113 protein-coding genes and 2 pseudogenes (1 of these 115 running past the window's edge) are annotated in these 112,589 nt (G+C 65.0%); 75 read left to right on the forward strand and 40 right to left on the reverse strand.

The window, feature by feature from the left end; translation table 11 throughout:
* Positions 1-49 precede the first annotated feature (49 nt).
* On the reverse strand, positions 50-880 hold the full coding sequence (locus G3O06_RS06215; RefSeq protein WP_241019548.1) for a Crp/Fnr family transcriptional regulator: 831 nt from the start codon (positions 878-880) through the stop codon (positions 50-52).
* 250 nt (positions 881-1,130) lie between these two features.
* Here G3O06_RS06215 and G3O06_RS06220 point away from each other — a divergent pair, with 250 nt between their 5' ends.
* The 4 genes from G3O06_RS06220 to G3O06_RS06235 all read left to right on the forward strand — a co-directional run bounded on the left by G3O06_RS06220 (position 1,131) and on the right by G3O06_RS06235 (position 3,498).
* Complete coding sequence (locus tag G3O06_RS06220) at positions 1,131-1,688, forward strand: sigma-70 family RNA polymerase sigma factor (protein WP_174973453.1); 558 nt, start codon at positions 1,131-1,133, stop codon at positions 1,686-1,688.
* A gap of 114 nt (positions 1,689-1,802) precedes the next feature.
* A complete protein-coding gene (locus G3O06_RS06225; RefSeq protein WP_205815430.1) occupies positions 1,803-2,108 on the forward strand; it encodes a RebB family R body protein in 306 nt (101 codons plus the stop codon).
* 35 nt (positions 2,109-2,143) lie between these two features.
* Positions 2,144-2,749 carry a hypothetical protein gene (locus tag G3O06_RS06230; RefSeq protein ID WP_241019550.1) on the forward strand — a complete coding sequence of 202 codons (606 nt, stop codon included), beginning with the start codon at positions 2,144-2,146 and terminating at the stop codon, positions 2,747-2,749.
* A 302-nt stretch (positions 2,750-3,051) separates the two neighbouring features.
* Positions 3,052-3,498 carry a hypothetical protein gene (locus G3O06_RS06235; RefSeq protein ID WP_205815431.1) on the forward strand — a complete coding sequence of 149 codons (447 nt, stop codon included), beginning with the start codon at positions 3,052-3,054 and terminating at the stop codon, positions 3,496-3,498.
* A 115-nt stretch (positions 3,499-3,613) separates the two neighbouring features.
* Here the strand turns inward: G3O06_RS06235 and G3O06_RS06240 are convergent, their stop codons facing one another.
* From G3O06_RS06240 to G3O06_RS06255, 4 genes are all read right to left on the reverse strand, one after another.
* Positions 3,614-5,356, reverse strand: a complete 1,743-nt coding sequence (locus G3O06_RS06240; RefSeq protein WP_205815432.1) for a thiamine pyrophosphate-binding protein — start codon at positions 5,354-5,356, stop codon at positions 3,614-3,616.
* A 79-nt stretch (positions 5,357-5,435) separates the two neighbouring features.
* A complete protein-coding gene (locus G3O06_RS06245) occupies positions 5,436-6,314 on the reverse strand; it encodes an AraC family transcriptional regulator (protein ID WP_205815433.1) in 879 nt (292 codons plus the stop codon).
* Between the two features lie 221 nt (positions 6,315-6,535).
* Positions 6,536-6,676 carry a hypothetical protein gene (locus tag G3O06_RS06250; protein ID WP_205815513.1) on the reverse strand — a complete coding sequence of 47 codons (141 nt, stop codon included), beginning with the start codon at positions 6,674-6,676 and terminating at the stop codon, positions 6,536-6,538.
* A 384-nt stretch (positions 6,677-7,060) separates the two neighbouring features.
* Positions 7,061-7,363 carry a hypothetical protein gene (locus tag G3O06_RS06255; protein ID WP_205815434.1) on the reverse strand — a complete coding sequence of 101 codons (303 nt, stop codon included), beginning with the start codon at positions 7,361-7,363 and terminating at the stop codon, positions 7,061-7,063.
* A gap of 60 nt (positions 7,364-7,423) precedes the next feature.
* Here G3O06_RS06255 and G3O06_RS06260 point away from each other — a divergent pair, with 60 nt between their 5' ends.
* The 5 genes from G3O06_RS06260 to argE all read left to right on the forward strand — a co-directional run bounded on the left by G3O06_RS06260 (position 7,424) and on the right by argE (position 12,674).
* Positions 7,424-8,452, forward strand: a complete 1,029-nt coding sequence (locus tag G3O06_RS06260) for a tetratricopeptide repeat protein (RefSeq protein WP_241019551.1) — start codon at positions 7,424-7,426, stop codon at positions 8,450-8,452.
* 526 nt (positions 8,453-8,978) lie between these two features.
* On the forward strand, positions 8,979-10,319 hold the full coding sequence (locus G3O06_RS06265; protein ID WP_205815435.1) for an NAD(P)/FAD-dependent oxidoreductase: 1,341 nt from the start codon (positions 8,979-8,981) through the stop codon (positions 10,317-10,319).
* 75 nt (positions 10,320-10,394) lie between these two features.
* A complete protein-coding gene (locus G3O06_RS06270; protein WP_174973476.1) occupies positions 10,395-10,832 on the forward strand; it encodes a RidA family protein in 438 nt (145 codons plus the stop codon).
* Between the two features lie 8 nt (positions 10,833-10,840).
* Positions 10,841-11,518, forward strand: coding sequence for a DUF1028 domain-containing protein (locus tag G3O06_RS06275; RefSeq protein ID WP_122950566.1), 678 nt, complete (start codon positions 10,841-10,843; stop codon positions 11,516-11,518).
* Positions 11,511-12,674 carry an acetylornithine deacetylase gene (gene argE / locus G3O06_RS06280; RefSeq protein WP_205815436.1) on the forward strand — a complete coding sequence of 388 codons (1,164 nt, stop codon included), beginning with the start codon at positions 11,511-11,513 and terminating at the stop codon, positions 12,672-12,674. Before G3O06_RS06275 ends, argE begins: the two co-directional genes overlap by 8 nt.
* 69 nt (positions 12,675-12,743) lie before the next feature.
* On the opposite strand, the gene G3O06_RS06285 is transcribed toward argE, so the two are convergent.
* Entirely contained in the window at positions 12,744-13,667 is a 924-nt protein-coding gene (locus tag G3O06_RS06285; protein ID WP_089444130.1) for a LysR substrate-binding domain-containing protein, read from the reverse strand.
* A 395-nt stretch (positions 13,668-14,062) separates the two neighbouring features.
* On the opposite strand from G3O06_RS06285, the gene G3O06_RS06290 reads away from it, so the two are divergent.
* Both G3O06_RS06290 and G3O06_RS06295 read left to right on the forward strand, forming a co-directional pair.
* Positions 14,063-15,484, forward strand: a complete 1,422-nt coding sequence (locus tag G3O06_RS06290) for a cytosine permease (RefSeq protein ID WP_205815437.1) — start codon at positions 14,063-14,065, stop codon at positions 15,482-15,484.
* 334 nt (positions 15,485-15,818) lie between these two features.
* Positions 15,819-16,205: a RidA family protein gene (locus G3O06_RS06295; RefSeq protein WP_205815438.1), complete on the forward strand. Its 387-nt coding sequence runs from the start codon at positions 15,819-15,821 to the stop codon at positions 16,203-16,205.
* Positions 16,206-16,292: 87 nt separating this feature from the next.
* On the opposite strand, the gene G3O06_RS06300 is transcribed toward G3O06_RS06295, so the two are convergent.
* The 4 genes from G3O06_RS06300 to G3O06_RS06315 all read right to left on the reverse strand — a co-directional run bounded on the left by G3O06_RS06300 (position 16,293) and on the right by G3O06_RS06315 (position 23,358).
* Positions 16,293-18,572, reverse strand: coding sequence for an FdhF/YdeP family oxidoreductase (locus G3O06_RS06300; RefSeq protein ID WP_205815439.1), 2,280 nt, complete (start codon positions 18,570-18,572; stop codon positions 16,293-16,295).
* Positions 18,573-18,697: 125 nt separating this feature from the next.
* Positions 18,698-21,547, reverse strand: coding sequence for an AAA family ATPase (locus G3O06_RS06305; RefSeq protein ID WP_205815440.1), 2,850 nt, complete (start codon positions 21,545-21,547; stop codon positions 18,698-18,700).
* A gap of 621 nt (positions 21,548-22,168) precedes the next feature.
* The gene (locus tag G3O06_RS06310) at positions 22,169-22,438 is read right to left on the reverse strand and encodes a hypothetical protein (RefSeq protein ID WP_205815441.1); all 270 of its coding nucleotides are present in this window, start codon (positions 22,436-22,438) and stop codon (positions 22,169-22,171) included.
* 104 nt (positions 22,439-22,542) lie between these two features.
* The gene (locus G3O06_RS06315) at positions 22,543-23,358 is read right to left on the reverse strand and encodes a family 1 encapsulin nanocompartment shell protein (protein ID WP_205815442.1); all 816 of its coding nucleotides are present in this window, start codon (positions 23,356-23,358) and stop codon (positions 22,543-22,545) included.
* 448 nt (positions 23,359-23,806) lie between these two features.
* On the opposite strand from G3O06_RS06315, the gene G3O06_RS06320 reads away from it, so the two are divergent.
* Positions 23,807-24,196 carry a GIY-YIG nuclease family protein gene (locus tag G3O06_RS06320; protein WP_175000679.1) on the forward strand — a complete coding sequence of 130 codons (390 nt, stop codon included), beginning with the start codon at positions 23,807-23,809 and terminating at the stop codon, positions 24,194-24,196.
* 179 nt (positions 24,197-24,375) lie between these two features.
* Here the strand turns inward: G3O06_RS06320 and G3O06_RS06325 are convergent, their stop codons facing one another.
* Entirely contained in the window at positions 24,376-25,437 is a 1,062-nt protein-coding gene (locus tag G3O06_RS06325) for a Dyp-type peroxidase (RefSeq protein ID WP_205815443.1), read from the reverse strand.
* Positions 25,438-25,805: 368 nt separating this feature from the next.
* Between G3O06_RS06325 and G3O06_RS06330 the strand changes: the two genes are divergently transcribed.
* The 6 genes from G3O06_RS06330 (at position 25,806) to G3O06_RS06355 (ending at position 29,509) form a co-directional block, all read left to right on the forward strand.
* Positions 25,806-26,183 (forward strand): LysR family transcriptional regulator, encoded by a 378-nt coding sequence (locus G3O06_RS06330; RefSeq protein ID WP_174973551.1) that lies wholly within the window; start codon positions 25,806-25,808, stop codon positions 26,181-26,183.
* Positions 26,180-26,629: a phosphate-starvation-inducible PsiE family protein gene (locus tag G3O06_RS06335; RefSeq protein ID WP_174973495.1), complete on the forward strand. Its 450-nt coding sequence runs from the start codon at positions 26,180-26,182 to the stop codon at positions 26,627-26,629. The genes G3O06_RS06330 and G3O06_RS06335 overlap by 4 nt, the downstream gene beginning before the upstream one ends.
* A 54-nt stretch (positions 26,630-26,683) precedes the next feature.
* Entirely contained in the window at positions 26,684-26,881 is a 198-nt protein-coding gene (locus tag G3O06_RS06340) for a hypothetical protein (RefSeq protein WP_205815444.1), read from the forward strand.
* A 68-nt stretch (positions 26,882-26,949) separates the two neighbouring features.
* Complete coding sequence (locus tag G3O06_RS06345) at positions 26,950-27,405, forward strand: DUF1269 domain-containing protein (RefSeq protein ID WP_174973499.1); 456 nt, start codon at positions 26,950-26,952, stop codon at positions 27,403-27,405.
* Positions 27,406-27,439: 34 nt separating this feature from the next.
* The gene (locus G3O06_RS06350; RefSeq protein WP_175000684.1) at positions 27,440-27,694 is read left to right on the forward strand and encodes a hypothetical protein; all 255 of its coding nucleotides are present in this window, start codon (positions 27,440-27,442) and stop codon (positions 27,692-27,694) included.
* 390 nt (positions 27,695-28,084) lie between these two features.
* The gene (locus G3O06_RS06355) at positions 28,085-29,509 is read left to right on the forward strand and encodes a PLP-dependent aminotransferase family protein (protein WP_205815445.1); all 1,425 of its coding nucleotides are present in this window, start codon (positions 28,085-28,087) and stop codon (positions 29,507-29,509) included.
* A 34-nt stretch (positions 29,510-29,543) separates the two neighbouring features.
* Here G3O06_RS06355 and G3O06_RS06360 read toward each other — a convergent pair whose 3' ends face one another.
* Positions 29,544-30,704: an NAD-dependent formate dehydrogenase gene (locus tag G3O06_RS06360; protein WP_205815446.1), complete on the reverse strand. Its 1,161-nt coding sequence runs from the start codon at positions 30,702-30,704 to the stop codon at positions 29,544-29,546.
* Positions 30,705-30,943: 239 nt separating this feature from the next.
* Here G3O06_RS06360 and G3O06_RS06365 point away from each other — a divergent pair, with 239 nt between their 5' ends.
* Positions 30,944-32,473: an FAD-dependent oxidoreductase gene (locus G3O06_RS06365; protein WP_205815447.1), complete on the forward strand. Its 1,530-nt coding sequence runs from the start codon at positions 30,944-30,946 to the stop codon at positions 32,471-32,473.
* A 37-nt stretch (positions 32,474-32,510) separates the two neighbouring features.
* Positions 32,511-32,888, forward strand: coding sequence for a DUF5594 family protein (locus G3O06_RS06370; protein WP_205815448.1), 378 nt, complete (start codon positions 32,511-32,513; stop codon positions 32,886-32,888).
* 38 nt (positions 32,889-32,926) lie between these two features.
* Here G3O06_RS06370 and G3O06_RS06375 read toward each other — a convergent pair whose 3' ends face one another.
* Complete coding sequence (locus G3O06_RS06375) at positions 32,927-33,145, reverse strand: DUF6566 family protein (RefSeq protein WP_027792503.1); 219 nt, start codon at positions 33,143-33,145, stop codon at positions 32,927-32,929.
* A gap of 134 nt (positions 33,146-33,279) precedes the next feature.
* Between G3O06_RS06375 and G3O06_RS06380 the strand changes: the two genes are divergently transcribed.
* The 9 genes from G3O06_RS06380 to G3O06_RS06420 all read left to right on the forward strand — a co-directional run bounded on the left by G3O06_RS06380 (position 33,280) and on the right by G3O06_RS06420 (position 39,131).
* Positions 33,280-33,918: an NAAT family transporter gene (locus tag G3O06_RS06380; protein WP_205815449.1), complete on the forward strand. Its 639-nt coding sequence runs from the start codon at positions 33,280-33,282 to the stop codon at positions 33,916-33,918.
* 45 nt (positions 33,919-33,963) lie between these two features.
* A complete protein-coding gene (locus G3O06_RS06385; RefSeq protein ID WP_205815450.1) occupies positions 33,964-34,428 on the forward strand; it encodes a DUF1269 domain-containing protein in 465 nt (154 codons plus the stop codon).
* A 93-nt stretch (positions 34,429-34,521) separates the two neighbouring features.
* A complete protein-coding gene (locus tag G3O06_RS06390) occupies positions 34,522-34,695 on the forward strand; it encodes a hypothetical protein (protein WP_205815451.1) in 174 nt (57 codons plus the stop codon).
* 192 nt (positions 34,696-34,887) lie between these two features.
* Positions 34,888-36,255, forward strand: coding sequence for a sigma-54 dependent transcriptional regulator (locus tag G3O06_RS06395; RefSeq protein WP_205815452.1), 1,368 nt, complete (start codon positions 34,888-34,890; stop codon positions 36,253-36,255).
* Positions 36,256-36,498: 243 nt separating this feature from the next.
* Positions 36,499-37,950 carry an RNA polymerase factor sigma-54 gene (gene rpoN, locus G3O06_RS06400; RefSeq protein WP_205815453.1) on the forward strand — a complete coding sequence of 484 codons (1,452 nt, stop codon included), beginning with the start codon at positions 36,499-36,501 and terminating at the stop codon, positions 37,948-37,950.
* A gap of 65 nt (positions 37,951-38,015) precedes the next feature.
* Positions 38,016-38,213 carry a DUF3008 family protein gene (locus G3O06_RS48905; RefSeq protein WP_346779492.1) on the forward strand — a complete coding sequence of 66 codons (198 nt, stop codon included), beginning with the start codon at positions 38,016-38,018 and terminating at the stop codon, positions 38,211-38,213.
* 46 nt (positions 38,214-38,259) lie between these two features.
* Positions 38,260-38,421: a DUF1328 domain-containing protein gene (locus G3O06_RS06410; protein WP_174949968.1), complete on the forward strand. Its 162-nt coding sequence runs from the start codon at positions 38,260-38,262 to the stop codon at positions 38,419-38,421.
* Entirely contained in the window at positions 38,418-38,804 is a 387-nt protein-coding gene (locus G3O06_RS06415; protein ID WP_205815455.1) for a DUF3022 domain-containing protein, read from the forward strand. The genes G3O06_RS06410 and G3O06_RS06415 overlap by 4 nt, the downstream gene beginning before the upstream one ends.
* Positions 38,805-38,888: 84 nt before the next feature.
* Positions 38,889-39,131 carry a DUF6566 family protein gene (locus G3O06_RS06420; protein WP_205815456.1) on the forward strand — a complete coding sequence of 81 codons (243 nt, stop codon included), beginning with the start codon at positions 38,889-38,891 and terminating at the stop codon, positions 39,129-39,131.
* Between the two features lie 109 nt (positions 39,132-39,240).
* Here G3O06_RS06420 and G3O06_RS06425 read toward each other — a convergent pair whose 3' ends face one another.
* Positions 39,241-39,915 (reverse strand): HAD family hydrolase, encoded by a 675-nt coding sequence (locus G3O06_RS06425; RefSeq protein WP_174966775.1) that lies wholly within the window; start codon positions 39,913-39,915, stop codon positions 39,241-39,243.
* Between the two features lie 213 nt (positions 39,916-40,128).
* On the opposite strand from G3O06_RS06425, the gene G3O06_RS06430 reads away from it, so the two are divergent.
* A complete protein-coding gene (locus tag G3O06_RS06430) occupies positions 40,129-41,313 on the forward strand; it encodes a sugar transporter (RefSeq protein ID WP_205815457.1) in 1,185 nt (394 codons plus the stop codon).
* A 60-nt stretch (positions 41,314-41,373) separates the two neighbouring features.
* Here the strand turns inward: G3O06_RS06430 and G3O06_RS06435 are convergent, their stop codons facing one another.
* Positions 41,374-42,150, reverse strand: a complete 777-nt coding sequence (locus tag G3O06_RS06435) for a glucose 1-dehydrogenase (RefSeq protein WP_205815458.1) — start codon at positions 42,148-42,150, stop codon at positions 41,374-41,376.
* A gap of 182 nt (positions 42,151-42,332) precedes the next feature.
* Here G3O06_RS06435 and G3O06_RS06440 point away from each other — a divergent pair, with 182 nt between their 5' ends.
* The 4 genes from G3O06_RS06440 (at position 42,333) to iaaH (ending at position 46,460) form a co-directional block, all read left to right on the forward strand.
* Positions 42,333-43,235, forward strand: a complete 903-nt coding sequence (locus tag G3O06_RS06440; RefSeq protein WP_205815511.1) for a LysR family transcriptional regulator — start codon at positions 42,333-42,335, stop codon at positions 43,233-43,235.
* A gap of 223 nt (positions 43,236-43,458) precedes the next feature.
* Positions 43,459-43,896 (forward strand): hypothetical protein, encoded by a 438-nt coding sequence (locus G3O06_RS06445; protein ID WP_205815459.1) that lies wholly within the window; start codon positions 43,459-43,461, stop codon positions 43,894-43,896.
* A gap of 263 nt (positions 43,897-44,159) precedes the next feature.
* Positions 44,160-44,873 carry a helix-turn-helix transcriptional regulator gene (locus G3O06_RS06450; RefSeq protein ID WP_205815460.1) on the forward strand — a complete coding sequence of 238 codons (714 nt, stop codon included), beginning with the start codon at positions 44,160-44,162 and terminating at the stop codon, positions 44,871-44,873.
* A 102-nt stretch (positions 44,874-44,975) separates the two neighbouring features.
* Positions 44,976-46,460 (forward strand): indoleacetamide hydrolase, encoded by a 1,485-nt coding sequence (iaaH, locus tag G3O06_RS06455; RefSeq protein WP_205815461.1) that lies wholly within the window; start codon positions 44,976-44,978, stop codon positions 46,458-46,460.
* A gap of 88 nt (positions 46,461-46,548) precedes the next feature.
* Here iaaH and G3O06_RS06460 read toward each other — a convergent pair whose 3' ends face one another.
* Positions 46,549-48,489: a hypothetical protein gene (locus G3O06_RS06460; protein ID WP_205815462.1), complete on the reverse strand. Its 1,941-nt coding sequence runs from the start codon at positions 48,487-48,489 to the stop codon at positions 46,549-46,551.
* A 946-nt stretch (positions 48,490-49,435) separates the two neighbouring features.
* On the opposite strand from G3O06_RS06460, the gene G3O06_RS06465 reads away from it, so the two are divergent.
* The 10 genes from G3O06_RS06465 to G3O06_RS06510 all read left to right on the forward strand — a co-directional run bounded on the left by G3O06_RS06465 (position 49,436) and on the right by G3O06_RS06510 (position 58,602).
* Entirely contained in the window at positions 49,436-50,572 is a 1,137-nt protein-coding gene (locus tag G3O06_RS06465) for a muconate/chloromuconate family cycloisomerase (protein WP_205815463.1), read from the forward strand.
* Between the two features lie 51 nt (positions 50,573-50,623).
* Complete coding sequence (catA, locus tag G3O06_RS06470) at positions 50,624-51,568, forward strand: catechol 1,2-dioxygenase (RefSeq protein WP_205815464.1); 945 nt, start codon at positions 50,624-50,626, stop codon at positions 51,566-51,568.
* Between the two features lie 114 nt (positions 51,569-51,682).
* Positions 51,683-53,041, forward strand: coding sequence for a Rieske 2Fe-2S domain-containing protein (locus G3O06_RS06475; RefSeq protein ID WP_205815465.1), 1,359 nt, complete (start codon positions 51,683-51,685; stop codon positions 53,039-53,041).
* On the forward strand, positions 53,038-53,526 hold the full coding sequence (gene benB / locus G3O06_RS06480) for a benzoate 1,2-dioxygenase small subunit (protein ID WP_205815466.1): 489 nt from the start codon (positions 53,038-53,040) through the stop codon (positions 53,524-53,526). Before G3O06_RS06475 ends, benB begins: the two co-directional genes overlap by 4 nt.
* A 39-nt stretch (positions 53,527-53,565) precedes the next feature.
* Entirely contained in the window at positions 53,566-54,588 is a 1,023-nt protein-coding gene (benC, locus tag G3O06_RS06485; protein ID WP_205815467.1) for a benzoate 1,2-dioxygenase electron transfer component BenC, read from the forward strand.
* 2 nt (positions 54,589-54,590) lie between these two features.
* Positions 54,591-55,361 carry a benzoate diol dehydrogenase BenD gene (benD, locus tag G3O06_RS06490; protein ID WP_205815468.1) on the forward strand — a complete coding sequence of 257 codons (771 nt, stop codon included), beginning with the start codon at positions 54,591-54,593 and terminating at the stop codon, positions 55,359-55,361.
* 90 nt (positions 55,362-55,451) lie between these two features.
* Positions 55,452-55,850: a RidA family protein gene (locus tag G3O06_RS06495; RefSeq protein ID WP_174980349.1), complete on the forward strand. Its 399-nt coding sequence runs from the start codon at positions 55,452-55,454 to the stop codon at positions 55,848-55,850.
* Between the two features lie 179 nt (positions 55,851-56,029).
* Positions 56,030-56,842, forward strand: a complete 813-nt coding sequence (locus G3O06_RS06500) for a creatininase family protein (RefSeq protein WP_205815469.1) — start codon at positions 56,030-56,032, stop codon at positions 56,840-56,842.
* A 61-nt stretch (positions 56,843-56,903) separates the two neighbouring features.
* A complete protein-coding gene (locus G3O06_RS06505; protein WP_205815470.1) occupies positions 56,904-58,082 on the forward strand; it encodes a YncE family protein in 1,179 nt (392 codons plus the stop codon).
* A 37-nt stretch (positions 58,083-58,119) separates the two neighbouring features.
* Positions 58,120-58,602 carry a DUF1641 domain-containing protein gene (locus G3O06_RS06510; RefSeq protein WP_175000743.1) on the forward strand — a complete coding sequence of 161 codons (483 nt, stop codon included), beginning with the start codon at positions 58,120-58,122 and terminating at the stop codon, positions 58,600-58,602.
* Between the two features lie 22 nt (positions 58,603-58,624).
* Here G3O06_RS06510 and G3O06_RS06515 read toward each other — a convergent pair whose 3' ends face one another.
* Positions 58,625-59,335, reverse strand: coding sequence for a response regulator (locus G3O06_RS06515; RefSeq protein WP_174967215.1), 711 nt, complete (start codon positions 59,333-59,335; stop codon positions 58,625-58,627).
* 593 nt (positions 59,336-59,928) lie between these two features.
* Here G3O06_RS06515 and G3O06_RS06520 point away from each other — a divergent pair.
* Positions 59,929-60,276 (forward strand): hypothetical protein, encoded by a 348-nt coding sequence (locus G3O06_RS06520; RefSeq protein ID WP_241019554.1) that lies wholly within the window; start codon positions 59,929-59,931, stop codon positions 60,274-60,276.
* A gap of 86 nt (positions 60,277-60,362) precedes the next feature.
* Positions 60,363-60,584 (forward strand): hypothetical protein, encoded by a 222-nt coding sequence (locus G3O06_RS06525; protein ID WP_205815471.1) that lies wholly within the window; start codon positions 60,363-60,365, stop codon positions 60,582-60,584.
* A 68-nt stretch (positions 60,585-60,652) separates the two neighbouring features.
* On the opposite strand, the gene G3O06_RS06530 is transcribed toward G3O06_RS06525, so the two are convergent.
* From G3O06_RS06530 to G3O06_RS06555, 6 genes are read right to left on the reverse strand one after another with little or no spacing between them, the layout of a single operon-like run.
* Complete coding sequence (locus tag G3O06_RS06530; RefSeq protein ID WP_174980344.1) at positions 60,653-61,192, reverse strand: GNAT family N-acetyltransferase; 540 nt, start codon at positions 61,190-61,192, stop codon at positions 60,653-60,655.
* Positions 61,193-61,226: 34 nt separating this feature from the next.
* Positions 61,227-62,039: a DeoR/GlpR family DNA-binding transcription regulator gene (locus G3O06_RS06535; protein ID WP_063805315.1), complete on the reverse strand. Its 813-nt coding sequence runs from the start codon at positions 62,037-62,039 to the stop codon at positions 61,227-61,229.
* Positions 62,040-62,073: 34 nt separating this feature from the next.
* Positions 62,074-63,048: a BadF/BadG/BcrA/BcrD ATPase family protein gene (locus G3O06_RS06540; protein WP_205815472.1), complete on the reverse strand. Its 975-nt coding sequence runs from the start codon at positions 63,046-63,048 to the stop codon at positions 62,074-62,076.
* Positions 63,045-64,226, reverse strand: a complete 1,182-nt coding sequence (locus G3O06_RS06545) for an SIS domain-containing protein (RefSeq protein WP_205815473.1) — start codon at positions 64,224-64,226, stop codon at positions 63,045-63,047. Before G3O06_RS06545 ends, G3O06_RS06540 begins: the two co-directional genes overlap by 4 nt.
* Positions 64,227-64,248: 22 nt before the next feature.
* Positions 64,249-65,544 carry a D-tagatose-bisphosphate aldolase, class II, non-catalytic subunit gene (locus tag G3O06_RS06550; protein ID WP_205815474.1) on the reverse strand — a complete coding sequence of 432 codons (1,296 nt, stop codon included), beginning with the start codon at positions 65,542-65,544 and terminating at the stop codon, positions 64,249-64,251.
* On the reverse strand, positions 65,541-66,443 hold the full coding sequence (locus G3O06_RS06555; protein ID WP_205815475.1) for a DMT family transporter: 903 nt from the start codon (positions 66,441-66,443) through the stop codon (positions 65,541-65,543). Before G3O06_RS06555 ends, G3O06_RS06550 begins: the two co-directional genes overlap by 4 nt.
* A gap of 363 nt (positions 66,444-66,806) precedes the next feature.
* Here G3O06_RS06555 and G3O06_RS06560 point away from each other — a divergent pair, with 363 nt between their 5' ends.
* The 3 genes from G3O06_RS06560 to G3O06_RS06570 all read left to right on the forward strand — a co-directional run bounded on the left by G3O06_RS06560 (position 66,807) and on the right by G3O06_RS06570 (position 71,240).
* Complete coding sequence (locus G3O06_RS06560; protein WP_205815476.1) at positions 66,807-68,942, forward strand: glycoside hydrolase family 36 protein; 2,136 nt, start codon at positions 66,807-66,809, stop codon at positions 68,940-68,942.
* 116 nt (positions 68,943-69,058) lie between these two features.
* Positions 69,059-69,940 carry an endo alpha-1,4 polygalactosaminidase gene (locus G3O06_RS06565; protein ID WP_205815477.1) on the forward strand — a complete coding sequence of 294 codons (882 nt, stop codon included), beginning with the start codon at positions 69,059-69,061 and terminating at the stop codon, positions 69,938-69,940.
* Positions 69,941-70,112: 172 nt separating this feature from the next.
* Positions 70,113-71,240, forward strand: coding sequence for a porin (locus G3O06_RS06570; RefSeq protein ID WP_205815478.1), 1,128 nt, complete (start codon positions 70,113-70,115; stop codon positions 71,238-71,240).
* A 21-nt stretch (positions 71,241-71,261) separates the two neighbouring features.
* On the opposite strand, the gene G3O06_RS06575 is transcribed toward G3O06_RS06570, so the two are convergent.
* On the reverse strand, positions 71,262-71,483 hold the full coding sequence (locus G3O06_RS06575) for a hypothetical protein (RefSeq protein WP_021158205.1): 222 nt from the start codon (positions 71,481-71,483) through the stop codon (positions 71,262-71,264).
* Positions 71,484-71,545: 62 nt separating this feature from the next.
* Positions 71,546-71,809, reverse strand: a complete 264-nt coding sequence (locus G3O06_RS49930; RefSeq protein ID WP_174980336.1) for an HPr family phosphocarrier protein — start codon at positions 71,807-71,809, stop codon at positions 71,546-71,548.
* Between the two features lie 364 nt (positions 71,810-72,173).
* On the opposite strand from G3O06_RS49930, the gene G3O06_RS06585 reads away from it, so the two are divergent.
* Together G3O06_RS06585 and G3O06_RS06590 are read left to right on the forward strand one after the other, a co-directional pair.
* Positions 72,174-72,518, forward strand: coding sequence for a zinc ribbon domain-containing protein YjdM (locus G3O06_RS06585; protein ID WP_021158207.1), 345 nt, complete (start codon positions 72,174-72,176; stop codon positions 72,516-72,518).
* A gap of 43 nt (positions 72,519-72,561) precedes the next feature.
* Positions 72,562-73,398, forward strand: a complete 837-nt coding sequence (locus tag G3O06_RS06590) for a spermidine synthase (RefSeq protein WP_205815479.1) — start codon at positions 72,562-72,564, stop codon at positions 73,396-73,398.
* Between the two features lie 33 nt (positions 73,399-73,431).
* On the opposite strand, the gene G3O06_RS06595 is transcribed toward G3O06_RS06590, so the two are convergent.
* Together G3O06_RS06595 and G3O06_RS06600 are read right to left on the reverse strand one after the other, a co-directional pair.
* Positions 73,432-73,617 (reverse strand): ribbon-helix-helix protein, CopG family, encoded by a 186-nt coding sequence (locus G3O06_RS06595; protein ID WP_021158209.1) that lies wholly within the window; start codon positions 73,615-73,617, stop codon positions 73,432-73,434.
* Positions 73,618-73,704: 87 nt separating this feature from the next.
* The gene (locus G3O06_RS06600) at positions 73,705-74,463 is read right to left on the reverse strand and encodes a YoaK family protein (RefSeq protein ID WP_174966803.1); all 759 of its coding nucleotides are present in this window, start codon (positions 74,461-74,463) and stop codon (positions 73,705-73,707) included.
* Between the two features lie 258 nt (positions 74,464-74,721).
* Here G3O06_RS06600 and G3O06_RS06605 point away from each other — a divergent pair, with 258 nt between their 5' ends.
* From G3O06_RS06605 to G3O06_RS06615, 3 genes are all read left to right on the forward strand, one after another.
* A complete protein-coding gene (locus G3O06_RS06605; RefSeq protein ID WP_174967216.1) occupies positions 74,722-75,072 on the forward strand; it encodes a hypothetical protein in 351 nt (116 codons plus the stop codon).
* Positions 75,069-75,281: a twin transmembrane helix small protein gene (locus G3O06_RS06610; RefSeq protein WP_006489184.1), complete on the forward strand. Its 213-nt coding sequence runs from the start codon at positions 75,069-75,071 to the stop codon at positions 75,279-75,281. The genes G3O06_RS06605 and G3O06_RS06610 overlap by 4 nt, the downstream gene beginning before the upstream one ends.
* A 491-nt stretch (positions 75,282-75,772) precedes the next feature.
* A complete protein-coding gene (locus tag G3O06_RS06615) occupies positions 75,773-77,215 on the forward strand; it encodes a sensor histidine kinase (RefSeq protein ID WP_205815480.1) in 1,443 nt (480 codons plus the stop codon).
* Between the two features lie 13 nt (positions 77,216-77,228).
* Here G3O06_RS06615 and G3O06_RS06620 read toward each other — a convergent pair whose 3' ends face one another.
* The gene (locus G3O06_RS06620; RefSeq protein ID WP_175000756.1) at positions 77,229-77,702 is read right to left on the reverse strand and encodes a thioesterase family protein; all 474 of its coding nucleotides are present in this window, start codon (positions 77,700-77,702) and stop codon (positions 77,229-77,231) included.
* Between the two features lie 244 nt (positions 77,703-77,946).
* Here G3O06_RS06620 and G3O06_RS06625 point away from each other — a divergent pair, with 244 nt between their 5' ends.
* Positions 77,947-78,885: a response regulator gene (locus G3O06_RS06625; RefSeq protein WP_205815481.1), complete on the forward strand. Its 939-nt coding sequence runs from the start codon at positions 77,947-77,949 to the stop codon at positions 78,883-78,885.
* Between the two features lie 563 nt (positions 78,886-79,448).
* Here G3O06_RS06625 and G3O06_RS06630 read toward each other — a convergent pair.
* A complete protein-coding gene (locus tag G3O06_RS06630) occupies positions 79,449-80,369 on the reverse strand; it encodes an AraC family transcriptional regulator (protein ID WP_205815482.1) in 921 nt (306 codons plus the stop codon).
* 139 nt (positions 80,370-80,508) lie between these two features.
* On the opposite strand from G3O06_RS06630, the gene G3O06_RS06635 reads away from it, so the two are divergent.
* The 9 genes from G3O06_RS06635 to G3O06_RS06675 all read left to right on the forward strand — a co-directional run bounded on the left by G3O06_RS06635 (position 80,509) and on the right by G3O06_RS06675 (position 90,139).
* A complete protein-coding gene (locus G3O06_RS06635; protein ID WP_205815483.1) occupies positions 80,509-81,474 on the forward strand; it encodes an SDR family NAD(P)-dependent oxidoreductase in 966 nt (321 codons plus the stop codon).
* A gap of 534 nt (positions 81,475-82,008) precedes the next feature.
* On the forward strand, positions 82,009-82,599 hold the full coding sequence (locus tag G3O06_RS06640) for a hypothetical protein (protein ID WP_205815484.1): 591 nt from the start codon (positions 82,009-82,011) through the stop codon (positions 82,597-82,599).
* Positions 82,600-82,636: 37 nt separating this feature from the next.
* On the forward strand, positions 82,637-83,239 hold the full coding sequence (locus tag G3O06_RS06645) for a DKNYY domain-containing protein (RefSeq protein ID WP_205815485.1): 603 nt from the start codon (positions 82,637-82,639) through the stop codon (positions 83,237-83,239).
* 171 nt (positions 83,240-83,410) lie between these two features.
* Positions 83,411-84,340, forward strand: a complete 930-nt coding sequence (locus G3O06_RS06650; RefSeq protein ID WP_205815486.1) for a TauD/TfdA family dioxygenase — start codon at positions 83,411-83,413, stop codon at positions 84,338-84,340.
* 46 nt (positions 84,341-84,386) lie between these two features.
* Positions 84,387-85,418 (forward strand): ABC transporter substrate-binding protein, encoded by a 1,032-nt coding sequence (locus G3O06_RS06655; RefSeq protein WP_205815487.1) that lies wholly within the window; start codon positions 84,387-84,389, stop codon positions 85,416-85,418.
* A gap of 67 nt (positions 85,419-85,485) precedes the next feature.
* On the forward strand, positions 85,486-86,466 hold the full coding sequence (locus G3O06_RS06660) for an ABC transporter ATP-binding protein (protein WP_205815488.1): 981 nt from the start codon (positions 85,486-85,488) through the stop codon (positions 86,464-86,466).
* A complete protein-coding gene (locus G3O06_RS06665; protein ID WP_205815489.1) occupies positions 86,463-87,350 on the forward strand; it encodes an ABC transporter permease in 888 nt (295 codons plus the stop codon). Before G3O06_RS06660 ends, G3O06_RS06665 begins: the two co-directional genes overlap by 4 nt.
* A 167-nt stretch (positions 87,351-87,517) precedes the next feature.
* Complete coding sequence (locus G3O06_RS06670; RefSeq protein ID WP_205815490.1) at positions 87,518-88,735, forward strand: acyl-CoA dehydrogenase family protein; 1,218 nt, start codon at positions 87,518-87,520, stop codon at positions 88,733-88,735.
* A 42-nt stretch (positions 88,736-88,777) separates the two neighbouring features.
* Complete coding sequence (locus G3O06_RS06675; RefSeq protein ID WP_205815491.1) at positions 88,778-90,139, forward strand: LLM class flavin-dependent oxidoreductase; 1,362 nt, start codon at positions 88,778-88,780, stop codon at positions 90,137-90,139.
* Positions 90,140-90,141: 2 nt separating this feature from the next.
* Here the strand turns inward: G3O06_RS06675 and G3O06_RS06680 are convergent, their stop codons facing one another.
* The 4 genes from G3O06_RS06680 to G3O06_RS06695 form a co-directional block, all read right to left on the reverse strand.
* Positions 90,142-91,329 (reverse strand): LLM class flavin-dependent oxidoreductase, encoded by a 1,188-nt coding sequence (locus G3O06_RS06680; protein ID WP_205815492.1) that lies wholly within the window; start codon positions 91,327-91,329, stop codon positions 90,142-90,144.
* A gap of 109 nt (positions 91,330-91,438) precedes the next feature.
* The gene (locus G3O06_RS06685; protein WP_205815493.1) at positions 91,439-91,963 is read right to left on the reverse strand and encodes a cytochrome c; all 525 of its coding nucleotides are present in this window, start codon (positions 91,961-91,963) and stop codon (positions 91,439-91,441) included.
* Positions 91,956-93,230 (reverse strand): sulfite dehydrogenase, encoded by a 1,275-nt coding sequence (gene soxC / locus G3O06_RS06690; protein WP_205815494.1) that lies wholly within the window; start codon positions 93,228-93,230, stop codon positions 91,956-91,958. The genes G3O06_RS06685 and soxC overlap by 8 nt, the downstream gene beginning before the upstream one ends.
* A 132-nt stretch (positions 93,231-93,362) precedes the next feature.
* Positions 93,363-94,547 carry a porin gene (locus G3O06_RS06695; protein ID WP_205815495.1) on the reverse strand — a complete coding sequence of 395 codons (1,185 nt, stop codon included), beginning with the start codon at positions 94,545-94,547 and terminating at the stop codon, positions 93,363-93,365.
* Between G3O06_RS06695 and G3O06_RS06700 the strand changes: the two genes are divergently transcribed.
* The 3 genes from G3O06_RS06700 to G3O06_RS06710 all read left to right on the forward strand — a co-directional run bounded on the left by G3O06_RS06700 (position 94,546) and on the right by G3O06_RS06710 (position 96,427).
* Positions 94,546-94,911 carry a hypothetical protein gene (locus G3O06_RS06700; protein WP_205815496.1) on the forward strand — a complete coding sequence of 122 codons (366 nt, stop codon included), beginning with the start codon at positions 94,546-94,548 and terminating at the stop codon, positions 94,909-94,911. The genes G3O06_RS06695 and G3O06_RS06700 overlap by 2 nt on opposite strands.
* A gap of 123 nt (positions 94,912-95,034) precedes the next feature.
* Positions 95,035-95,379, forward strand: coding sequence for a DUF3088 domain-containing protein (locus G3O06_RS06705; protein WP_205815497.1), 345 nt, complete (start codon positions 95,035-95,037; stop codon positions 95,377-95,379).
* A 46-nt stretch (positions 95,380-95,425) separates the two neighbouring features.
* The gene (locus G3O06_RS06710) at positions 95,426-96,427 is read left to right on the forward strand and encodes an ABC transporter substrate-binding protein (RefSeq protein WP_205815498.1); all 1,002 of its coding nucleotides are present in this window, start codon (positions 95,426-95,428) and stop codon (positions 96,425-96,427) included.
* A 134-nt stretch (positions 96,428-96,561) separates the two neighbouring features.
* Here the strand turns inward: G3O06_RS06710 and G3O06_RS06715 are convergent, their stop codons facing one another.
* Positions 96,562-96,981, reverse strand: coding sequence for a hypothetical protein (locus G3O06_RS06715; protein ID WP_241019557.1), 420 nt, complete (start codon positions 96,979-96,981; stop codon positions 96,562-96,564).
* A gap of 403 nt (positions 96,982-97,384) precedes the next feature.
* Here G3O06_RS06715 and G3O06_RS06720 point away from each other — a divergent pair, with 403 nt between their 5' ends.
* From G3O06_RS06720 to G3O06_RS06740, 5 genes and pseudogenes are all read left to right on the forward strand, one after another.
* The gene (locus tag G3O06_RS06720) at positions 97,385-98,659 is read left to right on the forward strand and encodes a hypothetical protein (protein WP_205815499.1); all 1,275 of its coding nucleotides are present in this window, start codon (positions 97,385-97,387) and stop codon (positions 98,657-98,659) included.
* A gap of 286 nt (positions 98,660-98,945) precedes the next feature.
* Positions 98,946-99,335, forward strand: a complete 390-nt coding sequence (locus G3O06_RS06725; RefSeq protein ID WP_174966824.1) for a hypothetical protein — start codon at positions 98,946-98,948, stop codon at positions 99,333-99,335.
* Positions 99,336-99,483: 148 nt separating this feature from the next.
* Positions 99,484-99,891 (forward strand): annotated as a pseudogene (locus tag G3O06_RS06730) (transposase); the annotation flags it as partial.
* Positions 99,892-100,177: 286 nt separating this feature from the next.
* A complete protein-coding gene (locus tag G3O06_RS06735; RefSeq protein ID WP_205815500.1) occupies positions 100,178-101,065 on the forward strand; it encodes a hypothetical protein in 888 nt (295 codons plus the stop codon).
* A 53-nt stretch (positions 101,066-101,118) separates the two neighbouring features.
* Positions 101,119-103,593, forward strand: coding sequence for a hypothetical protein (locus G3O06_RS06740; RefSeq protein WP_205815501.1), 2,475 nt, complete (start codon positions 101,119-101,121; stop codon positions 103,591-103,593).
* A gap of 58 nt (positions 103,594-103,651) precedes the next feature.
* Here the strand turns inward: G3O06_RS06740 and G3O06_RS06745 are convergent, their stop codons facing one another.
* From G3O06_RS06745 to G3O06_RS06770, 6 genes and pseudogenes are all read right to left on the reverse strand, one after another.
* Complete coding sequence (locus G3O06_RS06745) at positions 103,652-104,500, reverse strand: HNH endonuclease signature motif containing protein (protein ID WP_205815502.1); 849 nt, start codon at positions 104,498-104,500, stop codon at positions 103,652-103,654.
* Positions 104,501-106,045, reverse strand: coding sequence for an AAA family ATPase (locus G3O06_RS06750; RefSeq protein ID WP_205815503.1), 1,545 nt, complete (start codon positions 106,043-106,045; stop codon positions 104,501-104,503).
* 66 nt (positions 106,046-106,111) lie between these two features.
* Positions 106,112-106,249: a hypothetical protein gene (locus G3O06_RS06755; RefSeq protein WP_205815514.1), complete on the reverse strand. Its 138-nt coding sequence runs from the start codon at positions 106,247-106,249 to the stop codon at positions 106,112-106,114.
* Positions 106,250-106,437: 188 nt separating this feature from the next.
* Positions 106,438-107,921: pseudogene (locus G3O06_RS06760) on the reverse strand (ISNCY family transposase).
* A gap of 561 nt (positions 107,922-108,482) precedes the next feature.
* Positions 108,483-108,797, reverse strand: coding sequence for a YciI family protein (locus tag G3O06_RS06765; RefSeq protein WP_205815504.1), 315 nt, complete (start codon positions 108,795-108,797; stop codon positions 108,483-108,485).
* A gap of 201 nt (positions 108,798-108,998) precedes the next feature.
* Positions 108,999-109,805: an oxidoreductase gene (locus G3O06_RS06770; protein WP_205815505.1), complete on the reverse strand. Its 807-nt coding sequence runs from the start codon at positions 109,803-109,805 to the stop codon at positions 108,999-109,001.
* 405 nt (positions 109,806-110,210) lie between these two features.
* Between G3O06_RS06770 and G3O06_RS06775 the strand changes: the two genes are divergently transcribed.
* The 3 genes from G3O06_RS06775 to G3O06_RS06785 form a co-directional block, all read left to right on the forward strand.
* On the forward strand, positions 110,211-110,834 hold the full coding sequence (locus tag G3O06_RS06775; RefSeq protein WP_205815506.1) for a TetR/AcrR family transcriptional regulator: 624 nt from the start codon (positions 110,211-110,213) through the stop codon (positions 110,832-110,834).
* Positions 110,835-110,933: 99 nt separating this feature from the next.
* Entirely contained in the window at positions 110,934-112,445 is a 1,512-nt protein-coding gene (locus G3O06_RS06780; RefSeq protein ID WP_205815512.1) for a TIGR02677 family protein, read from the forward strand.
* Positions 112,442-112,589, forward strand: the start of a protein-coding gene (locus G3O06_RS06785; protein WP_205815507.1) for a TIGR02678 family protein. It continues 1,136 nt past the right edge of the window; only the first 148 of its 1,284 coding nucleotides appear in the window; the start codon lies at positions 112,442-112,444; its stop codon lies beyond the right edge, outside the window. The genes G3O06_RS06780 and G3O06_RS06785 overlap by 4 nt, the downstream gene beginning before the upstream one ends.

The following is a 112,589-nucleotide window of genomic DNA, read 5'->3' on the forward strand; positions in this document are numbered from 1 at the left end:
AGCCCGCCACGCGCCGCGGCACCGCACGACGCACGTGCGTGCCGGGCCCTCAATTGGTGTCGACGATGGTCCGGAGCTGCTCCGGTTTCTCGATCGTCACACCGTGCTCGTGTAGCCGGATCAGGCCGTCGCGCTGCATCTTCTGCAGGCTGCTGTTCAGTCGCGGCCGGCTGACGTTGAGCATCGCCGCGAGGATGCTCTGGTTCTCCGGTAGCGGCACCTCGAGATTGTTCCCTTGCATGCGGTTCAGCAGATGGCGCGCGAGCCTTGCGTCGAGCCGGTACAGGCATGCCGATTCGACGAAGTCGCTCAGCTGGTGGATATGCCGGCACAGCTGCTCGTGGATACGCCCCATGAATTCCGCATTGGCCAGCAGCGGCGCGAAGTACGGGCGATGCAGCAGCGAAATGCGGCAGTCGGCGCTCAACTGGGCGGTGAAGCTGCGCCGATGTGCGCGAATCAGCGTGTTTTCGCCGATGAGTTCGCCAGGTACCGAGTGGCCAAGAATGACCTCGCGTCCGCCGGGTTCGTGCAGCGTCCTGTAGACCCGGCCGCGGTGCACGAACGCGACGAAATCCCCCGGATCGCCCTTGAAGAACAACAGGCGATTGCCGTGTTCGGGCCAGAGGGTGACATGCCGCTCGATATGGGCGATCAGACTTTCCGGGAGATCGGCGAGTATCGGTATGTTGCGCAACGTTGGAGCGTTAGCAAGGGCAGGCATGTTTTCCGCGAGAGGTTGTTTGACGATGCGGCCACCTAGCGAAAAACGCTGCCTTCGGCATTGCGTGAAGAACGAATAACGAAAATATCGGGATAATCGGCAAGCAGTCCGGATATCGCGGCACTCTGGCGGCAACGGCGCCTGGCCGATTGACATGGATAGCCGTATGCCGGCGCATGAATCCATCGCGGCGGCAGTTGTCCTCTTTCATCGCAATGCCGTTATTCAGGTTCGGCGACGCCCCCTAAACCACGGATCGGAGCATGCCGGGGGATTAATATTTATGTTCATAATAATCAAGAAAATTTACCGGAACCGATTATCGTTATAACGGTGTTACGCGGGTAACAGCGCCATTCTCGGTATCGAATCGATTCTGTGTTTTCCAAAAAAAGGAAGGCACGGGATGACAACCTCGAACCAGCACGCTGCCCCGGCGCCCGGGTCTCCGGCGCAGCAACTCGATCGCACGTGGCGGGAAATGCAGGGGAAATTGCGGCGCCGCGCGCGCCTGTTGTGCAAGGGCGATATTCACCGCGCCGACGAACTGCTCTCCGATACCGCACTCAAGGTCCACATTTACCTGCAGCGCTCGCCCGAGCGCGTTCAGAACCTGGCCGGTTTTCTCTTTCTGGTGCTGAACCACGCATTCCTCGATGGCACCCGGCGCCGGCTGCGCGAAAGCGGCATGCTCGAATTCGACCCGGGCTGGGACGACGATCACACCGTCGAGCTGGCCGGCCACGCGCCGTCGGTGGAGCAGCAACTGCTCCTCCGGCAGCAACTGCTGCGTCTCGAGCAGGCGCTGTCCACGCTGCCCCCGCAGCAGCAGATGCTGTTCACGCTCAAGTTCGAGGAAGACCGGCCCTATCTGCACATCGCGGCGACGCTCGGGATCAACGAGCCGCTTGCCAGGAAGCGCGTCGAGCTGTTGCGCAAGAAGTTGCGCGAGCAACTCGCGTAAGCGCGTTCACGAACGCGGGCACGCAGCGTTCCTAACGGCATGTGCGGCGTCGCTGGCCTGCCGGCCCGTCCGTTCCTTCAATCGCATGCCGGAGCCGGGTTCCGAGGAGGCCTCGTGGCAGACAAAGTCAATGAGCAGATTACCGATGCGGTGACGCAGACCAACGTCAACGTCGTGGCGGGGTCTCCAGCCCAGGCGCTGGGCACGCTTTACCAGATGTTCAGCCAGGCCGTCGGCATCTCGGCGCAGAACATGACACAGCAGCAGGCAGCGCTGAACCAGATTTCGAACGCCGTCGTGTCGAAGGCGGTGGCCATGATCCTGTCCGTCGAAGCATCGCCGAAGGGCGCATCGGGCGGTGCATCGGGCGGCACGCCGCATGCGCCGGCGGCCGGGCCGCAGACGGGCCCCACGCATTAGGACGCGATGACTCTCGGGATACCTGAACCATGAACATGAAAGGTCTTTTGGGCGGACGCGGTGACGGCACGACGCAGACGCCGGACGATGTTGCGGACACCGCAGCCGAAGCCACGACGCCGGCCGATGTCGCGCCGCACACCGCAACACCGAAAGCCGGCGCGCGCACGTGGCCGGTCAACCGGCTGCGCCGCTTCACCGATGCACTGAAAGCACCGAACCAGGTCGCGGATGCGTCCGGGTCCGGCGGCTCGGCGCTGCAGACCGTGCAGGCGATCAACGCGGAGGCGGCGTCCTATGCGACGACGCAGATCGCCGTCGGCCCGAACATGATGATCACGCAGGCGGGCGGCATGGTCGCGCAGGCGGCGGCCAACTACTTCGAGGCGACGACGTCGCTGGCGATCGCGGGCAAGAGCGTGCTGATGAAGGACCTTGCGCAGAAGACCGTCGACGAGAACGTGCCCGGCATGGCGATGGATGCGGTGGGCCTGTTGTTGACCGATCTGTTCGTGGCGACCGCGGCGATCGTCGCGGGTGCCGCGGAAGCGATCGAAGGGGAGGCCGCCAGTGTCGCACTCGACAGGATCGACGAAAGCCTGCAGAAGTATCAGGCGCTGCTGGACAAGAAGGGCGCGTAGGGTGCGCCGACGATGCAGCCGCAGGCTGCGTGCGCAGCGTCGACGACGACCCCGACAGGCGCGAAACGGCAGGCATTGAATCGATGCATGCGTGATCGTCCGCGTGGTGTGGATGATCGCGCCGATGCGGAACGTCGCGGGCAATTACCGTCCCCACGCGTACCGACGAAGCATCAATCGACACGACCCGCCGGGCCGTCAGGCGCGATGCGGGATGTGAGCGGCGGGACCGACGCACGGCCATTCTGTCGAAAACGTCGCGGCTCGCCAACAGCAGTCCTATCTAGTCACGTGAGGAACTCATGTCCTACATCATTCACGACGTACACGGTCCCGCGCCGCTGGGGGTTGGCGGGCTCAACTGGGGAGATGCGACGGAAATCGACTTCGGCGCGATGACGAGCTGCATCGCGCTCGTCGAGCAGACACCGGGCCAGCCGACGATGGTGCGCGGGATTCATCTGTCGATCGTCAGCGCCGGCGGCACGAATGTCTACGATCCGGCGGCAGACGTAGCCGGACAGGTCGAGACGATCATGCAGCAGAGTGGCGATCTGCGTGCGTGCCTCGGGCGCATCGACCTTTGGCAGGCCAGCGAGTTGCAAGAGGTGCAGGATTTCTTCGCCGGGTTGATGCAGAGCCTCGACATGACCAACTGGGTGCCGGTGCCGGACGGCAACCTGCGGGTGCGGATCCACGGTGGCGTGATGCAGTATCAGCAGGGCACCGGCGCATGGACCAACGTGTAGCCGGCACGATCCGCTGAAGCCGGTATCCGCCATGCGTGCGGGCACCGGTTCGAATGGACCTTGACGGGGCGGAGTGATCCCGCGAGGCCATTCGGATCAGGACCATGAGTACCGGTTACGTCACGCTGACCGGAATCTCTATCAGGTTCGGCTGTCCCGATGCGATTCCGCACGCGACGGCGGCCGCGATGTCTCCCGCCCGCGCTACGCGACGGGCGGCCAGCCCCCAGGATCTCGCGAGTGCCAGGAAGTCGATGGGCGGGTCCTTGAGGTCCATGCCGGCGAAGCGATCGGCATGGGCGCTGACGAAATGATGCTGCGATTTCATGTACTTCTTCAGGATGTTGTACTCCTGATTGTTCACGACGACGAACGTGACCGGAAGACATTCATGCGCCGCGGTCCACAACGCTTGCGGCGCGTAGAGGGCGGAGCCGTCGCCGATGATCGCGACGACGGGCTCCCGTCCGAGCCCCAGCGATATGCCGACCGCCGCTCCCATGCCCCATCCGAGGATGGCGCCCCGGGTACCGTAGTACTGCCGGGTACCGGCGGAGTGGAGCGCGCTGCGAATCAGCGGCATCGTCGCCGGCGATTCATCGACGACAGGCGTCGTCGGACCGAGCGCCCGCGCGACTTCGTGCGCGGCGACCAGCGGTGTCGTCATCGTGGCGCTCAACCCGGACGCGACCTGCTCCTCGAGGCTGATGCGCTGTCGTGTGCGGCTGCGCTGCGCGTCGGCGCGCAAGGTATCGATTTCGGCGCGCCGATGCTGCGACGCGTCGCGCAGCATCGGCAGGAGTGCCTGGAGGGACGCGCGAAGGGCGCCGACGCAGCCCAGTGCGGTTGCATGTATCCGGCCCAGGTCGTGCGGGTCGCTTGCCAGCTGATAAAGCTTGCACGTAGACGGAATGGCAGGGCCGACGGAGTAGAGGATCGTGATGCTGAAGTGACCGCCCAGCACGAAGACCGCGTCGAAGGCACCGAGCGTTTCATGCATGTCGGCGGCCGTCATGGGCAGGTTGCCGCACCACAATGCATGCGACGTCGGAAACGGCAGGTGGGCCGGCCAGGATGGACCGAATACCGAGGCTCCCAGCGTTTCGGCGATGGCTACGGCCTCTGCGCTGGCGCCGGCCGCGAACACTTCGTCGCCCACCACCATCGCGAGGCGTCCGGGGCGGATCGAGGCCAATGCCTTCGCCAGATCGGGTAGCGCCGCCGGGATCGCGGTGCGGTCGATCGCCGATTGCCGCGCGACAGGCCGGGACGTGGTGCGCTCCATGACATCCATCGGCAGGGACAGAAAGACCGGCCCGGACGGGGCCGCTGTGCTGTCATTGAATGCGCGCCTCACGAGCACGCCGATTTCATCGGGGTGAGCGACTTCCCGCGCCCATTTGACCGCCGGACGGGCGACACCCAGCGAATCGCCATACAACAGCGGATCGGTGTACGCATGGCGGGTATCCTGCTGGCCAGCCGTGACGACCAGCGGCGTTCTGGCCGCCTTTGCATTCAGAAGGGCGCCCATCGCGTGGCCGAGGCCGCCCACCGTATGCAGGTTCGTAAAGCCGGGCCGGCCCGAAGCCTGGGCATAGCCGTCCGCCATCGCAACGACCGCGGCCTCCTGCAAGCCCAGCACATACGACAGGTCGGGCGCGTCGGTCAGTGCATCGATGAATGACAGCTCGGTCGTGCCGGGATTGCCGAAAACGTAGCGTACGCCTTCGCTTCTCAGCACCTCGACCAGCACCTCGGCGCCGCGTCGGGGCTGGATGTCGTCGAGCGCCACGAAGCCCGTATCGGCTTCTGTTTCCCCGTTCGTCACCGGGCTTCGTCGTTGATTTGCGTCCATGTCTTCCTCCCATTGAGGGCGAGGATAGGACGCGATACGACGCCCGCGCTTGAACGTTCTTGCGCTGTGTGCCCTTTTGTTACCGGGTGTCGCTCCAGCGACTCGGCGGGACACCGTTTGCCTTCTTGAAGTGACGGTTGAAGTGGCTCTGGTCCGCGAAGCCGAAAGTCGCGGCCACGTCCGTTGCGGGCATGCCGGCACGAAGCGCATCGCAGGCGCGGGCCAGTCGGATCTGGTTGCGCCAGGCATGCGGCGCCATGCCGACCTCGCGCGAGAAGATGCGCGCGGCATGGAATTTCGACACGCCAACGACGTTGGCCAGCTCGGCCAGGTCGAGCGACGCGGTCAGCTCGTCGAGCATGCGCGCCTTCATGCGCTCGACACGCATGCGATCGATGCTCATTGGCCGGGAAGGCGGGCGCATCCGTCCATAGCGCTTCAGCAGCGTGGAAACGGCGTCGAGCAGCACGTACTCCACGGCAAGCATGTCGGTGCCGGTCTCGAGTACGCGGTGCGCTCGCAGCGCGCGGCCGACCAGGTCGGCATCCTTGATGATGTCCGAGTCGAACCAGGGCGTGCCGTGATAGGACAGCCCGGCCTCTTCGGCCACGCCCTGCACGAAATCGACCGGCAAATAGAACGTGCGGCATTGCCAGCCTGCGTCGGCCGCGCTCGAACCGGTATGGATTTCGCCGGGATTGATGATGGGAAGGGACCCGGCGTCGGCGACGAACCGCGTGCCGCGATAGTCGTAACGTTCAGCCCCGCGTTCGATGACCGATATCGTGTACGCGTCGTGCCAGTGGGGAGAGTAGACATGGTCGGTGAAGCGGGCCGTGACCATCTCTCCGCCGGGGACCAGCGTGGAGCGCCAGACGCGCGCGTCGTTCCGGCGCGTCGGCTTGCCGTTCGCGTGAGGCGCGTGTTGCTCGATATCGTCGGAGTCGATTGCAGACATAGGTCACTCGGGCGTGGTCATCCATGTTCGAGCCGCAGGATAGCGTCAAAATGAAATGTTCGCCGACGCGGTTGCGCGGGTGATCCGTTGGTCGACGAGCCACGCATTTGAGACTGTCGTCGCGGACGCGTGCCACGCGACGACAATTCATCGCCGCTGTCCCGTTCAATCCAAGTACGTCAACCCTTTCGCGTCCCTTGCCTCCGCGATGGTCCGCCCGCCTAGCCCCGCGCGCGGACCGGTTCGCTGCCCGGTAGTCGCGTGACCGACGACAGCATGGCCTCGCATTCGACCAGCACCGGCTGTTCGACGGTCGTGTTGAAGCGTCGCGCGAATTCGTTGGTCTGTTCGATCATCTGCAACGGGGCATCGCCGGCGAGCGGCCGGTTGCAGCACAAAAAGGGATCGATCAGGCATGCCGAGGACGCGGCCGGGAGGCTAGTGCCGCCCATCGCGAGGCGACGGGAGTACCAACAGTTTGGCCGGGTGGGCATAGGCAAGAATTGTCGGCCGATGGTCGAATCCGGTTGGACGGAAGGCGAGAAATGTTTGCGTTCAAGTGGTAGAAAGAATTTTTATTGGCAATAAAATCAATGCGTTAAATATCTGTTGCGTGATGGAAGAAAAGCAGGCCCCCTGGAATGAATACGCGCAGAAGCATCGAGCCAAAGGCGAATTGCCCGACCCGAATCTCGCGCCGATGCTGCCATGCCGGCGCAGTCAATTGCGGCACGATACCGAGAGATCTACATCCACAGTAAACTGCTGTTGATCGACGGTAGTTTCTTCACGGCGGGAAGCGCCAACCACAATTTTTGCGGAGCATGGCGGTTGACGCGGAGATCAACGAGGGCAGCGATGATCGTGCCAAGAGCACCGATTTGAGGAAGCGAGTCTGGAAGCTGCATACCGGTGGCGCCCATGACGGCGGAAACGGGAGTCCTGTTGCCATCAAGGAAACGTTCATGAAATGGCAAAAACTCATGGATACGAATGCCATTTAACGGAAGCGCGGCCTGGAGCCGACTGGCTTTCTGATGGGGTTTCAAGACGATCGCACGTCCAGTGTTCGGCTGGCCTGACGCGCTTTCAAAAATATGCGAGTTCCAATGAGTTCGACAACGTCCAAACGCCTGCGCCTGGCTGGCGTGTTTTCCCTCACCCTGTTCTTCGCTTGTTCTGCCTGCTCGATGAACGATTCTCTTCCGCGAAACATGTCGCTCGACGCTTTCAACCCGCATCGCGCGACGTTCGTTTGCGTGCACGAAGCCGCTGTCGTTCCGGCAGTCGACCCGGAAGCAGATCGCTGGAATCAGCAGGCGATGAAGATGACGAGTGCGTTGTTGTGGCCGAACCAGCGCGACTACGCTGGTGCCGTTGCGCTGTGGGGGAAGGCTGCCGAGCGCAAGCACTGGAAAGCGATGCTGAACCTGGCGAATGCCTACGCTCAGGGGTTGGGCGTGGATCGCAATACCGAGCGCGCCGTGCAGATCACCGAAGGGGCGATGAAGCTGGGCATCCCCGCAGCCTACGATCTGATGGGCACGTACTACATGAACGGAGCGGGCGTAAAGCAGGATGCCAGCCGTGCATACGCTTTCTGGCAACTTGCGGCGGATAAGGGCAGCCCCAGCGCCATGGCTTATTTGGGCAGCAAGCTCGATGCAGTCTACGACGATCCGAAATCCGGTTTCTGGGGGAACCGAAAGATTGCGCTCAAAATGCTTGAATGCGGATTCGCCCAGGGTAGCGGAGATGCCGCGTATGCGCTTGGAACGACGCTGGTTGGCTCCGACAAGTCGCTGGACGAGGACAATGCGCGAGCACTCAAGATTCTGCATGAAGGCGTCAAATACGGTAGCGCCAAAAGTGCTGGATATTTGTTCGGTGCGTTCGATGATGGCGATCCGGTAGCGGGTGGCGTGAAGGATCGCGCTCGTGCCGAGCGTTATATCGTCCTTGCCGATCGCCTGGAACGCGACCCCGACCTGCGTCTGCCGAACCTGGACAAGGTGGTGCCGCTGCCGCCGGCCAAACTGCCCAAGTGGGACGGCAACAAGGAGACGTTGATCGACGCGGCGAAGGCGGTGACGTCCGCGCCGGTGTCGCCGGCGCAAACCCGCGGCGCAACCTCCTGATCTGTCGAGCCTGCCGAAGAAGTACGACACGCTGAGCGTTGACGCCGCGACCCTGAACTACTCTCCGGGGTACATCCACAAATGGGGGATCGGGTCCGAATCATGGTTGCTGATGGCCGGAAAGGCGGTGAAAACGACCCGGGCATCCTCCCCATGGACAGCGATCCGTACATCGCACATGGGGTTCCGGATCAGGAGTGGTATCGGTTATATCGCGACGGAGAGCGCGCGCAATTAGCCTGAAATGGGCCGGCCCGATGCCTGCGGCGGGCGTGTAGCGGGCAGTGCGACGAAAGGGGCGTGCGCTGGTGTGCGATGCGCTGATGTCTTGCCCGTAGACACTTCACCTTGGACGGCTCTTCCGGCACCACACACCGCCCCTATTCACCCACCCCCAGCTTTTTTCTCGTCAACACCAACAAAAATCATCATTTCGCGCCCGCCTGCGCATCAGCAGAATGTCTCCATTCCAACTCACGCGACAGCACGAGCGTCGCACTGAGCCGCACTTCAGAAGGAGACAGCCGTGGCAGTCGAAACAACCTCAATCGATACGCTCGTCGTCGGCGCCGGTCAGGCCGGCGTGGCCATGAGCGAGCACCTGGGCAAGCTGGGCGTACCGCATCTCGTGCTGGAGCGCAGCCGCATCGCCGAACGCTGGCGCACGGGGCGCTGGGATTCGCTGGTCGCGAACGGCCCCGCGTGGCACGACCGCTTCCCCGGCCTCGAATTCGACGGCCTCGATCCTGACGCGTTCGCGTCGAAAGACCAGGTCGCGGACTACTTCGAAGCATATGCGCGCAAGTTCAACGCGCCGATCCGCACGGGCGTCGAGGTCAAGAAGGTCGTGCGCAATTCGGGCAAGCCGGGTTTCGTCGTCGAGACGTCCGACGGCACGATCGAGGCGAACCGCGTGGTCGTCGCGACGGGGCCGTTCCAGCGCCCGGTGATTCCGCCGATCGCGCCGGACGACGCGCGCCTCGTGCAACTTCATTCCGCCGACTATCGCAACCCGGGCCAGCTTCCGGACGGCGCGGTGCTGGTGGTCGGCGCGGGTTCGTCGGGCGTGCAGATCGCCGATGAACTGCAGCGCGCGGGCCGGCAGGTGTACCTGTCGGTCGGCCCGCACGATCGTCCGCCTCGCGCGTATCGCGGCCGCGATTTCTGCTGGTGGCTCGGCGTGCTCGGCGAATGGGACAAGGAAGTCGCGACCCCCGGCCGCGAACACGTGACGATCGCGGTGAGCGGCGCGCGCGGCGGCCATACGGTGGATTTCCGCAGGCTCGCGAACCAGGGCGTGACGCTCGTCGGGCTGACGAAGTCGTTCGACGGCGGCGTGGCCGTGTTCGAACGCGATCTCGCGATCAATCTCGCGCGCGGCGATGAAAACTACCTGTCGCTGCTCGACGCGGCCGATGCCTATGCGGCGCGCAACGGCCTCGACCTGCCGGAAGAACCCGAAGCCCGCCGCATCCTGCCGAACCCCGAGTGCGTCGCGCATCCGATCCTCGCGCTCGACCTCGCCGGCGCGGGCGTCACGTCGATCATCTGGGCGACGGGCTATGCGGTCGACTACGGCTGGCTGAAGGTCGACGCGTTCGCCGACAACGGCAAGCCGCAGCACCAGCGCGGCGTGTCGAAGGAGCCGGGCATCTATTTCCTCGGGCTGCCGTGGCTGTCGCGGCGGGGCTCCAGCTTCATCTGGGGCGTGTGGCACGACGCGCGGCACATCGCCGATCACATCGCGATCCAGCGTACCTACCTCGACTACCACGACGCATCGCAGCGCCGCTCGACATCGCACGCGGAGCAGGACGGCGCCGCGACTCACGCCCACGCGCAGCCGCTTGCCGACGCGGTGAACTGACCGAACCCATGCCGCCTGCCGCACCGCGTTCGCATCCGGTGCGGCGGCGTGACCCTTGACGACCGAAGGATTCCGATGAGCCAACCCACCCATACCCGTATCCGCATGTTCAACACGAAGGATACCTACCCGAACCAGACGCTCGACAACGACCTGTGCCAGGCCGTGCGGGCCGGCAACACCGTCTACGTGCGCGGCCAGGTCGGCACCGATTTCGACGGCCAGCTGATCGGCCTCGGCGATCCGCGCGCGCAGGCCGAGCAGGCGATGAAGAACGTCAAACAGCTGCTGGAGGAAGCCGGCAGCGACATCACGCACATCGTGAAGACGACGACCTACCTGATCGACCCGCGCTATCGCGAGCCGGTGTACCAGGAAGTCGGCAAGTGGCTGAAGGGCGTGTATCCGATCTCGACGGGGCTCGTCGTGTCCGCGCTCGGCCAGCCGCAGTGGCTGATGGAAATCGACGTGATCGCCGTGATCCCGGACAACTGGCAGCCGAACCGCGCGTAGGAGGCGACATGACTTTCTCCATCGTCGGGCGTTGCCCGGAGACGGGCCAGCTCGGGATCGCGATCAGCTCGTCGAGCATCGCGGTGGGCGCGCGCTGCCCGTGGGTGCGCGCGGGCGTCGGCGCTGTCGCGACGCAGAACATCACGCTGCCGGCGCTCGGCCCCCAGATCCTCGACCTGATCGAACACGAGCAGCTTGCGCCCGCCGCGGCGCTCGACCGCGCGCTCAGCGCGAACGGCTGGAGCCAGTACCGGCAGGTCACGGTGATCGACGGGCAGGGGCAGACCGCGTGCTTCACCGGCAAGGAAGCGCTCGGCACGCATCACGCGGTGCAGGGTGAGCAATGCGTGGCGGCCGGCAACCTGCTGGCCGCGCCGGCCGTGATCGACGCGATGGCGCGCGCGTTCGAACAGGCGCCCGGCCTGCTCGCCGATCGCCTGCTGGCCGCGATGCATGCGGCGATGGCGGCCGGCGGCGAGGCGGGGCCGGTGCATTCGGCCGCGCTGAAGGTGGCCGGTGACGTGACCTGGCCGATCGTCGACCTGCGCGTCGACTGGGCCGATGCCGATCCGATCGGGCAGCTCGATGCGCTGTGGCAGGCTTATCGGCCGCAGATGCAGGATTACCAGACGCGTGCGCTGAATCCCACCGCCGCGCCGAGCTACGGAGTGCCGGGCGATGAGTGACACGTCGAGCCGCGCCTTGCTGGAGCGGCTGATCGGTTTCGCGACGGTCAGCCGCGATTCGAACCTCGAGATGATCGGTTTCATCCGCGACTATCTCGCGGGCTTCGGCGTCGAGAGCGAACTGTTCTTCAACGGCGAACGCACGAAGGCGAGCCTGTACGCGACGATCGGGCCGCGCGATCGCGGCGGCATCGCGCTATCGGGCCATACCGACGTGGTGCCGGTCGACGGGCAGGCGTGGACGGTCGAGCCGTTCCGGCTGACCGAGCGCGACGGCCGCCTGTACGGCCGCGGCACGGCCGACATGAAGGGCTTCATCGCGTCGGTGCTCGCAGCCGTGCCGGCGTTCGTCGCCCGGCCGCTGAGCGTGCCCGTGCATCTCGCGTTCTCGTACGACGAGGAAGTCGGCTGTCTCGGCGTGCGGCCGATGCTCGAAGCGCTGGCCGCGCGCGAGCACCGGCCGCGCCTGTGCCTGATCGGCGAGCCGACCGAGCTGAAGCCGGTGCTCGGTCACAAGGGCAAGCTCGCGATGCGCTGTCACGTAAAGGGCGCCGCGTGCCATTCCGCGTATGCGCCGTCGGGCGTCAATGCGATCGACTATGCGGCGAAGCTGATCGGCCGGCTCGGCGAGATCGGTGATGCGCTCGCGCGGCCCGAACGGCACGACGAGCGTTTCGATCCGCCGTTTTCGACCGTGCAGACCGGGCTGATCAAGGGCGGCCGTGCGCTGAACATCGTGCCGGCCGAATGCGAATTCGATTTCGAGGTACGGGCGCTGCCGGACTTCGATGCGCACGACGTGCCGAGGAAGTTGCAGGACTATGCGGAATCCGAACTGTTGCCGAAGATGCGCGCGGTTGAGCCTGACACCGACATCCGGCTGCAGCCGCTGGGCGCGTATCCGGGGCTCGCGACTTCGCCGGACAGCGAGGCCGCACGCCTGCTCGCGATACTGAGCGGCTCCGATGCATTCGGGACGGTGGCGTTCGGCACCGAGGGCGGGCTGTTCGGGCAGGCCGGCATTCCGACCGTGGTGTGCGGGCCCGGCAGCATGGACCAGGGGCACAAGCCCGACGAGTTCGTCACGCTCGACCAGCTCCACGGCTGCGACGCGATGCTGGGCCGGCTGGCCGCGCATCTCTCTGCGGCCACCTGAACCGGCGAGCGGCCGACACGCACGCACCGCGTCCTGCGGCGCGTGCGTTTTCCTGTTCCTTCCTGTTCGTTATCGTGCCGTTTCCGCGACGATCTGCGCGAGCCGCTCGCGGCAGAAATCGACGAACGACTGCGCCTGCTTCGTGAGCTGACCGCGCTTGAGCCGCGCGCTCACGAGCCCCGACGGGCTCACCGTTTCGCTGAGGCCGATCGTCACGACGCGCTGGCCGTCGTACGTGTATTCGGAATGCGGGCGCGTGACCAGCAGCGAGAAGCCGAACCCCTGGCCGACCATCCCGCGCACCATCTCGATCGAAGGCGATCCGAACACGATGTTCGGCGTGAGCCCGAGTTCGTGAAAGAGGCTGACGAAATACGTGCGGCTCGGCTGCACGTCGAGCAGGATCATCGGCTCGACGCAGAGGTCGCGCAGCGATACGTGCGTCTGGCCCGCGAACCGGTGGTTCTCCGGCAGCAGCACGTACGGCTGCTGCGGCGGCATCAGCGGCTCGGTCTCGATCGTGCCGTCGAGATCGTGGTCATACATGAGCGCGAGATCGAAGGTGCCGGACGTCAGGCCCTGCACGAGTTCCTGCTGGTCGCCGTCGCGTAGCCGGATGTTCACGCCCGGGTAGCGCTCGCGAAAGCCCGCGATCAGTTGCGGCAGATAGAGCGGCGCGACCGTCTCGAAGCAGCCGATGTCGATCTGCCCGGTGATCACGTCGTTGTCGGCGAGCGCGTTCTGTTCGAATTCGTGCGCGATGCGCAGCAGCTCCTGCGCCTTCCGGTAGAAGCGCGTGCCGCTCGGCGTGAGCGACACGCCCTGCGCGTGATGGCGGATGAACAGCTTCACGCCGAAGCTTTCCTCCAGACCCTTGATCGCGCTGGAGATCGACGGCTGCGCGATGAAGAGCTGGCGCGAAGCCTCGGCGACGCTACCGGATTCCACCGTCGTCACGAAGTATTTCAGTTGCCGCAAAGTGTAGTGAGCCACAAGCACCTCTGATGCACGGCCCCGGCATGCCGCCGCGGGCGCAATCTGTCCATGGTTGTGCGTAGCACCTTACCTGAAAGCCCCCCGGTGCCGGCATTTCCGCTGCAGAGCTTTTTCGTATGTCCCGGAAATATTTTTAGTAATTTCCGGCCACGATGCTCGTGGCGCACCATCGTCTCCAACCTGGATCACGACGATCACGAAGCGGTTGCGCACACGGCAGCGGGACATGGCATCCGTCCCCGCATGCGCATCGTCCGCTTCGTTCGACACCGCCGCGCGTGCACGCGGCGCGTCGTCGCTCGCGTATCCGGACCCGATTGCAGGCGCGTACCCCAACGCGCGCCGGCTGACACGGCAAGCGCGCATCGTCGCGCAGGACAGGAGACATCACCATGACGAACGTGGACCGCAACGCGTCCCCGATGATAGAGAAGCACACGATCGGCTACGTGCCGCCCGCGGAGCGCCACGGCAAGGTGCGCGACCTGTTCACGCTCTGGTTCGGCGGCAACATCGCGCCGCTGCCGATCGTGACCGGCGCGCTCGGCGTGCAGCTCTTCCACCTGAACCTGATGTGGGGCATCGTCGCGATCGTCGTCGGCCAGGCGGTCGGCGGCGTGCTGATGGCGCTGCATTCGGCACAGGGGCCACAGATGGGCATCCCGCAGATGATCCAGAGCCGCGCGCAGTTCGGCTCGTGGGGTGCGTTGCTCGTGACCGTGATCGCGGCCGTGATGTACGTCGGCTTCTTCGCATCGAACATCGTGCTCGCCGGCAAGTCGGTGCACGGCATCGCGTCGTCGGTGCCGGTGCCCGTCGGCATCGTGATCGGCGCGGTGGGCTCGGGGCTGATCGGCATCGTCGGCTACCGGTTCATCCACATCCTGAACCGGATCGGCACGTGGGTGCTCGGCATCGGGATCCTGGTCGGCTTCTGGATGATCCTCACGCACGTGACGACCGACGATTTCCTGACGCGCGGCGGTTTCAACTTCGCGGGATGGCTCGCGACGGTGTCGCTGTCGGCGTTGTGGCAGATCGCGTTCGCGCCGTACGTGTCGGATTACTCGCGCTACCTGCCGGAAAACGTCGGCGTGGCGTCGACGTTCTGGGCGACCTATCTCGGCTGCACGATCGGCTCGACGCTCGCATTCATCTTCGGTGCGGTCGCGGTGCTCGCGGTGCCGGCCGGCGCCGACGCGATGGATGCGGTCAAGCAGGCGACGGGCCCGCTCGGCCCGCTGATGCTCGTGCTGTTCCTGCTGAGCGTGATCAGCCACAACGCGCTGAACCTGTACGGTGCGGTGCTGGCGGTGATCACGTCGGTGCAGACGTTCGCATACAAGTGGATTCCGACCGCGAAGGCGCGCGCGGTGGTGTCGGTCGTGATCTTCGTCGCGTGCTGCTACGCGGCGATCGGCGCGTCGACGAACTTCGTCGGCAACCTCGTCGATCTCGTGCTCGCGCTGCTCGTCGTGCTGGTGCCGTGGACGGCGATCAACCTGATCGACTTCTACGTGATCCACAAGGGCAAGTACGACATCAAGTCGATCTTCATGGCCGATGGCGGGATCTATGGCCGCTTCAACCCGCAGGCGCTGCTCGCGTATGCGATCGGCATCCTCGTGCAGATTCCGTTCATGAACACGCCGATGTACGCGGGCCCGATTCCCGCGCATCTCGGCGGTGCGGACCTGTCGTGGCTCGTGGGGCTGGCGCTGACGTCGCCGCTGTACTACTGGCTCGCGTCGCGCGACAGCGCGTACCGGCGCCGGCAGACGGCCGCGACGATGCCGCCGACGGCGGTGCACTGAACGGGGCGTGGTTTGCTGCGCGGGAGGCGGCCAGGGTGCCGTCTCCCGTGCTGCGTTGTGGAGGGGGCACTGAAGGCCGAGCGCAGGCGTTCCTTGCGGTCATGGCACCGCGTCCCGGATCCGGCTCCGGCTCCGGCGGGCAACGCGTCCGGTTGATCGCGACGAGATGGGGAAACCGCCGATGGAGTAGAGTGCATCGTCCGGTCCGGCCGGATGTGCGGGAAACGCAGCGATGCGACCGCGCATGCGGCCACACACGACCGGATCGCATCTCCATCCGCCGATGCCGACATCCGGCCGACGCGAGGCCGACAATCGATCGTGGAGCAGGAACATGCCCCTTCAACTGCATAATCCGGCCGGCATCGCCGAGCCGTTTTCCCGTTACAGTCACGGCGTCTCGGCGCCGGCCCAGGCACGCTGGCTGCACATCTCCGGCCAGGTCGGGGCCGCGCCCGACGGCAGCGTGCCGGACGATCCCGAGCGGCAGATGGAACTGGCCTGGGACAACCTGTTCGCCGTGTTAGCCGATGCGGGCATGGTGGCGTCGGATCTGGTCAAGGTGGACGGGTTCCTGACCCGTCCCGATCTGGTGCCGCTCTATCGCTCCGTGCGTGAGCGGCGGCTGGGTGGCCATGCGAGCGCGTCGACCGTCGTGATCGTCAGCGGCCTGGTCGTGCCGGCGCTGCTGGTCGAGATCCAGGCGGTTGCGGCGAAGTAGCCGGGCGAGCCGTGCGCGGCACGGCTCGCCCGGCCGGCGGCAGGCCCGCGCGGCACGCCGATCCGCGCCCGCGAGCCTGCCGCTGCTTCAGACTACCGCCGAGCGCGCGACGCGCACCGGCACCGACTTGTACGACGGCGTGCCGCTTTCCTTGTCGATGTAGTCGAGCGGCACGAGCACGTTCGCCTCCGGGTAGTACGCGCCGACCGACCCCGGCGCGATGTCGTACTCGATTGCGGTGATCTTCTCGAGACGCAGCGCGCGGCCCGATGCGGTGACCGTCTCGATGTCGACGAGGTCGCCGTGTTCGAGCCCATACTTCGCGAGATCGGCGGGGTTCATGAACAGCACGTCACGCCGGCCGAACACGCCGCGATAGCGGTCGTCGAGCCCGTAGATCGTCGTGTTGTACTGGTCGTGGCTGCGCAGCGTGATCAGCCGCAGCACCTGCTCGGCGCCGAGCACGTCGGCATCTTCCTTCACGCCCTTGTAGACCGAGAACATCGCCTTGCCGGTCGGCGTCGGCCACACGCGCTCGGTGGGCGGCAGCGGCAGGCGGAAGCCGCCCGGCGTGCGGATGCGCTCGTTGAACGCCTCGAAGCCGGACACCGTGCGGTCGATCAGGTCGCGGATGCGGTCGTAGTCGGCGATCAGGTCGAGCCAAGCCACCTTGCTCGCCGGCAGCGTCGCATGCGCGATCCCCGCGACGATCGCAGGCTCCGAGCGCAACTCGTCCGACGCCGGCTTGAGCTTGCCGGCCGACGCGTGAACCATCGACATCGAATCCTCGACGGTGATCGACTGCCGGCCGGTGGCCTGCATGTCGAGCTCGGTGCGGCCGAGCACCGGCAGGATGAAGGTTTCCTTCGCGACCAGCAGGTGCGAGCGGTTCAGCTTCGTGCCGAGATGCACGCTCAGGTCGAGCTTCGCCATCGCCGGGAACGACTGTTCCGGATCGGGCAGCGCGACCGCGAAGTTGCCGCCGAGACACAGCAGCGCCTTCGCGGTGCCGTCGATCATCGCCTGCATCGCCTGCACCGCGTCATGCCCGTGATGCGCGGGCGGGGTGAAGCCGCACACGTCCTCGATCTTCTTCAGGAACTCGGCCGACGGCTTCTCGGTGATGCCGACCGTGCGGTTGCCCTGCACGTTCGAATGGCCGCGCAGCGGGCACACGCCGGCGCCGGGCTTGCCGATGTTGCCGCGCATCAGCAGCAGGTCGGCGATCAGGCGCACGGTTGCCGTGCCCTTGTTGTGCTGCGTGACGCCCATCCCGTACGTGACGATCGTTGCATTCGACTTCGCGTACGCGAGCGCAACCTGTTCGAGCTGCGCCTGGCTGAGCCCGCTCGCGCGCTCGATGTCGTCCCACGACGTGGCTTCGAGGTCGGCCGAGAACGCGTCGAAGCCGTTGGTGTGCTGCGCGATGAACTCGCGGTCGAGCACGTTGCCGCGTTCGGTTTCGAGCTGCAGCAGCGCCTTCATGATGCCCTTCAGCGCGGCCGCGTCGCCGCCGGCGTCGACCTGGTAGTACGTCGATGCGATCCGCGTCGAGCCGAACGACGCCATCTCGATCATGTCCTGCGGATCGGCGAAGCGCTCGAGTGCGCGCTCGCGCAGCGGGTTGAACACGATGATCGGCACGTTGCGCCGCGAGCACTCGTGCAGCGTGCCCATCATCCGCGGGTGGTTCGTGCCGGGGTTGTGGCCGATCGAAATGATCAGCTCGCAGTGGTCGAAATCCTCCAGCGACACGGTGCCCTTGCCGATGCCGATCGACTGCGGCAGGCCGACGCTGGTCGGCTCGTGGCACATGTTCGAGCAGTCGGGAAAGTTGTTGGTGCCGAGCTCGCGCGCGAACAGCTGGTACAGGTACGCGGCTTCGTTCGACGCGCGGCCCGACGTATAGAACTCGACCTGGTCGGGCGGCAGCGCGCGCAGCACTTCGCCGATGCGCGCGAACGCGTCGTCCCATTCGACCGTTCGGAACGTGTCGGTCGCGCGATCGTAGACGAGCGGATGCGTGAGCCGGCCCATGTTCTCCAGCTCGTAGTCCGACATGCGCAGCAGCGACGACACGGTGTTCGCCGCGAAGAATTCGGGCGTCACGCGCTTGGTCGTCGCTTCCCACGTGACGGCTTTCGCACCGTTCTCGCAGAACTGGAACGTCGACTTGTGTTCCTTGTCGGGCCACGCGCAGCCGGGGCAGTCGAAACCGTCGGGCTGGTTGGTCCGCATCAGCACGATCGGCGCCTCGATGGTTTCCATTTGCGTGCGCACCGCATCGGCTGTCGCGCGAAGCGCGCCCCAACCACCGGCGGGCCCGTCGTACTTCCTGATGCCTGGCACTTCGCGTCGATTTGTCATGTGAATCTCCATCAGCCGGTCCCGATACGGGCGGCTCGGTTTGCGCCGTGTCGCGGCGTGGGGCGGCTCCGTCCGGTGGACGGAGCCGGTCATGCATGCCCCGGGCGTGCGGGGCACGCTGGGTTTCAGTGCGCGTCCTTCTTCGCGCCGGACGACTTCTTGCCGGAGGGCTTCGCGGCAGGCGCGGGCGGCGGTGCGTCGGCGGGCGTGTCGCCGGCCTTCGCATCATCGGTGGCCTTGGCCGCCTTGCCGTTCGGTTTCGCCTTGCCGTCGGCGTCCTTCTTCGCGTCCTTGGCCGCCTTCGCATCAGGCGCCGCGAGCATGTTGAACTTCACTTCGTCGCTGGCCTTGTCGTAGTCGACTTCGCATCGGTCGCCGGACTTCAGGCGATCGGCGAGGATCTCCTTCGCGAGCCGGGTCTCGATGGTCTGGCGGATCTGGCGCTTCAGCTCGCGCGCGCCGAATTCCGGCTGGTAGCCGGCTTCGGTCAGGTGCTCGACGAGCGAGTCGCCCATCACGAGCGTGATGTCCTGCGCGGCGGCCGTGCGCACCACGCGGTCGAGCTGGATCTGCACGATCGCGCGGATGTTCTCCTTCGACAGCGCATGGAAGACGATCACCTCGTCGATCCGGTTCAGGAACTCGGGGCGGAAATGGCCCTTCAGCACCTGCATCAGTTCCTCGCGAATCGCCTTGTCGGTCTTGCGCGCGGCTTCCGGTTGCGTGAGGTTGTCCATGATGATCGCGGCGCCGAGGTTGCTCGTCGCGATGATGATCGTGTTGCTGAAGTCGACCACGCGGCCCTTGCCGTCGGTCAGGCGGCCGTCGTCGAACACCTGCAGCAGCACGTTGTAGACGTCCGGATGCGCCTTCTCGATCTCGTCGAGCAGGATCACGCTGTACGGGCGGCGCCGTACGCGCTCGGTGAGCTGGCCGCCTTCGTCGTAGCCGACGTACCCGGGCGGCGCGCCGATCAGCCGCGCGACCGCGTGCCGCTCCATGTACTCGGACATGTCGATGCGGATGATCGCCTGCTCGTCGCCGAACACGGTCTCGGCGAGCGCCTTCGCGAGCTCGGTCTTGCCGACGCCCGTCGGCCCGAGGAACAGGAACGTCGCGATCGGCCGGTGCGTCTGGCCGAGCCCCGCACGCGACAGCCGCACGGCATCGCTGACGGCCACCACCGCGTCGCTCTGGCCGACCACGCGCTCGCGCAGTTGCTCTTCCATCTTCAGCAGCTTCTGGCGCTCTTCCTGCGTGAGTTCGGACACCGGGATGCCGGTGAGGCGCGACACGACTTCGGCCACCGATTCGACGGTCACTTCGAGCGTCTCCGAACCGGTCTTGCGCTGCCACGCCTCCATCATCTCGTCGACGGCCTTCTGCTTTGCGTTGATCTGCTCCTCGAACTGCTTCGCTTCGTCGAAGCGCTTGCGCGACGTCGCGTAGTCCTGCTCGCGCTTCAGTTGCGCGATCTGCGCTTCGCCTTCCTGGATGTCGACCGGGCGCGACGTCGCGCCGATCCGCACGCGCGCGGCGGCCTGGTCGATCAGGTCGATCGCCTTGTCGGGCAGGAAGCGCGACGTGATGTAGCGGTCGGCGAACTCCGCGGCCGCGACGAATGCGTCGTCGGCGAACGTCACCTGATGGTGCGCCTCGAGGCTGTCGCGCAGCCCGCGCAGGATCACGATCGTCTGCTCGACGCTCGGCTCCGGCACGAACACGGGCTGGAAGCGCCGTTCGAGCGCCGCGTCCTTTTCGATGTACTTCTGGTATTCGTTGAGCGTCGTCGCGCCGATCAGGCTCAGCTCGCCGCGCGCGAGCGCGGGCTTCAGCACGTTAGCGATGTCGAGGCCGCCTTCACCGCCGCCCTGGCCCGCGCCGACGATCGTGTGCAGCTCGTCGATGAACAGGATCAGTTCGTCGTGCTTCGCAGTGACTTCGTCGATGAGTTGCTTCGCGCGCTCCTCGAATTCACCGCGATATTTCGCGCCGGCCACCATCGAGTTGATGTTGACTTCGACGAGCCGCTTGCCGCGCAGCACCTCGGGCACGTCGCCGTTGACGATCCGCTGCGCGAGCCCTTCGACGATCGCCGTCTTGCCGACGCCCGGCTCGCCGATCAGCACCGGGTTGTTCTTCTTGCGGCGCGCGAGCACCTCGATCGTGCTCTCGATTTCCTGCGCGCGGCCGAGCACCGGGTCGAGCTTGCCCTGGCGCGCGATCGCAGTCAGGTCGCGCCCGAACTTGTCGAGGTTCGGCGTGCCGGTCGGCGCATCGACGCGGCCGTCCTCGGCACCTTTGCCGACCACCTTCACGACTTTCTGGCGCAGCGCCTCGGGCGTCACGCCGTATTTCTTCAGCAGCGTGCCGGCGACGCTGTCCGGCACCGATGCGAGCCCGATCAGCAGGTGCTCGGGGCCGATGTACGAGTGACCGAGGTCGCGCGACGCCTGGAATGCGTACTGCACGGCCTTCTTCACGCGCGGCGAGATCGACAGCTTGTCGAGCGGCGCGTCGGGATCGGCCGTGCCGGTGTGCGCATGCTCGTCGATGTACGACCGGATGTCCTGCGGCGACAGCTTCAGTTCCTTCAACAGCGCGGCACACACGTCGGTGTCCGCGAGCGCGTACAGCAGGTGTTCGGAATCGAGCTCGCCGCGGCGCAGCTCGTGCGCCTTCTCGGCCGCGCGCTGCAGCAGTTCCAGCGTCTGCTCGCTGAACGCGTCGGTCGGGTCGACCGATTCGCGCGGAATCTCGGCGGCGAGCGGCGATTCGTCGTCGAGCCCGCCGAACAGCGACGACGAGCCGCCGCCGCCCAGCAGCGAATCGAACGGGTTCAGCATGCTCTGATGCCGCATCAGCTGACGGAAGTGGTAATCGCAGATCGAGATCGTCTTGCGCTCGCCGTCCTGCATCACGGTTGCGCGCGCGACGGCCGGCCGGGCGTGGCAGATATCGCAAAGTGCGGGCATGGTGGTCTGGCTCCTGTCGGTGAAAGTGGGTCGAAGGGTGAAGTCCCGATGCGGTGCGGCGCGTGGCGCATCCCGACCGCGAACGCACGACGCGCGGCACGGCGGCGCGCGGGCGGCACCGGTGCTGTCGCGCAGCGCGCGCCGGCGTCGTGTACGGTCGCGGTCAGGGCGGCAAGCGTGCGTGCCGGGAGGAGCCCACGGCATCGCTTCGACTGCGTTCAAAATAGCGAATCGGCGGAGGCCATCCAAGACACAGTTCCGCAGCGGCCTGGCCGCGAATTGCACCCTCGCATGCGCTCGCGCGCGGGTGGCAAGGAGTACAGACGGGCGGGCGCGCGGCGCCACGGGCGTGCGCGGCTTACGCAGCGTGTGATGGCAGGAAGCGGGAGCGGGCGGAACGCGAACGGAGCGCGGTGCGACATCGGCGCGCAGGGCGCCGGTTGCCGGTGGGTGGAGCGCACCGCGGGTGCGCAGGCGCGACGGAAGCGCCGCAGCGGGAACGTGCTTCGACCGGCCAAGTGCGACCACGCACGCACCGCAGCCGATGCGTGTGTGGCGGCCGAAGGAGAGGGCGGGTTGCACGGTCCGGGCCGGACACGGCGCAACCGTGGCGTGCCGCGGTCAGTCCGGGAATGTCATCGCGAGCCGTTGCCGGGCGATCTGCTTCACGTCCATTGACAGTGCCGCATTCGGCAGACCATTGGCCCAGACGGAGAACGAATCCTCGATCAGGTTGCGCGTGTCGGGCGGCAACTCGGCCAGGACCAGCGACATGACGGTGAACAGCACGGCGGTGTCGCCGGCCTGGCTGCTCGCGTTCGCATCGACCGCCTGCTTCAGGTGATCGACCGACGCCTGCAGCGCCTGCAATGCCTCATTCGAATCGCTCATCACACACTCCATGCAAGATGGGTTCGATCGGCGACGAACATGCGGCCGGCGGTGCGGCCGGTCGCGCGCGACGCCTGGCGGGCATCGCGCGCGGGCAACCATGGTCAGGCCGCCGTGCTGGCCTGCGGCGCCACGGCCACCGATGCTTCGCTCGTCAGCATCAGGAACGTGAACGTCTCGCGCAGGTACAGGCGGACGACCTTGTCGGTATGACTCGTGTAGCCGATTGATACGTCTTCCCCGAGATGCAGCTCGTAATCGCCGCCGCGCGTGGACAGCACGCAGCCGCCGCTGATCGCCGGCGCCCAGATGATCTCGCCGCTGACGATTCGCTTGATATGGCCGAGGACCGGATAGCCCTGGTCGCGCGCTTCGCTGAGCGCCGTGTACGCATCCGAGCCGAGCACGACCGAGTACGGGCCGTCGACGCCCGCGAGCCGCAGTGCCTCGAGCGCGTCGCTGATCGCGTCGGGATACGCGCTGACGTCCGCCGGCAGCGTGAGCTTGCGGTTCGACGTGCCTTCGCGGATGCCGACGATGCCGGCGGCCGGGTAGCCGTCGAAAATCGCGCCGTCTTCGGCGAATGCGAGCCGCTGCGCGGCGTCCTTCGCCGGTTGCCAGTCGGCATCGCGCGCGCCGCGCTCGACGCTGTCGATCGCATCGCGGCTCAGCTCGAACGGCACCGTCAGCTCGACGATCGTGCGGACTTCGCGCAGCCGTGCATTCACGAGCTCGCGCGGCGCGCTGACTTCGACCAGGTGCCCCGTGCCGACGGCCGACAGCTCGGGGCCTTCGGGGCCGTCGACGTCGACGACGCGGCGGCCGGCTACTGATCGTTTGAACGTGCGGGCCACTTCCTCCTCGATTTGTTCCCAGGCGGAGGACGAGATCGGGGCGAGTTCGCGGTGCAGGTTATACATGGGTTCTTGTTGCCTCACGTCAGCGAAAACACTTCATGGTGGGCCGATCGGCTGAGGGACTGCGCCTGATGCCAGGCATGCCGATCGCGGGCGAAAATGCATATTAGCAGGCTCGATCGACACCACTGCAGCACAAATCGAAACGACACCGTGCGGTGGCGCAACTGTTATGCAATTCGCGCGTGGGGTGAGGGTGTGCACATGTGCGGAATGCCGCGACCGGATGGCGAAATCGGTTTCGTGCCGGCGCTCACGCCGCCCGGGTCGCGCTCGATAACGCGGCGAACCATTTCAGGTCGACGGCTCATCGCGAGTCGGGCATTCTTACGAACATTCATCCGGCAGGGTTTCAGGAGGCCGGTGTGGGGCGGCGTTCAGTCGCAGGGGCCGGGCCCGGATGAATCATAGATGCAGCCTATTGAAGCTTCACAACAAGTGGAGGTCATCCATGGCACTGCAACTCGTCTCGCCCGAAGACAAATACATGCTGAAGACGGGCGTCATCAATCACGAGGATGTCATCGGGCATTTGCGGCAGGTGTTGAACACGTTTGCCGCGAAGCCGGAGTACAACAAGTTCTATATCGGCATCACCAGTGACCTGTACACCCGGCTGGCGAAACACCGGGCCACCAAGCCCGACTTCAAATTGATGTGCCCGATCTACCTCGAAGCGCACAACCTGGTCGGGAACGCGTTCGACCGTCTGGAGCGCAAGGCCATCGAGACCTTCCGTACCGGCATCACGCACCCTCAATCCGGAGAACGGCTGCTGGCGTGCAGCAACGGCCCGGGTGGGGCATTGCCGAAGAACTGGCTATATATCCTGGTCGGCTGATTCGTCGAGGCGGCGCGCCGAGAATGTACGCCTTTGCGCGTCACGGCCTGGATGTGACGGGTGGCTCCAGCGCAGCGCCGCACGCTCTCTGCGCACGAGCGCCCCGGCCGACTGAACTGCGGCCGTTCCGGGCACGCCCGGCGCGGGGTTGCACGCCGGACCGCCCCTGGCGCGTTGCCTTACGACGGCACGCCTTTCAGCGAGCCGATTTTCAGCGAGCCGTCGCGATGCGGCGCGGCTGGCGACGCTTCCGGCTGCGCGGCGTCCGCGGCCGGCGCCGCACGATCGGCGAGCGCTTCGAGCAGGTCGGCCGACGGCACGAAGAACAGCGAGCCGGTGACGGCGCGGCTGTAGTCGAGCAGGCGGTCGTAGTTGCCGGGCGGGCGGCCGACGAACATGTTCTCGAGCATCTGCTCGATCGGCGCCGGCGAGCGCGCGTAGCCGATGAAGTAGGTGCCGAATTCGCCTGCGCCCGGGCGCCCGAACGGCATGTTGTCGCGCAGGATCTTTACTTCCTGGCCGTCCTCGTCGAGCGTGGTCAGCGAGCTGTGCGAGCACGACGGCTTCACGTTCGGTGCGAGTTCGATGTCGGACAATTTGGTGCGGCCGATGATGCGCTCCTGCGTCTCGACCGCGAGTGCGTTCCAGCCGGCCATGTCGTGCAGGTACTTCTGCACGATCACGTAGCTGCCGCCCGCGAATTCCGCGTCTTCGTCGCCGATCACCGTGAAGTCGACCGCCTCGCGGCCTTCCGGGTTCTCGGTGCCGTCGACGAAGCCGATCATCGCGCGCTGGTCGAAATTGCGGAAGCCGTGCACCTCGTCGACGACCGTGACGGCATCGCCGAGCGCGCCGAGCAGCTGCGTCGCGAGTTCGAAGCACAGGTCCATCGCTTCCGCGCGAATGTGCAGCAGGATGTCGCCCGGCGTCGCGACCGCGACGCGCTGCCCCGCGCCGAATTCGCGAAACGGATGCAGCGTGGCGGGACGCGGGTTGCCGAACAGCGCATCCCACGCGTCGGCGCCGAAGCCGCACACGCAGGTAAGGTTGCCGCCCGGCACGCGCTTGCCGACCGAGCGCACGAGCGCGGCGATGTCGCCGCACCATGAACGGATCGTGTCGGCGTGATCGGCGCCGGGATTGATCGTCGCCACGAGGAAGATCGCGCTGCGCGTGATCGTGCTGTGAACGTTTTGGGAGAGCGGGGGAGATGTCTGCATCGTGGCCTGCCGGTCAGTCATGTCGGGACGGAAGTGCCGTGGCGCGCGAAGGCGAACGGTTGAACTGTGTCATGCGACTGTTCTCTTTGTGTCATGCGGATGAAGGACGTTGCGCGGACCTCGCGCAACGGGCCGCAGCGGTGGCGGCCGGCCGCACGGCGCGTGACCTGCCCGCACCACGTAACGTCGTCGAGCAAGCAATCTAGCAGCTTCGGCCAGTCTTTGGAACACGTATCGCCAATCTGTCATTCGAATCCGTCAAACAGGGCCGGATTTTGGGCCGCGCCCGCGCAGCTGTACTCCCGGCGCGCGCGGCGCTGTGCTCTTGAGCGTGCGTGCCGCGTGCAGTAGATTAGGTCCCGCTGCGCCCGCCGACGAGGAGCGTCATGATGAACCTGCTGGAAGCGATGCGTGTGTATGTCGCGGTGGTCGAGCATGGCGGCCTGGCCGGCGCGGCGTCCGAACTGCAGCTCGACGAAGCACAGGTGAGCGAACGGATCGACGGCCTCGAACGGTATCTCGGCTGCCGCCTGCTGCTGTGCCGCGAGCACGACGACGTTGCCTGCACCGATGCGGGCGACGCGTTCCACGTGTGCTGCCTTCGGACGCTGTCCGCGGTCGAGCAGGCGGTCGGCGCGGCCGGCCCGCACGCGCCGGATGTGCCGGTTGCGTCGGACGCGCACGATACCGCGCATGCCGCCGCGCACGACGCGGTTTTCCCGCCGCCCGGCGCCGTTCAAGCCTCATCACCGCGACTGTCACCTTGAATACGACCACCGTTTCCTGCTCGCCGGCCGAGCGCATTCGCCGCCGCTTCGGCCATTTCCTTCACGCAGCCGAACTGGCCGGGCTGATCGTGATCGGGCTCGCGACCGCGTTCGCGATGACGCAGGAAGCGTGGAAGGTCGTGCTCGCGGGCGAGGTGTCGCTGACCGACCTGCTGCTGATGTTCCTGTACCTGGAAGTGCTCGCGATGGACGTGCGCTACCTGCGACTCGGCCGGTTGCCCGTGCGGTTTCCGCTGTTCATTGCGATGACGTCGCTCGCGCGCGACCTGATACTGCGCGGTGCAACCGACAGCCCCGAACGAATGCTGATGACGACGTTGGGAATCGTGCTGCTCGCAGTGGGCGTGCTGATCCTGAGTTTCGGCCAGCACCGCTTTCCGGCCGACGTCGCCGATGTCGAGGACGATGCGCATGTGGGCAGGTGACACACGAGCGGCAGGCCGCATGCATGTTCCATGCCCTTGCAAGGAGGATGCCGGATGAGCACGCATTCCGTTGAAACGAAACAGGCAGTAGAACTGCAGCACGCGGCGTCGGACGCCTACCGGCTGGCGCGCGACACGCGCGATGCCGATCCGGCGCTCGCGCGTGCGCCGTCCGTCGCCAGGCTGCAGCGGGAGGCCGCGCACGCGTATGCCGATGCGGCGCGTGCACGCGTGGCGGCCACCGGCATCTGAATCGAACCCCGGCGTGCCGCATGCGGTGCGGCGGCTGCCACTGACCATCCAACCGAGCGAGGTGTCGCATGACCAAGCAACTGATCGTCGCCGTGTTCGGCAGCGTCGACACGGCCCGCCAGGCCGCGAACGATTTCGAGGCGCTGTCGGAGAAGAACGAAGGATTCCACATCGAGAACGGCGTCGTCGTCGAGAAGGACGCGACCGGCAAGCTCGCGGTGCTCCACGCCGAATCGAGGCCGTTCAAGGGCGGCGTGATCGGCGCGATCGCAGGCGGTTTGCTCGGGCTGCTCGCCGGGCCGCTCGGCGTGGTCACCGGCATGGCGGCCGGTGCGGGCGCCGGCATTCTCGCGGAAGCGGCCGGTAATGCGCTGCTCGACGGCACGTTCGTCGAGACGATCGCGGCACGGCTCGTGCCCGGCAGCGTCGCGGTCATCCTGGAAGCGAAGGAGGACACGCCGTTCTCGGTCGACAACGTCGTGACGGGATTCGGCGGCAAGGTGTTCCGCCAGACGCTCGACTGACCTCGCCATCTTCGAACCGCATCGGGAGAACGACATGCGCATCGATCAATCGTACCGGCGCTTTGACATCGCGGCGACGCTGTCGCCGCTGCCCGGCAACGGCAACCGCGCGATCGCGGTCGTCGACGTGACGACCGACGATCCGGCCCGCATCGCCGATCTCGGCACCGGGCAATTCCTGCAGATCCGCAAGTGGGTCGAGTCGAACGACGTCGCGTTGCTGACGGTGGTGTTCGACGAATGCAAGGTCGCGATCGATCACTACGCGGACAACGTCGACGACGCTTGAGCGCACGCGGGGCCCGCGCATGTCCGGGCTTCGCGTGATTGCCGGCCGACGGCCATCGGCAAACCGCGCTGACGCGCGCCGGCATCGTGCCCGGCGAATGGCTGCCGCGCGATCGCGCGGGGCCGCGCCGTCGCGTTCGAATCTGTTCACCACGCCGGCCGGATTTCGCGTTTCCTCGCCAAACTGTCACTTACATTCGTCGAAATGACGCAGTAGGATGCCGAACCTTGTCTTGATGAGATTCGCATTGCTATCCGCCTTCAATTTCGATAACGGACGAGGTTCGCACCGGCACGCCCGCGCCCGGGCACGGCTATCCGGCTTCGTGCACCGGCGCGACCATGCCGCCCGTGCATCGCAGGCCGGTTCACCGCTGGCGGGGCGAGGCGGATGAAGCTCTACGAGAAATTTGCAAACGACATAGAGAGACTCATCCGGCAAGGGGTATATCGACACGGCGATCGTGTGCCGTCGGTGCGGCAGGCGAGCCAGCAGCACCGGATCAGCATCACGACCGTGCTGCATGCATATCTGCTGCTGGAAAGCCGCGGGCTGCTCGAAAGCCGGCCGCAGTCGGGCTATTTCGTGAACCTGCGGCGCGACGACGGCCATGCGCCGGTGCGCGAGTTGCGGCCGTCGAAGCCGATCGCGATCTCGTCATCGGTCGACGTGAGCCGGCTCGTGCTGTCGACGCTGCGCTCGATCGGCACCGACGACGCGGTGCCGCTCGGCTCGCCGTATCCGGACCCGAGCCTGTTCCCGTTCGAGAAGCTGAACCGCTACGCGTATGCGGCCGGCCGCGACAAGTCGCTGTGGGGCGTGACGGACGGGCTGCCGCCCGGGCATCCGCGGCTGATCCGGCAGATCGCGCGCCGCTACCTGGAAAACGGGATGTCGGTGGACCCGAACGAGATCATCGTGACGGTCGGCGCGACGGAGGCGATCAACCTGTGCCTGCAGGCCGTTGCGAAGCCGGGCGACACGATCGCGGTGGAATCGCCGACGTTCTACGCGATGCTGCACGCGATCGAGCGGATGGGGATGAAGGCGATCGAGGTGGCGACGCATCCGGAATACGGGATCGACATCGCAGCGCTGGCCGCGATCGCGAAGTCGCAGCCGATCGCCGCGTGCATGGTGATGCCGAACTTCCAGAACCCGCTCGGCTTCCAGATGCCGGACGAGCGCAAGCGCGAGCTGGTCGAGTTCGCCGCAAAAGCCGACCTGCCGATCATCGAGAATGGCGTGTACAACGAACTGTATTTCGGCAACGTGCATCCGAGCACGCTGAAGTCGTTCGACCGCCACGACAACGTGCTGCACTGCTCGTCGTTTTCGAAGAGCCTGACGGCCGCGTACCGGATCGGCTGGGCGCTGCCGGGCCGTTATCGCGAGCAGGTCGAGAAGCTGAAGTTCCTGAACACGCTCGCGACGCCGTCGCTGCCGCAGCTTGCGATCGCGGAGTTTCTCGAACGCGACGGCTACGAGCATCACCTGCGGCGGATTCGCAAGGCCTACGCGCAGCAGGCGAACCTGATGCGTACGATGGTGTCGCGGTTCTTCCCGGAAGGCACACGCATTTCGAGCCCGGCGGGCGGCTACGTGCTGTGGATCGAGCTGCCCGCGCAGGTCGACGCGATGCGGCTGTACCAGCTCGCGCTGGAGCAGGGGATCACGATCGGGCCCGGCTACATGTTCTCGATCGCGGACAGCTACCGCAATTTCATCCGGCTGAACTACAGCAGCCCGTGGTCGCCGGAGATCGAGCAGGCGGTCGTGACCGTCGGCAAGCTCGCGGCCTACTGCGTCGACTGAATGGTCCGCCGCGAGTTGGGCGCCGCGGACGGCGTCACGTCAGCCGGTACGACTGCGCGCCCGTTCCCGCAAGCGTGCCGCCGTCGACGATCAGGTATTCATTGCGGATCGGTTTGCCGTCGAACCAGCATTGCAGGATCTCCAGCGTGCCGGCCGCATAGCGTGCCTGCGCGGACAGCGACGTGCCGGAGATGTGCGGCGTCATCCCGTTGAACGGCATCGTGCGCCACGGGTGATCGGCCGGCGCCGGCTGAGGAAACCACACGTCGCCGCCGTAACCCGCGAGATGCCCGGACGTGACGGCATTCACGACCGCGTCGCGCTCGACCAGCTTCGCGCGCGCGGTGTTGATCAGGTACGCGCCGCGCTTCATGCGCGCGATCATCGCCGCGTCGAACAGGTGCTCGGTCGACGGGTACAGCGGGATCTGCAGGTTGACGATGTCGACGGCGCTCGCGAGCGACGCGGCATCGGCGTGATACGTGAGCCCGAGTTCCTGTTCGACCGACGCATCGAGCCGGTGGCGCTGCGTGTAGTGCAGATGCAGGCCGAACGGCTTCAGCCGGCGCAGCACGGCGAGCCCGATGCGCCCCGCGCCGACCGTACCGAAGTGCATGCCTTCGACGTCGTAGCTGCGCGACACGCAATCGGCGATGTTCCAGCCGCCTTGCTGCGCGATCGCATGCGACGGCAAGTAGTTGCGCACCAGCGCGAGCGTCGTCATCACCACGTGCTCGGCCACGCTGATGCTGTTCGAGCCGGTGACTTCGGCGACGGTGATGTGCGCGCGGGCGGCGGCGTCGAGATCGACGTGATCGGAGCCGATGCCTGCCGTCAGCGCGAGCTTCAGCTTCGGCGCGCGGGCGATCCGTTCGGCCGTCAGGTACGCGGGCCAGAACGGCTGCGAGATCACCACGTCCGCTTCGGGCAGCCGGCGCTCGAATTCGGAGTCGGGGCCGTCCTTGTCGCTTGTGACGATCAGCGTGTGGCCGTGCGCTTCCATATAGGCGCGCAATCCGAGCGCGCCGGACACCGAACCGACGAGTTCGCCGGGCCGGAAACCGGGCGGGCCGGCCGGCGTCGGCGCGGTTTGTCCGTCCGCGTAGTGCGTGATGACCGGAATCGCATCGCGCACGTAGCGCGGCGGATAGCCGTCCACGGGATCGGGGTAGAGCACGCACAAGACGGTGGCCATCGGGTAGCACTCCTGGTGACGGGGAGAAGGCGCGCGGCATGCGGATTGCGCAGGGTCCGCGACATGCGCTGCAGACGGCTGGCGTGTTGCGCCGCAACGTTGATGACGTTCTACGCCCGTCATGGATCTCGTACAAGCTACAGTCCTTGTTTGCGTGCGCTGCGGGGGCGTCTGTACCTGTTCTTTTCATGAGGGACGCCGATAATGGGATCGTTACCTGACTCTGCGGGAGCGATGTCATGTCCGGAAGCGATTCCTCGTCTTCACGTCCCGATCTCACGCAAGGCATCGCGCTCGACGATCTCGCCGACGGTGCAATGATCGAGGGCCATGTCGGCGACGCAGCGGTGCTGCTCGTGCGCCGCGCCGACGAACTGTTTGCCGTGGGCGCGCAGTGCCCGCACTACGGCGCGCCATTGGCAGACGGCCTGCTGGAGGGCGATACGATCCGCTGCCCGTGGCATCACGCGGCGTTCTGCCTGCGCACCGGCGAACTGCTGCGCGCGCCGGCGCTCGAGGGGCTGCCGTGCTGGCGCGTCGAACGTCGCGACGGCCGCGCCGTCGTGCTCGATGCACGCCTGGCCGCCGCGCCGCCCGCGCTGAATGTGGCCGGGCTGCCCGCGTCGGTGGTGATCGTCGGCGGCGGGGCCGCGGCGATCGCGGCTGCCGTGACGTTGCGGCAGGAAGGCTATCCGCATCCCGTCACGCTGCTCACCGCCGATGCCGATCCGCCGTACGACCGGCCGAACCTGTCGAAAGACTATCTCGCCGGCACGGCCGACGCCGACTGGCTGCCGCTGCGCGCGCCGTCGTTTTATGCGGACCATCACATCGACGTGCGGTGCGGTACGCGTGTCGCGCGGATCGATCCCGCGCAGCAGGCGGTCGAACTGGCCGACGGCAGCCGCGTCGGCTACGGTGCGCTGCTGCTGGCAACGGGCGCCGAGCCGAACCGGCTGACCGTGCCCGGCGCGGATCTGCCGCACGTGTGCGTGCTGCGCTCGCGCGCCGATTGCGACGCGCTGATCGGCAAGCTGAAAACGGCACGTCGCTGCGTCGTGGTCGGCGCGAGCTTCATCGGGCTCGAAGTGGCCGCCGCGTTACGCACGCGCGGGCTCGACGTGCAGGTCGTCGCGCCCGATGCGCATCCGATGGCGCACGTGCTCGGCGAAGCGCTCGGCAGCACGATCCAGGCACTGCACGAATCGCACGGCGTCGTGTTCCATCTCGCGACGCCCGCGCAGATCACGCCGGACAGCGTGACGCTGTCGACCGGCGACGTGCTGCCGGCCGATCTCGTAGTGGTCGGCATCGGCGTTCATCCGAACGTGGCGCTCGCGCAGGACGCAGGGCTGGCCGTCGAGCGCGGCGTGACGGTCGACCGCTTCCTTCAGACGAGTGTGCCCGGCATCTACGCGGCCGGTGACATCGCGCGCTGGCCCGATCCGCTCACGGGCGAGCTCATTCGCGTCGAGCACTGGGTCGTCGCCGAGCGGCAGGGTATCGTCGCCGCGCGCAACATGCTCGGGCAGCAGCGGCCGTTCGACGCGGTGCCGTTCTTCTGGAGCCAGCATTACGACCTGACGATCAACTATGTCGGGCATGCGGAGCGATTCGATCGTGTCGAGATCGACGGCGACCTCGGCGCGCACGATTGTTCGATCGCGTACTGGCGCGGCAACACGCGGCTCGCGGTCGCGACGATCGGCCGCGATCTCGACAGCCTGAAGGCGGAAGCGGCATTCGAGCGGCAGATTGCAGCCGCGTGACAGCGGCGTGACGACATGATTCGAACCCGGAGGCAAGATGAGTCCCGATGTCCGTACACGTTTCGAAACCGAGTTTGCGCCGCGCATCGCGGCGCGCGTGCTCGGCCTGTATCAGCCCGGCGAAGTGAGGGTGGACGTCGTGCCGCACGACGGGCAGGGCAGCCCGACCTGTGTCGACGTGATCGGCCTCACGTCGACGGTCGGATTGCCGAACCGGCTGAACGCGCGGCTCGCGTGGCGCGACGATGCGATCGACGCGCTGCTGGCCGAGCCTGATCGCAGCCGCTTCGATCGCTATCTCGCGGCGCTGCCGGTCACGATCGAACGCTGGCAGATGGAACTGCCGGTCGACTTCAGCACGCGGACCCAGCGCGATCGCGAGATCCTGATCGGCGATCTGGATTTCGATGCGTGAAACGCGTCGCGCGATGCGTGCCGATGAACCGGTGGACGTTACCGGTCGCGTGTCTTGATGATCACGCGGCCCTGGTCGATGCCGCCACGCAGCGCTTCGTCGCACGTGAGCCATTCGGGGGTGACGAGCTCCGGTGCCGGAAGGTCGACCGGCGCGCCGTCGCGGAAGATCCGCACCTGGGCGACCCACGCGCCGTTCGCGTTGCGCGTCGCCTCGACGCGAATCTCGTGATCCATGAAGGTGTCGGTGGCTTGCATTGGTCGAGGCCCTCCGTCGTGCGTGAACGCGGTGCGTCGATCGTAGCAGCATGGCGCGCGCCGTGCATCGGAAACGAAGCGGAACCTGCGTGCGATTCGAAGCACGATTCGACGCGCGAGACGGGAGCGAACCTGTGGCCTTCGATCTGACCTTTTCCATCAAGGTGTTCGCGGCGCTGTTCGCGATCATGAACCCGATCGCGAACGTCCCCGTGTTCCTGTCGCTGACGGAAGGCGCGGCGGACGGCGTGCGCCGCAAGGTCGCGCTCACGGCGGCGATCGGCGTGACGGCCGGCTGCATCGTGTCGGCCGTCGCGGGTGGCGCGATCCTGCATGTGTTCGGCCTGACGATCGACGATTTTCGCCTCGCGGGCGGGCTGCTGGTGCTGCTGATCGCGCTGTCGATGCTGCACGGCGCGCCGAGCCGCCAGCATTCGCCGGGTGACGACGAAGGCGCCGACCCGGCGGCGGCAGAGAGCGTCGCGATCTATCCGCTGACGATCCCGCTGCTCGTCGGCCCCGGCACGATCGCGACGATGATCGTGCTCGGGCACAGTGCGTGGTCGACCGGGCAGGAACTCGCGTTCGCGCTCGGGCTCGCCGCGTTTCTCGCGCTGCTGGCCGTTTCGCTGCTGTCCGCGCCGCTGATCGGCCATTACCTGTCGCCGCGCGTGACGGCGGTGACACAGCGCCTGATGGGGATGATTCTCGCGGCGATCGCGATGCAGATGATCGTCGCGAGCCTGAAGGCCGCGTTCGGGCTGCCGCATTGAGCGCGGCGCATCCCGAACCGGCCGCCTGATTTCACGGAGTCGCTGATGAATACGCTGATTGTGTTGTCCTATCCCGACCTCGCGGCCGCCCATCGCGCGCTTGCCGAACTCGATACGTTGCGCGACCGGCACGTCGTTGCGCTGTCGGGTGTGGCGATCGTCGAGTGTGCAGCCGACGGACAGTTGCGCGCGCATGCGGTCGACCCGGGCCGCACGCCGCCCGGGTCGCTGCTCGACAGCGTGGTCGAGCACATCGAATCGTCGCTCGACGCGTGGCGCGAGAAGCCGGTGGACGACGCGTTGATCGACCGGGTCGCGCGCAAGGCGCGCCCCGGCACTGTATCGGTCGGTCTGGCCGCGACACAACTTGACATCTACGCGCTGAGCGCGGCGCTCGCACCGTTCGGCGGAGAAGTGATCGACACGACGCTGTCGATCGACGACGAACTGAAACTCGTCGAAGCGATTTCGAAAGCGCGCGACGGTGGCAGTCAGGCAGCGACCGACTGACTGACGAAGCGCACAGGGCGCGTGGCGTGCGACGCGTGAATCGGCAGGGTCTGAAGCGAACGTAAGCCGTCGAACCACCAGGTATCGTCGCCGATGGATTTCGACATGCGAAAAGTCAGGCCGGAAAGATTGACCGCATCCGTCGCAGAAGTGCGCAAAAGATGTGGTCACGATGACTTCGCGCCGCATGATCCGCTCGAAAGCGGCGACGTTCTTACCGATCGCGATGCATTGAATCTGGCAATGCAGGTGACCTGCGCGGATTGATTTATTCGATGATCGGCGAATGCGCGACATGCCTCTCCTATACTGACAGGGACTGCTTTTCACGGGAGGACAGCCAGTCGGCACGAGTACATCGATCATGCCGTATCGTCGTGCGATCGGTGGCCGGACCTCGCTGCAACCCGCCGCGGTCACGGCGGATACGCGCGCCGGGCCGCTTCATAAGGAGCCACGATGCCCTACGTCCTGATCGTCGAAGATGACGCCGACACGCGGACGATGCTTGCGGCGCTCGCGCGTACGCAGCAGCTTTCATGCGATACGGCCGCGACGCTCGAAGAAGCGCGCACGCTCGTCACGACGCATACCCCCGATCTCGTGCTGTGCGATCTCGTGCTGCCGGACGGCAACGGGATGGAATTGTTCGATGCGTTGCCGAAGCATTCGCACTGCGAAATGGTGTTGACCACCGGCCACGCGAGCCTCGAAACCGCGATCGACGCATTGCGGCGCGGCGCGACCGACTACCTGGTGAAGCCGCTGAACATGCAGCGGCTGAACAGCATCTTCGCGCGCGTGCCGCGCACCACGGCGCTGCACGAGGAAATCGCCGAACTGCGCTCGGAATTGCAACGCCTTGGCCGCTTCGGCCGCATGCTCGGCAGTTCGCCCGCGATGCAGGCCGTCTACGACGCGATCGGCCGGGTTGCCCGCACCGAGGCGTCGGTGCTGCTGACGGGCGAGTCGGGCACCGGCAAGGAGCTGGCCGCGCAGACGGTGCACGACCTGAGCCTGCGCCGGCGCGGCCCGTTCCTCGCGGTGAACTGCGGCGCGATCGCCGCGAACCTCGTCGAGAGCGAGATGTTCGGCCACGACCGCGGCAGTTTCACGGGCGCGGAGCGCCAGCACAAGGGCTTCTTCGAACGCGCGGACGGCGGCACGCTGTTGCTCGACGAGATCACCGAAATGCCGCTCGAATCGCAGGTCAAGCTGCTACGCGTGCTCGAGACGGGGCGCGTTACACGGCTCGGCTCGACGCGCGAGATCGACGTCGACGTGCGCATCGTCGCGGCGACCAACCGCGATCCGGAAAGCGCGATGGCCGACGGCAAGCTGAGGCCCGACCTGTTCCACCGGATCAACGTGTTCCCGATCCCGCTGCCGTCGCTGCGCGAGCGCGGCGACGACATCCCGATGCTGGCCGATGCGTTCCTGCAGCAGTTCAACGCTGAAAGCGGCCGGAACCTGCGCTTCGCGCCGGCCGCGCGCGAAGCGCTGAAGACCTACGCATGGCCCGGCAACGTGCGCGAGCTGCGCAACTTCGTACAACGCGCGAGCATCTTCAGCGATGCCGACGTGATCGATACGCTGCCGCCGCCGATCATGGACGAACTGTCGAACCTGACCGATTCGCACGAGGATCGCGTGACCGTGCCGTTCGGCACGCCGCTCGAGGAAGTCGACCGGCGGTTGATCCTCGGCACGATCGCGCAATGTGGCGGCGTGAAGGCGCAGGCGGCCGAGGTGCTCGACGTCAGCCTGAAGACGATCTACAACCGGCTCGCGCAGCTCGAAGACGAAGCGGACAAGTCGGAATCCTGATGCCGCCGCGACGGCACGCGCGCGACCTGCCGGATCCGCATGCGATCGCGGCCGACTGGGTCGGTGCGCGAAATGCGTGCCCAAAACTTGCCGTGGGCTTGTAAAAAAGAACAGTCCCGGCATGCGCATGGCGGGGAGCGAACTCGCTCGCACCGCGACGCATGGCGATCGGGCCGGCTGGCATGAAAGCTGCCTGAATGCTGTATCCGAAGCGAAACCCGCGAAACGTCAGGAGGGCCATCGATGTCCGTCACGCTAGCGCTGCAGATGCGTCAGCATCTCGCACTGACGCCGAGGCTTCAGCAGTCGCTGCGGCTGCTGCAGTTGTCGTCGCTCGAATTTCAACAGGAATTGCGGCAGGCGCTCGACCTGAATCCGTTTCTCGAAGACGGGCAGGGCGACGAGGCGACCGCCGCCGAGACATCGGAGCAGGCAGCCGAAATCGCCGCGCCCGAAGCGGTGCCCGAATCCGTCGTCGCGAGCACGCCGGCCGGCGAGGTGCCCGACGCACCCGAGGTATCGCTGACGGCCGCACCCGCACCGCGCGGCACGAGCCGCCAGGGTGACGATGCGGGTGGCCTGTCGCCCGGGGAATGGATGGCTGCGGAGCCCTCGTTGCATCAGCAACTGCACGATGCGCTGCGGCTCTACCCGCTGAACGACCGCGACCGTGAAGCCGCGCGCCTCGTGATCGACGCGCTAGACGACGACGGCTACCTGCGCCAGGCCCTGCCTGAACTGCTGGTCGCGGCCGACCCGGCGCTGCTGCTCTCCGAGCAGGATCTCGCGATCGCGTTGCGGCTCGTGCAGATGCTCGACCGCCCGGGCATCGCCGCGCGCTCGCTGTCCGAATGCCTCGTGCTGCAGCTCGACGCGATCCCGGCCGGCACGCCGGCGCTCGCGGAAGCGAAGGCGATCGCCCATGAGCATCTGGAACGACTCGCGCGGCGCGAGACGGCCGAGATCCAGCGGCGCATCGGCTGCAAGACGCAGGCGCTGCATGCGGCCTTTGCGCTGGTGCGCGGGCTCGACCCGCGTCCCGGCAATCACTACGGCAGCACGCACGGCGACTACGTGGTGCCCGACGTGATCGTGCGTCAGGTGCGCGACGAGTGGATCGTGACGATCAACCCGGCCGTGCTGCCGCGCGCGCGCCTGCACGAACGCTATGCAATGCTGTTCGCGCAGTCGCGCGGCGAGCGCGATTCGCCGCTCGGCCAGCAATTGCAGGAAGCGCGCTGGCTGATCCGCAACGTGCAGAAGCGCTTCGATACCATCCAGCGCGTCGGCGAATGCATCGTCGCGCGGCAGCGCGATTTCTTCCGTTACGGCGAGATCGCGATGAAGCCGCTCGTGCTGCGCGACATCGCGGAAGCGCTCGACCTGCACGAGTCGACCGTGTCGCGTGCGACGGGCAACAAGTACATGGCCACGCCGTACGGCACGTTCGAATTCAAGCATTTCTTCCCGCGCAAGCTCGAGGCAGCCGGCAAGGGCGTGTGCTCGGCAGCGGCCGCGAAGGTGCTGATCCGCGACATGATCGCCGCCGAGCGGCACGCCGATCCGCTATCCGACGTCGCGCTTGCTCACCAGCTCGCGGGCCGCGGCATCCTGCTGGCGCGCCGCACGGTGACGAAATATCGGCAGGCGATGAAGATTCCGCCGGCCGACCTGCGACGTCGCGATGCCGCATGACGGCTGCGCGGCGATGCAAGCGCGCGCGTGCCGGCGTCGCGTCGACGTGTGCGCCAACGACAGGAGTGCAACCATGTCGGCCAAATCGCAGGCGCCGGCAGCTTGCGGCAGGAGCCGCGCTGTCGGCCAGACACGGTCAGTCGAATACCAAGGATCTCAAGCCACCGGCGAAGTCGATGGCCAGATCGATGAGCGAAAAGGAACGCGAAAAAATGGCATCCACCCCGACGCGCGGCAAGCCGGAGCACAAGTACGATGCGTGACCGGCGACGACGTGTCCTGACGACTGCTGCCATCCAGGAGGTATCCATGCTTCGATACGCAGTCATCTTTTTCATCATCGCGATCGTCGCGGCCGTGCTCGGCTTCGGTGGTATTGCCGCCGGTGCGGCGGAAATCGCGAAGATCCTGTTTTACATCTTCATCGTGATCTTCCTGGTCACGCTGTTGCTGGGTATCGTTCGACGATGAGCCGCGCGTCCAGCCGGTCGCGGTGCGTCGCGGAGCTCGAGCGCGCGCTTGCGAACGGTTTCCCGTCGGAGTCGACTGTCGTCGTGCATGCAGACGACGCATCCGGACGGCTGACGATCCAGGTCGCATGGGTGCGCGAGCCGACCGAGGACAACGCGCGCGAATGGCGCTGCGCGGTCGACCTGCGGTTCGACGCGGATGCGATCGGACGTTACGCATCGCTCGACGCGCCCGGCCGGCTGCGCGTGCGCACGCACCTGTGCGACCTCGCGCGGCGCGCGGTGGACGAGCGCAAGCCGCGTGTCGGGGATGCCGCGATCGAATGCAATGTGGCGCTCGATGTGACGTGCGTCGAACTGGACGCGGCGTTGCACGCGCCCTGACGCGGTTGCCGAGTCCGGCGTCGCAGTAGCCGGGGGGCGGCGCGTATTTTGCATCGTCATTGCAGACGAGCACTGGAGGCCATCGTGCAGAATCAACAGGATGCACAGGTTCGCGACCCGTATCGTGGCCATGAGATCCGCGTGTGGGCATGGCGCAACGACAGCGGCGCGTGGCGCGACGAGGTGCAGGTGTATGTCGGCGGCGAGCGCCTCGAGCTGGGCACGCCGGCCGTCGCCGGCCCTGACTGGCTGACCGAGAGCGAAGCGCTGCTCGCGGGTGTCGAGCGTGGCCGCTATCTGATCGACAAGCGCATCGACGACGATTGAGCCGCGCGGCAGCGGCGTACCGGTACGGCAGGGGCGTGGCCGGTGATCGTTCGCGGCCTGGCGAAGCCGACGGCGATCCGGCGAAGGTGCCGTCGGCGAAGCAGGCGTCTCAGGGCCGCGCCGCAATCTCGTCGAGATGCCACAGCAGGTCGGCCGGGTCGTCGTACACGCGCAGCGCGCCCGCGCGTTCGAGTTCGTCGCTGCCGTATCCGCCCGACAGCAGCCCGACGCCGAGCGAGCGGCAGCGGGCAGCGGCCAGCATGTCCCAGATGCTGTCGCCGACCACGACCGTGTGTTCGATCGGCACGTTCAGTTGGGCGGCAGCCGTCAGGAACAGGTCCGGGTCCGGCTTCGCGTACTTGACCTGGTCGCGCGTGACCACGACGCTCTTCGCCGGATCGACGCCGAGCGCCTCGAGATTGATGGCGGCCGTCTCCATCCGCCCGCTGGTCGCGATCGCCCAGCGGATGCCGGCCGACGACAGCGCGGCCAGCAGTTCGCGCGCGCCCGGCAGCGGCCGGACCTGCGCGCGCAGCCGCTGGTACGCGGCCGCATGGAGGCGCGCAAGCCGCTCGACGCGCTCGGCGTCGAGGTCGCCCGACGTCTCGCGCAGCAGCTGATTCAGGAACAGGCCGCCGCTCATGCCGATCTTGCGGTGGATGCGCCACACCGACAGTTCGATGCCCTCGGCATCGAGCGCTTCCTTCCACGCGAGCACGTGCTGATAGACGCTGTCGACGAGCGTGCCGTCGAGATCGAACAGAAAAGACGTTTCAATGCGCATGTGAATCTCCTGGCTCGGTAAGGTTCGAGCGAACGGGTCGTGAGAAGCCGGTCCGCACATTATCGGCGCAAGGCCATGTCATGGCCATGTCCCGCGACCAACCGACGCCCCCCACGCCGCGCCGTGTCATGCGCCGCTGGTACAATCGCGGCGATCGCCGGGCCGGGTTCTCCGTGCCGCGCGCCCCCAACCCTCGTCTCGTCGATTCCAGGCATGGCTACACCGGACGCCGTCAGTTCCAAGCACTCGTGGTGGGGCGTACTGGCCCTGGCACTCACCGCCTTCATCTTCAATACCACCGAATTCGTGCCCGTCGCGCTGCTCAGCGCGATCGGCGACAGCCTGCACATGCAGCCGACCGACGTCGGCCTGATGCTGACGATCTACGCGTGGGCCGTGGCCGTCGTGTCGCTGCCGCTGACGCTGGCCACGCGCCATGTCGAGCGCCGCAAGCTGCTGACGGGGGCGTTGCTGGTGTTCATCGGCAGTCACGTGGTGACCGGCGTCGCGTGGAATTTCGCGGTGCTGATGGTCGGCCGGCTGGGCATCGCATGCGCGCATGCGGTGTTCTGGTCGATTTCCGTGCCGCTGGCCGTGCGGCTCGCGCCGAGCGACCGGAAAAGCCGCGCGCTCAGCCTGCTGGCGATGGGCACGGCGATCGCGATGGTGGCCGGCATTCCGCTCGGGCGCGTGGTCGGCGAGACGTTCGGCTGGCGGGTCACGTTCCTGATCATTGCCGGCGCGGCGGGCGTCGCGTTGCTGCTGCTGCGCGCGACGTTGCCGGTATCGCCGAGCCAGGGCGCCGGGTCGCTCAGCAGCATCGGCGTGTTCCTGCGCAAGCCCGCGCTGGTGGCGCTGTACGCGATCACCGTGCTCGTCGTGTCCGCGCACTTCACGTCGTACACGTACATCGAGCCGTTCGTCCAGAGCGTCAACCATGCGAGCAGCAGCCGGATCACCTACGTGCTGATCCTGTTCGGCGTCGCCGGCATACCGGCCGCGATCTGCTTCAACCGCATCTATCCGCACCGGCCGGACGACTTCCTGCTCGGGTCGATCGTCGCGCTGGCAGGATGCCTGCTGATCCTGTTCCCGTGCGCGCTGAACATCGTCACGCTGTCCGTGCACACGCTGGTCTGGGGCGGCGCGATCGTCTGCTTCGGCCTGGCCATGCAGGCATGGGTGCTGAAGCTGGCGCCGGAGGGAACCGACCTGGCGGTGTCGATCTTCTCCGGGCTGTACAACGTCGGCATCGGCGCGGGTGCGCTGATCGGCAACCATATCGCCGGCGATTTCGGGCTGCCGTGGGTCGGCACGTTCGGCGGCGTGGTCGGCGCGGTTGCGGTCGGGATCGCGTGGCTCGCGTTGCGGCTGCATGCGAGGCAGGCGGTGGCGTAGCCGGCGCCGGGTTGCGGCGCGCGGCGCAGGCGGCCACCGCCCGGCATCGCTTTTCGCGTGTCATGCCACCGAGTACCCGCCGTCGGCCACGAGCGCATGCCCCGACACATAGCTGGAGTCGTCCGACGCGAGGAACGCGACGATCGTCGCCATCTCTTCGGCGGAGCCCCAGCGTCCTGCCGGTGTCGATGCGGCAAATGCCTGTTGCGCCTCCTCCGACGGCCAGATGCCGCGATGATGGAACGGCGTTTCGATCAGCCCCGGGCACAGTGCGTTCACGCGCACGCCACGCTTGAACCATTCGATCGAAGCGGTCTTCGTCATCCCGATCACCGCGTGCTTGCTCGCGATATAGACAGACGCATTCTCGAAGCCGATCAGCCCGCCCATCGACGCGTTGTTGATGATGCTGCCCGAACCCTGCCGCAGCATGATTTCAGCGGCGTACTTCATCGAATTGAATACACCGCGCACGTTCGGTTCGAACACCCTGTCGAACCGCTCGGCATCCTGCTCGAGCAGCGGCGCGAACACGCCTTCCGTACCGGCATTGTTGAACGCGATGTCGAGGCGTCCGTAGGTCTCTACCGTGAAATCGAACAGCTTGCGCAGATCGGCTTCGTTCGCGACGTCCGCGACGAAGGCCTTAGCTTCGCCGCCGGCGGTCACGATTTCGTCGACCAGTCGATCGAGCTCGGCCTTGCGCCGCGCGGAGACGACGACCTTTGCGCCGCGCCGCGCGAGTTCGATCGCGGAGGCGCGGCCAATGCCGGAACTGGCGCCCGTCACCAGTGCGATGCGGCCGTCGAGTTGGGCCGGTTTCGTGCTTGCGTTCATGATGAAATTCTCCAGAGTGATAGATGAAAGCGACGCATGTGGCTGAGTTAAATCGGTTGCGATGCACGCTTGATGTGCATTGTGGTCGCTCGCCCGGCGTAAAAAAATGGAACAATGGCGCATTCAGAATTCCTGTTTTGGGAATTAAACTCGTTACCTCAAGCGCGTCAGAAGGGTTCTCCATGCTCAACCGGCTCGACATCCTGAAGATCTTTGCCGCGGCCGCCGCAGCGCCCACGTTCCGCGAGGCGGCAGCGCGTATCGGCGTATCGCCGCAGGTCGTGACGCGCGCAGTGCGCGAACTGGAAGAGATGCTCGGCGAAACGCTGTTTCACCGGACGACCCGGAGCATCCGGATCACCGCATTCGGGCAGGCATTCGCGCGTGATGCGCAGGTAGCGCTTTCCGCCGTCGACGGGCTGTTCGGGCCCGCGACCGGCCAGGCCGACGAGCCGGTGGGTGTCGTCCGGATCACGGCGCCATCGGGTATGGGGCGTCGTTACGTCCAGCCGATCCTGAGCGATCTCATGCAGCGGTATCCGGGGCTCGTGCCCGACCTGAGGCTGTCGGACGTGCCGTCGCCGGTGGTCGACGAACAGATTGACATCGGCGTGCGCGTCGGGGCGATCGGCGACAACCGCTTCGTCGCGCGCATGGTCGGGCCGTTACCGATGTGGATCGTCGGCGCGCCGTCGCTGATCAGGCGGCTGGGTGAGCCCAAAAACCGCAAGGAACTCGAATCGATGCCGGTCACGTGCCTGATCGATCGCGCGAGCGGCCGTGCGTGGCCGTGGATGTTTCGGGGGGAGCACCAGTTCGTCCCGTCGTCGCCGGCGTACCTGACGGACGATACCGAGGTGGAGATCGAGGCCATATGCGCGGGGGTGGGGCTGGGCCAGTGCTCGGAGTATCTCGTCCGGCCGTACATCGACAAGGGGCGCCTCGTGCGGCTGCTGCCCGGCCTCGAACCCGAGCCGTGGAAGCTGCACGTCTATCGTCCGCGGCGCGGGCCGATGCCCCGGCGCATCCGGGTGGTGTACGACGAGCTGGTGGCGAAGCTCGCGGATGCGACGTGGCGAGGGTAGCCGGCGCGACCGGGGTGCGCGGCCGCTGATCGAATCGGCGCGAAGCGGCGTCAATCACCGCTCGACGGCATCGGCGCACCGGCGACGCAGTAATGTGCGCACGGCACGGCCACGGATGGCCGCGTCATTCGTCGCAAGACACGCGGCAAGCCGACATATTGCGGCATCATCATGGTGCCGACGCACCCGCATTCGGTGCCCGATATTCGACTGGAGACTCTGCATGCCGATACCCCGGATTGAAACCCGCGACGCGATGGGCGACCCCGATGTGGTCTATCTGAACCCGGATCACGTGCTGTGGATGTCGCAGCCGACCGCTGCGCAACGGCGGCCGGGCGGCACGGCCATTCGCGTGGACGACCGCGTGAAGGGCGGTTCGTTGCTGATGGCCGACAATCCGCCGACCGCTCGACTGCTGCAGGATCTCGGGCCGTTCGTGACGGTGGCGCTGGCGAACCCGTCGTCCGACTATCCGGACGGTCTCGTGCATGTGCGTGCGCATGCAATCGTCAAGATCGCGACGGACGACCACGACAAGCCGCTCGCCGAGCGCACGCTCGGCTGGGTCCACGTTCAGGACGGCTCCGCCTTCAAGGTCAGGGATTACGCTGGCGTGGCCGCGCAATGGCAGGCGTCGGTGGCGGCTGCCGGCCGCTGAGCGGGTCTTCACGTTTGCGCAATGACGTGGCGGCCTGCCGTGCCGCGGTCGGCAGGCCGTGGTTCTCCTCGGGAAAACGGGTGCCTTGCCTCGTGAGCCGGGGCAAACGGCTCAGGTGTCGTATCCGATACGCAATGCGTCGACCAGCCGGGTAACATGGCGCATCGTGCGAACCCGCACTCGTTCGGGCCTACGTCGCGAAAGCCCCCGTCGAAGCGCTCGATGCAGATGTTCTCCACCGGCTTGCCGAGGAACCGTCCGTCATGAACCTTTCCGCGTCCGATATCACGCCAGAGGAACTCCGGCTGTTCGGCGACATCGTCGCCCGCCTGGAAGAGCTGGGGCCGGTCGTCGACGTCAGGACGGTCGTGCTGCCCGCGATCACGCAGCTGCTGCGTGCCGATTTCGCCGCGTCGTTCGACTGCGACGAACGAACCGGCCTGTGGCGCAACGGGTTCTCGTACAACGTCGATCCGTTGCAGATCGCCCGGTACGAAGCGTGGTTCCAGCATGTCGATCCGGTCACGTCGCAACTGTGCGCGCGCCGCGTGGCGACCTGTGTCGACGAGGTGGTGAGCCGGCGCGAGCTGGAGCAGACCGAGTTCTACAACGATTTCCTGTGCCGCGACGGCATGCACCACGGCATCAACGTCTACGCGTTCGACGGCGCGACCCACGTCGGCGACCTGCGCATCTGGCGGGCGCAGGGGCGGCCCGATTTCACCGAACGCGACAAGCTGCTGCTGAACGGCATCGAGCCGTTTTTCCGGCGCGCGCTGCTGCGGCGGCGCCATGCGTGCGCGGGGCTGACCGAGCGCGAGAGCGACGTCGCGCGGCTCGTTGCCGCCGGCTATACCGACAAGGACGTCGCGCGCACGCTCGGCATCGGGGTGCCGACGGTCCGCACGCACCTGCGGCGCGTGATGGCGAAGAAGGGCGTCGCCAACCGCGCGAGCCTGGCGGCCGCGCTGGCGTGACCGGCCGCGCGGCCGACGGCCGGGGTCATCCATTGTGATGATGGGCGTCAAAATCGGCGCGTCCTACCTTGTGACGATCCCCTGTGACGAGGAACGACGACGATGCCCACCCTGGGAACCCTGACGCTCACCGAAGCCCGGAACGCGATCCTGCGCCGGGAGTTTTCCTGTGTCGACTACGCGTACGCATTGATCGAGCGGCACGCACGCTGGCGCTACCTGAACGGCTTTACATGCGTCGACGACGCGCGGCTGCTCGCCGAAGCGGCCCGCTGCGACCGCGACCTCGCGACGTCGGCTACCCCGCATGCGCTGCTGGGCCTGCCGATCGCGATCAAGGACAACATCGATACCGCCTGCCTGCCGACCGGCAACGGCACGCTGGCGCTGCGCAACCGCGTGCCGCCGCAGCACGCGCCGGTCGTCGCGCGGCTGCTGGCGCACGGGGCGCTGATCGCGGGCAAGGCGAACCTGCACGAGCTGGCATTCGGCGTATCGGGTAACAACCGCGTGACCGGCGCGGTACGCAACCCGTACGACTTCAACCGGATCCCGGGCGGCAGCAGCAGCGGCTCGGGCGCACTGGTCGGCGCGGGCGTGGTGCCCGCCGCGCTCGGGACGGACACCGGCGGCTCGGTCCGGATTCCGGCGGCGCTGTGCGGCGCCGTCGGCCTTCGTCCGACCGTGGGGCGCTACCCGTCGGCTGGCGTGGCGCCGATTTCGCGCACGCGCGACACGGTCGGCCCGATCGCGCGGTCGGTCGAGGACATCGCGCTGCTCGACGCGATTCTGTCGGGCACCGGCGCTGGCGCTGGCGCGCCGACGTCGATGCCGACGCGCAGCGCGACGCGCCCGGTGCGCCTGGCGGTCCCGCGCACGACGTTCTGGCGCGGCCTCGCGCCGGATGTCGACGCGGTGGCGAATGCCGCGCTGGCAAAGCTGGAGCAGGCGGGATTCGAGTGCGTCGACCTCGACCTGAACGACTATCCGGGGTTCTTCGACGACGAGCCGGCCGTCATCGCGATGTATGAATTCCGTTCGTCGATGCACGCGTATCTGGTCGAGAACGGCTACGAGCTGTCGGTCGATGACATCGTCGCGAACGTGGGAAGCCCGGACGTCGCGAAGATCGCCCGCCATATCACCGGCCCGGACGGTATCGCCGAAGCGGCGTACCGCACCGCGCTCGACCGGCGTACGCGGTCGCGTGCCGCGTATCGGCAGTGCCTTGCCGACAGCGGTGCCGATGCGCTGGTGTTTCCGACCACGATCGCCGCCGCGTGCCCGATTCCGTCGGGCGACGCGATGATCCTCAACGGCGAGACCGCTTCGGTGTTCTCGACCTACATCCGGAATACCGAGCCGGGCAGCAACGCCGGCGTACCGGGCATGACCGTCCCGGCCGGCCTGACGGCGGCCGGGCTGCCGGTCGGTCTCGCACTGGATGGGGCGGCCGGCACCGATCGCGAGCTCATCGCGGTCGCGCTGGAGGTCGAGCGGGTGCTCGGGCGGTTGCCGGCGCCGGATGACGGGTACGGAGTGGAGGGGCGGCTGGCCGGATACCCGGCCAGCGACGTCGCGTCGTGACGCGTAATCTGCCAGGACGCCCGGCGAGCCGATCGCGACGGAATGCGATCGGCTCGGCTGTCGCGTTCCTGGCAGCGCGCCGGTGCGGCTACCGGGACATCGACGGAATGGAGCTGGTGGTTGCCTTCGCATAGAAGCCGACCAGCGTGTCGTGCATCTGTTGACGGCTGGCGTCGTCTGCGTATGCCATATGGCCTCCCGGGTACAGCACCCGCGTGTAGTTGGACTGCATTTGCGATTGCGGGACCTGGCCGCCGTTCGGATCCGATACGTATTGCATGTCCCAGTCGATTGCGGCGGCCGGGACCACGCCGTCGTAGTACCCGGCCGCGGTCAGCACCTGCATTTTCGGATTGATCGCCATTTCGTCGGCAATGAAAATGGTCGCGTCCGGAAACGGGAGCCGAGAACCATCCGGATAGCTCGTGAGCTTGTTCCAGGCAGAACTGATCGCCGAATTCAGCCCTTGATATCCGGAAACCGCTTGATACTTGAGCGTGTTGTACGCATACGACGTGAAGATCGGCGTATAGGCGGACAGGTCGTCAAGGGATGGATCGTAAGTCAGGTAATTGCTGATCGATGCGGGGATCGTGGTTCCCGTTAACGCCTTGCGTAAATCATAAAGCCCGAGCGTCTTTCCATTGACCATCGCATCAACGGACGCGACAAAGCCGAAATTCGTCACATAAAACGACTGCGCACCGACTTGACTCACCATCGCATTGGCCATGCGCAGCGTGATGCTTTGGTCTGCGGAACTGGACGGCGAACCTGTCGCGGCCTGATTGAAGAGGTAGCTATTGTTTGCCGACGCGTACACGCCGTTTCCGAGCAGTGCATTGAGCGGCTGAACCGACGCTTGCGACTGGGTCATCGCGGCAGCCGAGCTTTGCCAGGACGTGTCGATCGATCCGTCGCTACCGATCGGATTGGCGAGTTTCTTCAGGTCGTTGAATACGAAATCTTCAGACTTTTGAAAAAGATCGGTGAGACTCAGGTTGGCCAGTGACGGGTCGCTAATTGCCCCCCAGTATTTCGCGGCCATTGTAATGGTGGGAATCGTGAATGCAGGAAGCGGATAGCGCCGTGCGGGGTGAACCGACCCGTCCGGGTAGCGGTTGGAACTGGCATTTTCGTAGAAATTCAACGCGGGTGCCTGCATCAGGAGACCGCTCAGCTTGATTCCGTACGTATCGTGCAGCGTGTACGACATGATCCCGACACGCGGGCCGCCGTACGACTCGCCGTAGATCATCAACGGCGACTGTCCGCGGTTGTTGATGTTCAGGTAGCGGTAGATCAGCCCCGCATTGACCAGTTCATCCGCATCGACACCCCAGAAATCCTTGTTCTGCTTCGGCGCGATCGCTTCGGAATAACCCGTTCCCGGCGGATCGACGAACACGATATCGGTCTTGTCGAGCAGCGTCTGCGGATTTTCTCCCAGGGTGACGTCATTGGGACCGGAGACGGTCGAGCCTTGTGCGGAAAATACCCGCATCGGCGCGTAAGAACCCATATGGAGAAAGTTCGACGATGAACCGGGCCCGCCGTTGAAGAAGAAGGTGACAGGGCGCTTGGTGACGTCCGCGCCGTCCAGCGTGTATGCCGTATAGAAGAGCGACGCCGTCGGCGCGTTGGTGTTGGGATCCCGCACGGTCAGGTGGCCCGCCGTCGCCGTATAGGTCAGGGGCTTGCCGTTGAGCGTAATGCGATGGTGCGTCACGGCCGCTGCTTCCGTCGCGGACGGTAGCGATCCGGTTGCGGTCGTGTCGTAGGCCGTGTTGTCGACGTAGGGCTGGTCGGCGGCCAATTGCGGCAGCGACGGCGATGCTGGTGTGGTGGCGGACGTGGTTTGAGGCGGTAGCGGCGCCGGTGCCGCAGCGGAAGACGTTGTAGCGGCCGGGCCGTCATCGCCACCGCAGGCGGATACGAGACATGCGGCGAGGATGGCCGCTCCGAGATAGGCGGCCTTGATCGACGGTAGTCGACGGCCGAAATGATTCGCATCAGGTAAACGCGACATTTTTACCCCTTCTGTTCGAATTTGAAAAAGCGAGAAAATTTTTATACGTCTCCTCTATTTGGCAACCTCCTGTTTGCCGTCTTTTAATGAATTTAATAGGCGTGAAAAATCCTGCACGATTACGCGCCGCAGGTATTGTTTGGTGAATTAACCCCGATCAGGGCCGCTGTTCTTTTAATGAAGCGAGGGCTTAAGTGATGTCTCCATTAGTATGGCGTGCTGAATGTATGTCACAAAATTTTACGGCGCAAGAGGTTTGTGGAAGTTAAAAAATGTTTCTCATGTTTTTATAAACATCGATTAACTCAAGGGATTTTCCAATCAATAAGGATGCTTTTTGATTGTTGGATGTCAGCGGATATTCGACTTGCGCGCGAGCGGGAAGTGGGCGGCGTCGACGTCGGCCGGATCGTCCGCCATGCGTCACCGTAAGGGAAGCGGCCGCCTTCCGGATGAGCCTGTTGTGGCGTACGTCCCCTGCGCTCGGGCGGAATCCCGATGCCGGACAGCCGCCGTCCCGTCGAGCGTGCCGGTGTGCCGTTCCGGCGATGCGTCTCGTTCGTTGGTTCGACGCGCCCGGCGTTGCTCGGCCACCGTTGCCGACGATCGGGCGCGTCGCCAATCCCGCCGGTCAACGCCGGCGACCCATCAGGAAAACCCTGATGCGGCCCGGCGAAGCGGTCTTTTTCATGCCCCGGCCGCCGCTGCAGCCGTTTCACCGCCAGCCCGTGGCGGCCCCCATGCCGGGTGGCCGCTCCCCTCGATCCAGCATGGCTTTCAGGTCGTATTGCCTGTCATGTAGGGTATGGAAAGTCGCAGAATTTCGACGATATTTCCGCGTTTCAATACCTGTCAGGTATTGAAACGGCCGCCTAAAAGTATTGGACGCTCGATTCGGCCGAGACGTATAAATCGCCTCAAGAACTTCACCCACACGGCGTGCCCCATGTCCTCCGTCACCATCGAACGCATCGAAACCCGCCTCGTCGACCTGCCGACGATCCGCCCGCACAAGCTGTCGGTGGCCACGATGTATGGCCAGACGCTGATGCTCGTGAAGGTGTTCTGCAGCGATGGCGTGTCGGGCCTCGGCGAAGGCACGACGATCGCCGGGATGGCGTACGGCCCGGAAAGCCCCGAAGCGATGAAGCTGGCGATCGACACGTATCTCGCGCCGGCAATCGTCGGCAAGGACGCGACGCGCATCCAGACGCTGATGGCGTTCCTCGGCAAGCTCGCGAAGGTCAACCACTTCGCGAAGAGCGCGCTCGAAACCGCGCTGCTCGACGCGCACGGCAAGCGGCTCGGCGTGCCGGTGAGCGAACTGCTCGGCGGCCGCCGCCGTGACCGCCTGCCGGTTGCGTGGACGCTCGCATCGGGCGACACGGCCACCGACATCGCCGAAGCCGAGCGGATGCTCGACCAGCGCCGCCACAACGTGTTCAAGCTGAAGATCGGCGCGAAGGCGCCCGAGGCCGATATCCGCCACGTGGCCGAGATCAAGAAGGCCGTCGGCGATCGTGCATCGGTGCGCGTCGACGTGAACATGGCGTGGAGCGAAACGCAGGCCGCTCGCGCGATTCCGGCGCTGGCCGATGCCGGCTGCGAACTGGTCGAGCAGCCGGTGGCCTCGGCCGCGGCGCTGGCGCGCCTGATGCGCCGCTTCCCGATCGCGCTGATGGCCGATGAAATCCTGCAGGGCCCCGACAGCGCATTCGACATCGCGAAGCATCACGGTGCCGACGTGTTCGCGATCAAGATCGAACAGAGCGGCGGCCTGTTCGCCGCGCAGCGCGTCGCCGCGATCGCGGATGCGGCCGGCATCGAGCTGTACGGCGGCACGATGCTCGAAGGCGCGTTCAGCACGGTGGCGTCTGCGCACCTGTTCGCGAGTTTCGCGAACCTGCAGTGGGGCACCGAACTGTTCGGGCCGCTGCTGATCACCGAAGAGATCCTGACGCAGCCGCTCGATTACAGCGACTTCGAACTGACCGTGCCGGACGGCCCTGGCCTCGGCATCGAACTCGACGAGGACAAGGTCAGGCGTTTCACTCGCGACGGGCTGACGAAGGTCGCGCGATAACCCGAGCCAGGCAAAGGCCGTCATTCCCCCAATACACGTGGAGACACCATCATGAGCGTCAAAGTTTTCGATACCCGGGAAGTGCAGGATCTGCTGAAGGCCGCGTCGAACGCGGGCGCGGACAGCACGAAGGGCGGCAATGCGCGCACGCAGCAGGTCGTGCTGCGGCTGCTCGGCGACCTGTTCAAGGCGATCGACGATCTCGACATCACGCCCGACGAAGTGTGGGCCGGCGTCAACTACCTGAACAAGCTCGGCCAGGACGGCGAAGCGGCGCTGCTCGCGGCCGGCCTCGGCCTCGAGAAGTATCTCGACATCCGGATGGATGCCGCGGACAAGGCAGTCGGCCTCGACGGCGGCACGCCGCGCACGATCGAAGGGCCGCTGTATGTCGCGGGCGCACCGGTGCGCGACGGCGTGTCGAAGATCGACCTCGACGCGGACGACGGCGCGGGCCCGCTCGTGATCCACGGCACGGTCACGGGCATCGACGGCAAGCCGATCGCGGGCGCGCTGGTCGAATGCTGGCACGCGAATTCGCACGGCTTCTATTCGCACTTCGACCCGACCGGCAAGCAGAGCGATTTCAACCTGCGCGGTGCCGTGAAGACGGGCGCCGACGGCAAGTACGAATTCCGTACGCTGATGCCGGTCGGCTACGGCTGCCCGCCGCAAGGCGCGACGCAGCAGCTGCTGAACGGCCTCGGCCGCCACGGCAACCGCCCGGCGCACGTGCACTTCTTCGTCGACAGCAACGACCACCGCAAGTTGACGACGCAGTTCAACATCGACGGCGATCCGCTGATCTGGGATGACTTCGCGTATGCGACGCGCGAGGAGCTGATCCCGCCCGTGGTCGACAAGACCGGCGGCACGGCGCTCGGCATGAAGGCCGATGCGTACCAGGACATCGAGTTCAACTTCGTGCTGACGCCGCTGGTGCAGGGCAAGGACAACCAGATCGTCCACCGCCCGCGCGCAGCCGCGACGGCCTAACCGCCCGCCGGCGCGGCGCGGATGCGCCGCCGCCGGCCGGGTTCCCGCGAGATTCAACCGATTACCGATGCGAGCGTGCTTGCAGGACGCGGCACGCGCATGGGAGGAGCCAACATGTCCGCCACGATCGACCAAGCCACCGACCTGGATCACCTGCTCGCCACCGCCGTGCAGGACGACAAGGAGGCAGGCGTATTCCGCTGCCGCCGCGACATCTTCACGAACGCCGAGCTGTACGAGCTCGAGATGAAGCACATCTTCGAGAGCAACTGGGTGTACCTGGCGCACGAAAGCCAGATCCCGGCCAACAACGATTACTACACGACGTGGATCGGCCGCCAGCCGATCGTGATCACGCGCGACAAGACGGGCGAGCTGCACGCGGTGATCAATGCCTGCGCACACAAGGGCGCGATGCTGTGCCGCCGCAAGCACGGCAACAAGGGCAGCTTCACGTGCCCGTTCCACGGCTGGACGTTCTCGAACACCGGCAAGCTGCTGAAGGTGAAGGACGAGAAGACGACCGAGTATCCGGTGCAGTTCAACACGCACGGCTCGCACGACCTGAAGAAGGTCGCGCGCTTCGCGAACTATCGCGGCTTCCTGTTCGGCAGCCTCAGCGCCGACGTGCTGCCGCTCGAAGAGTATCTCGGCGAAGCGCGCGTGATCATCGACCAGATCGTCGACCAGGCGCCGAACGGGCTCGAAGTGCTGCGCGGCAACTCGTCCTACATCTACGAAGGCAACTGGAAGATGCAGATGGAGAACGGCTGCGACGGCTACCACGTCAGCACCGTGCACTGGAACTACGCGGCGACGATGGGCCGCCGCAAGGAAGACGGCACCAAGGCCGTCGACGCGAACAGCTGGAGCAAGTCGGTCGCGGGCGTGTACGGCTTCGACAACGGCCACATCCTGCTGTGGACGCAGACGATGAACCCGGAAGTGCGGCCGGTGTACCAGCACCGTGACGAGATCAAGGCGCGCGTCGGCGACGTGCAGGCCGACTTCATCGTCAACCAGACACGCAACCTGTGCGTGTACCCGAACGTGTTCCTGATGGACCAGTTCAGCACGCAGATCCGCGTGGTGCGGCCGCTCGGCGTCGACAAGACCGAAGTCACGATCTTCTGCTTCGCGCCGAAGGGCGAGAGCGAGACCGACCGCACGGTGCGGATCCGCCAGTACGAAGATTTCTTCAACGTGACGGGCATGGGTACGGCCGACGACCTCGAGGAGTTCCGCGCATGCCAGGCCGGCTATGCGGGCATCACCGCGATGTGGAACGACCTGTCACGCGGCGCGCCGCTGTGGGTCGACGGGCCCGACGAGAACGCGAAGAAGATGGGGCTGAACCCGCGCATTTCCGGCGAGCGCAGCGAAGATGAAGGGCTGTTCGTGTGCCAGCACGAACACTGGGTGCATGTGATGCGCGATGCGCTGAAGAAAGAACGCGGGGAGGTGGCAGCATGAGCTTCGATTACCGGATCATTTGCGCGGCGCTGTATCGCGAAGCGCGCCTGCTCGACGATCGCCAGTGGGACGAGTGGCTGACCTGCTACACGGAGGACGTCACGTACTGGATGCCCGCGTGGGACGACGACGATCGGCCGACCGAGGATCACCAGAGCCAGATCTCGCTGATGTACTACCCGGACCGCGGCGGCCTCGAGGATCGCGTGTTCCGGATCAAGACCGAGCGCAGCGGCGCATCGACGCCCGAGCCGCGCACCAGCCACAACGTGACGAATGTCGAGGTGCTGGCCGAACGCGACGGCGAGGTGGACGTGCGCTACAACTTTCACACGCTGAACCACCGCTACCGCGTGACCGATCACTTCTTCGGCACGATGTTCGTCACGTTGCGCCGTGCGGGCGATGAACTGCTGATCTCGTACAAGAAGATCGTGCTGAAGAACGACTACATCCGGCAGGTGCTCGACGTCTATCACGTCTGACACCGTTGCTTTGTCATGAAAGGAAGTGGAGGTGACGCCATGTCCAGCTACAAGATTGCACTGAATTTCGAGGACGGGGTAACCCGCTTCATCGATTGCAAGGCCGGCGAGAAGGTTCTCGACGCGGCCTTCCGCGCGAAGATCAACCTGCCGATGGATTGCTCCGACGGCGTGTGCGGCACCTGCAAGTGCCGCGCCGAAAGCGGTAGCTACGACCTCGGCGACGATTACATCGACGACGCGCTCACCGAAGACGAAAAGGACGGCGGCCTCGTGCTGACCTGCCAGATGGTGCCGCAAAGCGATTGCGTGATCGCGGTGCCGACGTCGTCGGTCGCATGCAAGACGGGCCAGAGCGGGTTCGCCGCCACGGTCACGAAGGTCGAGCAGCACAACGATGCGGCCGTCGTGCTCGAACTCGACGTCGGCGCGGCCGCGCCGGTCTTCCTGCCGGGCCAGTACGTGAACATCGACGTGCCCGCGAGCGGCCAGCATCGCTCGTACTCGTTCTCGTCGGCGCCGGCCGACGCGAAGGTCAGCTTCCTGATCAAGAAGATTCCCGGCGGCGTGATGAGCACGTGGCTCGAATCGGCGCAACCCGGCGACACGCTGGAACTGCACGGGCCGCTCGGCAGCTTCTACCTGCGCGACGTGCAGCGGCCGCTGCTGTTCCTCGCAGGCGGCACGGGGCTCGCACCGTTCCTGTCGATGCTCGAGGTGCTCGTGCGCACCGGGTCGCAGCACAAGGTGCACCTGATCTACGGGGTGACGCGCGATCTCGATCTCGTGCTGGTCGAAGCGATCGAAGCCTACGCGGCGAAACTGCCGAACTTCAGCTTCGCGACGGTCGTCGCGGACGCGGATTCGAGCCATGCGCGCAAGGGCTGGGTTACGCAGCACATCCCGGCCGATGCGCTGAACGACGGCGACGTCGACGTGTATCTGTGCGGGCCGCCGCCGATGGTCGACGCGGTGCGCAAGTACTTCGACGACGAAGGCGTGAAGCCGAACAGCTTCCACTACGAGAAGTTCACCCCCAACGTCACGGCAAAGGCAGCGTGATCATGCAACGATTCTCTGGCAAGGTCATCGTCGTCACGGGCGCCGCGCAGGGCATCGGCCGCGGCGTCGCGCTGCGCGCGGCGGCCGAAGGCGGCAGGGTGCTGTTCGTCGATCGCGCGGATTTCGTCGCCGAGGTCGCGGCCGAAGCGACCGGTTGCGAGACGGCCGGATTCGTCGCCGATCTCGAAACGTACGAAGGTGCGCATGCGGCGGTCGCACACGCCGTGCAGACGTTCGGCGGCATCGACATCCTGATCAACGGCGTCGGCGGCGCGATTCGCATGCGCCCGTTCGCCGAATTCGAGCCGGCGCAGATCGATGCGGAAATCCGCCGCTCGCTGATGCCGACGCTCTATACGTGCCACGCGGTGTTGCCGCACCTGCTCGCGCGCGGCGGCGGCACGATCGTCAACATCTCGTCGAACGCGACGCGCGGCATCCGCCGCGTGCCGTACTCGGCGGCGAAAGGCGGCGTCAATGCGCTGACGGCGGCGCTCGCGATGGAATACGCGGCGCACAACATCCGGGTCGTGGCCACCGCGCCGGGCGGCACCAGCGCGCCGCCGCGCCGCGTGCCGCGCAACGCGGCCGGCGACAGTGAACAGGAACAGGCGTGGATGGGCGAAGCCGTGCGCCAGGTTACGGAATCGACGTTCTTCAAGCGCTACGGCAGCCTCGACGAACAGATCGCGCCGATCCTGTTCCTCGCGTCCGACGACGCGAGCTACATCACCGGCACGGTGCTGCCGGTCGCGGGCGGCGATACGGGTTGAGCGGCGCATCACAACGCCGCTTGCAGGTGTTCAACGTATTTCATCGACAACCAACCGGCCGGCGCGATGAAGCCGGCCACGGAGACCTCCATGCGTGATCGCAAAGCCATCGTTCCGGCGGGAATGGAAGCGGTGTACGAGAAGATCGGCTACGCGCCCGGCCTGAAGGTCGGCGATACGCTGTACGTATCCGGCCAGATTGGCCGCGATGCGGCGATGCAACTCGTCGAAGGCCGTGAAGCCCAGATCGTGCAGGCATTCGAGAACCTGAAGCACGTGCTGGAAGCCGCCGGCGCAACGTTCAGCGACGTGGTCGACCTGACGACGTTCCATACCGACATGCGCGACCTGCCGCTGTTCATGCAGGTGCGCGACCGCTACCTCGATGCGCACCCGAAGCCGGCGTGGACGGCGGTCGGTGCGCACATGCTGGGCGGCGCGCCCGGCTATATCGTCGAGATCAAGGCAGTGGCCGTGTCGGCGGCGTGATTCGCGGTGACGAGGTGCTGGCTCGAGAGACTTCGCGACGCGCGACGGAATCCTGACGAATGGCTTTCTCGCGACCTTCGGCGTGAATCGTCGCGCCGCGGTCAGCGACAAGTCGCGCGAGTTCGTTTATGGTGCGAGGGAACGCAGCGTCGTCTCTTTCCTTCCGTCGAGAATCCGCGATGAAATGCCTGCCACGCGCCATCTTCGCCGCCCTCGCTTTCACCGTCGCGCAAGCCGCGCTCGCCCAGGTGCCGGGAACGGTGCAGCTCGAAGACATGACCTGGACCGAACTGCGCGACAGCATCCGGGCCGGTAAGACCACCATCCTGATTCCGGTCGGCGCGACCGAGCAAAGCGGGCCGTACGTGGCGCTCGGCAAGCACAACGCGCGGGTCAAAGTGCTGTCCGAGCGGATCGCGGAAGGCCTCGGCAACGCGATCGTTGCGCCCGTCATCGCTTATGTGCCCGAGGGCGGTTACGCGCCGACGACGTCGCACATGCGCTTCCCGGGCACGATCACCGTGCCCGACGACGTCTTCGAAAAGACCCTCGAGTCCGCAGCCAACAGCTTCCGGGTCCATGGCTTCACGAACATCGTGTTCCTCGGCGACCACGGCGGCTACCAGAACGACATCAGACAGTCGGTCGCCCGGCTCAACAAGTCGTGGGCCGGCACGGGCGCGCGCGCGTTCGTGCCGGCCGCGTATTACGGCACCAGTTCCGACGGTTATGACCAGATCCTGCGCGAGCACGGCGTGCCGGCCGCGGATATCGGCACGCACGCGGGGCTGGCCGATACGTCGCTGCTGCTGGCCGTCGAGCCGCGCATGGTCAGGGTCGACAAGCTGCGCAACGCCGCGAAGCCCGGCGCTGTCGACGGCGTCTACGGCGGCGATCCGCGTCATGCGAGTGTCGAACTCGGCCGGCTGGGCACCGACGCGATCGTGTCGCGTACCGTCGACGCGATCAGAAAGGAAATCGCCGGCCGCTGACGCAGCCTTGCCATCGCACCGCCTTTGCCGTCGTTCCATTCAATCGAACAGGGACATCGTCATGCAACCGCGCTTTCGCCGTCACATCCGCTTCTCCCGTCCCGCGATCGTCATCGCGGCAGCGCTGGCCGGCTTTGGCGCTCACGGTGCGCTTGCGGCGCCAGCCGTCGCGGCCGTGCCCGGCATGCCGCCCGTCATCAACCCCGACAACCTGTACAGCGAGGCGCAGGCCGGCCGCATGAGCGCGGCGGTAGCGGGCGCATTGCCGCGCATCTATGTGCCGAACCTGAGATCGAACGACGTCTACGTGATCGACCCGGCCACGTACAAGGTCGTCGACCGGTTCGCGGTCGGCCGCAGTCCGCAGCACGTCGTGCCGGCATGGGATCTGCAGACACTGTGGGTCGCGAACAATGCGGAAGGGCGGACCGACGGCAGCCTGACGCCGATCGACCCGAAGACGGGCAAGCCCGGCCAGGCAGTGAGCGTCGACGATCCGTACAACATGTATTTCACGCCCGACGGCAAGGAGGCGATCGTGGTGGCCGAGGCGCATGCGCGGCTCGACTTCCGCGATCCGAACACGATGGCGCTGAAATCGAGCCTCGATGTGCCGCAATGCAAGGGCATCAACCATGCTGACTTTTCGATCGACGGCCGGTATGTGCTCTTCACGTGCGAGTTCGGCGGCAAGCTCGCGAAGATCGACCTGGTGAACCGCAAGGTGATCGGCTACCTCGAACTCGACCGGAAGGGGATGCCGCAGGACATCCGCGTGTCGCCGGACGGCAAGGTGTTCTATGTCGCCGACATGATGGCAGACGGCGTATACGTCATCGATGGCGACGGCTTCACGAAAGCCGGTTTCATCCGCACCGGCGTCGGCACGCACGGGCTGTATCCGAGCCGCGACGGCACCAAGCTCTATATCGCGAATCGCGGCTCCAATCATGTCCACGGGCCGCGCCACGGCAAGGGCAGCGTATCGGTGCTCGATTTTGCGACGCGCAAGGTGGTCGCGACCTGGCCGATCCCCGGCGGCGGCAGCCCCGACATGGGCAACGTCAGCGCGGACGGCAAGACGCTGTGGCTGTCGGGCCGCTTCGATGACGTCGTCTACGCGATCGACACCGCGAGCGGCGCGGTCCGGTCGATTCCCGTCGGCATGGAGCCGCACGGCCTGACCGTGTGGCCGCAGCCGGGGCGTTATTCGCTCGGCCATACGGGAAACATGCGGTAGGGCGGCGGCCACGTGGCGTCCCAACCGGAGAAAGCCGATGACCGAACCCCAGTCCCCTGACACGACGCCTCCGCACGCGGAGCCTGGCGCACACGATGCACTCGAGCACTTGCTCGGCAGCCTGCACCGGCATGGATTCCTGCATTTGGCGAGCGAGGTCGTCAGCGCGAACGCGCGGCTGGCCGACACGTTCGTCGATGCGCTCGACAAGCCGGGCATGCAGAGCGGCATGCAGAATCTCGCGGTGCTGCTGATGGCGCTGTCGCGCATTCCGCCCGAGCAGTTCGGCAGGGCCGTGTTCGCGGCCGCCGACGCGCTGCACCACGTCGGCGCGTGGCAGCCGGCACAGCACGAGCATGTCGCCCCCGGCGTGCGCGGCGCCTACCGGCTCCTGCACGACGAAGCGCTGTGGGACGCGTTGACGCCGTTGCTCGAAGGCTTGAAGGTGTTCGCGCAAGGGCTTGCGCGCGATCCGGGGACGCCCGTTACCGCGCCCGGCGAGCAGACGAAGGGCACGTGACGGTGTCCGGTTGCATGCCGCGTCATTCCCACGCGTGCTTGCTGAACTGATAGCCCTTGCAGCGGATCGTCTTGATTCGCTTCGGCTCCGTGACGTCGTCACACAGCTTGCGGCGCAGCTTCGAGATGCGGCCGTCGATCGAGCGGTCGAAGCCGTCGAACTCGATCCCGCGTAACAGCACCGTCAGGTCTTCCCGGCTGACCACCTCGCCGGCGCGGCAGGCAAGGGCCCACAGCAGGTCGAATTCGGTTGAAGTCAGGCGAGGCGCGCTACCGTCAGGAAGGCGAACCTTGCGATCGGCCCGGTCGATCGAAAACTTGCCGAACTCGAATCGATGGGGCGATGCCGGTGCGACGTCGGCCGAGCGCATGCGTATCCGTCGCAGGTGGGCCTTGATCCGCGCGAGCAGGATGCGCGGCTCGACCGGTTTGTGGAGAAAGTCGTCCGCGCCGAATTCCAGGCCGAGCAACTCGTCGAACTGTTCGTCACGGGCCGTCATCATGATGACGATGCCGTCGTACTGCATGCGTGCCTCGCGGCAAATCTCGAAGCCGTCCTTGCCCGGCAGATTGATGTCGAGAATCACCAGGTCGGGGCGACGCGCGACGATCGTGGACACGGCGTCGGTGCCGTCAAGCAGCGTGTCCACGTCGTACTGATGCTTGCGCAGATAGTCTGCGATCAGCGCGGACAATTGGACGTCGTCTTCGACGAGCAGGATTCGGATGGGCATCGCTAAACGAGGGGGCAAAACGGGAAAACGGCGAGCGGTTAGGCCCAGTCCGAACGCGTGGTAGCCGAGGCGACGCGGATGATACTGCGAAACATTCCGGTGGAATGTGGTGAAATCTGCATCGTCCGTCGAACCCTTCCGCACGGAAATCTTTGCCGTTCTGCAACAAACGTCGACGAACGACCCGATGAGCGGGTGAGATCCTTCAGCGCGATATCTGGCTCGTAGCCGGCAGCGGACCCTGACCAGGCGTAGTTCGGGCAAAAGCGTTCGCGGAAATCGGCTGATGTGGACGCCGCGACGCCATTCGATTCAGGCCAGGTAAAGATTACTCGACAGATCATTACGAAATATTACACGATCTGCCGTAGATGGCTCCCTACAATTCTCACCACTGGCCGGGAACATGACGTGCCGCGTTTCCGTCCCGTCGTCGAAGTCTCTGCAGAGACGAAGGCAGTGATCGATTCACGCAGTTGCCCGCACTCGGCGCGCGGCTGCCGCCTTCGTATGCGGGCGGATCGGAATTGACGCGGCACCGGCTTTCGATGGGAAAGCTTGTCGGCGGTACGTCAGACAAATAGGAATGCGAAATGGATCAGTTGCAAGTCGTCCACAGTATCGAGGTGCTCACCAACGCAATCGAAGTAGCGGTCGCCCGCGCCGACTGGAGCGAGGCCGTCCGCGCCGCGGAAGCGCGTTCAAGGTTCCTGATGACGCTTGTGCCCGATCAACCGGAAGAGGTCCACGCGGCGATCGGGAGAATGCAGGAAGCCGATTTGCGGATCTCTACCGCCGCACGGGAAACGCTGGAGGCACTCGTCGCCGAGGGCCGGAAGGCGTTGCACGAAACCCGTCTGGCGGCGAACGCGTTGGCCGCGCAGCCGCTGTGGCCCGGGGCGGACGCCGTGGCCTCCCGATCCTCCTCGTGGCTCTCGTGAGTTTCACGCCACGTCGCGACGCACATGCTCAATATGCGGCCAGGTCTTCAGAAGGGCCTGTCAGGTCTCAACGTTTCGGTGGCAGTATGCGATTTCGAAAACGCATCAGTTATGTCGATGCAACACGGTGGTTCGTCGATGGCGACCACGATCGGGTGGAAACCCGTGACGGCGGACGGGCGGTTGCCACGCCGGAAGGCTGGCGTCCGGTGCAGGCGGGCGACTGGATATTGCTGGATGAGCGTGGCAACTGTTGGCCGATGGACAACGGGCTCTTTGCCAGTCTCTATGAGCCGGTCATGGAGTGAGCGGGGATGACGCACCGGCGCCGCATGCCGATGCGGCACGCCCGTGATAGCCGGTGCGGCATCGCAGCCTACCGGCTCGCGCGCGAAAACAGCAATGTGTCGGCGTCGTTGAACCGGATCCGGATCGGTTCGCCATAACCGGCTTTCTCCGCCACGCGGATCGACGCGACGTTGGTCGGTGCGATCACGCACACGCTGCGCTCGAACCGCTGCTGCCCATCGAGCCACGCGAGCGCGGCCGCGAGCGCTTCGGTCGCGTAGCCCTTGCCGTGCGCCCACGTCGCAAGTGCCCAGCCGGCTTCCGGCACGCCGCGAATCGACGGCTCGATGAGCCGGTGGAAATCGGCGAAGCCGAGATCGCCGACATAGCGGCCCGATGCCTTTTCCCGAATCGCCCAGTAGCCATAGCCCAGCAGCGGCCACAGCCCGCGATACGCGAGCATGCGCATCCACGAGTCGCGCGGTGCGGACGGCTCGCCGTTGAAGATGTGCTCGACGACCTTCGGCTCGGTCCACATCGTGGCGAGCGCTTCGAAGTCGCCGAGGGGATGGCCTTCGAGGACGAGGCGCGGTGTATCGAGAACGGGCGGGGAGGAGACGGGCGGCATCGTGGTGGGCGGAAAAGGGGGGAAGGCCGGGCGGCTAGACCGTCAGCACGTCGATGCCGCGCTGACGCAGGTCGTCGACCACGGCAGCGTCGGCGCCCGTATCGGTGATCAGCATGTCGAGCTGCTCGACGCTTGCGATGACGGAGAGGTTGCGCTTCATCAGCTTCGATGAATCCGCAACCGCGATGACCTGGCGTGAAATCTTCAGCATCTGCGCGTTCAGCTGCGCTTCGAGCAGGTGCGGCGTCATCAGGCCGATCTCGGGATCGAGGCTGTCGACGCCGAGAAACAGCCGGTCCGCGTACAGCCCCTGAAGCGCGACGACGGCCTGCGGCCCCGACAGCGAATAGGAGTTCGGCCGAAGCTGCCCGCCGGGCATGATCAGGTTGATATGCGGTGCGGCCGCGAGCAGCACGGCCACGTTCAGCGCATTCGTGATCACGTTCAGCGACTGCAGCTTCATCGTGACGATTTGCTTCGCGATTTCCTCGGTCGTGCTGCCCGAGTCGAGCAGTATCGTTTCGCCGTCGCCGATCAGTGCGGCGGCGGCCGTCGCGATCCGCACCTTTTCCGCGTGCCGGAGCTTCTGCTTGACCGCGATCGGTACCTCGTCGCTTTCGCGCAGCACGAGCGCACCGCCGTGCGTGCGCAGCACCGCACCGGCGGCCGCGAGCGCGTTCAGGTCGCTGCGCACCGTGACGAGCGAGATGCCGAACCGCTCGGCCAGCTCCTCGACGGTGACTTTCTCCCGTTCGCGCACCAACTCGCAGATCAGGCGGCGGCGTTCCTCGACGAGCAACGGTGCGTGATCGACGGCGGGCGGCGGAGGCACTCTGTGAGCGGGCATGTCCATTTCGGCAAGACTGGGAGCCGAAATGATATCAAAACCCCTGCCCGGGCTGGAGCGCGCGCAACGCCGACGGATCGAGGGGCCGGCCCGCCAGCCGGGCCGCGTGGACGGCCGCGCCGACATGCGGGCCGAGCTGCGGCGCGGTGAGTACCGCGTGCGGGATGCAGCGGGCGAGCGCATCGCGCAGCGGATCGAGCACGAGCGCGTCCGCATTGAACACACCGCCCGAATACGACACGGGCAACGGCTGATCGGGCGGCCAGCCGAGCGCGCGCGCAACGCTGGCCGCGAGCCGCGCGAGTTCGTCCGTTGCGCGCAGGATCAGCGTATGCGCTTCGGTGTCGCCCGCGCGCGCCGCGTCGATCACGAGCCGCGACAACTGCGCGAAGCGGCTGCGCACGGCGCCCGAATTCACGGCCGCACACAGGTCGAGATCGTGGTCGAGCGAGAAGTGCGCGCGCACGATGTCGAACAGCGGCCCGCGCACGGTGCGGCCGTCCGCCATCCGCGAGAACGCGGCGAGCCCTTCGCGCGCGAGCCAGTAGGCCGAACCCTCGTCGCCGAAGATCTCGCCCCAGCCGCCGCAGCGCGCGGCGCGGCCTTCGCGTTGCCCGTACGCGATCGACCCGGTGCCGGCGACGATGCTGATGCCGTCGCCGCCGGCCAGCGTGCCGGCCCAGCTGCACACCATGTCGTTGCCGATCCGGTAGCGCTCGCGCGCCAACAGCGGTGCGAGCAGGCCGTCGAGTTCGGGCAGCAGGCGGCTGTCCTCGCCGTATGCGGGCAAGCCGGCGAACGCATACGCGATCTCGTCGCGCGCGACGTTTGCTGCGGCCAGCACCGCGAGCACACCGTCGGCGAGCAGCGTGCGCAGCGCGTCCATGCCGATCTCGAGGTAGTAGCTGGTGGTCGTTTCATGGCGCGCACGCACGCGGCCTTGCTGGTCGATCACCATGAACGCGGTTTTCGTGCCGCCGCCGTCGATGCCGAGAAAGAGTGGAGTCATGTGGGCTGCCCTGCATACGGATGGATGGTGACGCCGGCGACGACCCGGTTGACCGTGCCGGACGCGCTCGGGTTGTCGGGCGTGAGCCCGAGCCGCAGCGACGCAAGCAGCGCGAAGCACTGTGCGAGGATCAGCGCGACGGGCGCGAGCGCGAGATCGGGCAGGCCGGGCGGCAGCGGCACCGCGAGGTCGTCGTCGGACGGCGGCAGCGTCCCGGTGATGCTCGCGCCGTCGGACGGTGCGACGCCGATCGACAGTATGCCGGCCGCGTGGTTTTCGCGCCGCAGTTCGCGTAGCAGGTCGAGATCGTAGCGGCGCGTATGCGGATCGCCGGACAGCAGCACGACGACGAGCGTGCGCTCGTCGAGAAAGGTTTTCGGGCCGTGCCGGAAGCCGAGCGGCGATTCGGCCATCGCGACGATCAGCCCGTCGGTCAGTTCCAGCAGCTTCAGCGCGGCTTCGCGCGCGAGCCCGAGCAATGCGCCGCTGCCGAGATACACGACGCGCTCGGGCAACTGCCGCACGTGCGCGGCGATGCGCGAAGCCTGTTCGCGCAGCAGCGTGCGCGCAGCATCGGCCAGCGGCCCGACCGGCATGCCGGCCACGCCGAACGCCCAGGCCGCGGCGAGCAACATGCCGCTGAAACTGGACGTCATCGCGAACGCCTGGTCGTGCGTGGCCTCGGGCAGCAGCACGACGTGCGCGCGCGGATGCGTGCCGAGGCGGCGGTTCAGCAAGCCGTCGGCCGCGCATGTCAGCACGAGATGGCGGCAGCCGTCAACGAAACGGTCCGCCAGGTCGACGGCCGCGACGCTTTCGGGGCTGTTGCCCGATCGCGCGAACGAGACCAGCAGCGTCGGCACGCCGGGCTGCAGCGTGTCGCCGGGGTTCGAGACGATGTCGGTGGTGGCCACTGCTTCGACGCGGCCGCCGAAGCGATGCCGCAGCGCGGGCACGAGGCACTGTCCGATGAATGCCGAGCTGCCGGCGCCTGTCAGGACGATGCGCAGGCGCGGGTCGGCGAGCAGCGGCGCGAGAAACGCATCGAGTGCCGTGCGTTGCGCGTCGACGACGGCATGCACGTCGGGCCAGACGTCGGGTTGCTGGGCGATTTCGCGGGCCGTGTGAGCGGCGTGGCGGCGGGTGAGGTCGGCGGGATCGAGGTCGAAAAATTCCATGGGCGGATCTGAGGGGAGTCGGTCACGCGGCACACGCGTGAAGATACGGACGGATGGCCGCGGCCGTGCCGTCTTGCAACAGTGCGCTCGCACGCAGGCCGAGCCGCCCTTCGCGGACGGCCTCGTACTGGCGCGGCAGATGCTGGCTGACCAGCGTGAGCGGGGGCGGCGATGCGTCGAGGCGCGCGAGCAGGTCGGCGCACGCGCGCTGCACGGCCGGATGGGCCCAGTAGTAGCGGATGCGGTCGCTCAGGCTGTATGCGAGGTCGAGCTCGAGCTGCGCACCGGCCGCGTAGTAGTCGCGCCAGTGCTCGGGTTCGCTGCGCATCACGCCGAGCACGGTCGCGATGAAGCAGGCGTCGCCGCCGAGCCATTCGCGCTCGATCGCGGCGAGTGCCCACAGCGTTTCGCGCATCGCGAAGGTCACGCCGGGGCCCACCTTCAGGATCGCAAAGTGATCGCGCGCGAGTTGCGCGAGATTGTCGGGTGTCTGGTAGTCCGTCGAATGCGCTTCGAACACGAGCGCGGGTTCGCGTTCGATGAATGCGCTCAGCGCGCGCGCGTTGCCGGCGTCGTAGTCGATGACCTTGTGATGATCGAACTCGACACCGGGCTGCACGACCATGGCGATCACGCGCGACCAGGCATCGTCGAGACCGGCGCGTGCGAACGCGTCCCGATGCAGCGCCAGCGTCGAGCCGGCTGCGTCGGGCGTCGTGACGGCCAGCGCGTCGAGTGTCTCGTGCGCACCGCCGGGCACCGGTACCTCGGTGCCGATCACGTAGACGGGCGCCTCGCCGCGCGGCGAGGTGGCTGCCCACGCCGCCTCGGCGGCGCGGCACAGGCGCACCGCACGCGCGGCGATCTCGGCTTCGGGCAACGGCGACGGATCGTCCGCGCACGACATCGAGCAGTCGAGATGCAGCTTGCGGAAGCCGGCCGCCACGTATTGCGCGACCATCGTCTCGGCCTTGTCCATCGCATGCGCGGCCGGCAGCCGGCGCCAGGCGTTCGGGCCGAGATGGTCGCCGCCGAGCAGGATCGCATCGGGGCTGATGCCTTCGCGTGCGGCGATGTCGAAGACGTAGCGGCGGAAGTCGCGCGGCGTCATGCCCGTATAGCCGCCGTCCTGGTTGACCTGGTTGCAGGTCGCTTCGATCAGCGCAGGGCGCTCGCGCGCTGCGCATTCGCGCAGCGCCGCGGCGATCGCGACCGGATGCGCGGAGCATACGGACGGGATGCCGACCGCGGGTACGCCGTGCGGCGCGTGACGGGGCGCCTGCTTGTGGCGGCGGACGAGATCGAGCAGGGTGTTCATGCCGATTCTCCCGCCGCGTTGGTTGCCGCTGCGCCTTCGGGCTGCAGCGCGAGCAGCAGCGCGGCGAGCAGCGCCAGCGCGATACCCGTCAGCTTGCTGCCGGTCGGCGTCGTGCCGGTGACGGCCATCGAGATCACCGACGTCAGCAGCGGCGCGCCCGCGTTGACGAGCGGCGATACGACGATCGCCTTGCCGAAGCGGAACGCATACACGAGCGTCAGCGCGCCGATCGCGTTCAGCACCTGGATCGCGGCGGCGAGGCCCGGGCCGCCGCTTCCGTAGTTGATCGTGCGGCCGAAATCGGTCATCCACAGCGCGAACGGCACGCAGAGCAGGCCCGTCAGCGCCATGTAGAAGAAGATCGATTCCGCGTCCATCGTCGTGTTCGCGATCTTGATGAGATACGCCTGCAGCCCCCATGCAACGAGCACCAGCAGCGCGAGCGCGAACCACATCCCGAACCGGGCGGGCCCCTGGCCCGACTGGAAATCGAATAGCGGCAGCGAGCACAGCGCGAGCACGATGCCGGCCACGCCGAGCTTGCCTGTGCGCTCGCGCAAAAGCAGGAACGACAGCGCGATCGTCAGTGCCGGCGACAGCGACACGATCGGGAACACGAGATACGGCGGCCCCGATTCGACCGCGCGAAACAGCAGCATCTGCCCGCCCGCGCCGAGCAGCCCGATGGCGAGTCCGAGCGCGAGCGACCGGCCGTCGTGCCGCACGCGCCAGCCGGCACGTCCGAGCGCGACGAGCGCTGGCGGAATCATCGTGAACGCCCAGACCACGTAGATCAGCGTATCGGGGAAGCCCTGCTCGGCGGGCAAGCCGGTGAATGCACCCCACACGCCCCACAGCAGGGTCGTGACGAGCGCGTGAACGAGCCAGTTGTTTTGCATCGGTCGCGTCTTTCGAAATAGGTTCAGATTCGTCGAATGCTTTCGTTTTGTGGCATGAAAGATGAAATCGGCAGGCTTTCGACGGGCAGCCACGACAACGTATCGGGAAAAAATTTCAGGATCACGCGTCGGGAGCCACCAATCTATTGTCTTTCGATTTCTTTCGTTATTAGTGTAAACCACAAACGAAAGAAATCGAAAGATGATCTAGATTGCCGATCTGCGCGAGACAGATGTGTCGCGCACGGCCCTTCTTCACGAGGAATTCCGCATGAACGCTTGCTTTTCCTTTCGATATCCCCCGCCAGTCCGGCTTGCCGGCAGGCCGGCACGGTGCGCGTCGCTTCGCCGCGAGGTGCACCCATGACCACCCGGCGGGCGTTCGTGCAGTGGCTGGCCGCCGGCGCGGCGAGCCCGATCCTGGTCGGTGTCGGGGTGCGCGATGCACGCGGCGCTGAACCGCGGCGCGTCGCGCTGCGTGACGACCGGTTCGTGATCGAGTTCGACCCGGCGATGCGCAGCCGGCTGGCCGTGCGTCGCGGCGGCGGCACGCGCACACTGACCCGGTTCGATGCGAGCGAGACGCTCGAACAACTGATCGGTCCGGCGCCGGCGCCGACGGCGGATGGCCCTGCGCCCGACACGCGGCCGGTGCGCACGATCGACCGCTTTGCGATCGTCGACGCCGCGCACGCTGAAGTCTCGACCCGGTTCGGCGCGGGGCGGCAACTGCGGCTGGTCGGGCGTTCGGCGAACGGCTTCGAGAAGACGGTACGCGTCACGCTGCTCGAAGCGCGGCCGGGCGTTGCGCTGATCGACACGCAGTTCCGCAACGTCGGCACGCAGGCGGCCGACATCCGCGCATGGAACGTCGGTGCGCACCGGCTGCTGCCGGCCGGCGCCGGCGCGGGCGGTTACTGGACCTATTCCGGCGCGAGCCATGCGGACCGGCGCGACTGGGTGCAGCCCGTGAAGGCCGGTTTCGACCAGCGCAATTTCATGGGGATGAACGCGTCGGATTACGGCGGCGGCACGCCGGTCGTCGACGTGTGGCGGCGCGACCAGGGCATCGCGCTCGGCCATCTCGACACCGTGCCGCGCCTGGTGTCGCTGCCGGTGAAGGGCATGCGCGACGAAGTGACGCTCGGCCTGCGCGGCGAGAAGACGGTCACGCTCGTGCCGGGCGCGACGCTCGAGGCACCGACCGCGTTCGTGATGCTGCACGACGGCGATTACTTCGTCGCGCTCGACACATACCGGCAGATGATGGGTGCGCAGGGCTTCCATTCGCCGCGGCCGCCGGCGAGTGCCTACGAGCCGATCTGGTGTGCGTGGGGCTACGAGCGCCAGTTCAGCCTCGACTACGTGCGCGCCACGTTGCCGAAGGTGCAGGAGCTCGGCTTCAAGTGGGCCGTGCTCGACGACGGCTGGCAACGGCGGACCGGCGACTGGGTGCCCGACCGCGCGAAATTTCCGGCCGGCGACGCGGACATGAAGGCACTCGTGGACGACATCCACGCGCGCGGGCAGAAGGCGCGGCTCTGGATCGCGCCGCTCGCGGTCGCGCCGGGCAGCGACGAGCTGCATGACCACACCGACATGCTGCTGCTCGACGCGGACGGCGCACCGCAGGCGATCACATGGTGGAACAGCTTCTACCTGTGCCCGGCCTACGCGAAGACGCAGGCGCACGTCGCGGGGCTCGTGAAGAAGGTGATCGGCGAGTGGGGCTTCGACGGGATGAAGATCGACGGCCAGCACCTGAACGGCGTCGCGCCGTGCTTCAACCCCGCGCACCGCCATGCGCGGCCGGAGGATTCGGTCGAGCATCTCGCGGATTTCTACCGCACGTTCTACGACGCCGCGCATGCGGTCAAGCCGGATGCGGTCGTCGAAGTGTGCCCGTGCGGCACCGCGTACGCGTTCCACAACATGCGCTACATCGACCAGGCGCCCGCATCCGATCCGTTGTCGAGCTGGCAGGTGCGCCACAAGGGCAAGACGCTGAAGGCGCTGATGGGGGCGTCGTCTGCGTATGCGGGCGACCACGTCGAACTGAGTGACGGCGGCCGCGACTTCGCGTCGGCGGTGGGCGTCGGCGCCGTCATCTCGACGAAGTTCACGTGGCCCGTCGATCCGAAACCGAAGGATTCGTTCCTGCTGACGCCCGAGCACGAGCGGGAATGGCGGCACTGGGTCGAGGTTTACAACGCGCATCGGCTCGCCGAGGGCCGCTATCGCGGCGAACTGTACGACATCGCGTTCGACAAGCCCGAGGCGCACGTCGTGGAAAAGGACGGCGTGCTGCATTACGCGTTCTACGCCGACCGCTGGAGCGGCAAGGTCGCGCTGCGAGGCCTGCAGCCTGGACGGTCGTACCGGATCGTCGACTACGCGAACGGCAATCGCGAGGTCGGCCGCATCGCGCCCGGGCACGACGCGATCGCATTGCGCTTCGAGCATGCGGCGCTGCTGCGCGCCGAGCCGCTCGACGCATGAGCGTTACCCGGCATCACCGCGTATCACCGCTTGGCCGTGCCGTTGCCGAGCAACCTTGCAGTTCCTCAACACGCAGTGCCATTCGTCATCCCGATCCCTCCACTGGAGATGCTTCGATGAAAAAGACCTTACGCAACCTTTCCTGTGTCACGGCGCTCGCGCTGTGCGCATCGATCCTGCAGGCTTGCGGCGACGGGTCGTCCGACCCGCTGTCGGCCAGCGCCTTTGCCGCTTCCCCGCCGGTCGCGGCGGCGCCCGCGCGCGCCGCCGCGCACTGGACGCCCGTCGCGTCCGATACGTGGCAGTGGCAGCTCAGGGGCAAGCTCAATACGTCGTACAACGTCACGATCTACGACATCGACCTGTTCGATACCGATCCGGCGACGATCGCGGCGCTCAAGCAGGCCGGGCGCAAGGTCGTCTGTTATTTCTCGGCGGGGAGCTCGGAGAACTGGCGGCCCGATTTCTCGAAATTCAAGGAATCCGACCAGGGCAAGAAGCTCGACGACTGGGAGGGCGAGCGCTGGCTCGACATCCGTTCGAGCAACGTGCGCGACATCATGACTGCCCGCCTCGATCGCGCGGTGGCAAAGGGGTGCGACGGTGTCGAGCCCGACAACGTCGACGGTTACGCGAACGACACGGGTTTCCCGCTGCAGGACGCCGACCAGTATGCGTTCAACGTGTTCATCGCGAACGAGGCGCACAAGCGCAACCTGGCGGTCGGGCTGAAGAACGACGTCGATCAGCTCGTGGCGCTCGAACCGTCGTTCGATTTCGCGGTGAACGAGGAGTGCAACGAGCAGAAGGAGTGCGGCGGCTACAAAGTGTTCACGTCGAAGAACAAGCCCGTGCTGAACGCCGAGTATGCGGGCAAGTACCGTACGCCGAGCGGGCAGCGCGCGCTGTGCGATGCGGCGCGCACGCTCAACATGCGCACGCTCGTGCTGGCGAAGAAGCTCGACGACAGCTACCGGTTCAGCTGCGACGCATCCTGATCGAGCCGCGCCCGTCATAGCGGGCGAACCTGTGTGACCGGTTCTCGCGCGCACGCCACGTGCCCGGGCGTGCGCGCCGCAAGCGTCGCGATGCCGCGATCCGGCACAGCGCATGGCCGATATCGCGCCGGCGTCCGTTCAAATCGATTCGTATTACTTATCAATAATCACGATGAAAAATTGCATGCTGATTGCAGGTGCTGCCGTGGCGGCCGCGCTTTCCGTCGCCGCGCGCGCGGAGGGCTCGATCACGCTGTACGGCACGATCGATACGGGGATGGCGTACCTTAACCACGCGGAAGGCGGGAAGTCGCGCGTGTCGATGTCGTCGGGCGCGCTGTCGGCGAACGAATGGGGGTTGACCGGCAGTGAGGATCTCGGCGGCGGGATCAGCGCGATCTTCACGCTCGAGAACAATTTCGACGTCGCGACCGGCCAGCTCGACGAAGGTCGGCTGTTCGGTTCGAAAGCGTTCGTCGGCATCGCATCCGACAGGTGGGGCAAGCTGACGCTCGGCAGGCAGAACGATCCCGTGACGGATCTCGTGCAGCCGATCACGGCCGATGCGTTCAGCGGGCTTTTCGCGCCGCCCGGCGACGTCGACAACTACGACAGCAGCGTGACATTCAGCAACGCAGTCAAATGGACGAGTGCGACATGGCGCGGCGCGACGGTCGCGGCGATGGTCTCGCCGGGCGGCGTGGCCGGCGCGTCGGGGTCGGGACTCTCATATGCCGGTGCGGTCGGTTATGCCGACGGCGCGCTAAGCGTCGCGGCCGGCTATCTGCACGTCGACAACGGCAATGCGATCCATTCGACGCGCGGCGCGTCGTCGGCCGATGCGTTTTTCAAGAGCGCCGTCAGTCGCGCGTATGCGTCGGCCCGTTCGATCGGGATCGCGCGCGCCGGTGCGCAATATGCGATCGGCAACGTGACGGTCGGCGCGGCGTTCAGCTTCAGCGAATACCGCCCCGACGCGTCGTCGTCGTTCGTGCAGGCGGAGCGCTACCGGAACGGCTCCGCGTTCGTGCAATGGCAGGCGCTGCCGTCGCTGCTGACGATCGTCGGCTACAACTTCACGTGGTCGGGCGGCGATTCGTCCGCGCGCTATCACCAGGTCAACGTCGGTGCCGACTATCTGCTGAGCAAGCGCACCGATCTCTATACGACCGTCGGCTACCAGCATGCGAACGGCTTCAATGGGGCGGGGTCGGCCCAGGCCGTGATCGGGTCGTACAACGTCGATGCCGGTACGAACTCGCAACTGCTTGCGATCGTCGGTATCCGGCACAGGTTCTGAGCCCGCAGGCCCGTTTGCGCGTTACTTCCGGCTTTTCAGGAAGGTCCGCCCCTCGGCCGTGATCGACGCGCCGGAGCGGCCGTGCGCGGAATGGCTGACGAAGCCCGCGCTGACGAGCTCTCGTGCGATCGACCAGCCGAGCGCCGGCGCATCGCGCCCGTAGCGGACGTCGGCGAGGCGTTCGAGCGCCCAGATGGCGGAGGCCGACAGGTTCGGGGTGTTGGACGTGAAGTTGTCGCTCATCGCTTCCTCGTGAAAAGGGGGATTCGGGGTGGGCGGGATGCCGTGACATCGGGTGGCGCGGGTCAGCGCGCTTGCAGCACGGGCAGCAGTGCCTGCAGTGCAGCCTCCTCGTCGGGGCCGGTGGCCAGCACCTGTGCGGACGTGCCGCCGTGCACCTGCAGCGCCGAGACGGCGGCGCTGTCCTTCGCATCGCTGCTGATCCCGTTCGCGATCAGCAGGATGTCGCTTTCGAAGCCGCGCGCCGCGTCGACGGCTGCTTCTCGTGCGGCGCCGCCGCGATTGCGGTTCCATGCGGGGCCGATTTCAACGTACACAACGGTTGCCACGATGTCGGAAAGCCTCTGGACGGGAACGTCGGAATCGGTGTGCGGCGCCGGGCCGGCAGTGCGCCAGACACGCGTGAAACGCGCTTTCCCTTACGACCCAGGGAAGCCGGCGGCGCGGCCCGGGTGTGTCATCCTGCTTGGATGTGCCGGCATTCTCGGTGAAACGGGCCGCAAGTCCGGCGAACGGCGCGAAAGCGGCAATTATAATACAGCGGTCAAGATATGTGTATTGCATTATAATGTCGTGTGTGCCGAAGGCGGCCCGCCGATCCGTCGGCGCGCGCCTCCAGGGCGCGCCGGGCGACGCTGCCAGCGCGTCCGGCATTTTTATCGACGACTCAACTCCCCCTGAATGGAAGCTGCAATGAACGCCGCCCCCGCCTGCCCGCAATGCGCGATGGAAAACACTTATCCGGACGGCACGCTGACCGTATGCGCGGACTGCGGCCATGAATGGTCGGCAGGCGCCGGCGCCGAAACGGGCGACGAACCGGCGGGCGACGTCGTCAAGGACGCCAACGGCAACGTGCTGTCGGATGGCGATTCGGTCGTGCTGATCAAGGACTTGCGCGTGAAGGGCTCGTCGATCACGCTGAAGATGGGCACCAAGGTCAAGAGCATCCGGCTCGTCGGCGGCGATCATGAGGTCGACTGCAAGACCGACATGGGCGGCTTCATGCTGAAGGCCTGCTACCTGAAGAAGGTCTGAGCACACACGCCCCGATCGACCGTTTTCAATCGACTTCCCGCTCATGGCCGAGGATCGAATTTCCTATGACGCGTTCGTCAGGTTCCTGGCGACGCCGCTGAACGACGGCCGGCCTTTCGTGCTGGAGACGAAGCACGCGCTTTCGCTGCACTTCGACCATTTCGGCACGCAGAGCTTCATGTCGCTCCGCGATCCGGGCCGGCTCGAACTCGGCTATACGCGTGTGATGATGGGCTTTCTGCTGCTGCAGCCCGAGCCTGCGCACATCTGCATGCTCGGGCTCGGCGGCGGTTCGCTGGCGAAGTACTGTTACCGGCACCTGGCCGGCGCGGCGATCGACGCGGTCGAGATCAACCCGGACGTGATCGCGCTTCGAGACGTATTCAGGATTCCTTCCGATGACGGCCGGTTCGCGGTGGTGTGCGCCGACGGCGCGGATCATCTGGAAAGGGGGGATGTCAGGACGGACGTGATCCTGCACGACGCGTTCGTCGCCGACGGCATGCGGGGCCGGTGTACAGGCGCTGCATTCCTCGCTGCATGCCGCGAGCGCCTCAGCGAAACCGGCGTGCTGGCAATCAACTTCATGGACGACGATCCGGCGCTGCCGGAGCACCTCGAGCAGCTGCGATCGGTGTTCGGTGCCTCGTATACGCTGGTGCCGTGCGGCGACGACAACAACTTCATCGCGTTCGCATGGAAGGGCGGCAGCCGGCTGCCGTCGCTGCGTATCCTGCTCGAACGCGCACTTGCGTGCGTACGGGCCGGCGAGCTCAAGCTGGCGGCCACGGCGAGGCGCATGAAGGTGGGGGAGAATGTCGACCCGCAGCGGCTGGTGCTGCGAGCACAGCCGCACGGGCGATGGGAAATCGGCACGTAAGCGGTGCCGCCGGCGTGGCCTGTACGGCCGCGCTTACTTCACGCGCTTGCCGAGTGCGCTCTTGGTCTTGTACGTCACGCCGTGGCGGTCGAGATACTCGCGGATCAGTTGCCGCACGACTTGCGAAGGCGTGAGATCCTGCTCTGCGCAGAGCATCTCGAAGGCTTCCTTCTTCGCGGGGTCGATCAGGACGGTCAGGCGGGCGGTTTTCGTTTCCATTGCGGGGCGAGGGTGGTCGGTATGTTAATCAAATTATAATCGATCCGCCTGCGGCCCAAGCGCCGGAAACGCTGCCCGGGTGTGCGCTCAGCGCCTGCTGCGGAGCAGGGCGAGCAGGTCGTCGATCACCGGCACGATCGCGAGCGTGACGAGCACCGCGGCGAGCGGCACGGTCGACACGTAGCCGACATGCTTGAAGCCGATCGCGCCGGCCAGGCCGCCAATGAAGAACGACGTGAGCATCGTCGCGTGAATCCGCAGTTTCGAGCGATTGGCGACGACCGCATGCGCGTCGACGTCGACCGCCGACCGGTTCCAGTAGAACAGCTTCCCGAGCTCGATGCCGAGGTCGGTCACGATGCCGGTCATGTGCGTCGTGCGGATCTCCGCGCCCGACAGCTTCGTGATCGTCGCGTTCTGCAGCCCCATGATGAAGCACAGCAGCGTCACGGTCACCGGCACGAAGAAGGTTTCCCACAGCGCGAGGTGGCTGCCGAGCAGCCCGAACAGAAGCAGCAGCGCGGCCTCGACCAGCAGCGGCAGCATGAACTGGCTGTGCAGGCCGCGGCGGCGGCCCCAGTTGACGAGGATCGCCGAGCAGCTGGCGCCGATCAGGAACGACCCGAGCGAGCTGATGCCGGCCAGCGCGAGCCGCACATCGCCGAGCGCCGTCTGGTCGGCGATCGCCGACACGATGCCGCTCATGTGCGACGTGTATTGCTTGACCGCGAGGAAGCCGCCGGCATTGGCCGCGCCGGCGACGAACGCCAGCGAAAACCCGAGCTGACGGTTCGCGGTCGCGCTGCGGTGTTTTCCCGTCAGGTTTCGAAAGTACTGCGCTGGCATAGGGGCTAGGGGCTTCGCTCAATCGCCGCGGATCGCGGGCACGGACGTTAAGACCGGCGCCGGACGGCAGGGCGGGCACGCCGCCTGCGCTCAGGCACCAGGTCTGTCGAATCATGTGATGAACATGATAATGCCATTATCATACTCTGTTAGCCGAATGGGGCTTTCAGTACAATGTCGTCCGGCGCGGCCTGACTGCGGCTTCGCTGCCGCATGGCTGCGCCGCGCGCATTCGCGATCACTTCTGCCCACCGTTTCATGACCCCGATCAAGTTCATTCTTCGCTACACGGCGATCCCGTTCACGGCCATCGTGGCCGTGGTGGTCTGGACTGTCATACCATCGTCGAAAGAGATCGATGCGAGACAATATGCGGCGCTGTCGCGCGCGTACGCGAGTTTCCCGCTGCCGTTCCGGCGCGAGATCTCGGAAACGATGGACCACGGCCGGATCAACGACCGTCGCTACCAGGCGCTCGTGCGCGATTCGCTGGGCAATGGCGTCGCGCTGGACTGGCCGGCGTCGGGCGTCGGCGGGCTCGCCGACGAGCGGCAAAAACTGGCCGAACTGATTCAGGCCGATTCCGATCTTCAAGGGCATCACCAATGAAAACTCTGCTGGTTTCCGTGGCATTCGCGATGATCATCGCGAGCCTGATCTTCGCGCTGTATTTCATGAATCACGATCGCGGCAAGTCCAAGCGGATGGCATGGTCGCTCGCGGCACGCGTCGGGCTGTCGGTCACGCTGTTCCTGTCGCTGCTGATCGCTTACAAGCTGGGCTGGATCGAGCCGACGGGGCTGCCGATCGGGCGCTGAACGACGGACGCCCCGTTGCATGCGGGGCGTTCGCGCAAATGCGAGTTTGAATCTCTAATAGAGCTATTGTGATAAGAAAACTTATCGTTATGGAATGATTGTGCGTTCAGAATCAGGTATCGCACAACGCGCGACAGGGCTTGCCAACGCTGCAACGGCACCGCACGGGAGTTGACGCTGGTCTTGGCAAGACCACGGCCGGTGACAACCTGAATTCGCGACGTGCAACCTCATGAATTCACGAGGATTTCACACCTTCCAGCCAACGTTGACCGCCGAAGTGACAACCTTGCTTCGCAAACGGTGACAAGTTCAATTTGGTCTACGCTACCCAGCACCCGGCACCGCGCGGTCAACAATCGTGATGCGCGGAGGCTTCGTGGACAAACTCGCCGCGCTCGCTCGCCTACCGCGGCGTGCTACTCTCGTAAACGGCACCGGCCAAGACAGTTCAGTGGTGCGCGACCAGTGAACATTGTGGATTCACGCATATGTACTCGATCTTGCCCGCGTTTGTATCTGCGTTGTTTCTCGGGTTTGGCCTCTACGTGCTGGCCACCAAGGGGCTCACGCGGATATCCGTCCCGTTCGCGTTGATGTGCGCGACGACCTTCGCCTGGCAGGGAACGTGGGCCTTCCTGTTCCAGACGACCGACGCGGACGTCGCCAACTTGTTGGTCAAGGCCGGCTATCTGTTCATCCTTTTTCTGCCGACGACCTTCTATCATTTCGTGACGGAGATCGTGTCGCGTCGGGACGAGCGGCCGATCATATTCGCATCCTACGGACTCTGCGTCCTGCTGGCTGGGCTGCTGGTCACGAGCAATGTGGTCGTCGATGGATTCCGCCTGCATTTCTTTGGCCCGTATCCCAACGCAGGCCCACTGCATCCGTTGCACGTCGTGCAGACGGTATTCCTGGTCGGCCGCAGCGGTTGGCTCCTGATCGAGGCAAGACGACAGGGGCGAGCGCGAGACGTCCGGCAGTTGCTCGCTCAATGTCTCGTCAGCCTGGGCTTCTACTCGCTCGCGGCGACCGACTATGCGGTGAACTACGGAGTCGAGTTCTATCCGGTGGGGGTGCTGTTTATCGCGATCAGTCTCGGGATTCTCGCGACGTCGATCGTCCGCTATGGCCTGATGGGCCCCTATCTCCTGGCCGCGACGGTCGCGCACGAAGTGGCCACGCCGCTGGCGGCGATCGGCCTGCACGCGGACGAGCTGCGCAACGTCCTGCCGGTGCTGCTGCGCGGGTATCGGCTGGCGGTGGAGCACCGGTTGTGCGCCGACGGTTTGTATCCTGGACAGCTGGAGCGGCTGCCGACGCTCGCGTCGTCGATCCGGCGCCAGGTCGACACCACGAGTACTGTGGTCGAGATGTCCCTGGCGTCCTTTACGCTGGACCGACTCGATCGCCACAGCTTCGCGGCCTATCCGATACGGGCCTGTGTCGACGCCGCAGTGGATCGCTTTCCCTTCCGTCCGGGTGAGCGAGACCGCGTATCGGTCGACACGATCGATACGGACATCCAGTTTTTCGGATCCGACTCGCTCGTGATCTTCGTCATCTTCAATCTGCTGAAAAACGCCCTGTACGCGATCCACGCAAGCGGCCGTGGGCAGATCGAGATCGACGCTCATCGCAGCAGCGGTTACTGCGTGGTGCGTTTCAGCGATACGGGCCCGGGTATCGCCCCCGATGTGCTCCCTCAAATCTTCGATGCCTTCTTCTCAACCAAGTCGCACGGTCGTGGCGCGGGCATGGGCTTGAGTTTTTGCCGCCGCGTATGTGAAGCGCTCGGTGGCACCATCACGTGTGAATCCGTTCCCGGCGTCCGGACCACGTTCACGATTCGGCTGCCGGAGCCCGGGGCGCCGGCGGACCAAACATTGCGCGATCCGCCGGCGCCCCCCCGGCGCTATCGCATCGGGTAAGGCGGTCTCACATTCAGTTCGCGGCGGACGGCAGGATCAGTTCATACGCCTTGACCCGCTCGATGATGCCCGGCGGAAACCGGCGGATCCGCTTGTCGGAACCGGCAAACACGATCTGCTGATACCCCAGCGACACCTGTCGTCCGTCAACGTAGAAGCGAAACAACAGATAGGCCGAACATTGCCGAACCTCGAACGTATTGAGAAAGCAATCGACACGTTGGAACGGAAACGTCTCATGGACGTATTCCTGATGCGCGCGCTTCGTCACGAACGCCCCGCCGGCCGCCAACAGGTTGTTGTGGATGCATTCGTGAAACCAGCGTTCACGGCACACGCCCTGCCATTCGAAGTAACGTGCGAAATAGGTGTTCATGAAGGCATTGGAATCCTTGAGGTAAATGTCGACCACGTGGTGGAAGGTTTTCTCGGCCAGATGTGCCGTTTCGTTGGAAAGGACTTGAAGAATCGCGTCTCGTGTCAACATGGATAATTCCTTGAATCGCTACAGGCGGTAGCTGCGCATTCCTTCAACGAGAAGGAATGGCCCGATTCTCCCAGTGCAATTCCGCTGAACGGCGCGGTCGAAACGTGCCGAATTCGAGAATGAGGAGCAGTTGATGTGCGGCCCACTTTCGCCGGATAATTGCCGCGGTCGTACAGCGCGATCGTTATTCGCGGTAATGCGTCTCCGGTACCGCATCTTTTTCTGCTGATTTATCGAGATTCGTATGCAACCCTTCGTTAGGCAGCCGGTGCTTTATCCCGTGTCCGTGGTGTTTGTCGACGACAATCCGGATTTCCTGCACGCGCTGCGGGGCGCATTTCCGGACGAACGCCTGAACCGCTTTTTTACGCACCCCCAGGCGGCGCTCGACTTCGTGTCGTCGCGAGACGCGGAGCTGCCACCCATGGCTGCGGACTATTTCGGTGCGGAGAAAACAGGCGGGAATGCGATCGGCGAGGATGCGCTCGCCGATCCCGCCCGATTCGAGGCGGTGGGCGCGGTGGTCGTGGACTATTCGATGCCGGAGGTCGACGGCATCCAGTTTCTGACCTCCATCCGCAACGCGAACTGCATGAAAATCCTGCTCACCGGCGTCGCCGATGAGCGCGAGGCGGTGGCCGCGTTCAACGCGGGACTGATCGATTGCTATCTGAAGAAAACCGACGTTGAGATGGCGCGCAAGCTAGAAGCCGTGCTGGACAACGCGAAACGCAAGTGCTGCGCGGCCCGCGGGCACATCAGCCTGCATGAAGCGGGGGCGACCTACCGGGATCCACGGGTCGTCAAACTGATCGATGAGGTGGCCGCGCGGGAAGGCATCGTCGAATACTATTGGCGCCCCAATCAGGACGCGGTGCTGATGTTCGATGCCGCCGGCGCGCCAAGTGTATTTCTCGCCTGGAACGAAGAGGACTGGTCGTTCCACTGCGATATCGTGTCCGACGCGGGCGGGCCGGCCGAATTGTTCCAAGGCATGGAAGCGCGCCGCATCATGCCGCTATTCTGGCCATTTCAGGCCTATCGGCCGGGCCTCGCGGACATTCGTTGCGCGGCCCCGCTACCCGTTCCGGGATGGCACGGCACGTCTTATAGCTGGAGCCGCCTGGATGATGCGGCCACCGAGCGTGAGTTGACCACGTTGGCAAAATGGCGTCACGCGTAAGAGATCATCCGCCCATTTCCCAACGGAAAAGATAGGAGAGGCGGTGCTGTCGTCGACTCGGTAGCAACTCAAATTGGAACAATCCCTGTCAATGTTGACAGTTATCAGCGGCACGGACTTTTGTTCTAATAGCGCCATATTCCGAGGGCCGCCCCTTTTTCCATTAGACGGCACATCCGTTCAGTGCAGACCGTTGACCAACGGTCTGCACCGTCTCCCAATATCGATCGATTTTCGATCTGATGTTGTCATCACGCTTCACGAAAGCTGCAGCGAAAAGCGATCCGTCAATTTCCGGCTGGCGCGTTGAAGCTCGTTTTCACGGCGCGTCGACGTCAATGTTATTGCGGGCTCCGCCGAGATAATTTCCTTTACTAGTTTGAGATCGTTGGCCGCATTGCGTCCGCCGGGCGCGTAATGCATTGAAATGGACGCCCTCAGACGCCCAACACCATTGATACGTGCCGGAATGCGGCAATCGAACTGAAATCGAGAGCATCGCGGTGATCGTCGCGAAACGCGGGATCGGCATGCATCCGACCGAGAGGTATTTTAACGGCCTGCTAACCGCCCGACTCGCTCGCGATGTCATGGCGATAGGCGCGGGGAGAGCAACCCGCGATGCGCTTGAATGCATGTCCGAACGCGCTATCCGAGTCGTAGCCGAGCATTTGCGCGATCGCCGATATCGATGCGTTCGAGCGTCGCAGTTCCCGCATCGCAAGCTGCATACGCCAGCGCAGTACGTACTCGAGCGGCCCGAATCCCAGCCGCCGCTTGAAATGCAGCGCGAACGTCGAACGTGATACGTGGCAGCAGGTCGCGAGCTCGTCGACCGTCCAGCGTCGCGCGGGCTCCGCATGAATGGCGACGAGTGCGGTGCTCACCCGGGAGTCCGCGAACCCGGCAAGCCAGCCGATATCGTCGTTCGCGCCGTCGTCCACGTAGCGCCGCAGGATCTCGACCAGCATCATGTGGCCGAGATGCCGAACCATCAACGACGCCCCCGGCGACGGCTTGCCGAATTCATGCGCGAGCCGCTGCAGCGCCCAGCGCAACACCGCCGCCTGCTCGGAGTCGCCGCTCACGACGACCACGGGCGGCAGGCTGCCCAGCAGCAGCGGCATGCCTTCCTCGTATGAGAAGCGGCCACCGATCAGAAAGCAATTCACCGGTTCGCCATAGTGCGCGATACCGCGTTCGACGTTCCGGTACACGTCGGCGGCAGGCACCGGCGTGACCGATGGATCGCTCGCCAGCGAAAATGCCCGCGGCGATGCGAGCAGGAAGCAGTCTCCCGTGCGCAGCTGGATCGGCGGTCCGGCGCCGTCGACGGTCAGCCAGCAACTTCCTTCGACAACCGCATTGAACTTGATGCCCTCAGGCGGCGGAATGGCAACCGCCCAGTCGCCGCCTGCTCTCACGCCGGTGAAATACGAGTCGCGCGTTTCCAGCAGCGACAGCGCTTCCGATAGGGGATCCACGCGCAAGCTCCGGACGATCTCGACGAAAAGCCGGATTCTATTGCATTCACAGTCCGGGAGCATCGCCGGAGAATGGCCTCGTGCAGTGACGCGGCCCACAGGCGGGCGCGTGCTTCACGCATCGTTCCAGGAGCCTTCAATGACGAGCAGGCAACACCCCCTTCATTCCGGATTCGGCGCCGCATCGACGGCAAGCGACGTACTGGCTGGTCTCGACCTGCGCGGCAAGACCGCCATCGTCACGGGCGGCCATTCGGGTCTCGGCCTGGAAACGACGCGTGCGCTGGCGCAGGCCGGCGCGACCGTCGTCGTCGGGGCACGGAGCGCCGATGCCGCGCGCGAAGCAACGCGCGGCATCGCCGGTGTGGAGATTGCGGCGCTCGACCTCGCCGATCTCGCGAGCGTGGCCGCATTCGCGGCGCGATTCGTCGATGCGCGGCGCGACGTGGATATCGTCATCAACAGCGCGGGCATCATGGCGTGCCCCGAGACGCGCGTCGGCGACGGCCGGGAAGCGCAGATGGCCGTCAATCATCTCGGTCATTACGCGCTCGTCAACGGACTGTGGCCCGTGCTCGCGCATGGCGGCGGCGCCCGCGTGGTCTCGGTGTCGTCGCTCGGGCACCGGCTGTCACCGATTCGCTGGGATGACGTCCAGTTCGCGCATGGCTACGACAAATGGCTCGCGTACGGGCAGTCGAAGACCGCCAACGCGCTGTTCGCGGTGCAGCTCGATGCGCTCGGCGCCCCGTTCGGTGTCCGCGCCTATTCGCTGCATCCGGGCAAGATCGCGACGCCGCTGCAGCGTCATCTGACACGCGAAGAGATGATGGCGCAGGGCTGGGTGGACGAGCACGGCGTGCCCATCGATCCGACCTTCAAGACGCCTGCCCAGGGCGCGGCAACCCAGGTGTGGGCGGCAACGTCACCGCGCCTTGCCGGGATCGGCGGTGTTTATTGCGAGGATTGCGACGTCGCGGTTGTCACGCAGGGAAACGAGGAATCGGGCGTGAGGCCGCATGCGATCGATCCGGAGGAGGCGGCGCGTCTGTGGGCATGGTCCGCGGAGCTGACCGGAATCGATGCCTTTGCGGCGCACCGCTGACGCCCGAGTGTTCACGTCGGGAATGTACGGGCGCCGGCGGAGACACGGTCATGCGGCCGGCGCAAGATCGGCGCGCAGCTTACCCGTGTGTCGGGCGAAGCGCGCGGCTCATCTTCGTTCCCGATCGGGAACTGGATGTGGCGAAACGACGATCACTGGCATGTTCGTATCCGGACGGATACGCGATGGGTCGACGCGTCCGGTCGCATCGGTCCGCGCATCGCCAGCCGTGCCTGAGCGGCAGCTTTCGGCCCGCCGGCCGCGCGATACGGCTCGACCGGAATCCGGATGCACCGAGGCGCCCAGGTTGTCGCCCGCAACCTGACAACGCCAATTCTGCAAGCCGGTACCGTCGACTCACGACTCGTCTCCGGTCCCGGGTGGGCTCGAAGCCGCGCATGACGGACATCGCCGGCTGGCCGGTGCGGCACGCGAATGTCCCGAAGGGGGCCGGGTCGGCGCACGTCGACATGGTTAGAATGACCGCCGCACCTCCGTTCATTCCGTGGCCCGTCACCGGGCCGGCACGAGCCCATGACCTTACAAGAACTCGAAAAACTGATGCGACGCCTGTTCGAGGATGAGAGCCTCGACATCGTCGGCGACACCGGCTACAGCCTTTCCTTCCTCGTGCCCGGCAAGGTCCGGGACGTAAAGGCCGCGCTGCAGGCGCGCACCGACCCGGCCGGATGGGACGGCGAGGCAGTGCACTGGTTCTACCGGTGCGACGACGAGGACTGGGCGCTGTATCTGCGCTCTGTCCCGCATGCGGTGTACTGCATCGCGTCCGTGCAGTCGCTGCATGCGCGCCACATGCAACGGGTTGAGGAGGCGTCGAAGGTCTCGCCGGAACAGCAGGCAATCTACGACGCGGAGGAGGCGCAGCGCCGCGAGGAGGCGGAAGCGCGGCGCCGGCGCGATACGCGCAACGAGCCGCTCGCGCCGCTCGGCGGGCCGTTCCATAGCGATGGCGAACGTGTCTGGGCGCGCACCGGCAGCGGGCATCAGTATTGCGCGCTCAACAATTTCGATCTCGCCAGCTTCCGGCACCTGGTCGACAACTTTGCCTCCGATGCATCGGGGCTGCGCTACTACGCGGCCGGCGCCGCGTTCAGCTACGACTAGGCTCATTGCCGATGGCGACGCCGCCACGCTGGAATCGGTGGGCGGCGACTGGTATCGCGATGCACGGCAGGCTTACCACTTTGAGCGCGACCTTTTTGATCCCGATCGCGGCCAGTGCCATCTGACCGTCGTCAAGGCCGACGTGGCCAGCCTGACGCACATCGGCGGCGCGTACGCGCGGGATGCGAAGCACCTGTTCTGCGCCGGCGTGCGCAAGCGCGGCATCGACGATCCGGCCGGCGTGGTCAGCCTCGGGTACCGGTATGCGCGGCTCGGCGCGCAGATTCTTTACGACGGCAAGGTCGTGGACAAGCCCGGGCGTGTCGATGTCGAGACCGCGCGCGGCGTCTTTCACGACATGCTGATCGACGCCGACGGCCACGTGCTGTGGGGGAAGAACTACCGCAAGCCGTTGCCGGGAATCGATGCCCGAAGCCTGCGCTTCCTGAACTGGGCCTTCGCGGTCGACGATCAGCGCGTGTACTACCGGACCAACACGAACCTGGCCGTGTGCGAGGGCATCGACCGTGCGAGCGTGGAAGTCGTGCCGCCGCTACGCATCCGAGACAAGAACGGGCTGATCGACATCCGGTATCCGGAAGGCGCCGTGCACGTACCCGACCCGTCGACGGAGTCGTGACGACCGCCGCGATCGGCCGTTTTCGCATGTGGCGCCGCCGCCCGCTGCCGCGTCGTATGCGGGAGCAGCGATCTTTATCAGCGCAGCAGATAAACGTATCGGAATCGCTTCGTTGACGCCGTCCGGCGCGCACTCGTAGATTCGCGTTTTGACCGAATCAGGGGCCGTACCGTGACCACTACCGCCATCCGCGACGCTGCATCGCTTTCCGCCGGGCATCCGCCCGCATCGCGGCCGCGCGTCGCGGCGCAGCACTTCGACATCGTGCCGTTCGATGCGCCGCTCGGCGCCGAAGTGGTCGGCCTCGACCTGTCGCAACCGCTCGACGCCGGCGACTTCGCGCGCATTCATCGCGCGCATCTCGACCATCACGTGCTGGTGTTTCGCGACCAGCGCATCACGCCGGACGAGCACGTCGCGTTCAGCCGCCGCTTCGGCCCGCTGCAGATCCACGTGCTGCACCAGTTCGCGCTTGCCGGCCATCCGGAGGTGCTGATCGTGTCGAACGTCGTCGAGAACGGCAAGCCGATCGGGCTCGGCGACGCAGGCCATTTCTGGCACTCCGACCTGTCGTACAAGGAGAAGCCGAGCCTCGGCTCGCTGCTGCATGCGCAGGAGCTGCCGGCCGAAGGCGGCGACACGCTGTTCGCGAACATGCATCTCGCATGGGACACGCTGCCGGCCCATCTGCGCCGTGCGGTAGAAGGGCGGCGCGCCGAGCATACGTATCTCGCACGCTATGCGGAGCTGCAGGCGCGCAATCCGTGGCGGCCGAACCTGTCGCCCGAGCAGATCGCGCAGGTTGCCGCGGTCGTGCATCCGGTCGTGCGCACGCACCCGGAAACGGGCCGCAAGGCGCTGTTCGTCAGCGAGCATTTCACGACGCGCATCGTCGGGTTGCCCGACGACGAAAGCCGCGCGCTGCTCGATGAGCTGTTCGCGCACAGCGTGCGTGTCGAGCACCTGTACCGGCACCAGTGGCGCGAGCACGATCTCGTGTTCTGGGACAACCGTTCGCTGATGCATCTCGCCGCCGGCACGCCCGACCACCTGCGCCGCAAGCTGTACCGCACGACGATCGAAGGCGACGCGCCTTTCTGAGCCGCGTACCGCGTCAATCTTCCGCCCCATCCTGACCGGAGTTCCGATGTCGTTTTCATTTTTGCCGGCGCGTCGCGCGCTGGCGGCCACGCTTACCGCCGCGCTCGCCTTCGCCGGCGCACTCGCCCCGCAAGCCGCGCACGCGGAAGGCCGCATCCGCATCGCCGAGCAGTTCGGCGTCGTCTACCTGATGCTGAACGTCGCGCGCGACCAGCAGTTGATCGAAAAGGAAGGGCGCAAGGCTGGCGTCGACATCAAGGTCGACTGGGTTCGGCTGTCGGGCGGCGCGGCCGTGAACGACGCGCTGCTGTCCGGCGCGGTGGATATCGCGGGCGCGGGCGTCGGGCCGCTGCTGACCGTGTGGGATCGCACGCGCGGCCGGCAGAACGTGAAGGGCGTGGCGTCGCTCGGCAATTTCCCGTACTACCTCGTCAGCAGCAACCCGAACGTGAAGACGATCGCCGACCTGAGCGCGAAGGACCGCATCGCGGTGCCGGCGGTCGGTGTGTCGGTGCAGTCGCGCGTGCTGCAGTACGCGGCCGCGAAGCAGTGGGGCGACAAGCAGTTCGACAAGCTCGACGCGCTCACGCAGGCGATTCCGCATCCGGACGCGACGGCTGCCATTCTGGCGAACAGCAGCGTGATTACCGGCCACTTCGGCAATCCGCCGTTCCAGGAGCAGGAACTCGCCGGCAACCCGAATGCGCACATCGTGCTGAATTCCTATGACGTGCTCGGCGGCCCGAGCTCTGCGACGGTGCTGTATGCCACCGAGAAATTCCGCGACGACAACCCGAAGACCTATCGCGCATTCGTTGCCGCGCTGGCCGATGCCGCGCGGCAGATCGCGGCCGATCCCGAGCGCGCGGCCGATACCTATATCCGCGTGAACGCATCGAAGATCGATCGCGCGCTGCTGCTGAAGATCCTGCGCAATCCGCAGGTGCAGTTCAAGACCACGCCACAGAACACGCTCGCACTCGCGCAGTTCATGCATCGCACCGGCGCGATCCGCAACGAACCGAAGTCGTGGCGCGACTACTTCTTCGACGATCCCGCGACCGCCGGCGGCAGTTGAGCAGCGCCGCCGCTTCGACGCCGCGATCGACGCTTATGCGTCGGCGCGGTTTCGATATGTGGAATCGATGGTTGGTCGGCACGGAGTCCGGCCGCATGCTGATGCTTTACCCGCAAGAGATTCGATCGTGAACGCCACTTCTCCCCGAACCTGGCTGCCGCCGTATTCGGCACGCGGCGGCGCGTCGCCTGCCGCGCCCGACACACGTGCTGCCGGTCGGTCCGCTGCGGCTGCCGCGCAGGCCGGCGCGCACAGCGAACGCCTGCTGGCCATCGACCGTGTCAGCCTCGAATACCGCAGCGGCGCGCGGATCGTGCGCGCCACCCACCAGGTGAGCTTCGACGTGTATGGCAGCGATCGCTTCGTGCTGCTCGGCCCGTCGGGGTGCGGGAAGTCGACGCTGCTGAAGGCGATTGCCGGTTTCATCGAGCCCGTATCGGGTTCGATCGCGCTCGACGGTCGGCCGGTGCGCGGGCCGGGGCCCGACCGCGTCGTGGTGTTCCAGGAATTCGACCAGTTGCCGCCATGGAAGACGGTCGTCGAAAACGTCGCGTTTCCGTTGCGTGCCGCCGCGAAGCTGTCGCGCGCCGAAGCACGGGAGCGTGCGCTGCATTATCTCGACAAGGTCGGGCTGGGCGCGTTCGCCGACGCCTATCCGCACACGCTGTCGGGCGGCATGAAGCAGCGCGTCGCGATCGCGCGCGCACTGGCGATGCAGCCGCGCGTGCTGCTGATGGACGAACCGTTCGCCGCACTCGACGCGCTGACGCGCCGCAAGATGCAGGAGGAACTGCTGCGCCTGTGGGACGAGTTCCGCTTCACGCTGCTGTTCGTCACGCATTCGATCGAGGAAGCGCTCGTCGTCGGCAACCGGATCCTGCTGCTGTCGCCGCATCCGGGCCGCGTGCGTGCGGAACTCAATAGCCACGAGCATTCGCTCGACAACGTCGACACCGGCGACTTTCGCGACAACGTCGCGCGGATCCATCGCCTGCTGTTCGATACCGACATGACCAGCGCCCCGACGACGGAGGAAGCCGCATCATGAGCACGATCGATCCGGCATTGCCGCCGCTACCGCCCGTGCGCGCCGAATACGAACGCACGCTCGACACGCTGCCCGACGCCGAACGTGCGGTGCCGGCTCCGCTGTGGCGTCGCGTCGTCGGCGCGGGATGGTTTCGGCGCAGCGTCATCGCGCTCGTGCTGATTGCCGCATGGGAGATCGTCGCGCGCATCGTCGCGAACGATCTGCTCGTGCCGACCTTCGGCGCGACGCTGGCCGCGTTCGTGCAGGGCATCGAGTCGGGCGAATTGCTGGTGAAGACGGGCATCTCGCTGTCGGTGTTGCTGCGCGGCTACGCGCTGGGCGTGTTCTTCGCATTTGCGCTGACATCGCTCGCGGTATCGACGCGCATCGGCCGCGACCTGCTGGCGATGCTGACGTCGATGTTCAATCCGCTGCCGTCGATCGCGTTGCTGCCGATCGCGCTGCTGTGGTTCGGGCTCGGCACCGGCAGCTTGCTGTTCGTGCTTGTGCATGCGGTGCTGTGGCCGCTCGCGCTCAGCATGTACACCGGCTTCGCCGGCGTGCCGGCCACGCTGAAGATGGCGGGGCGCAACTACGGCCTCACGGGCCTGCGCCAGATCGCGCTGATTCTCGTGCCGGCCGCGCTGCCGTCGATCCTGTCGGGCCTGCGCGTTGGTTGGGCATTTGCGTGGCGCACGCTGATTGCGGCCGAGCTCGTGTTCGGCGCGAGCGCGGGTCAGGGCGGGCTCGGCTGGTACATCTTCCAGAACCGCAACGAGCTCTATACGGATCGCGTGTTCGCGGGCCTTGCGGCCGTCATCGTGATCGGCCTGCTCGTCGAGAACCTCGTGTTCGACACGCTCGAACGCGTGACCGTGCGGCGCTGGGGCATCCAGCACTGATGTAACCGCACGCGATCAATCCCGGCGCATGCATAACGTAAGCTGAAATCGGCTTTTCACGCGCGCCGGGTGCGTCCCTATACTTTGCGATGCTGTGCATGCGGCGGTTCGCGAATGCCGCGATCGCGCGACGCAGCGCCCGATCTTCTCGAACAAGGACCTGCCGAATGACTGCCCGTGATGCCGTCGATCCGCGCGACGCGTTGCGCGACGCGCTTGCCGCGCTGCCCGATCTCGCGAACGCGATCGGGCAGGATGCCGCGCAACGCGAAGCGCGTCGCGAACTGCCGTTCGACGGTTTCGCAATCTTCCGTCGCTCGGCGCTGGGCGTGCTGCGGATTCCGGTCGCGCGCGGCGGCCTTGGCGGCACGCTGGTCGACCTGTTCGACACGATCGTGACGCTGGCCGCCGCCGATTCGAATCTCGCGCACGCGCTGCGGATCCACTACGACCAGACGGAAACGCTGCGGCTGTCGCCGCGCACGCCGTTCAACGATGTGCAGCTCGAGCGCGCGCTGGCCGGCGCGATCTTCGGCGGCGCGTCAACCGAGCGCGGTACGTCGCGGCCCGGCGAGAACACCACCGTACTGCGCCGGGACGGCGATCACTACCGCGTGACGGGCCGCAAATATTATTCGACCGGCACCGCGTTTGCCGATTTCGCGCGCATCAACGTGGAGAACGAGGAGGGCGACGCAGTCGCCGTGATCATTCCCGTCGCGCGCGACGGCGTGCAGGTGCTCGACGACTGGGACGGCATGGGCCAGCGCATGACCGCGAGCGGCAGCCTGCTGCTCGACGACGTGCAGGTGTTCGCGGATGAAGTAGCCGCGCGCGACGGCTCGACGCTCGTCGGCCGCCATTGCGGCGCGCTGCGGCAACTGCATCTCGTCGCGACGGGCGCGGGCATCGTGCGCAACGTGGTTGCCGATGCACGCCACTACGTGCTCGCGCACGGCCGCCCGGTGCTGCACAGCCCGGCGCCGGCCGCGCGCGACGATCACTTCATCCAGCAGGTCGTCGGCGAGCTGTCCGCGCACAGTCATGCAATCGATGCGCTCGTCCGCGAAAACGCGCGGGCGCTCGACCGTTCCGCCGACGCGATCGAAGCCGGCGATGCCGATGCGCATGCACGGGTGCTCGACAGCGCGCTCGCAACCGCACGCACGCAGCTCATCGTCAGCAAGCTGGCGCTGCATGCGGCGGAGCGGCTGTTCGAAGTCGGCGGCGCGTCGGCGACGGCGCGCGAACACAACCTCGACCGGCACTGGCGCAACCTGCGCACGATCTTCAGCCACAACCCGTTGCTGCACAAGGCGCGCGTGATCGGCGACTACGAACTGAACGACGTGACGACGCACCTGACCGAAGGCCGCGTGTTCTGACCTGGCCGCGCGCGCGGCACTCTTTTTCGGAAACCCCTCCCGATGACGACCCGCACCGGACACCTGCATCTCGGCGCATTCCTGTACCCGACCGGCCATCACATCGCCGCGTGGCGCCATCCCGGTTCGCAGGCCGACGCGGGCGTCGATTTTCGCCACTACGTGCGGCTCGCGCAGGCGGCCGAGGCCGCGAAGTTCGATCTCGTGTTCCTTGCCGACGGCGTGGGCACGCGCGGTGACGACGTCGAGTTCCTGAGCCGCACCGCGCACAGCTACGTCGCGCAGTTCGAGCCGCTGACGCTGCTGTCGGCGCTCGCGGCCGTCACCGAGCGGATCGGCCTCGTCGGCACCGCGTCGACGAGTTTCAACGAGCCGTTCCACATCGCGCGCAAGTTCGCGTCGCTCGACCACATCAGCGGCGGCCGCGCGGGCTGGAACCTCGTCACGTCGTCGAGTGCGCACGAGGCGCGCAACTTCAATCGCGACGCGCATTTCGATCACGCCGAACGCTATGCGCGTGCGGAGGAGTTCGCGGATGTCGTGCGCGGCCTGTGGGATAGCTGGGACGACGATGCGTTCGTGCGCGATCGCGCATCGGGCCGTTTCTTCGATCCGCACAAGCGCCACGTGCTCGACCATCGCGGCCGCTTCTTCCAGGTGCGCGGGCCCTTGAACGTCGCACGGCCGCCGCAGGGGCACCCGGTCGTCGTGCAGGCCGGTTCGTCGCCGGCCGGTACGCGGCTGGCCGCGCGCACGGCCGAGGTGATCTTCACCGCGCAGCAGACGCTCGACGACGCGGTCGCGTTCTATGCGGACGTGAAGGGCCAGCTCGCGGCGTTCGGCCGCGATCCCGATACGCTGAAGATCATGCCCGGCGTGTTTCCGGTGGTGGGCCGTACCGAAAGCGAAGCGAAGGAGAAATTCGACGCGCTGCAGTCGTTGATCGCCCCGGCGGTCGGGCTCGCGCTCGTATCAAGCCTTACCGGTGGGTTCGACCTGTCCGCCTATCCGCTCGACGGCCCGATTCCGCCGCTGCCGGAGACCAACGCCAGCAAGAGCCGGCAGGCGCTGACGATCGATCTCGCGCGCCGCGAGAACCTGACGATCCGCGAACTCTATTTGCGCGTTGCGGGTGCGCGCGGCCACTGGCAGCTCGTCGGCACACCGGAGCAAATCGTCGACCAGCTCGAGGAGCGCTTCGTGCACTACGGCGCGGACGGCTACAACGTGATGGCGCCGACGCTGCCCGGCGGCCTCGACGATTTCATCGCGCTGGTGCTGCCCGAGTTGCGCCGCCGCGGGCTGTTTCGCAGTGACTATGCGGGCCATACGCTGCGCGAGCATCTGGGGCTGCGGCGGCCCGTGCGCCGCGACACCACCGCTCATGCCGAAACCGCTGCCTGACGTCAGCGCCGCAAGCCGGCGTCGCGCAGCAGCGGCAGCACACGCTCGCCGAAGAAGTCGAGATCGGGCTTGAAGTCGTAGAAGCTCAGCTGGATGCCGTCGATGCCCGCGCGGTGCAACCGCACGATCGTATCGGCGACTTCTTCGGGCGAGCCCGTGATCGAGATATTGCCGCCGATCGCGCGCGCGGCCGCCTGCGAGCGCTGGTCGAAGCCGCCGCGCCACGCATGCGCATCGCTGTCGAAGCGATGAAAGCTGCCTTCATCCGCATGCGCGACGATTGCGTCGCGGTACGCGCGCGCTTCGGCCGCCGTTTCGCGGCAGATCACGAGCGGATTGAGCAGTGTGCGGATTTTCCGGCCGCGCGCCGCGGCAGCCGCCTTCACACGCGCGGTATGCGCGGGCAGTGCATCGATCGCGCGTTCGGCGTCGGGGCCGGCCGGGCTCGTGACGAACACGATGTCCGAATAGCGTGCCGCGAAGTCGATGCCCGCATCGGAGCCCGTCGCGTTGATCAGCAGCGGACGGCCGTAGCGCGGCTTCGGCGTCACGAATGCGCCGCCCAGCCGCCAGCTCGACAGATCCGGCGTGTAGCTGAAATTGTCCGGTTGCGCCCACAACTGCTGGACCGCATCGAGGAACTCGGCGGCCATTTCGTAGCGCCGGTCGTGTTCGATCCGGTTCCAGCCGAACATCTCGTGCTCGATCGCGCGGTGGCCGGTCACGACGTTGATGCCCCAGCGCCCGCGCGAGATGTGATCGAGCGTCGCGGTGAACTTCGCGAAATGCAGCGGATGCCATGGCCCGTAGAGCACGTGGCTCGTCGCGACGAGGATGATCCGTTCGGTACGCGCGGTCAGCGCGGCCAGCGTCATGAACGAGTCGAGCGCGTGGCCGTCGAACACGCCGCCGTAGCCGCCTTTCGGCAGCCACTGCGACAGCGCGAACACGAGATCGAAGCCGAGCGCCTCCGCGCGCGCGACCAGGTCGGCGTTGTAGTCGAAGGTCCAGTCGGTCGTACGCGGCAGCGTCGACGCGCTCCAGCCGCCGGCCTGGATCGGCAGGAACAGCCCGAGCATCAGCGGCTGCGCGAGGACGCGCGACACCGGGCTGTCGGGGAAATCGGCCGGCGAGCGAACGTCGACGAACGGCGACGGCGCGACCGGAGCAGCGAGGGAGGTGTCGCTCATGATGGCTTACTTGCGGGTTGGGCACGTACCGGGCGACAACGACGCGCACGTGCGGCGGCGAATCGCGCGGGTGCGATGCACGACGTGCCTGCGAGTGGATCGAGCAGCGTCATAGCGTGCCGGGCCTCGGATCGGGCACGAAACCTTCGCGGTTCGGCATCCGCACGCGTGGCAGCGTGCTCGAGTCGAGCCGTGCATCGCCGGGCACGATGCCGTTCAGATGGAGGACATACGCGGTGACCGCATAGACTTCGTCCGCGCTCAGCGATTGCGGTGCGTTGTACGGCATCGCGCGGCGGATGTAGTCGAACAGCGTCGTCGCGTACGGCCAGTAGCTGCCGACCGTCTTTTTAGGTTTGGCGCTCGCGAGCGAGCCGAGGCCGCCGACGAGCGGATCGCCGACGCCGCCTTCGCCGCCGGCGCCGTGGCACATCGCGCATTTGTCCGCGAACACGTGAGCGCCGCGCGCGACCGTGCCCGCGCCGGGCGGCAAGCCGCTGCCGTCGGGCGCGATGTCGATGTCCCACGCAGCGAGCGCCGCACGGTCGACCGGCTGGCCGAGACCGTAGCCCGCGCCGAACGCGCTCGGGACGAGCACGGATGCGGCGAGCAGGCAGGCAAGCGGTTTACGCATTGCGCACCTCGCCGTCCGCGCCGACGCGCCAGTTCTGGATGCCGTTGTAGTGGTACTGCGAGTTGACGCCGCGCACGGCGACGAGCGCCTCGCGGGTTGGCTGCACATAGCCGGTGTCGTCGGTGGCGCGGCTTTGCAGGTCGGCCGGCTCGCCGTTCCAGATCCAGTCGGCTTCGAAGCGCGTCAGCGCGCGATCGCGCACGTCGCCCGCGAGTCGCGCGGGCCGCCACGTGCGGCCGCCGTCGGTCGAGACGTCGACCGCGCGAATCCGGCCGCGTCCCGACCACGCGTAGCCGCCGATCGGGTGATAGCCGTGCGCGGCGAGCCGATGGCCGGCCGACGGCCTCGTGATGACCGACTTCGCATCCATCTCGAACACGAACTGGCGCGCGCAGCCGCCAGGCAGCAGGTTCGTGTATTTCGACGTTTCCTCGCGCGTCATCTCCGGCGCGCGCACCAGCTTCAGCCGCCGCAGCCACTTGATGTTCGTGTTGCCTTCGAAACCCGGCACGATCAGTCGCACCGGATAGCCGTTCTCAGGGCGCAGCCGTTCGCCGTTCTGCGCATAGACGACGAGCGCGCGCTCCAGGATCCGGTCGAGCGGCAGGCTGCGCGTCATCGCCGCGCCGTCGGCGCCTTCGGCGAGCAGCCAGCGTGCATCCGGATCGATGCCGGTTTCGTCGAGCAGCGTCGACAGCCGGACGCCCGTCCATTCGCAGCACGACAGCAGCCCGTGCGTGAACTGAACGGGCAGCCCGCTCGGGCCGTTCCATTCGCTGCCGGTGTTGCCCGAGCATTCGAGGAAGTGGATCCGCGATTCGGACGGAAAACGCAGCAGATCGTCGATCGTGAACACGCGCGGCTCGCGCACGAGGCCGTGCACGACGACGCGATGACGCTGCGCATCGATCTCGGGCACGCCCGCGTGATGACGCTCGTAGACGAGGCCGTTCGGCGTGATGTCGCCGAACAGGTCGGCGAGCGGCGTCATCGACGAGCCGGAGCCGGGCAATGCCGGCGTACGGGCGCTGCGGCGGATCACGTCGCGTTCGTGCGGCCCCGGCATGCCGTAGGGTGGTGACAGTAGCGGCGCGCCCGGTCCTCGTGTCCATTGAGGCACGTCGAGCGGAGAGAGCGGGGTGAGCGGCTGGCTCGCCAGCGCGCCGCCGGCAGGCAGCATCGCTGCCGCCCATCCGCCGGCGAGCTGGCGCAGTGCGGCGCGCCGGCCGCTGCGCGGTGGACGGGGCGGGAAACGGGAGTCGGTCATGGTCGAACGCGAATCGCGCGCTGGGCAGCGCGCGGGGAAACGCACATTCTCGGCAACCGGGCACGGCGCGGCAAACAACGATTCCCGCTTTGCTTATCGCGCCGTGCTGCGCCGCGCCCGATGCGCGTGCCGTCAGAACTTCACGCGCAATCCGGTGACGAACGCGACCTGGCGGTTCGTCGACGACGCGCTGCCGATGTTCGAGATCGCCGCGATCTTGCGATAGCCGCCCGACGTTGCCGTGCTCGCGTCGCCGGCTGCGAGCTGGTAGATGCCGGACAGGTAGATATCGGTGCGTTTCGACAGCGCGTAGTCGAACCCGAGCGTGAACTGGTGCCAGCGCGGCTTCAACGTCTGGCCGCTGGTGCCCGGCAGGCCGCTCGCGCGCCCGTCGGTGAACGTGTAGACACCGATCAGCGTGGCCGCCGGCGTGATCTGGTAACGCGCGTTCACGTCGTAGTTGTTGAACTTGCGCGACGAGCCGTCGAGGTAGTCGAGCTGCGTGTGGCTCCACGCGAAGCCGAGCGTCGCACGGCCGAGTGCGTAGTTCGCGCCCACCGCGCCGATCTGCTGCTTGAGCACGCCGCCGTTCAGCCCGTAGAAGAACGCACCGCTATAGTCGTTGCCGGTGGTCGAGGTCGCGCCGCCCACCGCGCCGCTCGTATTCGACGTCGCATTCGGATGATTGAACCGCACATAGCCGGCGCCCACCGACAACGGTCCGTTCACGTAGTTCGCCGACGCGCCCCATGCGTTGTTGTTCGAGAAACCCGTGCCCGCGCCGCCGTTGGCCTGGTTGCTGAATGCGTAGAGCAGGTCGGCCGTGAAGCCCGCGATCGTGTCGCTGCGGAATTTCACCGCGTTGTTCAGCCGGAAGCTCTGGTTCATGTTGTCGTTGTCGCCCACGTGCGTGGCCGGCGACCAGAAGCCGGACCCCGAGTACTGCGCGACGAGGTCGGTGATCGGTTCGTACTGGCGGCCGAAGGTCAGCGTGCCGAGCCCCTTGCTGGCGAGGCCCACGTACGCGGAGCGGCCGAACAGGCGGCCGCCCTGGCCGAGCCCGCCGTCGCTCGGCCGGAACCCGCTTTCGAGCGTGAAGACCGCCTGCAGGCCGCCGCCGAGTTCTTCCACGCCTTTCAGGCCCCAGCGGCTGCCGCTCAGCTTGCCGCTCGTCTGCTGGATGTTGCTCGCGCCCCCCTGATTGTTCGTATAAGCGAAACCGGCATCGACGACGCCGTACAACGTGACCGAACTCTGCGCATGCGCGCTGACCGAACCGATCGAAACCAAACCCAGGACTACCGATTTTTTGATCATGACTATCCTCTGTTTTTATGGGTACATCTGCGAGGATCACGATCCTATTGACGACGGTCGTGCCGGCGAACGGTCGATCCGTGGTTTGCAAATCGCGGCGCGGCCGATTTGCAATGTGCGTTGCCGCAAGCCCGGCATGTGCGTCACGATCGCGTCCGGTACCCATGCTGCGGCGAACACATCGCGCGAACGGCGAACGTCGAGGACTGGAAACGCGCGCGGGCCGTCATATCGATCGATGAAATCGTTCGATGTGCGCAACACATGCGGCCCGGCACGCGATGTTTTTACGCAACGCCCGCTGTGCGGCGGGCTGCCGATGCGCTACATGCGCCCGCATATCGATTTCGCAAAACGTTGGTAGGGCCGTGCGACGCGTGACGGTAGAGTCGGGCATCCGGCCTCGGGCCGGCATCCTCCGGTATGCAAAAGGGCGCGCAAGCGCGCGTTCGTCCCGGCTGAACAACGAACAGGGGAGCCGTTTGACATGAGTCGCGATGTGCTGTTTCTGCTGGAACCGGGCTTTGCCGATCCGAAGCATCCGGGCCAGCACTTCGTCTGTCCGCATGGACTGTCGATCGAGGGGCTGCTGGCGAGCGCGCCCGATCGTGCAGGTCGAATCGACGTGAAGCGCGTCGGTTTCGAGCGGCCACGGCACGCGGTGATCGACGCGCTCGACGATGCGCACCAGGGGCTGCCGGTCCTCGTGCTCGGCCGCGACCAGCCGGCGCCGGACGACGCACAGACGCTCGGCGACGTGCGTTTTGTCACCGACGCGCGCCGCATCCTCGAACTGCTGGCCGAGCGCCACGGGTTTCCGGTGCTGCATTGACGCGGCGGCTTTCCCTTTCCATTTGATCGACCGACAGGAGCAACCGATGTCGTCAATTTCGGCGGCACGCCGCCGTTTGCTGGTTGCCGGCGCCGCGGCCGTGGCGGCGCCATGGGCCGCGAAGGCCGCGTTCGCGGCGCCCGCCGCCATCAACGCCGATCTCGCCGGCACCACGTTGCGCGTCGCGACCTACAAGAGCGGCTGGCGCGCGCTGTTACAGGCGGCCGGGCTTGCGGACACGCCATACCGGATCGACTGGCGCGAGCTGAACAACGGCGTGCTGCACATCGAGGCACTCAATGCGGATGCGCTGGACATCGGTTCGGGCAGCGAAATTCCGGCCGTGTTCGCCGCGCGCCAGAAGGCCAACGTGCGGCTCATCACGCGCGTGCGCGAAGACCTGAACAACCAGGTGACGCTCGCGCGCAAGGATACGTCGATCCGCAGCATTGCGGACCTGAAGGGCAAGCGCGTCGGGTACGTGCGTGCGACGACGTCGCACTACTTCCTGTATCGCCAGCTCACGGAGGCTGGCCTGGGTTTCGACGACATCCAGCCGATCAACCTGTCGCCGACCGACGGCCTGTCCGCGTACGACCGCGGCGACATCGACGCATGGGCAATCTACGGCTATAACGGCCAGCTCGCGCGCAATCGCTACGGTGCACGCGTGCTGAAGACGGGGAAGGGCTATCTGTCGGGCAATTTTCCGGTCTATGCGAACCCGCGCACACTCGACGATGCGCACCGTCGTGCGGCGACGGGCGATCTGCTGCTGCGGTTTCGACGTGCGTATGCATGGGCGAACGGACATTTCAGCGACTATGCGCTGGTGCAGAACCGCGAAACGCGCGTGCCAGTTGCCGATCTTGTCGCGATGTTCGACCAGCGCAGCGAAGACTACGCGCTGCTGCCGGTGACGCCCGACGTGGTGGCGCAGCATCAGCAGGTTGCGGACGTGTTCGCGCGGATCGGTGTGCTGGACGGGCCGGCCAACGTTGCGCCGCTCTGGGATACGTCGTTCAACGCGCTGGTGGCGGCGACGTGATCGGGGGTAGCGAGAAGATCCCCACGTGAGAGGGGAATTCAGGGCTCGCGTGCTTGTTGAAAGCGCTGCTTTCCCCGCGTGAGCGAGGCTTCACGTCCAGCGTGGGCCTCGTCGAAAGATCTTGCGTGACCGGGTCAGGCGAACGTCGTTGCGACCATGATGCCGAACACGACGCCGATCGCAATCCCGCAGAGCCGGCCGTAAATCGATGCGCGCACATTGTCATCGAGCACGAACGGCGAGCGTTTGTGCTTCCATACCGTGCTGAATGCCACCGGGCGGGTCAGCAGCGCGAGGCATGCGATCAGCACCGGCGTTGCGATGAGCATCGCGATGCGTTGGCCGTTCCAGTCGACGCCGTGCATCGCCAGCGAAACGATCGCGGCAAGCGGCACCTCGACGCACAGGCCCAGCAACGAACCGTTGACGAAGGAATCTCCGGGGGACTGAAACATGATCGTTCCTAGCGTTCGGATGAAATCGGCGCCCGGTTCGAGCTCCCGAAAATAAAAATACACGGCTGTTGTCCAAGGTCGGTCGACCGCGTTCGACATCAGCCAGGATGACGGGCGGATAGTACGGCAAATCCTTGACCCGTTGGCGGTCATTCAAGCTATTTAACAAATGCTTCGGGTAACGGCGCATTTTTATGCTGCATCGGGATATCGAGCCGTGACCGGAAGAGGGGGGGGATGTGACGTCGACCAACGGGCTGACCGGCATCCGATCGGCTCGTGTACGACTAGGCCCGGGTTCGCCTGCCCGAATTCGTTGGATTACAATCGGGCGTCGATCTCTCTGTGAACGGATGCATCGATACGAAGGCCGTTGCATTGATTCTTCGTGCAATCGCATCGCGAAAATCGACCTCCGATTGCTTCCCGATCATCGGCTTCGCGCGTAAAAAGCTGCAGTTGAAACTAGGCGAAACGCGGACTACCCATTCATCCCACACGCATGAACACGCCCGATAACAACGAGACCAACCGCAGCCATCTCGTCGCCTTCGCGATCGACGACAACAGGCAAGCCTGGTACGAGATGGTCATCCCGTTCATCGTGTCGCTGCGCGCGACGGACTACCGCGGGCGCATCGGCGTCATCGGTTATGGCTTGTCTGAAGAAAAACGGCAGCGGCTACGTGACAACGGCATCGAGGTCTACGTAGGGGCAGGCGTCGGCGACCTTGCCTGGGATCGCTACATCTCCGCAGCCTCGGTCTTCGACGCCGATCCGGAATTGCAGACGCTCGCCCTTTACGATGCCGATATCTGGTTCCCCGGGCCGCAGTTCGATATCTTCGACGTCGTGCCGAGCGACGATTGCCTTCACGTCGCACCGGACGCCCATTTCTGCGCGTTCGTGATGTCCCCGATCATCGGTGAACGGAGGGACGCATTGATCCGCCAGTGCGTCCAGGACGTGCTCGATCGCGTCGGGCACCCGCTTCAGGCCGGGCTCGTCGTGGGCGGCCGCGCGCCTTGGGCACGGTTTGGACAATATGTCCACGAGCAGGCGGGACGAGTCGGTCAGGACTTTGCCGCGATCCACGGGCTCGATACGACATTCCTGCATCTGTGGGGCGGCCTTGGGCAGGTACGACTCGTCGGCTGCGAACAGAATTTCGTCACGAAATGGGGGCTTCACGAGCGGCACGATTTCGATGCGGTCCGGATCCTGCTCGAGCATCGGGGTAAACCGATCCGTGGCCTGCACATGACGGGCGACGTGCGTTTCCTGAATCACTGGCGATATCTGGCTCGCGATGTCGAGCATGCGATTGCGCACGGGCAGGCGCTCGCGCTGGCATCCGAACCGGGCATGCGGGAACAACCGGCCGATCTCGACACGCTTCAGCTCGAACGCCTCGCCGCCAGCGGGTTGTCGTTCGTTGCCGCGCACGAGGACGTGCTGCCGAATGTCCCGCGTCTTGCCGCGGGAACGTCGTTCCGAAACCCGCAGGGCAGTGCGCTCAATGCCTGGGCGTCGCACCGGATCGAGTTCGAGGTGACGCGCGAACGCATCGTGCTGGACGTGTCGTTGTCCTACCTGAGCGGCCAGCCGTCGGCACCCAGCGCCCGACTGGCGCGCAACGGCGAAAGCGTGTCGCTGCAGGCGCCTCACAAACTCAGCGTCGCGACGCAACAGGGCGACCGGATCGCACTGAGCGCGCTCACGTTACCGGGCCAGGTGTGCCATACCGCTTGGGATATCGTCGTCCGACATGGGTGACGTCGTGGCAACCGGGCGTGCAGTGGGCCGGCGCGCGCTGGCCCCGGTTCGTCGCACGGGGAAGGTCCGGCGCGGATAGTCGGGGATCAGGCGCCGTGAGGGGCTGCGAATGCCACCGGCGTTCACCCGTATGGATATCTAAGCGGAAAAACATGCGTCTTTGCTTTTCAGCCCTGTCAAGCTTTACAGGGTGTATCCACCGTATCCGACGCCTATATTGCTCTGGCAGGTGTGCGCTCGACGCGCTCGACTGCATCCTTCAAATCCATAAAAAATGGAGATTGCCATGGCAAATGTACCTCTCACCGGCACCTATACCTCGGCGGACAAAAATTTCACATTCAAAATCACGTCCGCCGATCCATCCAATGGCGTCATCGCTGGCGTCTATACCACCAACTATAGCCCGATCGGTGCGTTCACTTCCGAAGGCAACGTCGGACACTATGGCTGGGTGTTCAGCAAGGCCCAAGGCAAGGACGGCGTCGCGCCATTCAACATTAGCTTCGGCGGCAGCCAGCGCCCCAACCAACGTCCCTACAACATTGTCGATAGCTGGAACGGCGCCTATTTGACCGACAACACAATCGTTGCCGAAGGTACCCGTTCGTTCGTCAATAGCGATGGCGTGGTCGAAGTCGGCAGCCTGGGCACGTTGAAATTCGCACTCGGCTAAGCTGATTTGTCATGACGTTGGCGGCGGCAAATCATCGCTGCCGCATCGATGGACACAGCATTAACAGACCGTTGAAATACCTCCTGCGGACGTCATCCGAGCGGGAGGGGTAAACGTTGGAACAAGGAATCAAACAACACTGAGAGCGATGCGCGGAGCGGACGGTTACACCGTGACGATGTTCAGGATGGCGAAGCTAGATGACTTTGTGCCAGCCAATCATCCCTGCGACCGATTCGCATCTGGTTGAATGAGCCGCTCAAGCGCATGGACGACGTGTTCGCGCGCATGTACGAGAGCGATGCGAAAGGCGGCAGGCCGAGCATTGCGCCCGAGAAACTGGTTCGAGCAGCTGTTGCTGCAAGTGCTGTATTCGATTCGCAGCGAGCGCATGCTGATGGAGCAAATCTCCTACAACATGCTGTTTCCTGACCGGCTGCTCGCGCACGATGTCATCGTGGGGTTGCTCAACGAGACGGTGGAGACGGCGCATGCGCGCGGCTACCTCTCGGGCGAGTACTTCAGCGTCGATGCCACGCCGATTCAGGCGCGAGCGAGTCGAACAGTTGTTTCTGCTGACGCAGGCGGCTTACAACCCCACGCGCATGCGAACGCTCACGGCGAAAGCGGCATAGAGGCGAAAGTCGGTGTGCGACGGAAGCAATTCCGACCACTTCGGAGTCTGCATAACGTATTGAATATAAACAATTTCCATTGTTTGGTGGCCAAAGGTGCCTCTTGGGCATTCGGAAGGAATCTCGATCACTTGCTATGCAAGGAGCAGCAATCTTGACCAATTCTTGGTATGGTGGCCGAGTGACTGGAGGGACGAGAATCAGCTTATGTGGATCGACGCGCGCCAGCGTCGTAACGAGTGGGCTAGCGTGCGCGTTATCGACGGTACGAAGCTGGTTGAATGGACGCACGAGATGCCAGCGGTCGAACTTTGGCTCGCGAAACGCCTAAAGGTCGCCGTGCATCAGCTTGAACTGCCGGGCGAGCATTGGGAACGCATCAGTTCGGGCGATGGCGAACCCGCGCTGACACCGGCGACATTCCTCGCCACGCGGCAGGACGCGTGTGGCCGGCTCGATGAGGTTCTGCGCGGGGACGTCGCGCGGCTTCGGCTGGAAACCGCTCACCCTGACCAGGCCGTTGATTTTGTTTCTGCTTACATTGCGAGCCTCGAGCCTGAACGGCGTGCAGACATCGCCGGCACATGTGTGCTGATCTCGGGAGTCGACGCGTGGACGGACTTCGTTGCTCGTGGACAGCCGCATGTCCTGATCGCCGCGCCGGAGTTTGACGTCGTCAGTGAGCAGGGAGCTATGTTGCTCGACAAGGCGCGGCGGGCCGGTCATCGCGTTGTGTTCAGCGGATCTCCCGGAGGCGTAAGAGACTCGTTCACTGTGCATCTGCCCAATCCGTCCACGTACGAAATTGAGCGTACTCTAAGAGAGGCGGGCTTTCCCGACGAGCGTGCCCGAGTTCTGGCGCGCAGAAGCAACGGCGATCTGAGTTCGCTCGTGCGCTGCTTCAAGGGATCGTCGGCGCTCCCGGCATGGGCTACAGGGCCATACGCACATGATCTCGCTGTCGCGATGCTGATTGGTGGGTGGCACGAGGAAAGAGCTGATGACATTGTCACTGTTGAAGCAGTATCGGGAAAACGTACACGGAATGGGTGCAGGTCCTGCGTCGGGCGACAGCGGAACCGGGTTCGCCTCTGACGCACCGGGACCGGGTCTGGAAGTTCGTCGCACGACATGACGGATGGCGAACGTTGGCGGACCGTGTCTACGATTCACATCTGGATGCATTCAAAGCGGCGTCTCTCGCTGTGCTGGCAGAGGATGATCCAGCGCTTCAACTGGAAAAGGAGCGGCGTTACGCAGCGGCGTTGTATGGGAAAGCGTTCTCATACTCGTCGACGCTTCGCGAAGGTATCGCCGAAACAATCGCGTTGATAGGAGCGCAACCGGACGCGCTGACGTCATGCACCGTCGGGCGCCCATCAGGCATTGCGTCCCAGATTGTCACAACGCTTCTTGAACGCGCATCGTCGCGCCGTTGGGCAAGACTGAATGGGGTGTTGCCGCTGCTCGCCGAAGCTTCTCCACTTTCGTTTCTTGAATGCGTCGACAGCGCTTTGGGTGAGGAGCCGTCGCCATTTGTCGGAGTCTTCGAAGAGGAAGATAGCGGAGCGTTCGGGCGCAACTACATGGCCGGACTTCTTTGGGCGCTCGAAACGTTGGCGTGGCAACGGGAGCACCTTGGGCAGGTTGTGAGCTGCCTTGCGGAGCTCGATACACTAGATCGTGGCGGCAACTGGAAGAATCGTCCGCTGAATTCGCTTATCACGATTTTCCTCCCGTGGCTTCCACAGACCTGTGCGCCGTTCTCATCGCGTCTCACGGCCGTGACGGGTCTTCAGCATTCGTTTCCCGAAGTCGGCTGGAAACTCCTTCTGGGACTGCTTCCGAACGCAAACGTCTTTTCAAATGGCGCTCGCAAGCCGACGTTCAGGGCGTCGATTCCGGAGACCTGGTCGGACTCGGCCGGGGAAGCATCGTTCGAAGAGCAAACTAGCGCATACGTGAGGCTTACGATCGACGCCGCAGGATCGAATGGCAGGAAGCTCGCCGACTTGGCTTCGCGTATTGATTCTCTGCCGTTTCCGTTGTGGAACGATGCGGCGTCGCTGCTCGATAGCGATGCGGTCAAAGCGCTCGACGAGCCTGTTCGATATGAGATATGGAAGGTGCTTCAGGAAATGGTGGGGAAGCACAGCCAATTTCCAGACGCGGAATGGGCGATGGCATCTGTCCAAGTCGGTCGTCTCGTCGATATCGTTGCGAAACTTGCACCGCAATCTCCTGCGCTTCGGCACTTCGGACTGTTCGACCCGAATGATCCTGTCACCTATCAGGACGGCGAGGACTGGCACGACCATTCACGTATGCTAGCGGAAAAGAGGCGCGCGGCCGTCCGCGAACTTTTGGTTCAAGGACACCAGGTGCTTGTCGACTACATTGAAGTGGTGAAATCGCCGGGTTTGCTTGGGGCTGCATGGGGCGAGATTGGTGGTACGGACGACGACCGCCTGATCTTGCCAGCTTATCTGGTCAGTGATGTGGTCTCGCTTCGTGACAGCGCAACGAGCTACGCTTTGGCGAGGTTCAGGAAGGGCGGATGGGCGTGGGTCGACGGCCTGTCGCTGTTAGAGTGGTTGCCCGACGAAGCTGCGCGGCTACTCACGGCAATGCCTTTTTGCAATGAGGCCTGGCGGCGCCTCAATGTGCTGGATACTGCAGTCAGCCCGATGTATTGGGCTACAGTCGGAGCGAATGTTGATATCGAGCCTGATGAATTGCTGTCAGGTGCCGCGCAGCTCCTTTCGAACAACAGGCCTTTCACAGCGATGCGGCTGCTCCATAGGGCGCTGCACATCAGACAGTCGGTGTCAACCTCGCTTCTATCGGACGCGTTTCTGTCTGCGATTTCCCCGAAGGCGGACTTCGCCAGTATCGGCTCGAGTGATATAGGTACGCTGCTCGGAGAATTGCAGAGCAGGGCGGATGCTGACGTCGAAGCGGTGTGCAGGATCGAGTGGGAGTTTCTTGTCCTTCTGGATCGCGATCCACGGTACAAACCAGTTTTCCTCCACCGGCGGATGGCGAACGAACCGGCGTTTTTCTGTCATTTCGTGATGCTTGCATTCCACTCGGCCACCACCGGCGTGGCGGCTGAGGATGATCATGACGCAGACAAGGGCTCGAAAGAGGCCGTTGCTAGCAACGCTTATCAGCTTCTTGCCGGATGGCACTTGTGTCCGGGAATCGACGATGATGGACTGGTGCAAGGCGCCGTATTCACGACATGGCTAGCAGATGTCAGGCGACAATGTACTGAGAGCGGACACCTTGATGTTTCGATGAGTATGCTTGGCAAATGCATTGCTCACGCTCCAGCAGATCGGGATGGGCTCTGGCTCGATCGAACCGTGGCAAACGCGTTAAATGGCCGCGATGCCGAGGCCATGCGCAATGGAATGGTTACCGAAATGTTCAACTCGCGCGGGACATACGGTTTCTCCGGCGGCGCAGCCGAGCTCGAAATCGCCAAACAGTATGACGGCCGTGCGACGGCTATCGCCGAGGCAGGCTACTCACGTCTGGCTCAAGACATTCGAAAGCTCGCGCAGTCATACGCTAATCAGGCTGAGCGCGATCGATTGCGGGGCCCTTACGGCGCATAGAATGCGAATACTCCTCTGCAACGGCTATTCTGAAGGAATCACTCCCTGACGCGGGGGATCAAAACTCAAGAGCGCAAAACCAATGGCAGTTGAGCAGGGCTTGTAATAGCGCGACCTTCCATGAATTGCATCGACTCTTGCGTACGGCGCGCAACCGCCGTCCAAGGGCGTCCCGAATCTCCGCCGGTGTCATAGGGGGGTCTCTGAAGGTATTCGCCAGTTCCGTTAGCTCCGCTCCGGCGTGCTTGGCGAACTTACTGCCGAGTCCGTAGTCCCGAAAGTGATTTTCCGCACGACGGACTGATAGCGCACCCCAATGTTGAGGGGGGCGGACAAAGTACCTTGCCGAAAGCGGTGACGTGCGGTCTATTTCGGCGAAAAGCCACTGCTCTCGCATTAGGGGAGCGATGTCGTAATACGGATGGAAACTTTGACCATCGTCTGCAGCCTTTGCCAACTTTTCTGAATTGCATTCTCTGCATGCTGGGACGAGATTTTCGGGTAGAACCGAAAACCAGGGAAAGGTAGATTTGGGGAGGAAATGATCGATCGTTGAGACTACGCTCACACCGCATGTTGGACACTTTTCATCGTCAGCAGCAGCGCACAGCTGGTCATAAATTTCACGAGCCGCCTTGTTTTTCTGGACCATCTGAGCCTTGTATAGACTCCGTAGTTCGCCTCTGGTTACCTGGCCGATGATTACTTCTGTGTCGCGCGTTTGTCGAGCGGGTTTCACGTCATGCAACATACCTTCACTGGCCATGTAATGGTAGAAATTGCCGATATGTTTTATGTTCAGTGCGACTGCCCGCAACCTACGCTTCAGGTCTTCATTGGCGATGCTTTCGACGCACATGTCGAATACAAGGTTAGGGGGAAACTCGGGTTTCGGGATTGCGAACATTCAGCCATTCCTTGACGAAAGCATTGCACGCAGGACTGCCTGTCCTTCGAGGCCTAGCTGATCGTCATACTCCGAGAGAATCTCGTCGAACGTTTGGCCACTTGCCACTGCCTTTGCCAGAAGATCGTGGAAACCCGAATTGGTTACATCGAGGCCAAATATTTCGCGGGTCAGCGACCCAACGTTCTCGCCGAAAGTCTCGATATCAGGTCGCTTGGCTTGGCTGGCATCTCCAAAACGCCTGATTTTCCAGACACACGACCTCGGGACTTCCTGTAAAGCGACTGGCGAATGGGTCACGATTATTGCCACGGCGTTGCGACTGGCCAGCAACTCCGAAAGTGCACGAGTGAAAGCAGACAGAAGGGGCGGATGCAGATGGCTTTCCGGCTCGTCAAGCAGTATCAGGCTCTTCTCTTCGACGGTCTCGACGAGTCGGGTTATTGTAAGCAGGACGATCTTGTGACCCGAGCTCAACGTCTCAAACAGCTCGCGGGCACGAATGCCCGCAGCAGGCACCGCCAACATACCATCAGCAAGAGTCGAGAGATTCTTGTTGGCGAAATTTTCATCGAATGCGAGCGTACGAATCGCCCTGCGCCAGTGTTCTCGCTTGGTCGCCGTAGTAAGGCAAACTTCGAGGCTCGCGGCAAACTCGCTGGATAGCTCGGTAAGCGGCTTGAGCGTCGTACCATCGGCGGCCGCCGTGGCGGTCCGTCGTTTCAGACCAACGTAGAAGTAACTCACGCCTTTTGACCTGTCTGTGCGATCCGGGGGCGGATTGAAATCGTCAAAGGCGCTGAATGCGACGGAAGTTACACTGCTGAAATAGTTTGGAGGCATGGGTTGACGCGTTCCGTGCCGCCACTCGGCGATACTGAACCCACCCACCTCTGACGAAGGGCTTTGGTCAACAATCGCGCTAACGATTGAGTTAAGGAGCGTCGTCTTCCCGACGCCGTTTCGACCAATGACAACGTGGATGTTGGTCGGGGGGCGCGAACTTGGACTAACCTCGAATGCGAGCTCCATAGGCACTCGTCTATCTCCGACAGGAGTGGTGTAATAAAAGTTAAAGTCAGTGAGTGCCACCCCCCCTTGGAGGATGCGTTTGAGCTGTCCTTCTATTGCAGAACGACTGACAGAACGGAGCAGGGAGGTTGCAAACACCTGTTCATCGTCTACGCGCGCTCGGAGCATCGGGGCAAAAACCACATCTCTCATGCGTCGCAGGTATTCCTTGCGCAGCGTTTCCGGCAGGTCCATTAGACGTTCATAGTAGTCTGGCTCTTGGCCTAACGAAAAATACCCTTCTTGAAGAGCCGTGAATGACATTGGCAGCGTATCGGATGTGCGGCTTGGTTGCTGTCCAATGTACCCAATCTTCACAGGGCCTATCTCGTGGGTTTCCCCTTTGTCGTCGTATATGCGTGCGACAAAGAACGTTTTGAACGAGTAATCATCCCAGTCGTCAAGAAGAAGTACGACCAGGTTGGTCAAGTGGACGCCCTGAGGTGGCGCGTTCAGGAAAAACTGCAGGGACATGTAGCCTCCGACTCGAGGCCACAATTCTAACCTGCTGCAGATCTGCAATATGCGATGTTTAGGTTGTCAGCCGTGAACCGCGCCGAATTTTGCGGAGGCTCGCATTCTTGAGAGAATCGAGCCATGATCAAGAAGGTAACCAAGTTTTCCCCGGAAGTCCGCGAGCGCGCTGCGCGCCTGGTACGCGAACAGCATAGCGAACATCGCAGCCTCCGGCGCCGGACACCCGGCGGCCGGACAGCTTACGCGGTCCGAGATGCGACATTACTACTTTGCTCCTACACACAATGTCAAAGCCATTCTCAAATGTCCGCTTGCTAGCCATATAGAAATGTCCGATTTTGAGATAGGTTTTAGGGTTGGTTTTGCTGCTTGTTTCCCGGGTTTCGTCGTTATGCAGTGTCGAAGGAGGGTGCCTGAACGGGCAGGGTGCTTACGCCTGCTTCGACTGCTTTGGTAGACCGACGACCCGGTTTGCGGGGTTGCTTGGAGGGTTGCCGGCGTTGCGCCAGTTCCACGATCACGCCGTCAACATCAGCTTGTGTGAACTCACGCTGTTTCTTCGTGCCGTCCAGACGTTCAGGCTTCCGAACTTCGAGGCCCTGATTCGTGCGTGACGGCGAACCGGAAGCGCGTCGGTTATCGCGCTGCGCCTGAAGCGCCTGCGCAACCTGCAGCACGTGGCTCAGGCGTTTGTGTTCGACGACGGCACCTTGATCAATCTCGGCCAACCGGTCGTACTGCCGACATGGCAGCACGCAGCCGTCGGCGCGTATCTCGATCCGTCCGTCCGGGTACTCCCAGACGTCGATGTAACGGTGAATCAGCTTCCGGTTCGCCAGCGTATCGTCCAGCAGATACATCACCCGGTCGTACTGCACCGTCAGCGACTTCGTGACCCGGCGCGTCTCGCGCCAGGTCATCAGCCGATCCAGATCCTCCTCGTCCCGCAACGATCGATGCGCATCGAAGTCGCTCCTCGGTGGCTTTGCGAAGCGGGCGTTGTAGGCAGCGATGAAGGAGGGCGCATACGCGTTGGCGTCGGCCACCGTGCTAATCCCGCGCAGCCGCAGCTCCTTCACCAGCCGGTCCTGCAGCGTCAGGTGCGCGCGCTCGACGCGCCCTTTGGCCGAGCTGCTGTTCGCGCAGAACGTGTCGATGTTCAATTCGTACATCGCGCGACCAAAGTGCGTCACGCTGTTACCCGTCTTGCCAGCAGACGTGCCGCGGAACACGCTCGCCTTGTCGCTATAGAACGCCACCGGCTTGCCGTAGCGCTCCAAATACGCCCGCGTCGCCTCGAAGTAGCTGAACGTCGATTCGGTCGCGGTAAAGTGCAGATGCATCAACCGGCTCGTCGCGTCGTCCACATACACCAGCAGCGTGCAGGTCGACGCCCGTTCCTCGAACCATCGATGATCGCTGCCGTCGATCTGAATGAGTTCACCCAGGCATGCGCGACGCGCTCGCGGCTGATAGACCTTCGGCGGACGCTGCCGGCGTGGCACCCACAAACCAGCATCCGTCATCAGCTTGCGGACAGTCTCCTTGGCCAGCCGAATGCCGTGGCATTCCCAGAGCTTCTCGCAAGCCAGCGTCGGCCCGAAATCAGCGTAGCGCTCTCGAATGATCTCAAGCGCCCGCCAGCCAGATCCTCGTCCAGCCGCCGATTACCGGAACGCCCGCGCTTGCGCGAGGCCAATCCAGCTGCGCCAGATTCGCGATAACGATCCACCAGACGCTGGACCTGGCGCACGGTCAGGCCCAGCCGTTCCGCTGCGCGTCCGGGCTTAAGCCCCATGTCCACCACGGACTGGATTACCTTCAGACGGTCGAGTTCTCGCATGTTCAGTGTCACCAGTGCACCTGGATACATGGCCGGCTCCGTGATCCCGCAAGGAACCGGCAAGCATACCGAGGGCAAAACACGACATTTCTAAATGGCCAGAACACGACATTTGCATATAGCCGCTACACACAAACTATCGATAATTTAGCTTATGTCAAATAAGAGATCTGGCAAGGCTAACTCCTTTGATTCGGTTGCCATAGCGCCGTCGAGAAAATTTCGCGAGCAGCAACATCGACCTACGCGCCCAGCCTCGCTTACTTATCCATCGCTACGCCCAGCGATGCGCGTGCGTTTCCCAACTCCGCTGCCTGCGCGCCGACGGTCGCACGTAAGGCATCGCGTTCGGATTCGATGCAACCTTTTTGGCGAGAGCGCGATCACCAACTGCCTGTATCTGCTCGTCGCTCGCCTGTCCTTCTTGCACGCTTTGGCTCTCAGCACCGGATTCGGCGGCCAGTCGCGCATTGTCCTTGTCGGCCGAACAATTGCGCTTTAGATGCTTTGGGCAAGTTTGCGACCTTCGTGGCTAACCATGGCGGGCACACACAAGCGGCCCGCCGTAAGGTTCTCATAGTTGCGGGGACGTCAACTGTTGGACGCCCCACCATCGCGAACCTTCAAGTGGATCATTGGAAAGTGTTCATAGTGGCCGACTCCGTTCTTGATGAACGGATCTTGCGACGTGAGTTCGGCGATATCTTGGCCATCTGGGAGTTGATAGAGCGACACCCCGTACCCTCCCGTGTCATCAATCACTGGACCATGAGCCACGACCAACCCCTGCTTAAGCAAGGAGTCGAGGTAGCTTGCATGTTGCATCATCCATTCCTTCTCGTCGGCAGACATGGTGTCGAGGAAGTTGGGGCGAGGCGGAACGAACTTGCACAAAAAGTATTTCACGATAATCTCCACTGTTTCAAGCACCGGCCGGTGCTCCTCTCGAGGGAATCTCCGAGCCCTATCTGCGTTGCCGCAGGCAAAACTCTGGCACGAGCAACGCCTCCACTGGTGACCCATAACACGGGAATTCGAGCCTAGAGCAACGCTGGGCTATCAATGCGATCTCCCTCGCGCTCTGAGGTAATTTTTACACCTCTTCGCTCAACTGAGGCCGAACGCTTTTCGCACACTCGAATCAAAGATCTTCGCGGGTGCGAAACGTCGCAACTTGCTAAGCAGCGATGCTTCCCCTTTTGGGGTCCAACGCATACGCCACGGGCCGACGGCCGCCTCAATAATCGTCCCAGCAACGTGGTCAGGACCCGGTGCAGCGGTTAGCTTCTTCGCAAATGCCTCGGTAGAACTAACTCGCCCCGTGTCGTAGTCACTGATTGTGGTCGCTGGACGAGCGGACTGTGCGTCAAGGTTTGTTCGTGTATAGGCAGGTTCGACGATAGCCACTCTTACACCGAACTTGCGAACTTCGTGATCCAGCGATTCCGACAAACCTTCGAGGGCGTGCTTGGATGATGTGTAATGTCCTAAGTAGGGACCCGGGATAAAGCCGAGTACTGAACTGATGTTAACAATACGTCCGGAGCGCTGGGTTCGCATGTGCGGAAGTACGGCCTGTGTTACACGAAATGCGCCAAACACGTTTGTTTCGAAAAGCGTCTTGACTTGGTCGATCGACGCTTCCTCCATTGCACCTAGCAGAGACGTTCCAGCGTTGTTGATCAGCACGTCGATATAACCCGACCTCTCGATGACCTGCCGGACACCGCGTTGTACAGAGTCGTCATCACTGACGTCCATCTCGATAAACTCCACGCCAGGTAACGAAGGGGCCTTTGCAAGATTGCGTGCAGTGCCGAATACGCGCCAGCCGCGTTCAGCGAGCTTTTTGGCAACCGCCGTTCCGATTCCAGATGATGCTCCGGTAACAATGGCGACTTTCTGCTTCGACATTTGAAGTTCCTCAGTTGATCTAATGTGGGTTGTTACATTGACTAGGGGAAATCTGTGAAGTCACGGCTACTTCTCCTTGCGAAGGTCAGTTCTAGGCCGCAAACACGGAGCGCAGATGCCCAGCGCCACGTTGCACTCACTCAGCGACGCAAACCTTTGGGCGCCGCCGTCGACAGCGGGTTGTGCAAAGGTCTTGCCGATGCCTCGATTGGCGCAAGTAAAAAAACGCAATACTTCCACTGCCCTACACCGCTTTCTCCAAGTAAAGGAAACCGTGAGCCTGCTCACGAGACATGTCTCGTGCATGGGGCCAGCAAGGCCGAACTACCCGAGGCCCCGACCTCGGCCTAAGCGGGCCAGACCATCGGACGCAATAGATGATGGTCATCATACTTAGGCGATAGTATGATGGGCATCATCTTACCGGTCAAGCATGGCCGCTCATGGACGAAGAGGCATCTATATATGCGCTACCCCGCAGGCGAGACCGCGCAGCGGCATCAAAAGATCATAGAGGAGGCCTCTCGGCTCTTTAAGTCCAAGGGCGTAGGCGGTGCCAGTATCGGAGATGTGATGAAGGCCTCCGGGCTGACCCATGGTGGTTTTTACGCACATTTCGATTCCAAGGAAGCGTTGATATGCGCAAGCCTCGAGCATGCAATGGATCAAACTATTGAAGAAATGCATCGCGTGGCAAGCTACGGAGAGAATCGGAAAGCGGTATTTCTCTCTAATTATCTAAGCGCTTCACACCGAGACCATCCGGAAGTTGGATGTGCATTGTCGGCGTTCGTGGCTGATGCGGCGCGCGAACCCGTGATGCGACATACCTTCACCACCCGACTGAAGGCTATGATTTCAGCTTTAGGGGAAAGCCTTCCATGGAGGGGCGGAAGATCAAAGGAAAGTCAAGTAATTTGCTTCACTGCAGCAATGGTTGGAGCGGTGGTAATTGCACGCGCAGTCGACGATCCGGCGTTCTCCGATTCCATACTAGCGTCGGTACAGCACGAATTATTGAACCGTTGACATTTCGACGGGGGGAAGCTCACGTCAAGTGGAAACGTGCATTCAAGTGCTACGATTGACGACTCGTTGCCAGCGAGGTCGTTCTACCGGGGAATGAATATGCGAGAGGAAGAGGCACTTCTGTTTCGCCACGTAAGCGCCGATCGTGGTGTCTTATATCGCCAGATTTTGGATGTTTTCGCCTCGGCGCGGCGCCAATTTCGGCTCCAACTGCGACCAGACGATGTTCTTGCCGAAGGCGCTTGGGGCTTGCAACCGCCCTCGCCGGAAGACTTGAATCTAGCACTCGCTCAGCTTACTAGTTGGGGAAATCTCGAAACGCAGGCCGATATGAGCCGGGCCTCGAGTCTAAGCATGTTCTATCGGGCGCGTCTCTTGTATCGACTTTCCAAGGGGGGAGAGTCGGTCGAAGCCTCTCTGGAGGTGTTTCAGCAGGCGATGAAACGCAAGGCTGAACTTCAGACCGTTGCTTTAGACGATATCGCCACAAGCTTGCACGCCTTGGTGTTGCTCGGCAAGGATCCTGAACCTGACGTTGCAAAGGTACACGAACTTTTGCGAGACCTGATGCAACGCTTCGAAGACCTGGCCGAGAATGCACGTGGTTTCATGGCCAGCGTTGCACGCGGTATAGAGCTCCAGCACGCCGAAATGTCGGCTGTCATCCGCTACAAAAAGAACTTTATCGACTATATCGAACGCTTTATTGGGGACTTTGTTCGTCGCTCCGACTCTATCAGTAGGGCTGTAACAGAGCTGGAGCCGACAATGAGCAGTCTACTCTGGCAAGTCGCACAGCGCGAGGCGTCTGATGCGGCACCCACCGAAGAAGGCCGAGCTGAGGTGAGCCCGCTCCGCTGGAAATCTTGGCGAGATCGATGGAAAGGCCTTCGCGGATGGTTCCTTCCGACTGGGAGCGAGCCCCCACAAGCCGAGTTGCTTAGGGGGCGGGCTCGGTCGGCCATTCCACAATTGCTTGGAGCCATCAGCACCCTGAATGACCGCCGCAGTGGGCGCAGTGACCGCTCCGCGGATTTTCGAACGCTCGCCTATTGGTTCGCCAGTTGTGAAGACAATAGTCAAGCACACAGGCTTGCGAGAGCCGCCTTTGCGCTCAATTCTGCAAGGCATTTTTCTCTCAATCCGTCCAGCGACGACAGTGTAAGCGCAAGCACGCCCTGGGCTAGCGCGCCGCCACTGACAATTCACCCGCGGTTGCGAGAGTACGGTGAGGCGGCTCCTCGCGCGCCCCTTGGGCGCATCCGCGACCGCAGCGAAGATCGTGCTCGGCTGCAAGCGTACGTTACGGAAGAGACGCGCCAAGTTGAGGCTGCTCGGGCCCGTCTCGCGACTGAGAAGCCGTTCAGACTGTCGGAAGTCAGCACTTGGGAAAAGCAAGAGTTTGACCTGTTTCTGGCAATCTTGGGCGACGCGTTAGCCAACCAGAGATCTGAGAACGCCGTTGTCGAGTGCCAAACAAGCGATGGCCTATTGCGCATACGAATGGAGCCCCTAGGTGACTTCACGCGCGCGGTGATTGACACGCCCGACGGGACGTTCGCCGGTCGAGACCACATACTCACTATCATTTCGACGGACGATACGGTATGAGGCGTGCGGTTGATACCCAAAGCATTGGCCAGCACCAGGAGCAGCAGGCGAAGGAGGAGCGCCAGGACGCGTTGCGCGCACTTCTAATGCAGCCTTTGATGAACTCGAATAGCGAGATGTTTCCTGCTGTTCGTCGGCATGCGG

Source organism: Burkholderia sp. Ac-20345 (assembly GCF_017104825.1).
GTDB lineage: Bacteria > Pseudomonadota > Gammaproteobacteria > Burkholderiales > Burkholderiaceae > Burkholderia > Burkholderia lata_B.

Bases quoted from the DNA above. Each gene is read 5' to 3' on its own strand.
- G3O06_RS06685 (WP_205815493.1), bottom strand. From the start codon at position 91,963: ATGCGTAAACCGCTTGCCTGCCTGCTCGCCGCATCCGTGCTCGTCCCG.
- G3O06_RS06565 (WP_205815477.1), top strand. From the start codon at position 69,059: ATGAAAAAGACCTTACGCAACCTTTCCTGTGTCACGGCGCTCGCGCTG.
- G3O06_RS06620 (WP_175000756.1), bottom strand. From the start codon at position 77,702: ATGTTGACACGAGACGCGATTCTTCAAGTCCTTTCCAACGAAACGGCA.
- G3O06_RS06460 (WP_205815462.1), bottom strand. From the start codon at position 48,489: ATGTCGCGTTTACCTGATGCGAATCATTTCGGCCGTCGACTACCGTCG.
- G3O06_RS06435 (WP_205815458.1), bottom strand. From the start codon at position 42,150: ATGAACGCAAGCACGAAACCGGCCCAACTCGACGGCCGCATCGCACTG.
- G3O06_RS06595 (WP_021158209.1), bottom strand. From the start codon at position 73,617: ATGGAAACGAAAACCGCCCGCCTGACCGTCCTGATCGACCCCGCGAAG.
- G3O06_RS06330 (WP_174973551.1), top strand. From the start codon at position 25,806: ATGAACCTGCTGGAAGCGATGCGTGTGTATGTCGCGGTGGTCGAGCAT.
- G3O06_RS06715 (WP_241019557.1), bottom strand. From the start codon at position 96,981: ATGTCGAACGCGGTCGACCGACCTTGGACAACAGCCGTGTATTTTTAT.
- G3O06_RS06245 (WP_205815433.1), bottom strand. From the start codon at position 6,314: ATGTCTGCAATCGACTCCGACGATATCGAGCAACACGCGCCTCACGCG.
- G3O06_RS06665 (WP_205815489.1), top strand. From the start codon at position 86,463: ATGAGCACGATCGATCCGGCATTGCCGCCGCTACCGCCCGTGCGCGCC.
- G3O06_RS06655 (WP_205815487.1), top strand. From the start codon at position 84,387: ATGTCGTTTTCATTTTTGCCGGCGCGTCGCGCGCTGGCGGCCACGCTT.
- G3O06_RS06635 (WP_205815483.1), top strand. From the start codon at position 80,509: ATGACGAGCAGGCAACACCCCCTTCATTCCGGATTCGGCGCCGCATCG.
- G3O06_RS06705 (WP_205815497.1), top strand. From the start codon at position 95,035: ATGAGTCGCGATGTGCTGTTTCTGCTGGAACCGGGCTTTGCCGATCCG.
- G3O06_RS06230 (WP_241019550.1), top strand. From the start codon at position 2,144: ATGAAAGGTCTTTTGGGCGGACGCGGTGACGGCACGACGCAGACGCCG.
- G3O06_RS06610 (WP_006489184.1), top strand. From the start codon at position 75,069: ATGAAAACTCTGCTGGTTTCCGTGGCATTCGCGATGATCATCGCGAGC.
- G3O06_RS06625 (WP_205815481.1), top strand. From the start codon at position 77,947: ATGCAACCCTTCGTTAGGCAGCCGGTGCTTTATCCCGTGTCCGTGGTG.
- G3O06_RS06615 (WP_205815480.1), top strand. From the start codon at position 75,773: ATGTACTCGATCTTGCCCGCGTTTGTATCTGCGTTGTTTCTCGGGTTT.
- G3O06_RS06375 (WP_027792503.1), bottom strand. From the start codon at position 33,145: ATGCAAGCCACCGACACCTTCATGGATCACGAGATTCGCGTCGAGGCG.
- G3O06_RS06540 (WP_205815472.1), bottom strand. From the start codon at position 63,048: ATGACTCCACTCTTTCTCGGCATCGACGGCGGCGGCACGAAAACCGCG.
- G3O06_RS06545 (WP_205815473.1), bottom strand. From the start codon at position 64,226: ATGGAATTTTTCGACCTCGATCCCGCCGACCTCACCCGCCGCCACGCC.
- G3O06_RS06315 (WP_205815442.1), bottom strand. From the start codon at position 23,358: ATGTATAACCTGCACCGCGAACTCGCCCCGATCTCGTCCTCCGCCTGG.
- G3O06_RS06220 (WP_174973453.1), top strand. From the start codon at position 1,131: ATGACAACCTCGAACCAGCACGCTGCCCCGGCGCCCGGGTCTCCGGCG.
- G3O06_RS06235 (WP_205815431.1), top strand. From the start codon at position 3,052: ATGTCCTACATCATTCACGACGTACACGGTCCCGCGCCGCTGGGGGTT.
- G3O06_RS06260 (WP_241019551.1), top strand. From the start codon at position 7,424: ATGAGTTCGACAACGTCCAAACGCCTGCGCCTGGCTGGCGTGTTTTCC.
- G3O06_RS06525 (WP_205815471.1), top strand. From the start codon at position 60,363: ATGCGATTTCGAAAACGCATCAGTTATGTCGATGCAACACGGTGGTTC.
- G3O06_RS06505 (WP_205815470.1), top strand. From the start codon at position 56,904: ATGCAACCGCGCTTTCGCCGTCACATCCGCTTCTCCCGTCCCGCGATC.
- G3O06_RS06345 (WP_174973499.1), top strand. From the start codon at position 26,950: ATGACCAAGCAACTGATCGTCGCCGTGTTCGGCAGCGTCGACACGGCC.
- G3O06_RS06600 (WP_174966803.1), bottom strand. From the start codon at position 74,463: ATGCCAGCGCAGTACTTTCGAAACCTGACGGGAAAACACCGCAGCGCG.
- G3O06_RS06305 (WP_205815440.1), bottom strand. From the start codon at position 21,547: ATGCCCGCACTTTGCGATATCTGCCACGCCCGGCCGGCCGTCGCGCGC.
- G3O06_RS06735 (WP_205815500.1), top strand. From the start codon at position 100,178: ATGTGGATCGACGCGCGCCAGCGTCGTAACGAGTGGGCTAGCGTGCGC.
- G3O06_RS06350 (WP_175000684.1), top strand. From the start codon at position 27,440: ATGCGCATCGATCAATCGTACCGGCGCTTTGACATCGCGGCGACGCTG.
- G3O06_RS06300 (WP_205815439.1), bottom strand. From the start codon at position 18,572: ATGACAAATCGACGCGAAGTGCCAGGCATCAGGAAGTACGACGGGCCC.
- G3O06_RS06605 (WP_174967216.1), top strand. From the start codon at position 74,722: ATGACCCCGATCAAGTTCATTCTTCGCTACACGGCGATCCCGTTCACG.
- catA (WP_205815464.1), top strand. From the start codon at position 50,624: ATGAGCGTCAAAGTTTTCGATACCCGGGAAGTGCAGGATCTGCTGAAG.
- benD (WP_205815468.1), top strand. From the start codon at position 54,591: ATGCAACGATTCTCTGGCAAGGTCATCGTCGTCACGGGCGCCGCGCAG.
- G3O06_RS06670 (WP_205815490.1), top strand. From the start codon at position 87,518: ATGACTGCCCGTGATGCCGTCGATCCGCGCGACGCGTTGCGCGACGCG.
- G3O06_RS06710 (WP_205815498.1), top strand. From the start codon at position 95,426: ATGTCGTCAATTTCGGCGGCACGCCGCCGTTTGCTGGTTGCCGGCGCC.
- rpoN (WP_205815453.1), top strand. From the start codon at position 36,499: ATGTCCGTCACGCTAGCGCTGCAGATGCGTCAGCATCTCGCACTGACG.
- G3O06_RS06325 (WP_205815443.1), bottom strand. From the start codon at position 25,437: ATGACTGACCGGCAGGCCACGATGCAGACATCTCCCCCGCTCTCCCAA.
- G3O06_RS06515 (WP_174967215.1), bottom strand. From the start codon at position 59,335: ATGCCCATCCGAATCCTGCTCGTCGAAGACGACGTCCAATTGTCCGCG.
- G3O06_RS06585 (WP_021158207.1), top strand. From the start codon at position 72,174: ATGAACGCCGCCCCCGCCTGCCCGCAATGCGCGATGGAAAACACTTAT.
- G3O06_RS06560 (WP_205815476.1), top strand. From the start codon at position 66,807: ATGACCACCCGGCGGGCGTTCGTGCAGTGGCTGGCCGCCGGCGCGGCG.
- G3O06_RS06725 (WP_174966824.1), top strand. From the start codon at position 98,946: ATGGCAAATGTACCTCTCACCGGCACCTATACCTCGGCGGACAAAAAT.
- G3O06_RS06270 (WP_174973476.1), top strand. From the start codon at position 10,395: ATGAGCCAACCCACCCATACCCGTATCCGCATGTTCAACACGAAGGAT.
- soxC (WP_205815494.1), bottom strand. From the start codon at position 93,230: ATGACCGACTCCCGTTTCCCGCCCCGTCCACCGCGCAGCGGCCGGCGC.
- G3O06_RS06520 (WP_241019554.1), top strand. From the start codon at position 59,929: ATGGATCAGTTGCAAGTCGTCCACAGTATCGAGGTGCTCACCAACGCA.
- G3O06_RS06475 (WP_205815465.1), top strand. From the start codon at position 51,683: ATGTCCGCCACGATCGACCAAGCCACCGACCTGGATCACCTGCTCGCC.
- G3O06_RS06570 (WP_205815478.1), top strand. From the start codon at position 70,113: ATGAAAAATTGCATGCTGATTGCAGGTGCTGCCGTGGCGGCCGCGCTT.
- G3O06_RS06535 (WP_063805315.1), bottom strand. From the start codon at position 62,039: ATGCCCGCTCACAGAGTGCCTCCGCCGCCCGCCGTCGATCACGCACCG.
- G3O06_RS06440 (WP_205815511.1), top strand. From the start codon at position 42,333: ATGCTCAACCGGCTCGACATCCTGAAGATCTTTGCCGCGGCCGCCGCA.
- G3O06_RS06410 (WP_174949968.1), top strand. From the start codon at position 38,260: ATGCTTCGATACGCAGTCATCTTTTTCATCATCGCGATCGTCGCGGCC.
- G3O06_RS06770 (WP_205815505.1), bottom strand. From the start codon at position 109,805: ATGTCGAAGCAGAAAGTCGCCATTGTTACCGGAGCATCATCTGGAATC.
- G3O06_RS06240 (WP_205815432.1), bottom strand. From the start codon at position 5,356: ATGGACGCAAATCAACGACGAAGCCCGGTGACGAACGGGGAAACAGAA.
- G3O06_RS06385 (WP_205815450.1), top strand. From the start codon at position 33,964: ATGAATACGCTGATTGTGTTGTCCTATCCCGACCTCGCGGCCGCCCAT.
- G3O06_RS06510 (WP_175000743.1), top strand. From the start codon at position 58,120: ATGACCGAACCCCAGTCCCCTGACACGACGCCTCCGCACGCGGAGCCT.
- G3O06_RS06590 (WP_205815479.1), top strand. From the start codon at position 72,562: ATGGCCGAGGATCGAATTTCCTATGACGCGTTCGTCAGGTTCCTGGCG.
- G3O06_RS06290 (WP_205815437.1), top strand. From the start codon at position 14,063: ATGACGAACGTGGACCGCAACGCGTCCCCGATGATAGAGAAGCACACG.
- G3O06_RS06775 (WP_205815506.1), top strand. From the start codon at position 110,211: ATGATGGGCATCATCTTACCGGTCAAGCATGGCCGCTCATGGACGAAG.
- G3O06_RS06320 (WP_175000679.1), top strand. From the start codon at position 23,807: ATGGCACTGCAACTCGTCTCGCCCGAAGACAAATACATGCTGAAGACG.
- G3O06_RS06745 (WP_205815502.1), bottom strand. From the start codon at position 104,500: ATGTTCGCAATCCCGAAACCCGAGTTTCCCCCTAACCTTGTATTCGAC.
- G3O06_RS06415 (WP_205815455.1), top strand. From the start codon at position 38,418: ATGAGCCGCGCGTCCAGCCGGTCGCGGTGCGTCGCGGAGCTCGAGCGC.
- G3O06_RS06310 (WP_205815441.1), bottom strand. From the start codon at position 22,438: ATGAGCGATTCGAATGAGGCATTGCAGGCGCTGCAGGCGTCGGTCGAT.
- iaaH (WP_205815461.1), top strand. From the start codon at position 44,976: ATGCCCACCCTGGGAACCCTGACGCTCACCGAAGCCCGGAACGCGATC.
- G3O06_RS06445 (WP_205815459.1), top strand. From the start codon at position 43,459: ATGCCGATACCCCGGATTGAAACCCGCGACGCGATGGGCGACCCCGAT.
- G3O06_RS06555 (WP_205815475.1), bottom strand. From the start codon at position 66,443: ATGCAAAACAACTGGCTCGTTCACGCGCTCGTCACGACCCTGCTGTGG.
- G3O06_RS06450 (WP_205815460.1), top strand. From the start codon at position 44,160: ATGAACCTTTCCGCGTCCGATATCACGCCAGAGGAACTCCGGCTGTTC.
- G3O06_RS06360 (WP_205815446.1), bottom strand. From the start codon at position 30,704: ATGGCCACCGTCTTGTGCGTGCTCTACCCCGATCCCGTGGACGGCTAT.
- G3O06_RS06660 (WP_205815488.1), top strand. From the start codon at position 85,486: ATGGTTGGTCGGCACGGAGTCCGGCCGCATGCTGATGCTTTACCCGCA.
- G3O06_RS06370 (WP_205815448.1), top strand. From the start codon at position 32,511: ATGAGTCCCGATGTCCGTACACGTTTCGAAACCGAGTTTGCGCCGCGC.
- G3O06_RS06395 (WP_205815452.1), top strand. From the start codon at position 34,888: ATGCCCTACGTCCTGATCGTCGAAGATGACGCCGACACGCGGACGATG.
- G3O06_RS06675 (WP_205815491.1), top strand. From the start codon at position 88,778: ATGACGACCCGCACCGGACACCTGCATCTCGGCGCATTCCTGTACCCG.
- G3O06_RS06780 (WP_205815512.1), top strand. From the start codon at position 110,934: ATGCGAGAGGAAGAGGCACTTCTGTTTCGCCACGTAAGCGCCGATCGT.
- G3O06_RS06550 (WP_205815474.1), bottom strand. From the start codon at position 65,544: ATGAACACCCTGCTCGATCTCGTCCGCCGCCACAAGCAGGCGCCCCGT.
- G3O06_RS06275 (WP_122950566.1), top strand. From the start codon at position 10,841: ATGACTTTCTCCATCGTCGGGCGTTGCCCGGAGACGGGCCAGCTCGGG.
- G3O06_RS06700 (WP_205815496.1), top strand. From the start codon at position 94,546: ATGACTATCCTCTGTTTTTATGGGTACATCTGCGAGGATCACGATCCT.
- G3O06_RS06465 (WP_205815463.1), top strand. From the start codon at position 49,436: ATGTCCTCCGTCACCATCGAACGCATCGAAACCCGCCTCGTCGACCTG.
- G3O06_RS06295 (WP_205815438.1), top strand. From the start codon at position 15,819: ATGCCCCTTCAACTGCATAATCCGGCCGGCATCGCCGAGCCGTTTTCC.
- G3O06_RS06680 (WP_205815492.1), bottom strand. From the start codon at position 91,329: ATGAGCGACACCTCCCTCGCTGCTCCGGTCGCGCCGTCGCCGTTCGTC.
- G3O06_RS06430 (WP_205815457.1), top strand. From the start codon at position 40,129: ATGGCTACACCGGACGCCGTCAGTTCCAAGCACTCGTGGTGGGGCGTA.
- benB (WP_205815466.1), top strand. From the start codon at position 53,038: ATGAGCTTCGATTACCGGATCATTTGCGCGGCGCTGTATCGCGAAGCG.
- G3O06_RS06755 (WP_205815514.1), bottom strand. From the start codon at position 106,249: ATGTTCGCTATGCTGTTCGCGTACCAGGCGCGCAGCGCGCTCGCGGAC.
- G3O06_RS06500 (WP_205815469.1), top strand. From the start codon at position 56,030: ATGAAATGCCTGCCACGCGCCATCTTCGCCGCCCTCGCTTTCACCGTC.
- G3O06_RS06365 (WP_205815447.1), top strand. From the start codon at position 30,944: ATGTCCGGAAGCGATTCCTCGTCTTCACGTCCCGATCTCACGCAAGGC.
- G3O06_RS06495 (WP_174980349.1), top strand. From the start codon at position 55,452: ATGCGTGATCGCAAAGCCATCGTTCCGGCGGGAATGGAAGCGGTGTAC.
- G3O06_RS06695 (WP_205815495.1), bottom strand. From the start codon at position 94,547: ATGATCAAAAAATCGGTAGTCCTGGGTTTGGTTTCGATCGGTTCGGTC.
- G3O06_RS06530 (WP_174980344.1), bottom strand. From the start codon at position 61,192: ATGCCGCCCGTCTCCTCCCCGCCCGTTCTCGATACACCGCGCCTCGTC.
- G3O06_RS06640 (WP_205815484.1), top strand. From the start codon at position 82,009: ATGACCTTACAAGAACTCGAAAAACTGATGCGACGCCTGTTCGAGGAT.
- G3O06_RS06750 (WP_205815503.1), bottom strand. From the start codon at position 106,045: ATGTCCCTGCAGTTTTTCCTGAACGCGCCACCTCAGGGCGTCCACTTG.
- G3O06_RS06390 (WP_205815451.1), top strand. From the start codon at position 34,522: ATGGATTTCGACATGCGAAAAGTCAGGCCGGAAAGATTGACCGCATCC.
- argE (WP_205815436.1), top strand. From the start codon at position 11,511: ATGAGTGACACGTCGAGCCGCGCCTTGCTGGAGCGGCTGATCGGTTTC.
- G3O06_RS06720 (WP_205815499.1), top strand. From the start codon at position 97,385: ATGAACACGCCCGATAACAACGAGACCAACCGCAGCCATCTCGTCGCC.
- G3O06_RS06215 (WP_241019548.1), bottom strand. From the start codon at position 880: ATGTCAATCGGCCAGGCGCCGTTGCCGCCAGAGTGCCGCGATATCCGG.
- G3O06_RS06575 (WP_021158205.1), bottom strand. From the start codon at position 71,483: ATGAGCGACAACTTCACGTCCAACACCCCGAACCTGTCGGCCTCCGCC.
- G3O06_RS06355 (WP_205815445.1), top strand. From the start codon at position 28,085: ATGAAGCTCTACGAGAAATTTGCAAACGACATAGAGAGACTCATCCGG.
- G3O06_RS06425 (WP_174966775.1), bottom strand. From the start codon at position 39,915: ATGCGCATTGAAACGTCTTTTCTGTTCGATCTCGACGGCACGCTCGTC.
- benC (WP_205815467.1), top strand. From the start codon at position 53,566: ATGTCCAGCTACAAGATTGCACTGAATTTCGAGGACGGGGTAACCCGC.
- G3O06_RS06340 (WP_205815444.1), top strand. From the start codon at position 26,684: ATGAGCACGCATTCCGTTGAAACGAAACAGGCAGTAGAACTGCAGCAC.